This is a genomic window from Wolbachia endosymbiont (group A) of Campoletis raptor (assembly GCF_964026755.1).
Classification (GTDB): domain Bacteria; phylum Pseudomonadota; class Alphaproteobacteria; order Rickettsiales; family Anaplasmataceae; genus Wolbachia; species Wolbachia pipientis.
The window spans coordinates 230,686-346,028 of record NZ_OZ034695.1 but is presented as its reverse complement, the minus strand read 5'-3'; the positions used below and the strand labels follow the sequence as shown (position 1 = coordinate 346,028).

General features: G+C 35.2%; 110 protein-coding genes, 3 tRNA genes and 10 pseudogenes (2 of these 123 only partly in view). 72 read left to right on the top strand and 51 right to left on the bottom strand.

Annotation, left to right across the window (positions count from 1 at the left end):
- The 5 genes in view from AAGD74_RS01770 to AAGD74_RS01750 are tightly spaced (at most 9 nt apart) and all read right to left on the bottom strand, a layout consistent with a single transcriptional unit that may run on beyond the window.
- Positions 1-650, bottom strand: the start of a protein-coding gene (locus AAGD74_RS01770; protein ID WP_341810701.1) for a type IV secretion system protein. 2,332 nt of this gene lie to the left of the window's left edge; the window shows 650 of its 2,982 coding nt (coding positions 1-650); it begins with the start codon at positions 648-650; the stop codon falls past the left edge of the window.
- On the bottom strand, positions 647-3,022 hold the full coding sequence (locus AAGD74_RS01765; protein ID WP_341810700.1) for a type IV secretion system protein: 2,376 nt from the start codon (positions 3,020-3,022) through the stop codon (positions 647-649). The genes AAGD74_RS01770 and AAGD74_RS01765 overlap by 4 nt, the downstream gene beginning before the upstream one ends.
- 9 nt (positions 3,023-3,031) lie before the next feature.
- The gene (locus tag AAGD74_RS01760) at positions 3,032-5,596 is read right to left on the bottom strand and encodes a type IV secretion system protein (RefSeq protein WP_341810699.1); all 2,565 of its coding nucleotides are present in this window, start codon (positions 5,594-5,596) and stop codon (positions 3,032-3,034) included.
- Entirely contained in the window at positions 5,589-7,994 is a 2,406-nt protein-coding gene (locus tag AAGD74_RS01755) for a VirB4 family type IV secretion/conjugal transfer ATPase (protein WP_338482408.1), read from the bottom strand. Before AAGD74_RS01755 ends, AAGD74_RS01760 begins: the two co-directional genes overlap by 8 nt.
- 9 nt (positions 7,995-8,003) lie before the next feature.
- Positions 8,004-8,300 (bottom strand): type IV secretion system protein VirB3, encoded by a 297-nt coding sequence (locus tag AAGD74_RS01750; RefSeq protein ID WP_006279216.1) that lies wholly within the window; start codon positions 8,298-8,300, stop codon positions 8,004-8,006.
- Positions 8,301-8,408: 108 nt separating this feature from the next.
- Here AAGD74_RS01750 and AAGD74_RS01745 point away from each other — a divergent pair, with 108 nt between their 5' ends.
- The gene (locus tag AAGD74_RS01745) at positions 8,409-9,935 is read left to right on the top strand and encodes a lysine--tRNA ligase (protein ID WP_338482406.1); all 1,527 of its coding nucleotides are present in this window, start codon (positions 8,409-8,411) and stop codon (positions 9,933-9,935) included.
- A 638-nt stretch (positions 9,936-10,573) separates the two neighbouring features.
- Here the strand turns inward: AAGD74_RS01745 and AAGD74_RS01740 are convergent.
- Together AAGD74_RS01740 and AAGD74_RS01735 are read right to left on the bottom strand one after the other, a co-directional pair.
- Positions 10,574-11,209, bottom strand: a complete 636-nt coding sequence (locus tag AAGD74_RS01740; protein WP_341810698.1) for a transposase — start codon at positions 11,207-11,209, stop codon at positions 10,574-10,576.
- Complete coding sequence (locus tag AAGD74_RS01735) at positions 11,193-11,522, bottom strand: transposase (protein ID WP_007548762.1); 330 nt, start codon at positions 11,520-11,522, stop codon at positions 11,193-11,195. Before AAGD74_RS01735 ends, AAGD74_RS01740 begins: the two co-directional genes overlap by 17 nt.
- A 74-nt stretch (positions 11,523-11,596) precedes the next feature.
- Between AAGD74_RS01735 and AAGD74_RS01730 the strand changes: the two genes are divergently transcribed.
- Entirely contained in the window at positions 11,597-11,752 is a 156-nt protein-coding gene (locus tag AAGD74_RS01730; protein WP_236514716.1) for a hypothetical protein, read from the top strand.
- Between the two features lie 280 nt (positions 11,753-12,032).
- Here the strand turns inward: AAGD74_RS01730 and alaS are convergent, their stop codons facing one another.
- Positions 12,033-14,666, bottom strand: coding sequence for an alanine--tRNA ligase (gene alaS / locus AAGD74_RS01725; RefSeq protein WP_341810697.1), 2,634 nt, complete (start codon positions 14,664-14,666; stop codon positions 12,033-12,035).
- Between the two features lie 165 nt (positions 14,667-14,831).
- Between alaS and AAGD74_RS01720 the strand changes: the two genes are divergently transcribed.
- From AAGD74_RS01720 to purH, 5 genes are all read left to right on the top strand, one after another.
- Positions 14,832-15,275 (top strand): PAS domain-containing protein, encoded by a 444-nt coding sequence (locus AAGD74_RS01720; protein WP_010962890.1) that lies wholly within the window; start codon positions 14,832-14,834, stop codon positions 15,273-15,275.
- A gap of 98 nt (positions 15,276-15,373) precedes the next feature.
- Positions 15,374-15,580 (top strand): 50S ribosomal protein L35, encoded by a 207-nt coding sequence (gene rpmI / locus AAGD74_RS01715; protein ID WP_341810696.1) that lies wholly within the window; start codon positions 15,374-15,376, stop codon positions 15,578-15,580.
- 20 nt (positions 15,581-15,600) lie between these two features.
- Entirely contained in the window at positions 15,601-15,966 is a 366-nt protein-coding gene (rplT, locus tag AAGD74_RS01710; RefSeq protein WP_006279340.1) for a 50S ribosomal protein L20, read from the top strand.
- Positions 15,967-15,978: 12 nt separating this feature from the next.
- Entirely contained in the window at positions 15,979-16,878 is a 900-nt protein-coding gene (fmt, locus tag AAGD74_RS01705; protein WP_077188399.1) for a methionyl-tRNA formyltransferase, read from the top strand.
- Positions 16,879-17,236: 358 nt separating this feature from the next.
- A complete protein-coding gene (gene purH, locus AAGD74_RS01695) occupies positions 17,237-18,748 on the top strand; it encodes a bifunctional phosphoribosylaminoimidazolecarboxamide formyltransferase/IMP cyclohydrolase (RefSeq protein ID WP_077188401.1) in 1,512 nt (503 codons plus the stop codon).
- Positions 18,749-19,313: 565 nt separating this feature from the next.
- Here purH and AAGD74_RS01690 read toward each other — a convergent pair.
- The gene (locus tag AAGD74_RS01690; protein ID WP_338482400.1) at positions 19,314-19,478 is read right to left on the bottom strand and encodes a hypothetical protein; all 165 of its coding nucleotides are present in this window, start codon (positions 19,476-19,478) and stop codon (positions 19,314-19,316) included.
- A 34-nt stretch (positions 19,479-19,512) separates the two neighbouring features.
- Between AAGD74_RS01690 and AAGD74_RS01685 the strand changes: the two genes are divergently transcribed.
- The 3 genes from AAGD74_RS01685 (at position 19,513) to tsaD (ending at position 21,871) form a co-directional block, all read left to right on the top strand.
- Positions 19,513-19,842, top strand: coding sequence for a transposase (locus AAGD74_RS01685; protein WP_007548762.1), 330 nt, complete (start codon positions 19,513-19,515; stop codon positions 19,840-19,842).
- On the top strand, positions 19,826-20,461 hold the full coding sequence (locus AAGD74_RS01680) for a transposase (RefSeq protein WP_082246250.1): 636 nt from the start codon (positions 19,826-19,828) through the stop codon (positions 20,459-20,461). Before AAGD74_RS01685 ends, AAGD74_RS01680 begins: the two co-directional genes overlap by 17 nt.
- A 402-nt stretch (positions 20,462-20,863) precedes the next feature.
- Positions 20,864-21,871, top strand: coding sequence for a tRNA (adenosine(37)-N6)-threonylcarbamoyltransferase complex transferase subunit TsaD (gene tsaD, locus AAGD74_RS01675; protein WP_077188403.1), 1,008 nt, complete (start codon positions 20,864-20,866; stop codon positions 21,869-21,871).
- Between the two features lie 245 nt (positions 21,872-22,116).
- Here the strand turns inward: tsaD and AAGD74_RS01670 are convergent.
- Positions 22,117-23,128, bottom strand: a protein-coding gene (locus tag AAGD74_RS01670) for an IS630 family transposase (RefSeq protein WP_265029767.1) whose coding sequence is annotated in 2 segments (ribosomal slippage) — positions 22,117-22,665 and positions 22,667-23,128 — 1,011 coding nt in all. Because the reading frame shifts where the segments join, the coding sequence is not laid out codon by codon here.
- 144 nt (positions 23,129-23,272) lie between these two features.
- On the opposite strand from AAGD74_RS01670, the gene AAGD74_RS01665 reads away from it, so the two are divergent.
- Positions 23,273-24,105, top strand: a protein-coding gene (locus AAGD74_RS01665; RefSeq protein WP_236514306.1) for an IS5-like element ISWpi1 family transposase whose coding sequence is annotated in 2 segments (ribosomal slippage) — positions 23,273-23,642 and positions 23,642-24,105 — 834 coding nt in all. Because the reading frame shifts where the segments join, the coding sequence is not laid out codon by codon here.
- A gap of 86 nt (positions 24,106-24,191) precedes the next feature.
- Positions 24,192-24,606: pseudogene (locus AAGD74_RS01660) on the top strand (IS5-like element ISWpi1 family transposase); the annotation flags it as partial.
- Here the strand turns inward: AAGD74_RS01660 and AAGD74_RS01655 are convergent.
- From AAGD74_RS01655 to AAGD74_RS01640, 4 genes are all read right to left on the bottom strand, one after another.
- Positions 24,603-25,553 carry an IS481 family transposase gene (locus AAGD74_RS01655; protein ID WP_338482200.1) on the bottom strand — a complete coding sequence of 317 codons (951 nt, stop codon included), beginning with the start codon at positions 25,551-25,553 and terminating at the stop codon, positions 24,603-24,605. The pseudogene AAGD74_RS01660 and the gene AAGD74_RS01655 sit on opposite strands and share 4 nt — an antisense overlap.
- A 174-nt stretch (positions 25,554-25,727) precedes the next feature.
- A complete protein-coding gene (locus AAGD74_RS01650) occupies positions 25,728-26,243 on the bottom strand; it encodes a transposase (RefSeq protein ID WP_236514749.1) in 516 nt (171 codons plus the stop codon).
- Positions 26,233-26,484: a hypothetical protein gene (locus tag AAGD74_RS01645; RefSeq protein ID WP_010081945.1), complete on the bottom strand. Its 252-nt coding sequence runs from the start codon at positions 26,482-26,484 to the stop codon at positions 26,233-26,235. The genes AAGD74_RS01650 and AAGD74_RS01645 overlap by 11 nt, the downstream gene beginning before the upstream one ends.
- Positions 26,485-27,005: 521 nt before the next feature.
- Positions 27,006-27,149 carry a hypothetical protein gene (locus tag AAGD74_RS01640; protein WP_341810695.1) on the bottom strand — a complete coding sequence of 48 codons (144 nt, stop codon included), beginning with the start codon at positions 27,147-27,149 and terminating at the stop codon, positions 27,006-27,008.
- A gap of 244 nt (positions 27,150-27,393) precedes the next feature.
- Between AAGD74_RS01640 and AAGD74_RS01635 the strand changes: the two genes are divergently transcribed.
- A protein-coding gene (locus AAGD74_RS01635; protein WP_338482219.1) for an IS5-like element ISWpi1 family transposase occupies positions 27,394-28,226 on the top strand; the annotation gives its coding sequence in 2 pieces (ribosomal slippage) (positions 27,394-27,763 and positions 27,763-28,226; 834 coding nt in all).
- On the opposite strand, the gene AAGD74_RS01630 is transcribed toward AAGD74_RS01635, so the two are convergent.
- The 4 genes from AAGD74_RS01630 to AAGD74_RS01615 all read right to left on the bottom strand — a co-directional run bounded on the left by AAGD74_RS01630 (position 28,201) and on the right by AAGD74_RS01615 (position 30,880).
- Positions 28,201-28,758 carry a 5-formyltetrahydrofolate cyclo-ligase gene (locus AAGD74_RS01630; protein ID WP_338482661.1) on the bottom strand — a complete coding sequence of 186 codons (558 nt, stop codon included), beginning with the start codon at positions 28,756-28,758 and terminating at the stop codon, positions 28,201-28,203. The two genes, AAGD74_RS01635 and AAGD74_RS01630, sit on opposite strands and share 26 nt — an antisense overlap.
- Positions 28,742-29,362, bottom strand: coding sequence for a hypothetical protein (locus tag AAGD74_RS01625; RefSeq protein ID WP_006279429.1), 621 nt, complete (start codon positions 29,360-29,362; stop codon positions 28,742-28,744). Before AAGD74_RS01625 ends, AAGD74_RS01630 begins: the two co-directional genes overlap by 17 nt.
- A gap of 97 nt (positions 29,363-29,459) precedes the next feature.
- Positions 29,460-30,605, bottom strand: coding sequence for a SurA N-terminal domain-containing protein (locus AAGD74_RS01620; RefSeq protein ID WP_338976901.1), 1,146 nt, complete (start codon positions 30,603-30,605; stop codon positions 29,460-29,462).
- Between the two features lie 184 nt (positions 30,606-30,789).
- Positions 30,790-30,880: transfer RNA gene (locus AAGD74_RS01615), tRNA-Ser, on the bottom strand.
- Between the two features lie 348 nt (positions 30,881-31,228).
- Between AAGD74_RS01615 and AAGD74_RS01610 the strand changes: the two genes are divergently transcribed.
- Positions 31,229-31,999: a transposase gene (locus AAGD74_RS01610; protein ID WP_341810541.1), complete on the top strand. Its 771-nt coding sequence runs from the start codon at positions 31,229-31,231 to the stop codon at positions 31,997-31,999.
- Positions 32,000-32,021: 22 nt separating this feature from the next.
- Positions 32,022-32,198 (top strand): hypothetical protein, encoded by a 177-nt coding sequence (locus AAGD74_RS07235; RefSeq protein WP_265041098.1) that lies wholly within the window; start codon positions 32,022-32,024, stop codon positions 32,196-32,198.
- Positions 32,199-32,463: 265 nt separating this feature from the next.
- Here AAGD74_RS07235 and ppa read toward each other — a convergent pair whose 3' ends face one another.
- From ppa to AAGD74_RS01585, 5 genes are all read right to left on the bottom strand, one after another.
- A complete protein-coding gene (gene ppa, locus AAGD74_RS01605; RefSeq protein ID WP_077188435.1) occupies positions 32,464-32,979 on the bottom strand; it encodes an inorganic diphosphatase in 516 nt (171 codons plus the stop codon).
- A gap of 75 nt (positions 32,980-33,054) precedes the next feature.
- Complete coding sequence (locus tag AAGD74_RS01600) at positions 33,055-34,302, bottom strand: hypothetical protein (RefSeq protein ID WP_341810694.1); 1,248 nt, start codon at positions 34,300-34,302, stop codon at positions 33,055-33,057.
- Between the two features lie 650 nt (positions 34,303-34,952).
- Positions 34,953-36,065 (bottom strand): tRNA 2-thiouridine(34) synthase MnmA, encoded by a 1,113-nt coding sequence (gene mnmA / locus AAGD74_RS01595; RefSeq protein WP_006279545.1) that lies wholly within the window; start codon positions 36,063-36,065, stop codon positions 34,953-34,955.
- A gap of 316 nt (positions 36,066-36,381) precedes the next feature.
- On the bottom strand, positions 36,382-37,458 hold the full coding sequence (locus tag AAGD74_RS01590; protein WP_341810693.1) for a rod shape-determining protein: 1,077 nt from the start codon (positions 37,456-37,458) through the stop codon (positions 36,382-36,384).
- Positions 37,459-37,481: 23 nt separating this feature from the next.
- Positions 37,482-38,903, bottom strand: coding sequence for a carboxypeptidase (locus AAGD74_RS01585; protein ID WP_077188438.1), 1,422 nt, complete (start codon positions 38,901-38,903; stop codon positions 37,482-37,484).
- A 275-nt stretch (positions 38,904-39,178) separates the two neighbouring features.
- On the opposite strand from AAGD74_RS01585, the gene AAGD74_RS01580 reads away from it, so the two are divergent.
- The 4 genes from AAGD74_RS01580 to AAGD74_RS01565 all read left to right on the top strand — a co-directional run bounded on the left by AAGD74_RS01580 (position 39,179) and on the right by AAGD74_RS01565 (position 43,813).
- Entirely contained in the window at positions 39,179-39,658 is a 480-nt protein-coding gene (locus AAGD74_RS01580; protein ID WP_341810692.1) for an OmpA family protein, read from the top strand.
- Between the two features lie 184 nt (positions 39,659-39,842).
- Complete coding sequence (gene tilS / locus AAGD74_RS01575) at positions 39,843-41,138, top strand: tRNA lysidine(34) synthetase TilS (RefSeq protein ID WP_338482665.1); 1,296 nt, start codon at positions 39,843-39,845, stop codon at positions 41,136-41,138.
- A gap of 12 nt (positions 41,139-41,150) precedes the next feature.
- A complete protein-coding gene (gene ftsH / locus AAGD74_RS01570) occupies positions 41,151-42,989 on the top strand; it encodes an ATP-dependent zinc metalloprotease FtsH (RefSeq protein ID WP_341810691.1) in 1,839 nt (612 codons plus the stop codon).
- Between the two features lie 155 nt (positions 42,990-43,144).
- The gene (locus tag AAGD74_RS01565; RefSeq protein WP_010081999.1) at positions 43,145-43,813 is read left to right on the top strand and encodes a hypothetical protein; all 669 of its coding nucleotides are present in this window, start codon (positions 43,145-43,147) and stop codon (positions 43,811-43,813) included.
- Here AAGD74_RS01565 and tmk read toward each other — a convergent pair.
- Positions 43,806-44,396, bottom strand: coding sequence for a dTMP kinase (gene tmk, locus AAGD74_RS01560; RefSeq protein WP_236515193.1), 591 nt, complete (start codon positions 44,394-44,396; stop codon positions 43,806-43,808). The genes AAGD74_RS01565 and tmk overlap by 8 nt on opposite strands.
- 108 nt (positions 44,397-44,504) lie before the next feature.
- Between tmk and AAGD74_RS01555 the strand changes: the two genes are divergently transcribed.
- The 5 genes from AAGD74_RS01555 to AAGD74_RS01535 all read left to right on the top strand — a co-directional run bounded on the left by AAGD74_RS01555 (position 44,505) and on the right by AAGD74_RS01535 (position 48,010).
- Entirely contained in the window at positions 44,505-45,077 is a 573-nt protein-coding gene (locus AAGD74_RS01555; protein WP_338482670.1) for a thioredoxin family protein, read from the top strand.
- 5 nt (positions 45,078-45,082) lie between these two features.
- Positions 45,083-46,801: a cation:proton antiporter gene (locus tag AAGD74_RS01550; protein ID WP_338482672.1), complete on the top strand. Its 1,719-nt coding sequence runs from the start codon at positions 45,083-45,085 to the stop codon at positions 46,799-46,801.
- 433 nt (positions 46,802-47,234) lie between these two features.
- Entirely contained in the window at positions 47,235-47,408 is a 174-nt protein-coding gene (locus tag AAGD74_RS01545) for a hypothetical protein (protein ID WP_341810690.1), read from the top strand.
- Positions 47,409-47,424: 16 nt separating this feature from the next.
- Positions 47,425-47,754 (top strand): transposase, encoded by a 330-nt coding sequence (locus tag AAGD74_RS01540; protein ID WP_007548762.1) that lies wholly within the window; start codon positions 47,425-47,427, stop codon positions 47,752-47,754.
- A complete protein-coding gene (locus AAGD74_RS01535) occupies positions 47,738-48,010 on the top strand; it encodes a transposase (RefSeq protein ID WP_341810689.1) in 273 nt (90 codons plus the stop codon). Before AAGD74_RS01540 ends, AAGD74_RS01535 begins: the two co-directional genes overlap by 17 nt.
- A gap of 2 nt (positions 48,011-48,012) precedes the next feature.
- Here the strand turns inward: AAGD74_RS01535 and AAGD74_RS01530 are convergent.
- Both AAGD74_RS01530 and AAGD74_RS01525 read right to left on the bottom strand, forming a co-directional pair.
- Positions 48,013-48,845 (bottom strand): annotated as a pseudogene (locus AAGD74_RS01530) (IS5 family transposase).
- Positions 48,846-49,276: 431 nt separating this feature from the next.
- Positions 49,277-50,101: a hypothetical protein gene (locus AAGD74_RS01525; RefSeq protein ID WP_341810688.1), complete on the bottom strand. Its 825-nt coding sequence runs from the start codon at positions 50,099-50,101 to the stop codon at positions 49,277-49,279.
- Positions 50,102-50,268: 167 nt separating this feature from the next.
- Here AAGD74_RS01525 and AAGD74_RS01520 point away from each other — a divergent pair, with 167 nt between their 5' ends.
- Genes AAGD74_RS01520 through AAGD74_RS01505 form a run of 4 tightly spaced genes read left to right on the top strand, consistent with a single transcriptional unit; the run spans position 50,269 to position 52,580 of the window.
- The gene (locus tag AAGD74_RS01520) at positions 50,269-50,907 is read left to right on the top strand and encodes an HAD family hydrolase (protein WP_077188431.1); all 639 of its coding nucleotides are present in this window, start codon (positions 50,269-50,271) and stop codon (positions 50,905-50,907) included.
- Positions 50,907-51,401: an RDD family protein gene (locus AAGD74_RS01515; protein WP_077188432.1), complete on the top strand. Its 495-nt coding sequence runs from the start codon at positions 50,907-50,909 to the stop codon at positions 51,399-51,401. Before AAGD74_RS01520 ends, AAGD74_RS01515 begins: the two co-directional genes overlap by 1 nt.
- A gap of 59 nt (positions 51,402-51,460) precedes the next feature.
- Positions 51,461-51,937, top strand: coding sequence for a bacterioferritin (gene bfr / locus AAGD74_RS01510; protein ID WP_341810687.1), 477 nt, complete (start codon positions 51,461-51,463; stop codon positions 51,935-51,937).
- Position 51,938: 1 nt separating this feature from the next.
- The gene (locus tag AAGD74_RS01505; RefSeq protein WP_077188434.1) at positions 51,939-52,580 is read left to right on the top strand and encodes an SURF1 family protein; all 642 of its coding nucleotides are present in this window, start codon (positions 51,939-51,941) and stop codon (positions 52,578-52,580) included.
- A gap of 104 nt (positions 52,581-52,684) precedes the next feature.
- Here the strand turns inward: AAGD74_RS01505 and AAGD74_RS01500 are convergent, their stop codons facing one another.
- The 3 genes from AAGD74_RS01500 to AAGD74_RS01490 form a co-directional block, all read right to left on the bottom strand.
- A complete protein-coding gene (locus AAGD74_RS01500; RefSeq protein ID WP_341810765.1) occupies positions 52,685-53,011 on the bottom strand; it encodes a transposase in 327 nt (108 codons plus the stop codon).
- A 70-nt stretch (positions 53,012-53,081) separates the two neighbouring features.
- Positions 53,082-54,093, bottom strand: a protein-coding gene (locus AAGD74_RS01495; protein WP_265029767.1) for an IS630 family transposase whose coding sequence is annotated in 2 segments (ribosomal slippage) — positions 53,082-53,630 and positions 53,632-54,093 — 1,011 coding nt in all. Because the reading frame shifts where the segments join, the coding sequence is not laid out codon by codon here.
- Positions 54,094-54,202: 109 nt separating this feature from the next.
- Positions 54,203-55,035, bottom strand: a protein-coding gene (locus AAGD74_RS01490) for an IS5-like element ISWpi1 family transposase (protein ID WP_338482219.1) whose coding sequence is annotated in 2 segments (ribosomal slippage) — positions 54,203-54,666 and positions 54,666-55,035 — 834 coding nt in all. Because the reading frame shifts where the segments join, the coding sequence is not laid out codon by codon here.
- Positions 55,036-55,688: 653 nt separating this feature from the next.
- Between AAGD74_RS01490 and ruvA the strand changes: the two genes are divergently transcribed.
- The 6 genes and pseudogenes from ruvA to AAGD74_RS01460 all read left to right on the top strand — a co-directional run.
- A complete protein-coding gene (gene ruvA / locus AAGD74_RS01485) occupies positions 55,689-56,261 on the top strand; it encodes a Holliday junction branch migration protein RuvA (protein ID WP_077188598.1) in 573 nt (190 codons plus the stop codon).
- On the top strand, positions 56,258-57,232 hold the full coding sequence (gene ruvB, locus AAGD74_RS01480; RefSeq protein WP_077188597.1) for a Holliday junction branch migration DNA helicase RuvB: 975 nt from the start codon (positions 56,258-56,260) through the stop codon (positions 57,230-57,232). Before ruvA ends, ruvB begins: the two co-directional genes overlap by 4 nt.
- Before the next feature lie 430 nt (positions 57,233-57,662).
- Entirely contained in the window at positions 57,663-57,992 is a 330-nt protein-coding gene (locus tag AAGD74_RS01475; RefSeq protein ID WP_007548762.1) for a transposase, read from the top strand.
- Positions 57,976-58,611, top strand: a complete 636-nt coding sequence (locus AAGD74_RS01470; RefSeq protein WP_341810686.1) for a transposase — start codon at positions 57,976-57,978, stop codon at positions 58,609-58,611. Before AAGD74_RS01475 ends, AAGD74_RS01470 begins: the two co-directional genes overlap by 17 nt.
- Before the next feature lie 175 nt (positions 58,612-58,786).
- A pseudogene (locus tag AAGD74_RS01465) lies at positions 58,787-59,731 on the top strand (IS481 family transposase); the annotation flags it as partial.
- Positions 59,732-60,007, top strand: a pseudogene (locus AAGD74_RS01460) (transposase); the annotation flags it as partial.
- Positions 60,008-60,061: 54 nt separating this feature from the next.
- On the opposite strand, the pseudogene AAGD74_RS01455 reads toward AAGD74_RS01460, so the two are convergent.
- From AAGD74_RS01455 to AAGD74_RS01445, 3 genes and pseudogenes are all read right to left on the bottom strand, one after another.
- Positions 60,062-60,913 (bottom strand): annotated as a pseudogene (locus AAGD74_RS01455) (IS630 family transposase).
- Positions 60,914-60,946: 33 nt separating this feature from the next.
- A complete protein-coding gene (locus tag AAGD74_RS01450; RefSeq protein WP_155969141.1) occupies positions 60,947-61,312 on the bottom strand; it encodes a transposase in 366 nt (121 codons plus the stop codon).
- Positions 61,297-61,473 (bottom strand): hypothetical protein, encoded by a 177-nt coding sequence (locus AAGD74_RS01445; protein WP_236514703.1) that lies wholly within the window; start codon positions 61,471-61,473, stop codon positions 61,297-61,299. The genes AAGD74_RS01450 and AAGD74_RS01445 overlap by 16 nt, the downstream gene beginning before the upstream one ends.
- Positions 61,474-61,760: 287 nt before the next feature.
- Between AAGD74_RS01445 and AAGD74_RS01440 the strand changes: the two genes are divergently transcribed.
- From AAGD74_RS01440 to dnaN, 4 genes are all read left to right on the top strand, one after another.
- On the top strand, positions 61,761-62,444 hold the full coding sequence (locus AAGD74_RS01440) for a P44/Msp2 family outer membrane protein (protein ID WP_338482519.1): 684 nt from the start codon (positions 61,761-61,763) through the stop codon (positions 62,442-62,444).
- 318 nt (positions 62,445-62,762) lie between these two features.
- Positions 62,763-63,656: an RNA polymerase factor sigma-32 gene (locus tag AAGD74_RS01435; RefSeq protein WP_338482520.1), complete on the top strand. Its 894-nt coding sequence runs from the start codon at positions 62,763-62,765 to the stop codon at positions 63,654-63,656.
- Positions 63,649-64,146, top strand: coding sequence for an invasion associated locus B family protein (locus AAGD74_RS01430; protein ID WP_341810685.1), 498 nt, complete (start codon positions 63,649-63,651; stop codon positions 64,144-64,146). The genes AAGD74_RS01435 and AAGD74_RS01430 overlap by 8 nt, the downstream gene beginning before the upstream one ends.
- Before the next feature lie 123 nt (positions 64,147-64,269).
- Complete coding sequence (gene dnaN / locus AAGD74_RS01425) at positions 64,270-65,427, top strand: DNA polymerase III subunit beta (RefSeq protein ID WP_236514700.1); 1,158 nt, start codon at positions 64,270-64,272, stop codon at positions 65,425-65,427.
- A gap of 79 nt (positions 65,428-65,506) precedes the next feature.
- Here dnaN and truA read toward each other — a convergent pair whose 3' ends face one another.
- The 3 genes and pseudogenes from truA to AAGD74_RS01410 form a co-directional block, all read right to left on the bottom strand.
- Complete coding sequence (gene truA / locus AAGD74_RS01420; protein ID WP_338482525.1) at positions 65,507-66,244, bottom strand: tRNA pseudouridine(38-40) synthase TruA; 738 nt, start codon at positions 66,242-66,244, stop codon at positions 65,507-65,509.
- Between the two features lie 71 nt (positions 66,245-66,315).
- Positions 66,316-66,438 (bottom strand): annotated as a pseudogene (locus tag AAGD74_RS01415) (IS630 transposase-related protein); the annotation flags it as partial.
- A 111-nt stretch (positions 66,439-66,549) separates the two neighbouring features.
- Positions 66,550-67,347 (bottom strand): annotated as a pseudogene (locus AAGD74_RS01410) (IS66-like element ISWen3 family transposase); the annotation flags it as partial.
- A 48-nt stretch (positions 67,348-67,395) separates the two neighbouring features.
- On the opposite strand from AAGD74_RS01410, the gene AAGD74_RS01405 reads away from it, so the two are divergent.
- Positions 67,396-68,346 carry an IS481 family transposase gene (locus AAGD74_RS01405; RefSeq protein WP_338482200.1) on the top strand — a complete coding sequence of 317 codons (951 nt, stop codon included), beginning with the start codon at positions 67,396-67,398 and terminating at the stop codon, positions 68,344-68,346.
- A 268-nt stretch (positions 68,347-68,614) separates the two neighbouring features.
- Positions 68,615-69,031: a hypothetical protein gene (locus tag AAGD74_RS01400; protein ID WP_006279382.1), complete on the top strand. Its 417-nt coding sequence runs from the start codon at positions 68,615-68,617 to the stop codon at positions 69,029-69,031.
- Here AAGD74_RS01400 and AAGD74_RS01395 read toward each other — a convergent pair.
- Positions 69,024-69,554 (bottom strand): Na+/H+ antiporter subunit E, encoded by a 531-nt coding sequence (locus tag AAGD74_RS01395; protein ID WP_077188223.1) that lies wholly within the window; start codon positions 69,552-69,554, stop codon positions 69,024-69,026. The two genes, AAGD74_RS01400 and AAGD74_RS01395, sit on opposite strands and share 8 nt — an antisense overlap.
- Before the next feature lie 116 nt (positions 69,555-69,670).
- Here AAGD74_RS01395 and AAGD74_RS01390 point away from each other — a divergent pair, with 116 nt between their 5' ends.
- The 10 genes from AAGD74_RS01390 (at position 69,671) to dapA (ending at position 81,089) form a co-directional block, all read left to right on the top strand.
- Complete coding sequence (locus AAGD74_RS01390; protein ID WP_341810684.1) at positions 69,671-72,532, top strand: ankyrin repeat domain-containing protein; 2,862 nt, start codon at positions 69,671-69,673, stop codon at positions 72,530-72,532.
- A gap of 120 nt (positions 72,533-72,652) precedes the next feature.
- Positions 72,653-73,102: an SsrA-binding protein SmpB gene (smpB, locus tag AAGD74_RS01385; RefSeq protein WP_006279384.1), complete on the top strand. Its 450-nt coding sequence runs from the start codon at positions 72,653-72,655 to the stop codon at positions 73,100-73,102.
- 6 nt (positions 73,103-73,108) lie between these two features.
- Positions 73,109-73,900 carry a prolipoprotein diacylglyceryl transferase gene (gene lgt / locus AAGD74_RS01380; protein WP_341810683.1) on the top strand — a complete coding sequence of 264 codons (792 nt, stop codon included), beginning with the start codon at positions 73,109-73,111 and terminating at the stop codon, positions 73,898-73,900.
- A gap of 690 nt (positions 73,901-74,590) precedes the next feature.
- A complete protein-coding gene (locus AAGD74_RS01375; RefSeq protein WP_065094799.1) occupies positions 74,591-76,336 on the top strand; it encodes a type I secretion system permease/ATPase in 1,746 nt (581 codons plus the stop codon).
- A 361-nt stretch (positions 76,337-76,697) separates the two neighbouring features.
- Positions 76,698-78,137 (top strand): hypothetical protein, encoded by a 1,440-nt coding sequence (locus AAGD74_RS01370; protein WP_338482433.1) that lies wholly within the window; start codon positions 76,698-76,700, stop codon positions 78,135-78,137.
- Positions 78,138-78,141: 4 nt separating this feature from the next.
- Positions 78,142-78,750 carry a hypothetical protein gene (locus AAGD74_RS01365; RefSeq protein WP_015589194.1) on the top strand — a complete coding sequence of 203 codons (609 nt, stop codon included), beginning with the start codon at positions 78,142-78,144 and terminating at the stop codon, positions 78,748-78,750.
- A gap of 4 nt (positions 78,751-78,754) precedes the next feature.
- The gene (locus AAGD74_RS01360; RefSeq protein ID WP_341810764.1) at positions 78,755-79,570 is read left to right on the top strand and encodes a hypothetical protein; all 816 of its coding nucleotides are present in this window, start codon (positions 78,755-78,757) and stop codon (positions 79,568-79,570) included.
- Positions 79,571-79,583: 13 nt separating this feature from the next.
- Positions 79,584-79,657: transfer RNA gene (locus AAGD74_RS01355), tRNA-Arg, on the top strand.
- Positions 79,658-79,724: 67 nt separating this feature from the next.
- A complete protein-coding gene (gene ssb, locus AAGD74_RS01350; protein ID WP_006279368.1) occupies positions 79,725-80,198 on the top strand; it encodes a single-stranded DNA-binding protein in 474 nt (157 codons plus the stop codon).
- Between the two features lie 9 nt (positions 80,199-80,207).
- Entirely contained in the window at positions 80,208-81,089 is an 882-nt protein-coding gene (dapA, locus tag AAGD74_RS01345; RefSeq protein ID WP_341810682.1) for a 4-hydroxy-tetrahydrodipicolinate synthase, read from the top strand.
- Between the two features lie 38 nt (positions 81,090-81,127).
- On the opposite strand, the gene ligA is transcribed toward dapA, so the two are convergent.
- Positions 81,128-83,116, bottom strand: a complete 1,989-nt coding sequence (gene ligA / locus AAGD74_RS01340; protein ID WP_338482434.1) for an NAD-dependent DNA ligase LigA — start codon at positions 83,114-83,116, stop codon at positions 81,128-81,130.
- Between the two features lie 214 nt (positions 83,117-83,330).
- Here ligA and gltX point away from each other — a divergent pair, with 214 nt between their 5' ends.
- A complete protein-coding gene (gltX, locus tag AAGD74_RS01335) occupies positions 83,331-84,653 on the top strand; it encodes a glutamate--tRNA ligase (protein WP_338482435.1) in 1,323 nt (440 codons plus the stop codon).
- Positions 84,654-84,755: 102 nt separating this feature from the next.
- Here gltX and AAGD74_RS01330 read toward each other — a convergent pair whose 3' ends face one another.
- From AAGD74_RS01330 to AAGD74_RS01315, 4 genes are all read right to left on the bottom strand, one after another.
- Complete coding sequence (locus tag AAGD74_RS01330; RefSeq protein ID WP_338482437.1) at positions 84,756-84,908, bottom strand: hypothetical protein; 153 nt, start codon at positions 84,906-84,908, stop codon at positions 84,756-84,758.
- 62 nt (positions 84,909-84,970) lie between these two features.
- The gene (locus tag AAGD74_RS01325; protein ID WP_341810681.1) at positions 84,971-85,570 is read right to left on the bottom strand and encodes a transposase; all 600 of its coding nucleotides are present in this window, start codon (positions 85,568-85,570) and stop codon (positions 84,971-84,973) included.
- Entirely contained in the window at positions 85,554-85,883 is a 330-nt protein-coding gene (locus AAGD74_RS01320; RefSeq protein WP_007548762.1) for a transposase, read from the bottom strand. Before AAGD74_RS01320 ends, AAGD74_RS01325 begins: the two co-directional genes overlap by 17 nt.
- Positions 85,868-86,011, bottom strand: a complete 144-nt coding sequence (locus AAGD74_RS01315; RefSeq protein ID WP_338976819.1) for a hypothetical protein — start codon at positions 86,009-86,011, stop codon at positions 85,868-85,870. Before AAGD74_RS01315 ends, AAGD74_RS01320 begins: the two co-directional genes overlap by 16 nt.
- 589 nt (positions 86,012-86,600) lie before the next feature.
- Between AAGD74_RS01315 and dnaE the strand changes: the two genes are divergently transcribed.
- The 7 genes from dnaE to AAGD74_RS01280 all read left to right on the top strand — a co-directional run bounded on the left by dnaE (position 86,601) and on the right by AAGD74_RS01280 (position 93,190).
- Entirely contained in the window at positions 86,601-89,930 is a 3,330-nt protein-coding gene (gene dnaE, locus AAGD74_RS01310) for a DNA polymerase III subunit alpha (protein ID WP_338482835.1), read from the top strand.
- A 48-nt stretch (positions 89,931-89,978) separates the two neighbouring features.
- Positions 89,979-90,752: a 30S ribosomal protein S6 gene (locus AAGD74_RS01305; protein ID WP_065094495.1), complete on the top strand. Its 774-nt coding sequence runs from the start codon at positions 89,979-89,981 to the stop codon at positions 90,750-90,752.
- Positions 90,752-91,027: a 30S ribosomal protein S18 gene (gene rpsR, locus AAGD74_RS01300; RefSeq protein ID WP_007548890.1), complete on the top strand. Its 276-nt coding sequence runs from the start codon at positions 90,752-90,754 to the stop codon at positions 91,025-91,027. The genes AAGD74_RS01305 and rpsR overlap by 1 nt, the downstream gene beginning before the upstream one ends.
- A 7-nt stretch (positions 91,028-91,034) precedes the next feature.
- The gene (gene rplI, locus AAGD74_RS01295; RefSeq protein ID WP_338482514.1) at positions 91,035-91,589 is read left to right on the top strand and encodes a 50S ribosomal protein L9; all 555 of its coding nucleotides are present in this window, start codon (positions 91,035-91,037) and stop codon (positions 91,587-91,589) included.
- Between the two features lie 6 nt (positions 91,590-91,595).
- Positions 91,596-91,829, top strand: a complete 234-nt coding sequence (locus AAGD74_RS01290; RefSeq protein ID WP_077188215.1) for a hypothetical protein — start codon at positions 91,596-91,598, stop codon at positions 91,827-91,829.
- A complete protein-coding gene (gene purB, locus AAGD74_RS01285) occupies positions 91,826-93,118 on the top strand; it encodes an adenylosuccinate lyase (RefSeq protein ID WP_012673216.1) in 1,293 nt (430 codons plus the stop codon). Before AAGD74_RS01290 ends, purB begins: the two co-directional genes overlap by 4 nt.
- A tRNA-Met gene (locus tag AAGD74_RS01280) sits at positions 93,118-93,190 on the top strand. The genes purB and AAGD74_RS01280 overlap by 1 nt, the downstream gene beginning before the upstream one ends.
- A 170-nt stretch (positions 93,191-93,360) precedes the next feature.
- On the opposite strand, the gene AAGD74_RS01275 is transcribed toward AAGD74_RS01280, so the two are convergent.
- Positions 93,361-94,641, bottom strand: coding sequence for an iron-containing alcohol dehydrogenase (locus tag AAGD74_RS01275; RefSeq protein WP_338976818.1), 1,281 nt, complete (start codon positions 94,639-94,641; stop codon positions 93,361-93,363).
- A gap of 42 nt (positions 94,642-94,683) precedes the next feature.
- Here AAGD74_RS01275 and dapE point away from each other — a divergent pair, with 42 nt between their 5' ends.
- Positions 94,684-95,880 carry a succinyl-diaminopimelate desuccinylase gene (gene dapE / locus AAGD74_RS01270; RefSeq protein ID WP_341810680.1) on the top strand — a complete coding sequence of 399 codons (1,197 nt, stop codon included), beginning with the start codon at positions 94,684-94,686 and terminating at the stop codon, positions 95,878-95,880.
- Between the two features lie 117 nt (positions 95,881-95,997).
- Here the strand turns inward: dapE and nth are convergent, their stop codons facing one another.
- Together nth and icd are read right to left on the bottom strand one after the other, a co-directional pair.
- Positions 95,998-96,636, bottom strand: a complete 639-nt coding sequence (gene nth / locus AAGD74_RS01265; RefSeq protein ID WP_006279797.1) for an endonuclease III — start codon at positions 96,634-96,636, stop codon at positions 95,998-96,000.
- Between the two features lie 27 nt (positions 96,637-96,663).
- On the bottom strand, positions 96,664-98,091 hold the full coding sequence (gene icd / locus AAGD74_RS01260; RefSeq protein ID WP_006279798.1) for an isocitrate dehydrogenase: 1,428 nt from the start codon (positions 98,089-98,091) through the stop codon (positions 96,664-96,666).
- Positions 98,092-98,236: 145 nt separating this feature from the next.
- On the opposite strand from icd, the gene AAGD74_RS01255 reads away from it, so the two are divergent.
- From AAGD74_RS01255 to AAGD74_RS01245, 3 genes and pseudogenes are all read left to right on the top strand, one after another.
- Complete coding sequence (locus AAGD74_RS01255) at positions 98,237-98,620, top strand: RDD family protein (RefSeq protein WP_338482512.1); 384 nt, start codon at positions 98,237-98,239, stop codon at positions 98,618-98,620.
- 125 nt (positions 98,621-98,745) lie between these two features.
- A pseudogene (locus AAGD74_RS01250) lies at positions 98,746-99,195 on the top strand (IS481 family transposase); the annotation flags it as partial.
- Between the two features lie 66 nt (positions 99,196-99,261).
- Positions 99,262-100,273, top strand: a protein-coding gene (locus AAGD74_RS01245) for an IS630 family transposase (protein WP_265029767.1) whose coding sequence is annotated in 2 segments (ribosomal slippage) — positions 99,262-99,723 and positions 99,725-100,273 — 1,011 coding nt in all. Because the reading frame shifts where the segments join, the coding sequence is not laid out codon by codon here.
- 8 nt (positions 100,274-100,281) lie between these two features.
- Here AAGD74_RS01245 and AAGD74_RS01240 read toward each other — a convergent pair.
- Both AAGD74_RS01240 and AAGD74_RS07230 read right to left on the bottom strand, forming a co-directional pair.
- A pseudogene (locus tag AAGD74_RS01240) lies at positions 100,282-100,716 on the bottom strand (IS481 family transposase); the annotation flags it as partial.
- Positions 100,717-100,788: 72 nt separating this feature from the next.
- Positions 100,789-100,917 carry a hypothetical protein gene (locus AAGD74_RS07230; protein ID WP_256359310.1) on the bottom strand — a complete coding sequence of 43 codons (129 nt, stop codon included), beginning with the start codon at positions 100,915-100,917 and terminating at the stop codon, positions 100,789-100,791.
- 54 nt (positions 100,918-100,971) lie between these two features.
- Here AAGD74_RS07230 and AAGD74_RS01230 point away from each other — a divergent pair, with 54 nt between their 5' ends.
- Positions 100,972-101,448 (top strand): RDD family protein, encoded by a 477-nt coding sequence (locus tag AAGD74_RS01230; RefSeq protein ID WP_338482511.1) that lies wholly within the window; start codon positions 100,972-100,974, stop codon positions 101,446-101,448.
- A 166-nt stretch (positions 101,449-101,614) separates the two neighbouring features.
- Here the strand turns inward: AAGD74_RS01230 and rho are convergent, their stop codons facing one another.
- On the bottom strand, positions 101,615-103,018 hold the full coding sequence (gene rho / locus AAGD74_RS01225) for a transcription termination factor Rho (RefSeq protein WP_341810679.1): 1,404 nt from the start codon (positions 103,016-103,018) through the stop codon (positions 101,615-101,617).
- Positions 103,019-103,217: 199 nt separating this feature from the next.
- Positions 103,218-103,820, bottom strand: coding sequence for a cell cycle transcriptional regulator TrcR (locus tag AAGD74_RS01220; protein ID WP_006279803.1), 603 nt, complete (start codon positions 103,818-103,820; stop codon positions 103,218-103,220).
- Positions 103,821-104,151: 331 nt separating this feature from the next.
- Here AAGD74_RS01220 and AAGD74_RS01215 point away from each other — a divergent pair, with 331 nt between their 5' ends.
- The 5 genes from AAGD74_RS01215 to trpS all read left to right on the top strand — a co-directional run bounded on the left by AAGD74_RS01215 (position 104,152) and on the right by trpS (position 109,326).
- Positions 104,152-105,960 (top strand): peptidylprolyl isomerase, encoded by a 1,809-nt coding sequence (locus AAGD74_RS01215; protein ID WP_236514542.1) that lies wholly within the window; start codon positions 104,152-104,154, stop codon positions 105,958-105,960.
- A 401-nt stretch (positions 105,961-106,361) separates the two neighbouring features.
- Complete coding sequence (gene rpsP, locus AAGD74_RS01210) at positions 106,362-106,682, top strand: 30S ribosomal protein S16 (protein ID WP_006279266.1); 321 nt, start codon at positions 106,362-106,364, stop codon at positions 106,680-106,682.
- Positions 106,683-106,692: 10 nt separating this feature from the next.
- Positions 106,693-107,679 carry a polyprenyl synthetase family protein gene (locus AAGD74_RS01205; RefSeq protein ID WP_182320705.1) on the top strand — a complete coding sequence of 329 codons (987 nt, stop codon included), beginning with the start codon at positions 106,693-106,695 and terminating at the stop codon, positions 107,677-107,679.
- A gap of 61 nt (positions 107,680-107,740) precedes the next feature.
- A complete protein-coding gene (locus AAGD74_RS01200) occupies positions 107,741-108,310 on the top strand; it encodes a nucleotide exchange factor GrpE (RefSeq protein WP_012673267.1) in 570 nt (189 codons plus the stop codon).
- Positions 108,311-108,327: 17 nt separating this feature from the next.
- Positions 108,328-109,326 carry a tryptophan--tRNA ligase gene (gene trpS / locus AAGD74_RS01195; protein ID WP_338482509.1) on the top strand — a complete coding sequence of 333 codons (999 nt, stop codon included), beginning with the start codon at positions 108,328-108,330 and terminating at the stop codon, positions 109,324-109,326.
- A gap of 175 nt (positions 109,327-109,501) precedes the next feature.
- Here trpS and AAGD74_RS01190 read toward each other — a convergent pair whose 3' ends face one another.
- The 3 genes and pseudogenes from AAGD74_RS01190 to AAGD74_RS01180 form a co-directional block, all read right to left on the bottom strand.
- On the bottom strand, positions 109,502-110,263 hold the full coding sequence (locus tag AAGD74_RS01190; RefSeq protein WP_236514540.1) for an alpha/beta hydrolase: 762 nt from the start codon (positions 110,261-110,263) through the stop codon (positions 109,502-109,504).
- 1 nt (position 110,264) lies between these two features.
- Complete coding sequence (locus AAGD74_RS01185) at positions 110,265-110,792, bottom strand: c-type cytochrome (RefSeq protein WP_010082469.1); 528 nt, start codon at positions 110,790-110,792, stop codon at positions 110,265-110,267.
- 440 nt (positions 110,793-111,232) lie between these two features.
- A pseudogene (locus tag AAGD74_RS01180) lies at positions 111,233-112,488 on the bottom strand (IS4 family transposase).
- Between the two features lie 757 nt (positions 112,489-113,245).
- Here AAGD74_RS01180 and AAGD74_RS01175 point away from each other — a divergent pair.
- The 4 genes from AAGD74_RS01175 to proS form a co-directional block, all read left to right on the top strand.
- Complete coding sequence (locus AAGD74_RS01175; protein WP_209472625.1) at positions 113,246-113,899, top strand: hypothetical protein; 654 nt, start codon at positions 113,246-113,248, stop codon at positions 113,897-113,899.
- On the top strand, positions 113,896-114,018 hold the full coding sequence (locus tag AAGD74_RS01170; RefSeq protein ID WP_255324038.1) for a hypothetical protein: 123 nt from the start codon (positions 113,896-113,898) through the stop codon (positions 114,016-114,018). Before AAGD74_RS01175 ends, AAGD74_RS01170 begins: the two co-directional genes overlap by 4 nt.
- A 30-nt stretch (positions 114,019-114,048) precedes the next feature.
- Entirely contained in the window at positions 114,049-114,441 is a 393-nt protein-coding gene (locus AAGD74_RS01165; RefSeq protein ID WP_236514298.1) for a hypothetical protein, read from the top strand.
- Positions 114,442-114,543: 102 nt separating this feature from the next.
- Positions 114,544-115,343, top strand: partial view of a proline--tRNA ligase gene (proS, locus tag AAGD74_RS01160; RefSeq protein WP_236514297.1) — the 5' portion only. 469 nt of this gene lie beyond the right edge of the window; 800 of the gene's 1,269 nt are visible here — the first part of the coding sequence; the start codon lies at positions 114,544-114,546; the stop codon falls past the right edge of the window.

Genomic DNA, 115,343 nt, shown 5'->3' with positions numbered 1-115,343 from the left:
TCAAGAGGTAAAAATTGTATTTTATTTTTTGTACCATCTTTACCATCACAAAAAAACTCTCCCCCCTGATGTACTTCACTCACTGTAGCTTTCTTATATACAGTTTCCTTACGGTCATTTTCTACAGCTTTATAACAATTGTCATCAAAATTGATGCCTTTCCCTTCTGGATTGTCGTAATCAATTGTTATTTTTCTGGGAACTAAGCTGAAGCTTAACTTGTCACCAGGATTTACTTTAATTCCAGTGTCCACATAACGTCTATTGCTGCCAAATCCTTTGCCACCACATAGTTCGTTTTTACTTTCATTAACACCATAATTGTTAGGTACACTATTAATATCCGCAGCCTTACTATAATTTGGTTCTGAGCCATCAGCACAAAAGCTAGCTGGCACAAGTACTTTCCTTGGATTTTTGTCTTCTTTAAAAGGGCAAAAATTTACTGATCCATCGAGGGTGAATTTGATTTTCTCACCCTGACTAATTACCTGACCAGAATCAACCCAATGAATTTTATCGGCTTTACGAACTGGAACATCCACATTAACGCTGGTGTTTTTGCTCTGCAACCCAGGCTCGACACAATCCATATTACAACCAGTGATTGCAAGACACAGTATCAACAATAGTGATCTTTTACTTATCATTGCTGTCTTCCTTGTGGTATCTGAGGCGTTGACCTTTGAGTCCCTTGTGGTATTTGAGGTCTTGACGTACCTGACTGTTGAGAGGCATCTCCTCTTTCTCTTCTTTGAACGCTTTGTTCATCTAACCCTACTGTTCCCATTAAGCTTTGTTGATACTGTCTTCCAGGTTCGCTTGCTACATAAGCACCAAACAACGAGTCAGATATTGCCGAAGAAGCTTCAACTAAAGCTTTCATAGCGTGTCCCAAAATAACAAAAGCCATCATAGCGGTAATATTAGGTGTATATTTGGAAGCATAACCATAAAAAATACAAGGGTTAAAAATCTTTAGGTTAATATTAAGTATACATGTAGAGCAGACCTCAAAATCAAATACTGAATACACAATATAATCCATAACCTGACTTATCAGTGATATAAAAATTAAAAGGACCACTGGATGAATTGCAAATCTTGCTAAATTTTTAACCCAGTTTTGAAACATCTGCCTAGTATACGCAAATAAAAGACAAATAATAAAAATAGGTGCTAAAGAAAGTAATAACGCAACTATTGCTATAGATGTAGTAAAAGAAAATAAGGCATTAAAAATAGATAAGCTCACTGTGATTAAACCCCAAATCACCAAGCAAAAAGATACAATGCCCAAAGGGCCAGAAAATATAAGAGATACTATTAACAATACTGAATGCGATGACAAGAACCTATTGAGCGGCAAATCAAGAAACTCAAAAACATTTGAAGTAGTGCCTCTAAAATTTGCTATTTCTATTAGTTGTTTTGGAGTGTTAATAAATATAGAGAATGCGTTGTTATAAAAAAAGTCCCAGCTATTATCCTGCAATAGCTGGGCGATGATTCCTATCTTTACGCATATAATTAAAAACTCATATATAGAAATATGAGTTAATCCAAAAAAGTAATAAAGAGTATATAAGATTATATATAGTACTAATAGTGATATTATAGTAGATCTAATGGTATTTGTTCTGCTTGATTTTATAAAACTTTCGTAAAGAGACTTCACAGGACTAGTATCAGAGTGAATTGCGTTAGGGTCTTTATAATTAGAGCCGAAAAATGCAGTTTTCACTTTTTCATCAAAGAAATTATATATTGCACTAAAAGTTTTTGTAGGTGGCTCTTTAGTTGTTAGGTTAATACTAAACTGACCTTCATTTTTGTAATCGCAGCCATGGTCTCTTATTCCATAATATATGGTGCCTTTTTTTTCTTTTAACTTTTCCTTTAAGCCTTCCATGTACTCAGTATCATGAACTTTGCTGATATCTACAGATATATCCGCTTGGTTTTCACCAGGCTTATGCTCAGGAAGTTTGTCAGAGACGCTTATATACAAACTATTCTCCAGACTGTGGTTCTTCGCTACTCTTATGTTGAAACCACCTTTGTCATTTCTATCATAGCAGTGCTCGTCATTTCTACTACATAAACTAAAAGTTAAACTTGGTGTTCGATGGTATTTTTCTATCTTATAATCACAGTTAGTGCATATGCCACCTGTTGGAATGTGTTCAAAATCTTCACCATCCATGTGAACACGTAATAGTGTAATGTCAGTTTTTACCTGTTTTTCCTTTAATACGTTACTAATAGTTTCAGCAATAACAGATTCACCACTAGAATTTAAAGCATTGAATATCTCACCTTCTATACTATTGTATTCAATGTATGCGCAACCTTTGTTTCCGCTGTCGGAAGGAAATTTACATATACGTCCGCAGAGTAAATTCAAAATGCGCGTATCTGTTTTGTTTTTCTGATCACTTGAAAGCTCACTGCAGTTTACACTTTCTCCTTGTTTTATAGAATTAATAATGTTTGTATCTTGACTTAACTGCGAAAAATCTGAATCCCAGTACTCTTTTCCATTCAACCATTGCGCATCGCCTATTATATATTTATTAGGACATATTTCACCCTGACATCCTTCTCGATTTAAAACATGTGCAAAATGTTCCGTTTCTTGTTCGCTGCACTTTTCATCAATTTTCACATACCTGATTTTTGTCTCACTCTCTTTATCTTTACACACTTTACTTCCAATAACACTAAAGCTTATCGTATCGCCTTCCTTAAGTGCAAATGGTAATGTAACGCTATTTTCCCCAGGCCCAATTGCAAAATCTTCATACTGCTTAGGGCAAAAATTAACCTTACTAGGCACTATACCAATCTCTGTTACTCTTATTCTATCTGAGATATTAACACCGGAATCAACCCACTTCTGCTCTGTTGACACTATATCTAGTTTTTCACGCAAACCTGATAAATTTTCTGGCTTAATACAGTGATGTTCCCCGCAGCCTGACAGAAAAAAAAACGGTATTATCAGCAAAAATTTTAGCATAAATCCAACTCATTCAGTGCTTTTGTTAACACTCTCGGAGCTACTAGAACCAGAACCTCGAGATTTACTCTTGTCTCCACCACTCAACTTCTTAGCAGCAGCACCAGCAACTCCAGCAACACCCCCAGCAGCAGCTTTGGCAGCAGATAAAGCTTTGCCCACCATTTGTCCAGGTGTCTGACCTGAGCCAAGTGCTGCTCTATGGTTACCAGCAAGTTCAGCAGCCATGCCAGGAAGAATGTTTAAAAAGTGGTAAAAGAGGAATAATACTAAACACAATTTTAATAATTCTCCGATGAGAGAGCTGCCAAACTCCATGTATGTAAAGTCGAATAGACCAAGTATGCTGCTCTTTTTAAAGCTATAATTTTGCATCATACATGCAAGAGTAGTTTCATTTTTATCACATTCCCCATTTTTCAATTTAAACCACTGTTTTTTCTTACTATATGAGATTTCTGCTTGTTTCTTTTCATATGACTTGTCCGGTTGTTCATTTTTATATGACTCGTCCAGTTCAAAATTTAAATTTTTAAAATAGATTTTATCACATGCTATGAACATAAAGGACAAAAACGCAAAAAGGATAACCGGGTATAAGCTATAGGTAATCAACTCTTTCACCCAGCCTTCAAAATATCCTTTGGTGTGTTGGAATAAAACCATAGGAATGAACAAAGGTGATAAAATGATGATTACACTTAAAGCAACTAGAGATAAAATAAATACATAGCACAGCCACAAAATAACCATCATCATCAGAACGGCCATAAATATACAGACAAGAGCTACTAAAATTTGTCCACCAGCAAAAATAATACCGATTACTGAACCTGCAACTAATAAGACAGGAGCAGCACCAAGCAAGACTGCTAACGTTGCAACACCTCCAGTACCAATTTTGCCACCAATTCCATCTAAAGGGGCACCTAAATAAAATAAAATTCTACAATCAAGCCTATCCCAAGGTGCAAGATAACTGTAAGATACCCTCTTTCCTGCACGAGTATATTCATAATCTGTACCTGCTTTATAATTACATATGCCTTTACTTTCAGATGATGCTTTTAGCACTATCTCTGACAAACCATTTGAGAGACGAGTTAATTCTCCATAATAATGAGACATGGTACTGCCTGTTGTGAAGTAAATCACTAAAGCGAATTTTATGATCAACATATACATTTCTTGAGGCCTCTGAACTCCACCAGACATGGCTTTTATAGAGAACAGTATTAAAGCTAAAACTAAAACAGCAGTTACAGTGTTTTTCAGCCTTTTCTGTGCTACAGATATAAAACTCTCACCATTTGGTGCACCTTTACCTGCAACTAAATTATCTAACGATTCCTTAATGCATTGCACTATCATAGAAGTTACGGGAATAGGAGCTAATGATTTACTCCCTGCCTGGTTATAACAAGCTTCAGAAACATACGAGCTAAAACAGCCAGCATTATCATAACCTACAAAAATTTTCCCCCCTTGTCCGTTGAGTCTTTTTTCTTTAGATCTGATAATAGTTTTATAGTCATCATTATTACCAATAGGAACTTTCTCCTCTCCTGCACCATCTTTATTTTTGAATATCATCACAGATTTTTCACACATAGGAGCAAGTGGGTCAGGTGGCAATTCCGTGCACCCCATATCAACCCCTTGCGGCCAAGGAGTCATTTCGATACCAAGCATTTTCACACTTGCTAACTCCACACATAATCTGCCCATTTTTCTTACTGCTTTAAATGTAGCTCCATGTATGGGTTCGCTCTGTCCTGCTTTGAGAACTTTACATTTCAGCTCACCATCAACCTTCGGGGACCATGACCCATCTACATATCCAGTATCTTTCTCCCTGACATCAAAATCTATGTATCCAGTTTCTTTTCTGAAATCAAAGTCTTTCTTGTTAAAAAGATTACCAAAAGTTAAAGGGTTTCGATGACATACTTCTATATATTCACTGTATTGCACACCGTTTTTTGGCCAGTAATAACTCTCTGTACTCTCCTGAACGTTAGAATTTAAGGCTTCTTTTTCTGCTCTTTTCCCGTCATAATCTTTTTTGTTCACGTCTTCCCGAGCTTTATTTTGCAAACAAGAAAAATATTCCTCTTCTGTTTGGTAATTTTCATTGGTGCAGCCACTATAACCTGTGTCTTCTAATTTAAAATTTTTGTATTTTCCATCATGATCACGTGCAACTGGGTGTTTAACAAAACTATGTTCACAAACAACAAGCCCTCCTATCGCTTTCCAGACTCCAACAATTGCAGCTATCATTCCAACAATAACAAGAGCGGTAAACAAACCAGCAGAAGAAACGATCAAAACAATGCCAGTAAATATTGCGCCAACAGCAATCGCTATTCCAGCAAGTGCTGCAGCTGTTTTAAACGCTCCACAATCAGGATTAGAGGCACGACTAAAACTGCCAGTGGAATTAAATCTGCTAACAAATTCTGTCTTGTCAGTACCACTTACTCCATCTGCAAGCACTGGATATGAGAGTAAAAAGTCTATATTTAGTAAAAATATCGCAATTAATAGCAATGACAGCTTAGTCTTAAACATTTTTTACCTTCTGATAAAATATAGGCAACCATACTTTTGGGTTGTCCCCAACTTCATTTAATATATCGTGTAACAATAGAACACTTTCTGCACGTCCGGATAATACGTTGATTATATCATCCAGGCCTTTTAAGTCTATTCTAGCTACTACAGCATTGACTCCTTGTTTCACCAAAAAGAATCTAGTACTCGGATCTGTGTGCTTAATTAATATATATTCACGTTCAGTTAACATAAAAACATCCCGATAGACACTAGTAGCTTTCAGATTTGGTAAAAAAATCTGTGTCGCTGTTTGTTGTACAAGCGTATCGCTAATAGTACTTTTACTTGCATCCTCAACACTCTGAGTAGCAAAAATCACAAAAGCATTTAGTTTTCTCAGTACCTTCAACCAGTCTTTTATCTTGGGTGCAAAAACTGGATTATCTATTAACGCCCATGCCTCATCAAGAACGATAATAGATGGAGTGCCATCAAGAGATATACTAATCCTATGAAATAAATAAATCAAGACCGGTCCAAGAGCAACAGGATCTTTGAGCAAGCTAGCCATCTCAAAACCAAATACTCTTGCTCGTGAAAAATCTAGCAAATCTTCTTTATTGTCAAATATTGCAGCATGAGAACCATTATCATGCCACATAGATATTGCCCCAGCTAGAGTATCAGGACCTGCAAGCCCTAAAAACGGTACGAGGTTTCTCAAGAATCTGTCTTCTTTTCTTAATTTAAAATTTCCTTCAATTGCATCATTAATTCGTGCAATATCTTCTGAAGTAAATTTGTCATTATATACCGAAATTAAAGACTTTATCCACTCCATTAAAAATGTTCTATTATCAGAGGTATCATCAAGTTGTAAAGGATTAAAATTTGTTTTAGTTCTTGGTTCTATTACAGTATAGATACCACTAAGTGCTCTTAAGAAAATCTCTGCACCGCGATCTTTATCAAAAAAGAATATCCTTGGAGAAAACTTCATCGCTTGGGCACACAGGAAATTCATTAAAACAGTTTTACCAGCACCAGTTGGGCCAATTATCATAGTGTGTCCAACATCCCTTATATGAAAGTTGAAAAAAAATGGAGTACCAGATGTCGTGTCAAAAACTGTAACGGCATCTCCCCAGTGGTTATTGAATTTATTACCAGTAGGATAATTATGTTGAGATGCAAATCCAGCCAAATTAAGACTACTTATTGTAGCTTTTCTCACTATATAATCGAAATTACCAGGAATTTGCGCCCAAAATGCTGGTTCAAGGTTAACTCTCTCACGTATAGGGTAAACACCGCAATTAGAAAGCTCTGATTCTACCAACGACAGAGCGTTATCCAATGATTTAGGACTTTTTTCTATACATAAAATAGTCAGGTGATGTTGACCAAAGGCAATCTTACCACTCATTGCGTCATCAAGCGCTTGAGAAATTTCTGCTATTTGAGAAATAGCTTTATCTGCAGACTGTATCATTCGATTTTGCTGTATCTGCATTTTTCCAATCGCCATTTGCCTGTTTATAAATTGAAAAGATTGCGTAATTATAAACTCGTAAGGAAGTTGTAAAAACGAATCAAGCATTCCTGCAGAAGTATGATTTCCATATTCTTTGATACTAATTATTCCAGCATATTTACTCTCATTATGAGTCACAACCTGTATCATCTTACGGCCAAAGAATAACCTATGTACTGGTAAGTATCTTGATATTTCAGTTCTTAGCGGAAAAAGCGTATTTGTAACGAAGCCACAATTTACGATTCTAGATAGAAACTCCATTATTTCGCAGAACAAACCATCTGGAGTTTCTTTTACTCCAAGAATTTTAGGCGAATAATTTCTAAGGCTTGTCACTACACGATTTGTCGTTTCCTCTAAATCTTCATACGTGGCACGTATATCACTTTCCCAAGCATGTTTTGAAGTTACATGTCCGAATTTTTTTAGTAGATGTGACAAAAATTCTACTCCTTTTGTGTCCGCTCTACGGATAATCGTAATGTATAGGTCATTAATAAATGATTTCCTTGTTGCGTGTTTTTCTCTCCATTTTAGATTTACGTGATTAGCGAAAAAATTCGGCAAACCTTGACTTGCAAATTCATCAGAAAAAATATTTTTCTTACGTCTGATAGTATGAAAATACAAACTAAATGCCGGAGATGAAATGCTTCTTAGCATCTGATTCCTGATGTTCTTCTGTATGACTAAATCCTCGTCATCGGCAGTTTCAAATGCAAAACCACTTAATTTTATAACCTTAACCAACCAATTTTCTTTTGTCATCAAGGTTGTGCTATTCCAATAGCAAGAATAAGGAATAAATTCAGCAGCGTGAACTTCCCTGTTCAGAGTAGATTTATTCTTTGATTGAATAGCCCTAAACCTCAGCATCACACAACGTTAAGCAATATCATAAGAATTGGCTCCATGGTAAAAACGATTTAAACATTTCGAGCACTTTCCCAATTTTACCATAAATAATTCAATAAACAACGGTTCTTTTGCAGAAGCTATATAACCAAGTCCATGCATACCTGGTAACATTAAGAGAATCACTCTTAAATCATTTGAATTAATGAAAATTAGCATGCAAATCAGGACGTTTAATATTGCAAACATATAACTCACACCAAAGAGCATTGCAGGTCTTGTAAGACCTTTAAATAATTGATCTGTTTGTATACTACCTGTGGACATATCTTTAACCTTCTAATAATAGCTCTAACACTAATACTATATCATTATATTAAAAATCCATTGAAACTAGTAGCACTTTAAGTTAAGATACATTATTTAATCCCGGTAATGACAAGTTGGCCATTTCAAGAAGCAGAAAAAATATTGCAAGAGTTTCCTAATAAAAAAGAAATAATATTTGAAACTGGTTATGGACCCTCTGGTTTACCCCACATAGGAACCTTTGGAGAGGTTTTCCGCACTACAGTTATTGTAAATGCATTAAAAAAAATAGCTCCTGGTATAAAAACCAAAATCATTGCAGTTTCAGATGATATGGATGGTTTGCGAAAAATACCAGATAATGTGCCAAATCAAGAGATGCTAAGAGAGCACTTAAATAAACCATTGACTATGATACCTGATCCATTTGGCACTCATCAGAGTTATGGTCATCATATGAATTCATTGTTGTGTAAATTTCTTGATATGTTTGAATTTGAATACGAGTTCAGGAGTGCAACAGAGTGTTATAAATCTGGCGTTTACGATGAAAAACTTTTACTCTTACTGAAAAATTATGATAAAGTGATGGACGTAATGCTTCCATCATTTCGGGAAGAAAGACAGCAGACTTATAGTCCATTCTTGCCAATATGCCCAAAAACTTCTCAAGTTTTACAAGTTCCAGTAATTGAAACAAATACAGAGAAAGGAACAATCACATATGAAGACCCAAACGGGGAAAAAATAGAAGTTCCAGTGACAAAAGGAAAATGTAAACTGCAATGGAAACCTGATTGGGGAATGAGGTGGGCCGCATTTGGAGTAAATTACGAAGCTCACGGAAAAGATTTAACTCCGTCTGCTGTGCTTTCAAGTCAAATATGTGAAATACTTGGAGAAAAGCCACCACTTCTGTTTTGCTACGAGCTTTTCCTTGATAAAGAAGGAAAGAAAATATCAAAATCAAAAGGAAATGGCATTTCAATTGAAGAGTGGCTAACTTACGCACCAACAGAGAGCTTAGCATTGTACATTTTTCAGAGTCCTAAAAAAGCTAAACGTTTATATTTTGATGTGATACCAAAATCAACTGATGAATATTTAGAATTTGTAAAGCGTTATCATGAGAACAAAGAAAAGGATATAAATAATCCTGCTTGGCACATTCACCAGGGCAATGTTTCCAGTATAGAAACTTCAGGCATAAATTTCTCACTACTTTTAAACCTAGCAGCAGCTTGTAATGCTGAAAACAAAGAGATCCTATGGGGTTTTATATCCTCTTATGCACCAAACGTTACACCAGAAAATAATAAAATGCTTGATAGACTTTCAGACTTTGCAGTAAAGTATTATCACGATTTTATCAAGCCAACAAAATCATATAAAACTCCAAATGAAAAAGAGAAAGAAGCGTTACTAGATTTGAAGGACACTTTACATTCTCTATCTATAACTGCTACTGCTGAAGAAATTCAATCTCAGGTATTTTCTATTGGAAAAAAATATGATTACACTAACTTACGTGACTGGTTTCAGCTATTATATGAAACGTTACTTGGCCAAAAAACCGGTCCAAGAATGGGATCTTTCATAAAGCTTTATGGAATGGATAATACGATTTCTCTCATAGAAAGCGCTATTAAATAGACTTCTTGCATAACCATATAACAAACTTTTATTGGAAATAGAAACGAAAAAACTTACTTGACACCCTTCGCCAGCTCCCTTATCATGAAACTGAAGCTATTTATTTATCTTCTCTGTACAGATTAAATGACAAAAAAACTCACGTATCTGGCGTCCCATGTTTAATTTTTTGCACTATGTGCACCTTATGTCTTTATAAAATTTCTAGGTTTTTACCTAATATAAGCTGAAATGCGCTATTTAAAACATCAAAAAACGCCGATTTAAAAAATGGATAGTGAATAACTAGCTACCCTAGGGTTTCTTTTGCCTTTTTTTCTGTTTAGTAAATTTCTTAATGTTTATAATTTAGATTAGTTGCGGCTTAAAAGCAACTAAATCGCGGTTATTAAGCGTTTAGAATAAAAAAACGCCATACTTGAAAGTATAATGTAAGTAATTAGCCAACCACGGGGCTTCTTTTGCCTTTTTTTTCGTTTGGTAAATTCCTTAATATTTATAGCTAAGAGAGCCCAAGAGAGGTGTCATTCCAGCGCGTGACGCTGGAATCCAAAAAAAAGGATGATGTCATCCCAGTGCGTGACACTGGGATGGCTTTGTTGCATCGCTCTTCGGATAGTAGGTAACGTACAATAAATTCATGAAGCTATCTCAAACTTAGCCATGCCTATTTCAGTAAATTTGTTAAGCAAATAACACTTGAGTAGCAGTTCCTTCTCACGATTAATTTCAGATTTGCTCCTAAAACTAAACCCAAATGTCTTTTTTAATCGCGAGAAAAAACCTTCTATATAAGATCTTTTTCCATAACTCATCTCTTTTTTCCACTTCTTTATACCATCTTCATCATATGACTTTATGAGCTTGACTGCAGAATTTCTCTCAGCCATATAGTCTAACTTTGGATGCTCTGCTGCGTTGTTTTTCGGAGGAATTTTCGTTTTTATACCATATTGATTACACAGCTTATAGAGCTTTTCTCTGTCATATGCCCTATCTACATATAGTACTTTTATGACATACTGAAAATCGACTTCTTTTAGCAAATCACAAGCTCCATAGTGATCAGAGTAGACACCGTTACTGTATTTTACAGCTATGGCTTTTTTGCTGTTTGTATTCAACATTACATGCAATTTTCTTGTCTGTTCATAGCTGCGATACTTTCTATCTTCGATATTTTCTTTGCTATGACCAGGAGTGTTGTTGTATATACTAATTCCTGTACTGTCTATAGCAATTTCGATATCTTCCATATTATTTTCTGCAATCATTGATCTTAATATTGAGTTTCTTAAACCTTCTTGATGATTGTGAATAGCTGATAACTTGCAAATTTTTCCCAATTTGCTCAAGGTATCCTGCTATAAACCCAACTGTTTGCCTCAGGCCTATTCTAAATAAACAAGTTATTATGTGCACCAAAATTACAACTTTATCGCTATAAATATTGTTGCCACCTGGTATTTTTGGACCATTCTCGTACCACTTTTCTATGGCTTCGTTGATATAATGAAAAATATTTCCTCTTTTTTCTAGAAATTTGTTATATTCGCTATGGTTACTGACCCTCATTTTTTGTGGCATATTTTTTCTTCAACAGTTAAATCGCTATTTATAATGAATTTTGTCAGTAACTGCCAGTTCTTTTCACTTGAGCGATGCAACAAAGCCCACTGGCATCCAGCTTTCTTTATAAATTCACCAAAAGTGCTTCATTCTATAACGCAAAACCCATACTCACCAAATCCAATGCATTACTTGCAATTAAGTTTCCTGGATCCCAGTGTCTGGGCACTGGGATGACACCATCATAAAGGAATCAGTGTCAGCTACTTTCATGACACCATTCTTTTTCCTGGATCCAAGTAGTCGAGCTACTTGGATGACAGCTAGCCTGACAACCGTCATCCCGCTAACAGGTAGCGGGATCTATGCTAAGAGATACCGCGAATGAATCGCGGTATGACGGTTTGCAACGGTATGACGGTTCGCGGCGGCATAGTAATTCGTCATCCCGCTGCTTGTTAGCGGGATCTCTTGTTAGCGGCTAAGAGATACCGCGAATGAATCGCGGTATGACGGTGTAGACGATGGTTAAGTATCCCGCTGCTTGTTAGCGCCGCGGCGGTATGACGGTTCGTGGTGGTATGACGTAGAGTGCTTAGAAGCTGTTATTTTGCTATAAATGGCTGTAATGGCATCATCTATTTTATTTCTATCACAGCCTGTTTGTGCAAGTTCAGCATTCCCACCACAGTTCTTTTTAACTGCTATGGATATTAGTTCTTTTGCGCTAATCTTATTGATTAAGTCTTTACTTACTTTAATAATCAAGACTGTTTTATCTTTTTCTGTTGCCGTAAAAGCTATTACCGTTTTTGGTTTTTGTTGCTGCAAAACAAACTCTCTTATTACATTTGCTGGAATATCAGTGAAAGTGTGGCTTATAAAATTTATTCCATTTATTTCGGTGCTTTTTATATTCTCTGCACTCACAAGCTTTTTATATAGGTTTTTTATTTTGGTTTCGGATTTTTTGTGTTCTTGACTTAAAATACTTAATCTGCTTGTTATTTCACTCACTGGCGCTTTTACGAATTCTGCAACTTTTTTTAAGTTAATTTCATTATCACGTACATAATTGATTGCTTCCTGACCAGTTAAAGCTTCAATTCTCCTCACTCCAAAAGCAACAGAACTCTCTGTTACTATCTTAAACAAACCAATTTCTCCAGTATGTTCAACGTGTGTGCCACCACACAGTTCCCTTGAATCTCCAATCTTCACTACTCTTACTTGATCGCTATATTTTTCGCCGAATAACGCCATAGCTCCTTCGTCTATTGCCTGATTCATGCTCTGAATTTTTGTAGACGTAGAAAGGTTTTCTCTGATTAGAGAGTTTACCATATCTTCTACTAAGAATAGCTGATCCTGAGTAACTTGAGTGTTATGACTAAAGTCAAATCGTAACTTATCCGGTGCAACTAGGGAACCTTTTTGAGTGACATGATCACCTAGAATTTTTCTGAGTGTAAAGTGCAGAAGATGTGTAGCTGAATGATTTCTTCTTAAGGTTTGCCTTCTTTCCTTGTCAATGCTTGCTGCAACTGTGTTACCTTTACAAATTGAACCGAACTTAACTATGCATCTGTGCAAATATAGGTCATTAACCTTATTGGTATTCTCGACTATAATAATACTTCTATCAGATTTGATCAGATTGCCAGTATCTCCCACTTGTCCACCTGACTCGCCATAAAAAGGTGTTTTATCAAGTATAATGGTTATCTTTTCTCCCTCCTTTGCAGAATCAATTACTTCATTTTTAGAGGAAACTATAGCTAGTATTTTCGCATCACTTACTTCATTGAACTCATAACCAACAAATTTTGTTTTGCCAAATTTATTGATCAAATCAAACCATACTTGCTCAACAGATTTTTCACCAGATCCAGCCCATTTAGCACGTGCTCTCTCTTTTTGTTCTCCCATTGCATCATCAAAACCCTTTTGGTCAAAATTTATTTTTTTCTCTTTTAAAATATCAAGTGTAATATCCAAAGGAAATCCGTAGGTGTCATATAGCTTAAACGCTGATTCTCCAGGCAAAGTATCGCCCGATTTTAAATCTGTAGTGAATTTCTCCAGGAGATTGATACCTTTCATCAAAGTGTCTTTAAAGTTTTCTTCCTCTGATTTTAACGTCGTTTCTATTAAGCTTTTAGCTCTGACTAATTCAGCTCCCATATAAGCCGAACTCGTGCTATCTATCAACACTGGAAAAATACGATGGAGTAGGGAATCATTATATCCAAGCAGGTGAATATAACGTGTGGCTCTCCTAATTAATCTGCGTAATACGTAATTCCTGCCCTCATTTCCAGGAAGCACTCCTTCTGCGATGAGAAATGCAGCCGCGCGAAGATGATCTGCTATGATCTTATGCGCTATTTTATTTTCCGTTCTTCCACAGTACTCTTGTGATTTACTTATCAGAGCAGAAAATAGATCAATATCATAGTTATCATGGACGTTTTGCATAACAGCCGCTATTCTTTCAAGGCCCATTCCAGTATCGATGCATTTTTTTGGCAATTTGTGTAAATTACCTTCTTCATCTTTGTTAAACTCCATGAATACCAGATTCCAGATTTCAACAATTCTATCGCCCTCTTGTAAATTAGGACTCCCATGGTCATAAAAAATTTCAGAACATGGACCGCACGGACCAGTGCTTCCCATACTCCAAAAGTTATCATCCGTTGTAATTCTTATGATTTTATCACTTGAAAAGCCACTTATCTTACGCCAAATCTCGTACGCCTCATCATCAGTATGGTAGACGGTTATGGATAGTCTGTTTTTATCAAGAGATAACTCTTTAGTGATAAATTCCCACGCAAATTCTATCGCAGTTTCCTTAAAGTAATCACCGAAGCTAAAATTTCCGAGCATTTCAAAAAATGTGTGATGCCGAGTTGTATAGCCAACATTTTCCAGATCATTGTGTTTACCGCCTGCTCTTAGGCACTTTTGACTTGAGACAGCACGTTTCATTTCAGTTTTTTGAGCACCAGTAAAAATATTTTTAAACTGCACCATACCAGCATTTGTGAACATGAGCGTTGGGTCATGTTCTGGAATCAAAGGAGAAGAAGAAACCTGCTCGTGGTCATTATTTACAAAAAATTTTATAAATCTTTCTCTGATTTCGTTTAGCTTCATCGTTTTTATTGAGGTTATCTATAAATAATAAGTTGTAATGGAAATAAAATCAATACCACTCTCTAGATCTCAGAACTTCTAGTGACATGCACCTTGTGGTAAGAAAAAATCAATATATTCACGATAAATTTACCTCATATCTGTGTTTTATATGTGGAAATTGGAATGGAAATTTATGTAGGCAAAGAAAAAAGAATAGCAAATGTGGTGACTCAACACTGGAATGACATAAAAGGATCAGACAGAGATTGGCCAGAAAGGCATGAAATAGACACTGCAGAAATAATGGAATCATGGCAGCATTGTTTTGTCATTGAAGTCAAGGATCAAGGTTATATTTGTGAAAATGCAGGAGAAAAGGCTGTTGAATTCTATGGTTTTGAGAAAAAGACGCGCATTGATAATAAGTATGCAATTGATGCACCATTTTTGCGACTATATAAAATAGATGCAGTTATTGATAAACTTGATACTGTAATAGAGAGTAAATGCCCGATCAATGAAGAGGAAGAAAGTGAAAGTGTTAAAATGAGGCAAGTATTGTTGCCACTTGGGAATAAAGAAGGTATAACACACATATTGGGCGTAATTACTTTTAAACTCCTTTAACATACAATTTTAATTTGATTCTTTAATAAAATTATTTATACTAATGCTTAATTACTATTAAAGAACTCAATAGTAGTGCTTGTAAATTTATTTGGAATATGAACAAAATAAAATTAAAAACCAAATCTTCTGTGAAAAAGCGCTTTCACCTTACAGCTAAGGGTAAAGTTATTTCTACTCAGTCAGGCAAAAGGCATGGCATGGTAAAGAGAAGTAAATCTAATATTCGTAATCAGCGCGGTACAACGATTCTTGGTAAATCTGACTCGCGTATAGTTAAGCTTCATATGCCTTACGGTATTTAACAAAATGGAGGTAAAATAAAATGGCTCGGGTAAAACGTGGAGTCACTACTCACGCTCGTCATAAAAAAATATTGAAACTGGCAAAGGGTTATAGAGGGCGCGCAAAAAGTTGTTATAGAATTGCATTACAAAGAGTTGAAAAAGCACTGCAATATGCTTATAGAGACAGAAGAACCCGTAAACGTGATTTCCGTAGCTTATGGATAATACGTATTAATGCAGCAGCAAGAGAGCATGGGCTTACTTATGGTAGGTTTATGCATGGTCTTACACTTGCCGGCATTGATTTAAATAGAAAAATTCTTGCTGAGATGGCAGTTAATTATAAGGATGATTTTGCCAAATTAGTAGAAACTGTAAGTGGTAAATTAGCGGAGAATTCTTAAAGCAAAAACACCATGAGAATTATTTTCATGGGATCACCAGGATTTGCTGTTAATTCTCTGAGCTTGTTACTGAAATCAAAGAGCGAAGTGGTGACAGTATACACCAAGGCTCCAAAACCTTCGGGGCGTGGACAGAAGCCAATGAAATCTCCAGTACATGTTATCGCTGAAGAAAGTAACATAGAGGTATGTACTCCTATCTCTCTAAAGTTCTCGGCAGAGCAAGAAAAATTTAGAAATTTCAAGCCAGACGTTGCAGTTGTAGCTGCGTATGGATTGATACTTCCAAGAGAAATTTTGAATATTCCTAAATATGGTTGTATTAATATTCATCCTTCATTACTACCGAGGTGGCGCGGTGCAGCTCCGATACAGCACACAATTTTAGCAGGAGATCAAGAAACCGGGGTTAGCATTATGCAACTGGATGAAGGATTAGATTCCGGCCCTATTTTAAAACAGGAAAAATTTCTTATCGAAAAGAACGATAATTACAAGACATTGCATGATAAATTATCTAAGCTAGGCAGTGATTTACTGCTGAAAGTGCTAAACGAAATTGAAAAACAGCTTCCCTTAAAACAGAACGATAACGATGCATGTTACGCTGACAAAGTGGAAGACTATAAAATTTATGCAAGTGATGCCTGTGAAGTTGCTTATAGAAAAGTTAAAGCGTTTTACCCAAAAGCATTCATCAAGATAGAGAATAAACGTATCAGGATACTTGATGCTGATTTTGAAGCTCTCGCTTCAGAACAAGGTAAGATTGTTAACGATAATATGCACATAAGTTTAAAAGGTGGCACTTTAATTCCTAAAGTTGTACAAATGGAAGGGAGAAATCCTTGTAGTATTGAAGATTTTATTCGTGGCTTGAAATCAAGCATGGTAAAAAAATTTATAGAATAGACTGCTTTGAAGGGAGGGTTAGGAGGGCTAAAGCAACTTCTACAATTTGGTATTCCGCTGCTTGTTAGCGGAATCTACAACAAGATACCGCGTTTTGGTGTACGAACATTGCAATTTGCAGGTAATTTGAGTAGTAGATGGTGTCATTCCAGTCTGGAATCCAGTTTCTATTGTACAGCCACCTGGTGTGCTCATTTAAAGTGAAGTTTTCTGGATCCCAGACTGGGTGACATCTTTCTTGGTCTCTTGTATCACAATGTTCGTACAGTTGTGGATACCGCGGCGGTATGACGTAGTAGCTATATATAGACAAATTTTCTTTTCTTAGATATAATCTTAAAAAACTTTCCATATAAAAATGAAAATAAAAAGAGCTTTAATATCAGTATACGATAAAACGAATATAATTGATCTTGCATCGTTTTTAACGCAGCAACAAATAGAAATTCTTTCAACGGGCAATACTTATAAAGCACTATCTGATGCCGGAATAAAAACGCAAGAAGTATCAGATTATACGCAATTTCCAGAGATACTGGGTGGTAGAGTAAAAACTTTACACCCTAAAATTCATGGAGGAATACTTTATGATCGAGAAAAGCACAAAAAGGAAGTGCAAGATCTAGAAATTGAGCCAATAGACCTGCTTATAACTAACCTATACCCATTTTGGGAGACAGTAAGTAGCAGCTCAAATGAAGAGCAAATTATAGAACAAATTGATATCGGCGGGGTGGCATTAATTAGAGCTGCAGCAAAAAACTTTCGTTTTACTTCAGTTATTTCTAGCATTCAAGACTACGAAGCACTAAAAGCTGAGATGATAAAAAATAACAATGAAACAACATTGGAATATAGAAAACACTTAGCAACCAAAGCATTTGCTCTCACTGCACACTACGATTCTAATATTCACAGTTGGTTTTTATCCCAGAGTAAAAATAATGAGTTACCAGAGTTTTTTGCTCTATACGGGCATAAAGTACAAGAACTCAGGTATGGTGAAAATCCCCATCAAAAAGCTGCATTTTATAGTAATCAATTTACAGAATATCCGTTGGAAAAACTACATGGAAAAGAGTTGAGTTATAATAATATAGTAGATATAGAGTCCGCACTTAACATAATTTCTGAGTTTAAAGAGCCTGCAGCAGTGATAATCAAGCATAATAACCCATGTGGCGCTGCTATTGGTAATAATGCTTTGGAGGCATATGAAAAAGCTCTATCGTGCGATGAAGTAAGCAGTTTTGGTGGTATAGTTGCCTTAAACCGGGAGATAGATTTAAAGCTAGCGGAAAAATTAAACGAGATATTTTTGGAAGTAGTGATAGCACCATCGGTAAACAATGAGGCACTAAAAATTTTACAAAGAAAGAAAAATTTAAGAGTGATTATTCATAAATCTTTTCAACAAAATGTGAAATACCAAACTAAAAATGTTATTGGTGGGTTTTTGGTGCAAGAAAATAATGACCACACAATAAAAGCAGAACAAGTAACAAAGTGCACTACAACAGAAAAAGAAAAGGAAGATCTTATTTTTGCCTGGAAAATATGTAAACATGTGAAATCCAACGCAATAGTTATAGCAAAAGATGGTTGTGCTATTGGCATCGGCGCAGGGCAAACAAGCAGAATAGATAGTGTGAACATTGCAGTGAAAAAAGCAGGTGAAAAATGTAAAGGTGCAGTGCTTGCTTCAGATGCATTTTTTCCATTCCCAGATAGCATAGTAGAAAGTGCAAAACATGGAATTACAGCTATAATTCAGCCCGGCGGCTCGCTGAAAGATCAAGATGTGATAAAAGCTGCAAATGAAAATAAAATTGCTATGTTTTTCACTGGCGTTCGCAGTTTTTTCCATTAGGCTTTGTGTCTTATCGTCATACCGCCGCGGTATCTCTAGATCCCGCTAACACGTAGCGGAATGACGAGGTATAAACCATCGTCATGCTGCCGCGAACCGTCATACCGCGATTCATTCGCGGTATCTCTAGATCCCGCTAGCGGGATGACAAATATACCGCCGCGGCGCTAACAAGAGATCCCGCTAACACGTAGCGGGATGACGGTTGTCAGCCAAGTAGCCCCCTATGATGTCATCCCAGTGCTTGACACTGGGATGGCTTTGTTGCATCGCTACTTATGAAAGGCTAACTATAATTAGGATTATAAGCAACTTATTGAAAATCTTGTTTTTTTTGCAATCAATCTGATCAAATTTAAGAATAGTAACTTGTTATTTATATTAATAAATTTAATTCTATTGAAAATAGCTAAAGCATTGAAATTCTTGAATTTTAGCCGGATTAGTGAGTGGTAGTGAAATTTCTTTTACTCAAATTTAGGTATTCACTGACCGTTCTTGTTATAAATACCAGAATAATAAGCTACTGATATTCTCCACCTTTTTTATCTTTAATCCATCATAGCTAGCGATGCAACAAAGCCCACTGGGATCCAGCCTTTTCATCCAAGACAGCAGCGCCTCCTTCTCCTGTCATCCCAGCGCCCAGAGGTGTCATCCCAGTGCTTGACACTGGGATGGCTTTGTTGCATAGCAACTGAAAAATCTGGTGGCTACTGACAAAATTCATTATAAAATAGCCATTTAACCTTGAAAGAAAAAATATGCCACAAAAAATGAGGGTCAGTAACCATAGCGAATATAACAAATTTCTAGAAAAAAGAGGAAATATTTTTCATTATATCAACGAAGCCATAGAAAAGTGGTACGAGAATGGTCCAAAAATACCAGGTGGCAACAATATTTATAGCGATAAAGTTGTAATTTTGGTGCACATAATAACTTGTTTATTTAGAATAGGCCTGAGGCAAACAGTTGGGTTTATAGCAGGATACCTTGAGCAAATTGGGAAAAATTTGCAAGTTATCAGCTATTCACAATCATCAAGAAGGTTTAAGAAACTCAATATTAAGATCAATGATTGCAGAAAATAATATGGAAGATATCGAAATTGCTATAGACAGTACAGGAATTAGTATATACAACAACACTCCTGGTCATAGCAAAGAAAATAGCGAAGATAGAAAGTATCGCAGCTATGAACAGACAAGAAAATTGCATGTAATGTTGAATACAAACAGCAAAAAAGCCATAGCTGTAAAATACAGTAACGGTGTCTACTCTGATCACTATGGAGCTTGTGATTTGCTAAAAGAAGTCGATTTTCAGTATGTCATAAAAGTACTATATGCAGATAGGGCATATGACAGAGAAAAGCTCTATAAGCTGTGTAATCAATATGGTATAAAAACGAAAATTCCTCCGAAAAACAACGCAGCAGAGCATCCAAAATTGGATTATATGCTTGATAGAAATGCCGCTATTCAGTTAATGAAATTACATGGTGAGAATGGTATAAAAAGATGGAAAGAAGAAGTAAATTACGGAAAAAGATCGTATATTGAAGGATTTTTCTCAAGGTTGAAGCGAATATTTGGGTTTAGTTTTAGGAGCAAATCTGAAATTAATCGTGAGAAGGAACTGCTACTCAAGTGTTATTTGCTTAACAAATTTACTGAAATAGGCATGGCTAAGTTTGAGATAGCTTCATGAATTTATTGTACGTTACCTACTATCCGAAGAGCGATGCAACAAAGCCAGTGGGGTGTCATCCCAGTGCCCAGACACTGGGATCCAGGAATTTTATTAAGTTGGTAAGCATAAAAATAGCCATTTTATGTAAAAATACAACATTTTGATGATTATGAAAAAGCTGGATCCCAGTGTCAAGCACTGGGATAACATCATAGAGGCACTGGAATGACACCTTCCTAGTGGAAATTGCTCTCAAATCATAGTGTTCGTACAGTTGTGGATTCATTCGCGGCATCTCATCAGCTAACAAGCAGCGGGATGACGGTTGTCGGTAAATCTTTTAGCTGTAGAAGTTAACTTTGCAGTTAACTTCTACAGCGTTTCAAGATATAGTTTTGATAATAAAGTGCTCGAATATACATGAAAACCATTTTAGCTGTTGAAACAAGCTGCGACGAAACTGCAGTAGCGATTGTAAATAGTGACAAGCAAGTCCTTGCTCACAAGATTCTTTCTCAAGTAGAACACAAAAAACGCGGTGGGGTGATTCCTGAGATAGCTTCACGTGCTCATATGGAACATTTAAGTGGCCTGATAAAAAGCGCTGTAAAAAAATCTAACCTTAACTTTTGTGACCTCAATGCAATTGCAGCAACATCAGGACCAGGACTCATAGGTGGATTAATAGTTGGTACAATGATGGCTAAAGCAATTGCACATGTGGCACAAAAACCGTTCATTGCAGTGAATCACTTAGAAGCGCATGCATTGGTTATTAGGTTACTGCATGAGGTAAAATTTCCATTTTTAGTCCTACTAATATCAGGTGGTCACTGTCAATTTTTAATTGCACAGGATGTAGGTAAATACATTAAACTTGGAGAAACGCTCGATGATTCACTAGGAGAAGCATTTGATAAAGTTGCTAAGATGCTGGGCTTAAGCTATCCCGGAGGGCCATTAATTGAAAAGTTAGCTAAAAAAGGCAATGGTGCAAGATTTAAATTGCCAAGGGCAATGATAAAACGTTCTGGATGTAACTTTTCGTTTTCTGGAATTAAAACAGCAGTAAAAAACTTAGTGCAAGAACTTAAAATGAGCGAGCAAGATGTGTGTGATGTATGTGCTTCGTTTCAAGAGTGTATTAGTAACATACTGCTGGACAGGGTTAGTAATGCGATTATTATGGCCGAATCTTTAAATATCAAAATCAATGACTTTGTGATTACCGGTGGAGTTGCAGCAAATAATTTCTTGAGAGAAAAATTAAAACAACACATAAACTTAAACATATTTTTTCCTCCCAACAACCTATGTACAGATAATGCAATAATGGTTGGATGGGCAGGAATTGAAATGTTACAGAAAAGCTATATAGATTCTCTCAATTTTGCACCAAGACCTAAGTGGGAGTTAGAGAGTTATTAAAAGCTCTCAATTCTGAATTATAGCTAAAGTGACTTAGGTTCTCTAATTGCACATAAGTCAACAATAATTTTCACACAAATCAAAACAGCATATCTTCTCCATAATCCTTGGTAATTTTACATAAGTTAAAAGTAGCATATGGTTCTCTCCGCGGTCTGAGATGACAATAAATTTGTCAAGCCGCATTATACTTGTTAGGCGGAAGTGGACGGCAACATATTTACCACGAAGTCTAATACCAATTCTCATTGTTGTCCAGTCAAATAGGAAACATTGCAGAGTTGTTTAATTGTGGAGCTGGCAAGAGAAGTAATAAATTTGCACAAAGCACCCTCAAGTAGAGCAATTGTATCGTATATTTTATTGCGCAAAATGTTCTGTTTTATATATAACCAAAGCCTCTCAACAGGATTTAGCTCAGGTGAGTATGGAGGTAGGTATATAATGTCGATATTTTTAGGTACCTTTAAATTTTTTGACCTATGCCAACTAGCACAGTCCATAACGAGAAAAGCCTCTCGTGTTTCTAGATATTGCGAAATTTGCTCAAGAAATATGTTCATGCAATCAGTGTTGACATTTGGTGCAAATAAGCTAGAACTCTCTCCATTTCTAGGATTAACTGCACTATAGAGATAGAAATTTTGCCTACCTAATTTTGTTTTAACCTGTGTTCTAATCCCCTTTTTAAACCACCCATGTCCAACTTTTGAATGTGTGCCAAACCGTGATTCATCAAAGAAAAATAGCTCTTTTTCTGGATACTTGCTAATAGCTCCATTGAGATTTTTTTTTGAATTCCTCTTGTTTGCTTTTATCTTGTCCATTATGAACTGGTCTTGGTGTAATATATGAGAATTTCATCTTTTGCATATGGCGGTGTACTGTAGATTTGCTGATATTTAATCCGAACTTTTCCTGGATTCTTATTCTCATTTCTTTAATGGTGATATTAGGATTTTCTTCTATCCACTCTTCAATTTGCTGTAGTTGAGCCTGATTTAATTTAGTTTTTCTACGACGTTGTGAAGGAGCAAACAGTTTTTCTTCTCTGCCAATTTTCAAGAGTTTTACCCACGAAGTTAGTGCGCTTCTTGAAATGCAATATATTTTTGCTACAGCCGTTATACTGTACTTTTTTGCTGCAATTACAGCATTTAGTTTTTTTGAAACATATGCATTATTCCTTACTTTCTTCAGCATTTCTTTTGCTGATTCTACTACTTTTTCATCCAATAATTTTGATCTTAATGCCATTTAAACCTCGCTATTTTACTTACTTCAGTATGGCTTTTCTTCCATCATTGTCCATCTGTTTGCCCTGTAATGGGAATTGGTATAAGAGGTTGTCCGGAAACAAGTAAAAGGCTATAATATCTGAAATTTTAGTACGGGGTAAAGATGAGAAAAAAGTATCCAACAGATCTAAGCGAAAGGGAATGGGCAAGAATAGAAAAACACTTCAGAGTATCATACAAGAAAGGAGGAAGGCCGCCAAAGTATAGCAAAAGAGAAATATTAGAAGCAATTTTCTATGTATTGCGTACAGGGTGTCAATGGCGGTATTTACCAAATGATTTTCCGCTATGGAAGACTGTGTATGAGCAGTTCAGGCAATGGAAGAAGCAGGGAATTTTTGAGAAAATGAATTATGAAATTACAAAATATAGTAGAAGAAAAATAGGAAGGAATGAGCAGCCGAGTGCCTGTATAGTAGATAGTCAATCTGTAAAGACTACAGAAAAGGGGGGATCAAAGGCTATGATGGAAGTAAAAAAGTAAAGGGTAGAAAAAGGCATATAATTACAGACACTCAGGGTTTTATACTAGGTTGTTACGTAGGCGCTGCTAACGAAAATGATAGAGATGGTATTAAAATAGCATTAAACAATATGAGAACAAAATATACTAAAGTTAAAAAAATGTGGGCTGACATGGGATACCAAGGAAGAAATTTAAAGAATCACATAAAGGAAGAATATGACATAGATATTGAAATTGTTACAAGGCCTCCATGTAGATTTTGGGTGCACAAAGATACGCCACCTGAGCTACTACCAACAAGAGAACAAGGGTTTAAAGTACAGCCAAGAAGATGGGTTGTAGAAAGGACTTTTGCTTGGGTTAATAGGAATAGAAGGCTATCGAAGGAGTATGATTTACTCACAACATCCACTGAGAATTTCATATACCTAGCTATGAGTAGGGTTATGTTAAAGAGGGAATATGCTTGAATTTACTTGTTTCCGGACAACCTCTAAGAGGTTGTCCGGAAACAAGTAAAAGGCTATAATATCTGAAATTTTAGTACGGGGTAAAGATGAGAAAAAAGTATCCAACAGATCTAAGCGAAAGGGAATGGGCAAGAATAGAAAAACACTTCAGAGTATCATACAAGAAAGGAGGAAGGCCGCCAAAGTATAGCAAAAGAGAAATATTAGAAGCAATTTTCTATGTATTGCGTACAGGGTGTCAATGGCGGTATTTACCAAATGATTTTCCGCTATGGAAGACTGTGTATGAGCAGTTCAGGCAATGGAAGAAGCAGGGAATTTTTGAGAAAATGAATTATGAAATTACAAAATATAGTAGAAGAAAAATAGGAAGGAATGAGCAGCCGAGTGCCTGTATAGTAGATAGTCAATCTGTAAAGACTACAGAAAAGGGGGATCAAAGGCTATGATGGAAGTAAAAAAGTAAAGGGTAGAAAAAGGCATATAATTACAGACACTCAGATGTATGGTCCCAGAGTGTGATGGTGTGGATTTAGTATAAATAATTCTGGAGACTGTGTCCACTGATAACATATAAATTCATAAGGAGTAAGACCCTTAAGAGTTTTGAGTCTCTTTGCATAATTATAAGCCATAACAAAGTTATAAAGGTGTTCTTTAAGTTGCTGGTGCGATTGATAGTAATACTTCTTAACTGTAGCATCCTTTAAAGTTTTATTCATACGCTCGACTTGCCCATTCGTCCAAGGATGGCTAACTTTTGTCAAACGATGTTCAATAACATTCTCTTCGCAAACTCTATCAAATATATGTTGGAAAGCATACTTATGACGCTTCTGGTTTGTAAATTGTATACCGTTATCTGTCAAAATAGTATGGATTTTATACGGTAAAATTCTAATCAAATTACGTAAGAACTCAGCAGCTATGGGTTTTGTAGCACTGTTACACAACTCAACATAGGTAAATTTGGATGTCCTATCAATAGCAACAAACAAATGTAATTTGCCCTCCTCAGTTCTAACTTCAGCAATATCAATATGAAAGTAACCGATAGGATATTGTTTGAATTTCTTTTTTGACTTAACTTCTCCATCAACAGTTGGTAATCTGCTAATGTTGTGTCTTTGTAAACAACGATGCAAGCTAGAGCGAGTCAAATGCGGAATTGTAGACTGCAGAGCGTAAAGGCAATCATCTAGTGGCAGTAGTGTATACTTGCGAAATGTAACTATTATAGCTTCCTCTTCTAGCGTTAAAACAGTTGATCTTGGATGCTTTGGACCCATATCAGCATCTTTCGTAAATGAACGTTTTCTCCACTTAATAATAGTTTTTGGATTAAGGTTATAATGCTTGGAGAGTTTTGCTATGCTCTCTTTTCTATTTTGTATTGCTCTACGAATCGTCTGTGTTGTTTTGGCGCACCCATGTAATATCTGTCCCATAATGACTCCTTAAATGATGATGATAGTATACCATCACTCTCTGGGACCATACATCTAACTAAGTTCTTGCTTGTCCCTTCCATCGGCATTGCTATCTTTATTTTCAATAAAATTATTGTCCTATGCTCTTTTGATGTTTATTGATAATAAAATTCTGTTTTATCAACCAACATCCTATGCATAATTACAGCTAATTTTCTTGCTACTGCTACGATTGCTTTTTTCATTCCTTTTTTCTTCGCAACCCCAGTTTTTTAATTTAAATGTCCTCTTGGTAACTGTAAGCATTGTTTGTGCAGCTTCATATAACATACTTCTACATTCCGCTGGTCCCATCTTTGATATGCTGCCATGCCGATCAACTTCTCCAGAAGAATATTGCCTTGGTGTCAACCCTATATATGCTCCAACTGTATCAGATTTCTCAAACCTATGTGGGTTATCAATTGCAGCTTTATACGTCATTGCTACTATAATCCCCACTCCTGGAACAGTAGTTAACAATTTACAATCATCGTCTTTTTCACCTTGTTCTGAAAGCATTTTGTCAAGCTTTCTTAATGACTTTTCTATTGCTTCCAAACTACAAACTAACGCTTCAATTGAACTCCTACTGATTTCATCCAAATTATTTATTGCCTCTTGTATTCTTAAAGCGAAAGTTTCAAATTTTGATCCTTTATCGACCATGTATCTTCAACAACCCTCTTATTGTTCCAATAACCTGCTGTTTGCTACACATTAGCTGTCTTCTGCTTCCAAGCGCTATTTTAATTTGACAACTGATTTTACTAACACTTCTCATCATCTGCGCTATACCCCTCGCATCGTTTTTATCATTCTTATTGATTCTTGCAGACAACGCTGCTGCCATATGCCTTGCATCTACACAAATTACTGGTAATCCAAAACTCCTTAACTCTTTGCACATTGATATTGACAACTATCCACTTTCTATTCCTATGGGTTCGTATTTTTTGCCTTGGCTAATCTGCTATTGCCTTACTTTCGCTTGCAACAACTTCTTCCTTAACAACTTTTCCTTTCTCATCAACGATACTTATAAAAGTTTCTTTTAATGAGATCGCTATAATATTTCATGACCTACTGTAAAAGTTTAAATTATTTTTGAAGAACCAATTCATTGAATTTGTTACTTCGTGCTAAAATAATGGAGTATGTCTCTCCATCATTCAATAGCAATTACAGTATGTTTAGCTATAATTTGAAAAACAAAAATTCGTCATTCCGCTACTAGTTAGCGGGATCTAGAGATACCGCGGCGGCATGACGTAGGATTGCTGTCATCCCGCTGCTTGTTAGTGGCTAAGAGATACTGTGAATAAATCACGGTATGACGGTTAAGTATCCCGCTACGTGTTAGCGGCTGAGATAACGCGAATAAATCGCGGGATGACGTGTTGCTTGGGTCAGCTATAGAAGCAAAACTCATCATTTTGAAAGAGGAGGAGATTTTTCCGGACCCTCAGCGGAGATTGATTTTGGATCTGATAATTCTGTATTTACCTTGATTGGCTCTAATGGAGTTTTCTGCTCTTCTGGTTTATCGTCTGGAATTGGAACAGGCCAATCCATAATGTTTTGCGGTATAACTTCTGCTTCTTTAGCTTCTTTTTGACCTGTTGAAGATGATGCATCAACGCCTGCATTTTTGGTAACTTCTTGTTTTAGTTGTTTATTTTCTTCTTGCAGTTGCTTTAAATTTTTCTTTAACTCGTCAATCTCTCTTATTTTTTGTTTTAATTGTTCAGATATAGTTAGAGGTTGTCCGGAAACAAGTAAAAGGCTATAATATCTGAAATTTTAGTACGGGGTAAAGATGAGAAAAAAGTATCCAACAGATCTAAGCGAAAGGGAATGGGCAAGAATAGAAAAACACTTCAGAGTATCATACAAGAAAGGAGGAAGGCCGCCAAAGTATAGCAAAAGAGAAATATTAGAAGCAATTTTCTATGTATTGCGTACAGGGTGTCAATGGCGGTATTTACCAAATGATTTTCCGCTATGGAAGACTGTGTATGAGCAGTTCAGGCAATGGAAGAAGCAGGGAATTTTTGAGAAAATGAATTATGAAATTACAAAATATAGTAGAAGAAAAATAGGAAGGAATGAGCAGCCGAGTGCCTGTATAGTAGATAGTCAATCTGTAAAGACTACAGAAAAGGGGGGATCAAAGGCTATGATGGAAGTAAAAAAGTAAAGGGTAGAAAAAGGCATATAATTACAGACACTCAGGGTTTTATACTAGGTTGTTACGTAGGCGCTGCTAACGAAAATGATAGAGATGGTATTAAAATAGCATTAAACAATATGAGAACAAAATATACTAAAGTTAAAAAAATGTGGGCTGACATGGGATACCAAGGAAGAAATTTAAAGAATCACACAAAGGAAGAATATGACATAGATATTGAAATTGTTACAAGGCCTCCATGTAGATTTTGGGTGCACAAAGATACGCCACCTGAGCTACTACCAACAAGAGAACAAGGGTTTAAAGTACAGCCAAGAAGATGGGTTGTAGAAAGGACTTTTGCTTGGGTTAATAGGAATAGAAGGCTATCGAAGGAGTATGATTTACTCACAACATCCACTGAGAATTTCATATACCTAGCTATGAGTAGGGTTATGTTAAAGAGGGAATATGCTTGAATTTACTAGTTTCCGGACAACCTCTAACACACATCTCAGTGATTATAATATCCAATTTTTGATCATGTTTTTCTACAGGTAAATCTTTACAATATTGTTTCTCATAGGCTACACCTATAAATATTTTTCCAAGTGGCCGCAGTTTTTCTATCATTGTATCATACCAACCACCGCCAAAACCTAATCTATTAAAATGATCATCAAAAGCAATAACAGGAGTAATGATTGTGTCGGGAATTACATCTTCATTTGTTTCGTTCCATTCCTCAAATTTTAGTAACTTATTTTTATTAGGAATTGCTACTTTATAATCTAAATCGAGTAAACTATGCATCAAAGGCACAACATCTATTTCCTCATCCATTGGAATGTAAGCTGCTATTGTTTTGCCTTTAACGTAGCTTAAGTTCTGATTAAAGAGATTAATAAGGGAATTTGCCGCATAACTGGAATAACTTTCATCAATATCTTTTCTTATAGCTCTATATTGCTCTCTTATTTCCTTTTTGTGCTGTTTAATATCTTTGAACATGATCTATCCATTTTGCAGTAAGTTTTTCTTGTAAACTATTTTGCTTCAAGCGCTCACTTAAAAAGTCAAAGTCAACACACCCCATATCCTGGTCTTGATTACTGCAACTATAAACAAAACTCCTTTCTCCTGTTTTCGCATTTATATGTTGCTGCACACACTGAGCGCAGATTTCTTTCATCATACACTGCATAGGAGAATTAACTGATGATATCGCTATGTGGCCTGATTTCAGATATGGCTTTAAAATTGTTTTTCTAGCTTCATTCACAGCTTTCATCATTTTGTCAGAACCAATAGTGATAATTTTATCTATAACGTTCAAATTAATACCTAATCTTCCTTGTTGATAAGAGACTATTGCATCAACTATATTACCATGAAAGGATTTATCTTGATCTCTGCTTGTTTCTATCAATCCTTCTTCACATGCCCAAACTACTGCATTTGATGCACGCTCTATCAGTGCTCGTTTAAATACATCACTTAACTTCTTATAGCCAGCAAAGTACAAAACCTTGTTATTATTTTCAAGACATGCCTTCCCTATCGAAAATAACACTGCATTTCCAACTCCACCACCAATTAGCATTATATTCTTCATGTGCTATTTTAACTGCATTTGTTCAAATTTTTTGAAATTTTATAGAACAAAGTAATTTATATAGTTCTATACACAAAGACAAGGACACTCTCTGACTTCAACTATACCGATAACTGATAGCTGCATTTTTACGCATATCATCTAATAACAAGTTGCTTTGTATCATAATCTTTTGTTGGTACATTTTCTGTTTGATTGCTTCTATACCCGCTACATTACTCTTGATATCACACAACATCATCAACTTTGCAGTGCCATTTTCTCTCAATTCTACTATTTCATTCACACTTGTTTTACTAAATAAAATCTGCAAATCAGGATTTAAATCTCGCATTTTTATTTCAAATTCCTTTGCGTTTGGCAACTTAAAATTATCTGCCAATTTATCAAAATTTAAACAATTAACTTTTTGCTCCTTGAGATTATCTAATAAACTTTCTGAACCTTCAACCACAATCTGTTTTAATTTTAAAGTGCTTTCCAGCAGTGCATGATTAAGTTGTACTTTATCTATTACTTTTATAACAGAGTAACCTTCACTAAAACTGAATGGACCTGCTATGTCGCTGGTTTCTAATCCTTCTAAAACGCTCTTGAGTTTTCCTTTTAGCTGACTTAAATTAACTGTTGCTTTACGCATCTTTATTGGAGATTCTGGGTTATTACTGTTGCGTAATTTTTTTACTAAATCTTCAGCTATACCATAAACGTCCTTGTCTTTTTGATCAGGAATTATAAACTCTTGGAACGTGATAAGATAATCCGGCTTTTCTGTTTGCCTTTTTACATCATCTACTTCTTTATCGCTTATATTAATAAATGGCACAATTCTTACTTCAATAATTTTGCTCCACAGTAACTGACATTTTATTTGTTTTCTTAAAATACCAAGATCTATATTATGCTTCTCTATGTATTGATCAACTTCATTAGCCTTAAGTTTAAAACTTTGGGTTAAAAATAACATAATAGCATTATCTAACTCCTCGTTGCTCAATTTTATATTCAGCCTCTGTGCTTCATTGATAATGATAATTTCGTCTATTAGCTCCCTAAGCACTTGAGGCTTTGCTTCTTTTTGATTAACACTTTGAGTGCCAAACAATGAATTTATAAAGTTGATGCGTTTTTCGATATCTAAATTTGAAATTGGTTCACCATTTATATCTGCAACAATTTCAATCTCGGTTGCAAGCAACCTAAGTGGCAACACTATCAACAGTAAGATTAGTATTTTATACATACAAGTAAAGTTGTTTAGTTAATAACCAATTCTATAATAAATACTGAGTCAATGCTAGCCAACTTTTTAATAGTGATCTCAGTGACAATGGAAATAAAAACCATTGCAACAAAATCAGGTACGCTGGTAAATAGGCTAAAAACATGCTAATATAGCGAATTTAGACCGTGCTCAAAACAGTATACGGAAGGAGAGGGATTCGAACCCTCGATACGACTTTTGGGTCGTATAACGGTTTAGCAAACCGCCGCCTTCAGCCGCTCGGCCACCCTTCCAAATTTAGAACCTAAAGATTATATAATACCAAGACCTCTACCGCCTGTCTAATGCTTTTAATTGCAATATTTGTATCTGTTCAGATGCATGGCTAATGCTGAAACAAAAATTCCAGTGCTCCCTTTCTTGTCATCCCAGTGCCCAGACACTTGTATCTTTATGATGTGAGGCATTAGAGCTAAAATACCTCACAGGGAGGGTGAAGCTGATGCGACACTAATGCCATTAAGCCAGATTTTGCTTCCCTCCCATAGAGTTAAAGACTGAACAGTATCTTTTGGAATTATATCCCGTATTACAAGGTTAGTCTAAACTCTCAGTTTATTTATAGTCTTGGAGGCAATTTTATGCAAGTAAATGCTATTTTGGGTGTGGATATTTCAAAAAAGAAATTTGATGTTTGTTTGTTAGTGGACAGTAAAAAACGACACAAAGTCTTTCAAAATAATCAAGATGGTTTTGCAAAACTTGTAGTTTGGTGCAATGGCCATGGAGCAAATCTTACTCATTTATGTCTTGAAGCAACTAGTTGGTATGGAGAAGATTTGGCTACTTTTATGCACGATTTAGGACATAATGTCAGTATAGTAAACCCAGCCCAAATCAAAGCTTTTGGCAAAAGTGAGCTGCTCAGAAATAAGACAGATAAATCAGATGCAGCTATGATAGCTAGATTTTGTATCGCCAACAAACCTGCTCTTTGGAAGCCCATTGCACCTGAAATGAGGCATTTGAGGGAGCTTTACCGTTGCATGCAATCGCTAAAAGATGATAAGGTGCAACAGACAAATCGCTTGGAAAACAAAAATATGCATTCCAGTTGCAAAGAAGCTATATCTAAAGTAATTTTGGCAATAGAGGAGCAAATTATTGTTCTCGAAAAAGAAATTAATGAGCATATAAATAACTATCCACATCTAAAAAATATGGTGGAAAACCTTAAGACTATAAAAGGTATAGGATATCTTACTGCTGTTGCTGTTGTCGCAGAAATGCCATCAGTTGATAACTTTGACAATGCTAAACAATTTACAGCTTTTGCTGGTCTAAATCCAGGACATTATCAATCGGGATCGTCAGTAAGTAAGAGAAGTTGCAATATGCAAAATAGGATCTGAGCGTATTCGAAAAGCTCTTTATATGCCAGCTATAGTAGTCAAAAACCATAATAATCATTTTCAAAAGTTTTGTCAGCGTCTAGCAAGTAAAGGCAAATGTCCAAAAGTCATAGTTCTTGCGTTAATGCGAAAATTAATGCATGTCTTTTTTGGTATTCTTAAAAATAATCAACCATTTAATTGTAATTTTGTTGGATAATTTGTTTGACAGCAGAGACAGTATCTGGGATCCAGGATTTTGATTAGCACTAAGTTGGTGAGCATATAAGTGTTATGTTAAAATATAACGTTTTTACGGAAAGTCTGGATCCCAGTGTCAAGCACTGGGATGACATCGTTTACTATGTGCCATATTGCAATGTTCGTACAGTTGTGGGCGGTATCTCATCAGCTAACACGTAGCGGAATGACGAATTTGTTGTTTTTCAAATCGTAGAGCCACTTTAGCTATAAATCAACAAAAACTAATTTCCGCTTTTAATAGAGCTTGCAACAATTTGTTTTGCTTCTTCTACACCAACCCATTCTCCAACTGCTACTGTTTTTCCCTTTTCTAGATCTTTATAATGAGAAAAGAAATGAGTAATTTTATCTAGTAGATTTTTAGATAAATCAGAATAGTTCTTTATATTGTCATAATAGCTATCAACACTGGAAACAGGCACTGCTAATATTTTCTCATCTTCTCCTTTTTCATCTTTAGTGAGTAATGCGCCTATTGGACGTACCGATATTAAAACACTAGATGCTAAGGGAAATTGAGTTAGCACCAAAACATCCACAGGGTCACCATCACCTGCGCAGGTATTTGGTATAAATCCATAATTGCAAGGATAAGTCATTGAGGTAGATAAAAATCTGTCAACTTGTAACAACCCAAGCTCTTTATTAAATTCATACTTTACAGGCTCAGCATTTGCACTTATTTCAATTACCACATTCACCGCATTTGGTCCCGCTGTTATTTTACTTAAATCCATAAATTACCTCTTAACTTAAGAATAAGCATTATACAATATGTGCTTTTAAGTTGCTACATTTATGTAGTTCTAAGCTTATTTTGCATGGAGCGGTTCTAATTTTTTATTCTGCACATCATCGACTGTTGAAAGTGGTGGTTTCTGTGATAATTGAAATAAAGCATATACTATTACAATAGTAAGCACCGCACCAACTATCAGGTTAGTAAGGTTGTCTTGTGGCAAAACATTTTTTATTGAGTTGAACAATTTTTGCTCCATAAAGAAATAATCAGCAACATATAACCCAACAGATAATACAAACATACCTAAAATAAGTTTACAGACTGTGTTTTTATGGTCCTTTTCTTTTTTCTTGCTGACAATGAGATCTGGCCTATATTCATTCTCTTCTGGCAACACTGAGTAGTATATATTCTCAGGGCTCGTTATTAATTGTTCAAATTCATCACTATTTTGGTTTTTTAACAGTTGCTCTAGGGTGTTTTTTCTATTTATAGGACATATTAATCCATTCATTTTCAATTCTTCCTCTTGCCAATCCATATTTTCACAGTCGGCTGTATATTTGATGGTTCCATCTCTACTTAGTAACTCGATTTTGCTTAACATTTGTGATAATCTCACAATGTAATCAAAATACAGTGGTGTATTGATCATTTTAGCTTTCTCATTAATATATTGATTAAGCGATAAAATATCATTATCTTTGGTATGTATAGAAAATATGCCATAACTAGAAAATAGTAATGCTATATCTTTATCTACTTTTATATTGTGGATAGAATAATAGTGATCGATTACTTCTTTACATAAGCTAAATTCTTTATCAAATTCATTTGCATAATTTATCTTTAGTAACTTTTTAACATTATTAAGTACTTGTTTCTCAAAATCATTATTATTGTTAAATAAAGTTTTGCCTTTTGGATTCGCTAAAATATTAAGAAGCTTTAATTTTTTTTGATCTTCTGTTGATTGCTCACCACTAATTATTGAACTTAACTGTTCCTCTAATTCACCCTTGCTAACTGACATATATATCTTGTCGATTACTTCTTGAGTATTGAGCTGAACATTTTCTATAAGAATTCTATAAGCTTGAGCATAAATTAAGAATAGCCCTTGTAGACTAAACTTTAAGTTAAAATACTTATCTAATGGTTCTTTTTCTTTTCCAATGAATTCAGGCAAACCAAAATGATTTCTATGATCTCTCCATTTTAATCCAGCATGTTGATAACTGCCCCAACGAATAAACAAAGCCTCTAATAAATTGCCCTTGCCAACAATTTTTATTAATTCTTCAACTTCTTTAACCATTGCTAAAACCTATAATGTTCTACTTTATAGTATAAGGGATACATGGCAAAATAGCAATAAATGTTATTAGACTTCTTGCATAACCCAAACTAAGTAGAAAAAGGTATAGCTATACCGCCGCGGTATCTCAGCCACTAACAAGAGATCCCGCTAACACGCAGCGGGATGACGAGACTTATCTTTATGCCGCCGCGAACCGTCATACCGCGATTCATTCGCGGTATCTCTTAGCCGCTAACAAGCAGCGGGATGACGGTTGTCGTTTAGCTACAAACATTAAGAAATTTACCAAATGAAAAAAAAGGCAAAAGAAACCCTAGGGTAGCTAGTTATTCACTATCCATTTTTTAAGTTGGCGTTTTTTAATGTTTTAAATGCTTTATAAGCGCATTTCAGCTTATATTAGGTAAAAACCTAGAAATTTTATAAAGACATAGACTGCACATAGTGCAAAAAATTAAACATGATACGCCAGATACGTGAGTTTTTTTGTCATTTAATCTGTACAGAGAAGATAAATAAATAGCTTCAGTTTCATGATAAGGGGGCTGGCGGAGTTTGTCAAGCAAGTTTTTTTGTTTCTATTCCCAATGTTATATGGTTATGCAAGAAGTCTATTGTATGTTTACACTCTGCATTAAAGCTTTTAGTTAAGAGCATATCCATCCACCGCCGATAACTTGCTCATCTTTATACGCTACACAGGCTTGACCTGGACTGATGCCAAAGTAATCGTCGTTTAAAATGACACAGGCTTTATTTTTTTCGTCAGTTGAATGTATTGTTGCTAAACTTCCCGCATGTGATGATCTCAGCTTCACAGTTACTTCCATACCTTCCTTTGGTTGTTCTAACCAATTTAACTCCTTGATCAATATTTTTTTTTGCATTAATACGTTGATCGGACCTACTATAACCTCATTATTTTCTGTATTAATTTTTATCACATAAAGAGGTTCATTGTGTGCGATACCCAAGCCCTTTCTTTGCCCCACTGTAAAATTTACTATGCCACTGTGCTCGCCTAGCACTTTTCCATTAACATCCACTATTTTACCTTTCTGTACAGATTGTGGAGCTAATTTAGCTATTGTTTTACTATAGCTTTCGGAAACAAAGCATATATCTTGACTGTCCGGCTTTTCAGAAATTTGTAAGCTGAAATACTTTGCTAATTTTCTTATATCACTTTTATAGAACCCACCTAGTGGAAATCGCAAAAGCTTCAATTGCTCTTGAGTTGTAGCAAACAAAAAATAACTTTGATCTTTACTTTTATCAATGCTTCTGCACAACTTTACCTCACCATTTTTTTCTAACCTTCTCACGTAATGTCCTGTTACGAGCACATCCGCACCAAGATTTTTTGTAACTTGTAATAGATCACGAAATTTTACCGTTTGGTTACATCTCACGCATGGTATGGGAGTTTCCCCACGCATATAGGTACTCGCAAAATCCTCTATTACTTCCTTTTTGAATATTTCCTCATAGTTTAAAATATAGTGAGGAAAGCCAACACTTTCAGCTACACGCTTAGCGTCATAAATATCCTGTCCAGCGCAGCATGCACCCTTTCTTGCGTTAGCATTACCGTCAGTGCCATAGAGTTGAAGAGTCACACCTATCACCTGGTACCCAAGGTTATGTAGCAGTGCTGCAGCAACCGAGCTATCAACTCCCCCGGACATTGCAACAACAGCCTTAGTCTGGTGCGGAGTTTTATCTTTTAGCAGAGGTTCAATTTCAAATTCTTTTAGCATAACCGCCTTAATTTATAAACGCAAATCTTGTGTCATTCCAACATACAACTGTGCAAACGTTTTGATTTGGGGGCAATTTACATAGTAGATAATGTCATGAAAGTAGCTGACACTGGAATCTAGCTTCTATTACACAAATTCATTAAAACAGCATATTTATTTGTAATCAAGTTTCCTGGATCCCAGTGTTAGCTACTCGGATGACACCCTTTTCTGCTAGAAGTTGCCTTCAAATTACTTGGTGCATGACACTGGGATCTCATTTATATTACATAATTCCATCAAAACAATTCGATAAACTACCTTCAAAAATAATTTAATCTTGCTTGAATAAAACATGGCCAAAATAATCCATGTTTTCAAGCACTTTTCCACTACCTAAGGCAACACAACAAAGTGGGTCATCTGCAACACGAACCGGTAATTTTGTTGTTTCACTGATAACTTTACCTAGATTACGTAATAATCCACCACCACCGGATAAAACTATTCCTCTATCGACTATATCAGAAGAAAGTTCAGGTGGAGTGCTCTCCAGCGCAGTCTTAATAGCAGAAATTATCTGATGTACAGGCTCTATTAAACTCTCTGCAACTTGGTATTCTGATAAAAGCATTTCTTTTGGCATGCCACTCACTAAATCCCTGCCTTTAATTATCATTCCCTCTTTGTTATTTTCACCTGGCAGACTGGCTGAACCTATGCTTTTCTTAATTTTCTCAGCGGTTGTTTCACCGATTAATAACTTATGATTTTCACGAATATATGATTTTATTGCTTCATCCATAATATCGCCACCTACTCTGGCAGAACGTGAATAAACAATTCCGCCTAAAGAAATAATTGCAACTTCAGTTGTACCGCCTCCTATATCAACAATCATAGAACCCTCAGGTTCAGTAACCGGGAGCCCAGCTCCGATTGCTGCAGCCATTGGTTCTTCAATTAAAAATATTTCATTTGCACCAGCACTTTCTGCTGCATCTTGTATAGCACGCCTTTCAACTGGCGTGGATCCAGATGGAACGCATATGATAATATTAGGTTTATTAACAGTGAATTTTGTGTTTGCACTGCGTATGAAATATTTTAGCATTTCTTCCGCACTTTTAAAATCAGCAATAACTCCATCCTTTAAGGGCCTTATCGCCTCTATTTCTCCAGGCGTTTTTCCAAGCATCATTTTAGCTTTTTTACCAAAAGCATAAGGAACGTAGCTTCCTTTTTCTTTTATTCTTGCTACAACTGAAGGCTCATCAAGCACTATTCCCTGATTTTTCTGATAAACTAAAGTGTTTGCAGTGCCAAGATCTATAGCAATATCGCTAGCAAATAAACCTTTGAAAGTGAAAAGACTACAAAACTTTTCGGTTAATTTTCGAACAAAATTCATACGCAACTCAAGAAAATCATTTATTAAGACAAATTATACTTTCCAGATAAGTAGCTAATGCAGCACTCAACGTCTAAACCCTTACCTGTTACTTTTTTTAGCAGTTCCAGGCCACACTTTGCACTGTATATATTTTGAGATAACCAACTGATAAGTAAACTAAAATCTCCTTTTATTATAGCACTTAATGATTCGTAATGATTCTTTTTAACGCAAGAGAAAATCTGCACAGCAGCAATTAAAGCAATAATTTTTATAGGAAAGTAGCCCATAACACCGCTTGCCCAATATTCATCTTGAAAATAAGTGTTTAGCTCATTTTCAGCTTTTACTGGAATTTTATAGTGCTTCATACCTTCCAGCCACGCATCATGCAGGTCTTTGACTTCCAATGTACCATTTATTATATCTTGTTCTAACCTAGTTCTCAACATAATATGAGCTAACAGACTAAATTCATCTGCATTTTTTAAAAAAGAAGAAAGGTTTATTTCATTGAAAATCAAGTACAAATTTTCAACACTGCTAACTTTCTCGTTAGTTTTGCCTTTTATAGCAAATTTCTCTTTTATGTGTGGTTGAATAAACTCAATAAATTCTCTGGATGTTCCAATCATCCTTTCCATGAATAACCCTTGAGTTTCATACATAACATGTCTCGTAATTGGGCTACTTATAGAATTTTGCGCTAAACATTTTTGATAAATTGCATAACCACTATGCCGTAAAAGAGAAAATAAACCATAACAAAAGTCAGATTCATCATAATCTATAGGGTAGTAATAAGAAGTACGAACCTCATGCAGTGCGACACCCATTTGCTGTAAACATGACGAGCCAAGTTCAATCTGCTTCTGAGTAGCAACTTTTTGTATATTAGTAACCTTATCCTTTTTCTGCTTTTCAATTATTTTATCTACATTTCCACTAAAGAATTTGCCTACCTTGGGAAATATTTCCTTTATATTCTTTTCTGTGATATCAGAGTCATAGTCAGCAAGCAGTGAGTCGTATTTTGAGCATTTTAATTGCTGCGATTTTATAGAAGCTACTTCGCGAATGAGTTTGATTAAATCAGTAAAACGTTCTTTTAGTTTTTCCAAGTTACTGGCTTCAGAATTGGTTAGCCTCCATAAACTTTGGCATTCAACTTTAGCTTTGGACAAAGATTTTACTAAATCAATAGGAACAGCACTGTTGCTCTTATGTATTCTCTCTATTAACTTTAGCTGCTGAGTATTTGCACTTTTTTTGTTACCAAGAGCATCTGCTAATGATTCCTTTATTACGTCATGAGAGATAATTTCATGTCTGATTTCTTCTAGAAGGCTCATTTGTTCAACTTTGTCCTCTATATTCAATTGGCTTTGGTTTAGTACTTTTAGCGTATTTTCGATATTCTTTACCCTATATAATACTTCCTCTAAAAACTTATAAGATTGCATATTTGTTCATTATTTTAGAAAACATCTGTTTAATACCGTAATAGATTAATAATAAAGTTAAAAGTATATTTGCTTAAAGTACAATAAAAAATTGTACTTTTTATTCTTTTATTGGATTTTTCTACTCAGAGTCCAGCATATTATAGGAAAATTAATTGTAAGGTTGTAGAAAAAGTATTTAGTATTTTATTTCTCTTGACTATATTACAATATGGAGAGATATTAGCTACTGAAATTAAAGTTACGCACTATTTAAAATTTATGGAGGTTTAGTAATGTGGAGTAGACTGGTTATAATGTGCTGTTTTTGTTTATTACTTACTGGTGTAAGTTCTTGCCCAAAAAAAGGAGCAAATACAGCAAATAAAATAAATTCTGTTGTTAAGCAGATAGGTGATAAAAGAGTTTTCTTTGGTTATGATGAATCTAGTATTGCTGAAGTAAGTGCAGATGCATTACTTGACGTAATGGAGGTGTTACAAGATAACCCTGACGCGAAGGTTACTTTAACTGGTCACACTGACAACCGTGGTTCTCATGAATATAATCTTGCGCTAGGCGCTAGAAGGGCAGATGCAGCTAAAAAATTTATGGTTAGTTGTACACCCTACATAGAAAACAGAATAAAAACTGCTTCTAAAGGTGAAACTGAGCCTTTGGTTAATGTAAAAGATGATTCTAGAAATTCTAAATATGAAAAAGAGCATGCTAAAAATCGTAGAGTGGAATTTTCATTTTCTGGAATAAAGAAATAGTTTCTTGCATTAAAACCTGGATCCCAGTGTCAAACACTGGGATGACATAAGGAAAGGGCACTGGGGTAGACAAAAAAGGACAAACTTGTCATATTTCGTTGCTTGTTAGCGGGATCTATATATACCACAAATAAGTCGCGGTATGACGTAAGAGATCTGACCTGTCTGGCCATCAAGAGACATAATGGAATTAGAGTTATTATTTCAAAATGTGGTTAATAGTTTTGCTTTCTATAACAATCAAGTTGCAGTTGCAGTATCAGGTGGTGTAGATAGTATAGTCTTACTGCACTTAATGACTAACTGGGCAAAAAAAAACAAGCTTTCACTTCCTACAGCATTAACAGTAAATCATGGGTTACGTCCAGAGTCTCAAAAAGAAGCTGATTTTGTTGTAAGTTATGCAAAGGAACTTGGAGCAAAGGAATCGTTCATATTAAATTGGGAGAAGCAAAATATTAAAGGCAATATTCAGTTACAGGCACGAAAAGCACGGTATAAGTTACTAGCAGAGTGGTGTAAAAATAATAATGTTAAATATTTACTTGTTGCTCATCACAAAGATGATCAAGCAGAAACGTTCTTGTTAAGATTAGAGCGAGGTAGTGGCGTAGATGGATTATCATCAATGGACTACAAGTCTTTCCTAAATGGTATTTATATATTTAGGCCATTGTTAAATTTTAGTCGTAGTGAAATAGAAAAGTACGCTAAGCTTCATCGGTTAAAATGGATCGAAGATAGAAGCAACTATGACTTAAAATACAGGCGAACTTTATACCGTAACTTACTTAAAGCAAGTGATAATCAAGAGATTTTAACAGGGCGAATATGCCTCACAGCCCTTCATATGAAAAGAGCTGCAAAAGCGTTGATGCACTACACACGCCTTGCGTTTAATGACTGCGTTAATGTGCATGATCTTGGTTATATTGAAATTAAACTAAGTGAGTTTTATCAATTGCCAGAGGAAATAGCCTTGAGGCTTCTTCTTTACTCCATAATGGCAATTGCCAGTAAACATTATAAACCAAGGTACAACAGCCTTATCGTAATATTTAATAAAATATTGCAAAAGGATAGTAATGTTAACTGTACACTTTCTGGGTGTAAAATAAGAAAACATGGAGAAAATATCTTGATAATTAGAGAATCGTCAAAGATACAAGAAATTACCTTAAACCTACCTTTAAATGAATCTACTCAATGGGATAACAGATTTAGCTGCACAATACTCGGAAATCAAGAGTGTTCAGTTATCATCGCTCCATTAAAAAAAACACAAAAAGTTCCTGAATTTCTGAAGGATTACAACTTCTGCCCTGAAGTTTTCTATTCTTTGCCTGTAGTGCTAAAAGATGGAAAGGTGCTTGCTTATCCTGATGTAAATTATAACGGAAAAAATACCAATGACGATAAGGTTCAATGCATTATTAATAGCACGATAAAACAAAATTTGGTAAGCTTGATTAGTATTTAGTTAGAAATAGAAATGAAAAAATTTTTAGAAGGCTTATTGATCTGGTTAGTAATTATTGTTCTTATTTCAGTTGCTTATATTCAGTTCAGCGGAAATGTAGGTAAAAGTAAAACAATTATACCTTTTTCGGAATTTTTAACTAGATTAGAAGACAATGATGTAGAAAATATTGTCATAAAAAACCAGAGCATTGAAGGCAAGTTCAGGGACGGTTCAAGTTTCAATTCAAGCGGTGTCATATATAGCGACCTAATAAAAAATTTACATGATAGAAAAGTGAGATTCTCCTTTTCAACTGGAGATTCTGCCATGAACGTAATTGGTGGATTACTTATCTCATGGGTCCCAACATTTATCTTTATTGGCTTCTTGCTATTCTTTCTTAAACAAACACAAGCGGGGGGCAACAGAACTATAAGCTTTGGCAAGTCAAGGGCTAGACTCATTACTAGTGGAAAAAAAGTAACATTTGATGATGTTGCCGGAATTGATGAAGCAAAAGAAGAGCTAGTAGAGATCGTTGATTTTCTTAAACAAAGGCAAAAATTTCAAATATTAGGTGGAAAAATACCAAAAGGGTGCCTTTTGATTGGCTCTCCTGGAACTGGTAAAACTTTACTTGCTCGTGCAATTGCAGGAGAAGCTAATGTGCCATTCTTTAGTATTTCTGGATCTGATTTTGTTGAAATGTTTGTGGGTGTTGGTGCAAGTCGTGTTCGTGATATGTTTGATCAAGGCAAGAAAAATGCTCCTTGTATAATTTTTATAGATGAAATAGATGCGGTGGGTAGACATCGTGGCATTGGTCTTGGTGGCGGCAATGATGAAAGAGAACAAACATTAAATCAGTTATTAGTTGAGATGGATGGCTTTGAGTCTAATGAAGGTGTAATAATAATTGCTGCGACTAACCGTCCGGATGTCTTAGATCCAGCACTGCTTAGACCTGGTCGTTTTGACCGACAGATTACTATTTCTTTACCCGATATAAATGGGCGTGAAAAGATATTAAATACTCATATAAAGAAAATATCAATAGCACCAGATGTAAACGTGAAAACAGTTGCAAGAGGAACACCAGGCTTTTCTGGAGCTGATTTAGCAAATTTAGTGAACGAATCTGCACTTATTGCTGTAAGAAGAAACAAGAAGATTGTTACCATGGACGATTTTGAATATGCACGTGATAAAGTGATGATGGGCGTAGAAAGACGATCCCTAATTATGACAGAAGAGGAAAAGAGACTGACTGCATACCATGAAGCTGGTCATGCGATAATTGCTGTTAATATGCCTGCTTCTGATCCTATACACAAGGCAACAATTATTCCACGCGGTAGAGCACTCGGTTTAGTTATGAGACTACCAGAAACAGATAGAGTGTCCCTCACAAGAGAAAAGATGATAGCAGATATTACTGTTGCTATGGGTGGAAGAGTGGCAGAGGAGCTAATTTTTGGCTACGATAAAGTCACAAGCGGTGCATCTTCGGATATAAAACAAGCATCTGATTTATCACGCGCTATGGTAACAAAATGGGGAATGAGTGACAAAATAGGTCCGATCTATCACAATCGCGAACAAACCATGCATGGTTCTGAGATAATTTCTGAAGATACGTTAAAACTTATAGATGAAGAAGTGAAGAAAGTTGTGTCTTCTTGCTATGAAAAAGCAAAAGAGATTTTGACCAAGCATAAGAAAGGCTTAGATCTCATTGCCGAAAATCTACTGGAGTTTGAAACTTTAACAGGAGATGAAATAAAGGACATATTAAATGGAAAAAAAATTGTTAGAGAGGAAAATGAGAAGAATGAGAAAATAAAAAAATCCTCTCTCTATGAGAGTTGACCTCATCTTAAAAATGTTAATCAGCTAACGCTGCAATAAAACAATTTAGAATTGTAACTGTCAATATAAATTGTATTAAAATATTCATAATATTGCATTTTCATCACAGTAATGCTATCATTCAGTTAGTATTAATGTTTAATGAGGTGTGAGTAATGATTGATATAGCTTCTATTGGTGTAAGTACAGTTATTGATCAGAATTATAGAAGAAAAGCACAATTATGTTTATCAGGATTATTTGTAACTGTGTCAATAGCAACTGTTACCTGGTTTATTTTCCCTGCGTCACAAAATGTATTAGCTCCGTTTTTACTTCCGGCTATGTTCTTGCTCTTCACTTTATCGATGGGTTATTACATGTTCATATTTAGTTGTGAAGAAAAATCTTTGGTAAAGAATGTTCTTGGTATGGTTGAACCGGCTGAATCGGTAAAGAGAGTGCATTGCCAAGAAAATATTAAGTCCTTATTAGCAGAAGTGAGAAGTACTACGAAAGATAGGTTTCGCAACGTGCTTGTTAATCTTTGTTTTGAAGATCGTAGTAAAGCACACAAACTTGCATTATATGTGAAAGAAATTGACGATATTGTGTCTTCAATAAAAAATAAAGACCTCTTAGACCATTTTGATCAATTTTTTACTATTACTGAAGTAAGCAATAAAAAAAATAGAAGTGAATTAATGAACCTCGCAAGGGCATATAAGATGATAAGTGAAGAAGATCCAGACAAAATACAGGATTTTTTAGCTACTCAAACAAAAAGTTATTCATATGAAATAATGTTACCTGAAATTGATAATTTTCTATCACAAGCTAGGTGATTTTATCAATAATTTCATTGTGTACGTGATTATCATTTTTTGTTTCAATTCCAGTGATAACACTGCACCTAACGGGCTCTTTTATGGCTATTTCCTGAAATCCTTTTCTGACCTTATTGTAAAAATTAACATCCATTTCTTCATATTTATTCTTGTCTTTTGCTCTATTTAACCCAACTTTAACATCAATATCTAGAATAAATGTAATATCTGGACATTTAATTTCCACTAGCTTATGTAAGTCCCTTATTAGCCCTAAGTCAACTCCAAACCCATATCCTTGATATGCAATAGTTGAATCAATAAACCGATCACAAATCACTATTTTTCCTTCTGCAAGAGCTGGTAATATTAATTTTTTCATATGTTCGCGCCTCATCGAGATAAGTAGCAAGAGTTCAGAAATAGAATCAATATTATTCGTTAACAATACTCCTCTTACCTTCTCTGCAAAGTTAGTGCCACCTGGTTCTCGAGTCAATACCACATTATTTTCGCCGCGAATTTGCTTAAAATGATTTGCAAGTAGCTTAGATTGTGTTGTTTTACCAGAGCCGTCTATTCCTTCGAAAGTTATGAACATAAGTTTTATAATTATAATACTAAAAAAGAATATGCAAACAGTATACATAGAAACCGTTTGACATTTAAATAATAAGACCGTAAATTACATGTGGTATAATAATAGTCTATGGTTGCTCTGAATACTCCTAAAGTTGATTTTAGTTTTACTGCAAAAGATTTTAATCTTTTGGGAGTAGACAATAAATATTATGCATTAAGTGACTGTTGTGGAAAAAATGGTCTTATTATAATGTTTATATGCAATCACTGTCCTTACGTTCAGTCAATTATTAGCAATCTGGTAAGCGATGTTGATCAATTGAAAAAAGATTATCAAGTAGACACCATTGCAATAATGCCAAATGATGTAAATGAATATCCAGAAGATTCCTTTGAAAATATGATTAATTTTGCCAAGGAAAATAAGTTTACATTTCCATATTTAATTGATAGTACACAGAAAATAGCTAAAGAATACGGGGCTGTTTGCACTCCTGACTTTTTCGGCTTTAATTCCAATTTAAACCTTTGCTATCGTGGACGTTTTAACGACACAAAAAAAGAAAAGGTTCAAAGCTATGAAGTAGGAAGTAGTGACTTATTTCAAGCTATGAAATTTATTGCAGAAACTGGTAATTCTCCAATTGACCAAAAATCAAGTATTGGCTGCTCAATTAAATGGTCTAATTCTACAGGTTAAATATCATGCACAGTGGCTCTCAGCATTTGTTTGATATTATAATTTTACTTTCTGCTGCTGTGTTTATAGTCATAGCATTTTGGAAAATGAATATTAGTCCAGTGCTTGGTTACTTCGTTGCAGGTGCAGTTATTGGTTCTCACGGATTTAATCTGATACACTCAGCTGAAGCAATGGATAATCTTGCAGAATTTGGTGTAGTTTTTCTATTATTCATTATAGGCCTTGAATTGACATTTGAACGCCTGATCGCTATGCGTATTCATGTATTTGGGTTCGGTTCTCTTCAAGTTATAGTTACCATGGTAGCAATATGGTGCATCGCTCTTGCTTTCGGAGTGAATACGAATATAGCAACAGTTATTGGTGGTGGGCTTGCGCTATCCTCAACAGCAATAGTGTTGCAGGTTCTGCAAGAAAAAGGTTCTCAAGCAAGTCAGGTTGGTAGATTGTCGGTAGCAGTGCTATTAATGCAAGATTTTGCAGTGGTACCATTAATAGTATTGGTACCTTTACTTACTGGCAATTCTGAGCACAGCCTGATAAGCTCATTGGCAGGTTCATTGGTGCAAGCAGCTATTGCATTAGTGCTGATATTTATAACTGGTAGATTATTGCTTAGACCTTTATTTTCGGTTATTGCTAAAATGGAAAGTAATGAGGTCTTTATATCAACAACGCTTTTAATAGTATTAGGAGCAGCATTTATTACTGAGCAATTCCATTTATCGTTGGCATTAGGTGCATTTGTCGCTGGATTGTTAGTTGCAGAAACAGAATACAGACACTCAGTGGAACACGCGGTACTACCATTTAAAGATTTGTTTCTTGGCTTATTTTTCATGACTGTTGGTATGTCCATCAATACCGAACTTTTACTCAATAAGTTACCACTAATCACCTTATTATCGATTATCCTTATCGTTTTAAAAACATCTATCATATATATATTGTGTAGATTTTTTGGGTTTAAGAGTGCACCTGCTATACAAGCTGGGTTACTGCTTTCACAAGGCGGTGAATTTGCGTTTATTTTATTTCGCTTAGCAGATGAGCTAAATGTGCTACCAAGTGAAATCGCTCAAGTACTTATGATGGTAACTACAGTAACCATGGCTTTCACTCCTCTTTTATCGGGGCTTGGAGATTGGATAGCAAACTCATTTAGCACTGAGAAAACAATATTAGATGATGAAGCTGTTGAAACAGATACACAAGATCTTTATAACCATGTGATAGTTGCTGGATTTGGTAGAGTGGGATATATGGTAACAAAAATGCTTACTGCAGAGCATTTAAGTTACGTTGTTGTAGATATTCAATCGAAAATAGTCAAAGAAGGAAAAAGTGATAGTTTTCCTATATATCTTGGAGATGTTACAAGATGTGAAATTTTAAAATCGGTAGGAATAGAAAGAGCTCAAGCTCTCGTTATTTCAATAAAGAATGAAGTTACTATAAAAAAAGTTGTTTCTTTAGTTGCAGCAAATTTTCCGCATGTAAATATTGTAATACGCTTACCAGATCTGAGTAATGTGGAGGTTTATAGAGATCTAGGAGCTAGTAAAATTATTCCTGAAACACCTGAGATAGGATTGCAGCTAGGTGGAGCTGCACTGAGCCTTAGTGGTATTAGCGAAAGTGGAGTTACGTCTTTAAAAAGTAGATTTAGAAAAGGCAATTATAGTATGTTAAAAGACCTTGGTAGTGATAAAGATGAATAACTACTTCTCTAATTTTATGTACAGAAAGCTTCAAGCTTTGTTGAGGTTAGATGCATGGCTAATGCTGAAACAAAAATTCCAGTGCTCCCTTTCTTGTCATCCCAGTGCGTGACACTGGGATGGCTTTGTTGCATCGCTAGCTATGATGGATAAAGATAAAAAAGATGGAGAATATCAGTAGCTTATTATTCTGGTATTTATAACAAGAACGGTCAGTGAATACCTAAATTTGAGTAAAAGAAATTTCACTACCACTCACTAATCCGGCTAAAATTCAAGAATTTCAATGCTTTAGCTATTTTCAATAGAATTAAATTTATTAATGTAAATAATAAATTACTATTCTTAAATTTGATCAGATTGATTGCAAAAAAACAAGATTTTCAATAGGTTGCTTATAATCCTAACTATAGTTAGCCTTTCATAAGTAGCGATGCAACAAAGCCCACTGGGATCCAGATTGGGCACTAAGTTGGTAAACACGAAAGCGCTTTACAACGTTTTTGATGGAACTGTGCAAAAGGACTGGATGCCAGTGGGCTTTGTTGCATCGCAACTGAAAAATCTGGTGGCTACTGACAAAATTCATTATAAAATAGCCATTTAACCTTGAAAGAAAAAATATGCCACAAAAAATGAGGGTCAGTAACCATAGCGAATATAACAAATTTCTAGAAAAAAGAGGAAATATTTTTCATTATATCAACGAAGCCATAGAAAAGTGGTACGAGAATGGTCCAAAAATACCAGGTGGCAACAATATTTATAGCGATAAAGTTGTAATTTTGGTGCACATAATAACTTGTTTATTTAGAATAGGCCTGAGGCAAACAGTTGGGTTTATAGCAGGATACCTTGAGCAAATTGGGAAAAATTTGCAAGTTATCAGCTATTCACAATCATCAAGAAGGTTTAAGAAACTCAATATTAAGATCAATGATTGCAGAAAATAATATGGAAGATATCGAAATTGCTATAGACAGTACAGGAATTAGTATATACAACAACACTCCTGGTCATAGCAAAGAAAATAGCGAAGATAGAAAGTATCGCAGCTATGAACAGACAAGAAAATTGCATGTAATGTTGAATACAAACAGCAAAAAAGCCATAGCTGTAAAATACAGTAACGGTATCTACTCTGATCACTATGGAGCTTGTGATTTGCTAAAAGAAGTCGATTTTCAGAGGTTGTCCGGAAACAAGTAAATTCAAGCATATTCCCTCTTTAACATAACCCTACTCATAGCTAGGTATATGAAATTCTCAGTGGATGTTGTGAGTAAATCATACTCCTTCGATAGCCTTCTATTCCTATTAACCCAAGCAAAAGTCCTTTCTACAACCCATCTTCTTGGCTGTACTTTAAACCCTTGTTCTCTTGTTGGTAGTAGCTCAGGTGGCGTATCTTTGTGCACCCAAAATCTACATGGAGGCCTTGTAACAATTTCAATATCTATGTCATATTCTTCCTTTATGTGATTCTTTAAATTTCTTCCTTGGTATCCCATGTCAGCCCACATTTTTTTAACTTTAGTATATTTTGTTCTCATATTGTTTAATGCTATTTTAATACCATCTCTATCATTTTCGTTAGCAGCGCCTACGTAACAACCTAGTATAAAACCCTGAGTGTCTGTAATTATATGCCTTTTTCTACCCTTTACTTTTTTACTTCCATCATAGCCTTTGATCCCCCCTTTTCTGTAGTCTTTACAGATTGACTATCTACTATACAGGCACTCGGCTGCTCATTCCTTCCTATTTTTCTTCTACTATATTTTGTAATTTCATAATTCATTTTCTCAAAAATTCCCTGCTTCTTCCATTGCCTGAACTGCTCATACACAGTCTTCCATAGCGGAAAATCATTTGGTAAATACCGCCATTGACACCCTGTACGCAATACATAGAAAATTGCTTCTAATATTTCTCTTTTGCTATACTTTGGCGGCCTTCCTCCTTTCTTGTATGATACTCTGAAGTGTTTTTCTATTCTTGCCCATTCCCTTTCGCTTAGATCTGTTGGATACTTTTTTCTCATCTTTACCCCGTACTAAAATTTCAGATATTATAGCCTTTTACTTGTTTCCGGACAACCTCTTAGCTGGGGCTTCTTTTGCCTTTTTTTCGCTTGGTAAATTTCTTAATGTTTATAGCTAACATGAAGCTAAGTACGAACTTTGTTAAATACAACAAATGGTGTCATCCCAGTGCTCCTTTTTTTGTCATCCGAGTAGCTGACACTGGGATCTATTTTGCATGTAACTCCAATTGTGTTTTGGCATAAAACGCGACGCGTATTAGACTTATTTGCAAGCAAAGCTTGCTAGATCCAAGTAGTCAGGGCACTGGGATGACATCATAGGGACACTGGGATGACACCCTGACAATCGTCATCCCGCTACTTGTTAGCGGATGAGATACCGCGGCGGTATGACGGTTCGTGGCGGTATAATGAAGCTTGAAAGCGGATCACCTTTCACGACCCGTGTTTACTTCATTCACTTTAGGAGTATTAACAGGCGTTATTGCCGGGTTCTCAAGCTTTGTTGCCTGCTTCAAACCCTCGCTTACACTTTTGTCCTTTAAAATTTCATCAAGCTGCTTACTCTTTTGTTGCTCTTCGTTATTTGACGTATCTCTTTGAGCATCTTCTTTCATGCCACGAGCATTCTCTACATCCTTTTCACCTTCACCTAAAAATTTTTCTAATATTTTCTTAACAAAGCGCTTCAGAAGACTCAAAAACCCTTCTTCTTTTTGATTTTCTTGTGGTTGAGGCGTGTTATCTTTTTTGTCCGGCTCAGTGTTGAGCTTCTCTTTTACAGAACTCTTGCTCACTGAGGGATTAACGGTTTGTGAATCGTGCTCTGATGCTGTTTGCACAGAAGCTTCAGTAGTCTTTTTTTGTGTATTATGTTCAAGGTCTTTAACTGCTGTTGTAGTTTTTCTCGGAGTGTCTTGGAGTTTTTTGTCACTTTTTGGCTCTGCAACTTTTTCACTTGTGAAGATGCCCTTCCCTTTATATTGTTGGTCAAGCTCAGCAATTCTTTCAAAATCTTGACGTACTTTTTCATCTGCACGTCCTTTTTGACTTTCAAATTTCTGACTCAATTCTGCAACGTTTTTCATTTTGTTCTCAAGCTCCTTACTTTTCACAGCTTTTACAGCCTCTGTTCCTTTTGCGATATAATTAACCTTCTTTTCTAATGAGGTACCTTCTGGAAAAGCACCTGGAGAACGTTCAAAAACATCTTTAAACTTTTTTTCAACACTTTCTTTAGATGTCTGGGCCATACCTGTTACCTATTAAAACATATCATATAATCAGTATATTAGCTAATTATATAAAAAACAGTTAACATAACTTGTGGTAAAAAGTGTTTATCAAGGGCGTCCTATTTATATCTTTTTCATTAAAATGCTATTTACTTATTAAGTTAAAATGTATAATTATGTAAGAAATGAAAGATAGCCCATTAGTAGTAGTATTCGATTGGGATAATACCTTAGTTGACACTCAAGATAACATTTTTAATGCTATTAAGCATACCATAAACTCAATGGGGTATAGTAATAAAGCTGCTGATAGAAATTCCCATGAGTCGAGAAAGAGCTATATGGTCAATTTGTTTGGCGATCAGTGGAAAAAAGCAAATCACATATATCAACAATACTTAGATAATGCGCTATTACAAAACATTGCTCTGAATCAAGGAGTAGAGGAAATGTTGCAGACACTGAAAAGCCACAATGTTTATCTAGCAATAGTAAGTAATAAGAAAAATACTAATTTACGTGAAGAAGTTACCTATTTTAAACTAGATTCTTACTTTGAAAGAGTGGTTGGGTCATGCGATACTGCAGAAGATAAACCATCTGCAACCCCACTGCTATTTGCATTAGAAGAGAGTACGTTGCCTATAAATAGAGAAAATGTGTTTTTCGTTGGTGATAGCATCACAGATGTTCTGTGTGCACAAAATGCCAATTGTTTACCTATTATATACGGTCAATCAATAAGCGGTTATGAAGATTTGTTATGTTTTCAACATTTTGATAAACTTACAGATTTTGTAATAAAGTATTTAGAAGATAGGTAATGACCGCTGTTACAGAGATTGCCAGTATAACAAGACGCTTTTGCGCGTATTTAATAGATGTAGCAATTTTATTAATTCCAACTTTATTAATTATACTGCTATTAGAGGATTCTCCGTTGATCTTACATCTATCATACATGTGTGTAAATTGTAGTTACTTCACATATTTTATATCTTCAAAGGCCCAAGCAACTCCCGGTCAACAGTTAATGAATATGTATACTATCAATTTAGATAATTCTAAAATAGACTTGAATTTAGCGTTTGACAGAAGCTCCTCCCAGTTTTTTCTTCCTTTGTTAAACAGTGTAGTAGTTGTCCTTACTGAATTTTTGCGAGATCAGGAAGTATTAGTGAATGTCTTGAGTGCATTGAAAGTAATTATAGTGCTACTCACTCTCTGCTGGTATCTAGTTGCTTGCTTCTCTAAGAAAAAACAGACATACCACGACATGCTATTTAATACGGTTGTTATCAAAGGAACTATTAAATGAGTTGCTATAACTATCGTTATCATATAAATTATGCTGATGAATTGAACTAAGGGAAGATTATGAATGAAGAGATAGTAAAACATTTGAACAAATTATTGACCAATGAGCTGACTTCTGTACGCCAGTATCTTTTGCATTTTGCGATTCTCAAAAACAATGGAATTAATAGACTTGCAGAAAAGGTAAAAAATGAGCTTAACGAAGAACTTGAACATGCAAACAAGTTGGCAGAAAGAATTTTGTTATTTAAAGGAGTCCCAAATTTTCAGGATACAAACGAAATATCAAAGTATGATGGAAAGTTTACAAAAGACACAATACGGAAAATCTTAGAAGCTAATTTGAAATTAGAGGGAAAAGGTATTAAGGATATCAAAGAAACGATTTCTATCGCTGAGAAAGAAAAGGATTTTGTTAGTGTAATGTTATTAGAAGAGATGTTAAAAAATGAAGAAGAGCACTTTCATTGGATTGAGAAACAGATCGGTCTTATTGAACTAATGGGTGTTGAAAACTATTTAAGAACACAAATATAGAGTGTTAAAAAAGATAGTATTTATTTTAATTATACCTTGCTCACTTCTTTTTTTATTAGGGTTATGGCAAATATTCAGATTGAACTGGAAGAATAATATTATTAAAAGTATGAGTCTTCCAGTGGTTCATCTATTGCCCAATAACGACCTTGAAAAATTTAACTATAGGCATGTCAAGATTGATGGGATTCTAAGTGATATAGAACTATATGTTTTTGCAGGGCAACACGGCTATCACGTGCTGTCTCCTATGTTGCTCACCACTGGACGTTACATGTTGGTGAATAAAGGAATAGTTAGAGAAAAAAAGGAGAAAAAAGTAAAAATTGAAAAAGTAGTTGCAGATGGAATTTTATATTGCGATAGCAATAAAAGTAAAAATTGGTTTATCAAGAACGATACTGCTTCGAATACATGGTTTACCCTGAGTACAGAAGAAATTTCCAATGAGTTAGGTATTAAGCTAGAGAAGTGTGTATTGTGGCCGAACAATTTTGGCAGCAAAGTAGCTATACAGCCAATGAAGCATTTGGAATATGCAATCACTTGGTTTGCACTTTCCTTAACTTGGTTGATTATGTGCGTAATTTACTATAGGCAAAACCTCAATGTATCTGTTCAGCAGGGTGGCAAAATAAGGTAGACGAAAAAAGACAACTATAGGAACAAATGGGTGTCATGCCAGTGCGTGACACTGGCATGGCTTTGTTGCATCGCTCTTCGGATAGTAGGTAACGTACAATAAATTCATGAAGCTATCTCAAACTTAGCCATGCCTATTTCAATAAATTTGTTAAGCAAATAACACTTGAGTAGCAGTTCCTTCTCACGATTAATTTCAGATTTGCTCCTAAAACTAAACCCAAATATTCGCTTCAACCTTGAGAAAAATCCTTCAATATACGATCTTTTTCCGTAATTTACTTCTTCTTTCCATCTTTTTATACCATTCTCACCATGTAATTTCATTAACTGAATAGCGGCATTTCTATCAAGCATATAATCCAATTTTGGATGCTCTGCTGCGTTGTTTTTCGGAGGAATTTTCGTTTTTATACCATATTGATTACACAGCTTATAGAGCTTTTCTCTGTCATATGCCCTATCTGCATATAGTACTTTTATGACATACTGATACCAATTCTCATTGTTGTCCAGTCAAATAGGAAACATTGCAGAGTTGTTTAATTGTGGAGCTGGCAAGAGAAGTAATAAATTTGCACAAAGCACCCTCAAGTAGAGCAATTGTATCGTATATTTTATTGCGCAAAATGTTCTGTTTTATATATAACCAAAGCCTCTCAACAGGATTTAGCTCAGGTGAGTATGGAGGTAGGTATATAATGTCGATATTTTTAGGTACCTTTAAATTTTTTGACCTATGCCAACTAGCACAGTCCATAACGAGAAAAGCCTCTCGTGTTTCTAGATATTGCGAAATTTGCTCAAGAAATATGTTCATGCAATCAGTGTTGACATTTGGTGCAAATAAGCTAGAACTCTCTCCATTTCTAGGATTAACTGCACTATAGAGATAGAAATTTTGCCTACCTAATTTTGTTTTAACCTGTGTTCTAATCCCCTTTTTAAACCACCCATGTCCGACTTTTGAATGTGTGCCAAACCGTGATTCATCAAAGAAAAATAGCTCTTTTTCTGGATACTTGCTAATAGCTCCATTGAGATTTTTTTTTGAATTCCTCTTGTTTGCTTTTATCTTGTCCATTATGAACTGGTCTTGGTGTAATATATGAGAATTTCATCTTTTGCATATGGCGGTGTACTGTAGATTTGCTGATATTTAATCCGAACTTTTCCTGGATTCTTATTCTCATTTCTTTAATGGTGATATTAGGATTTTCTTCTATCCACTCTTCAATTTGCTGTAGTTGAGCCTGATTTAATTTAGTTTTTCTACGACGTTGTGAAGGAGCAAACAGTTTTTCTTCTCTGCCAATTTTCAAGAGTTTTACCCACGAAGTTAGTGCGCTTCTTGAAATGCAATATATTTTTGCTACAGCCGTTATACTGTACTTTTTTGCTGCAATTACAGCATTTAGTTTTTTTGAAACATATGCATTATTCCTTACTTTCTTCAGCATTTCTTTTGCTGATTCTACTACTTTTTCATCCAATAATTTTGATCTTAATGCCATTTAAACCTCGCTATTTTACTTACTTCAGTATGGCTTTTCTTCCATCATTGTCCATCTGTTTGCCCTGTAATGGGAATTGGTATAAGAGGTTGTCCGGAAACTAGTAAATTCAAGCATATTCCCTCTTTAACATAACCCTACTCATAGCTAGGTATATGAAATTCTCAGTGGATGTTGTGAGTAAATCATACTCCTTCGATAGCCTTCTATTCCTATTAACCCAAGCAAAAGTCCTTTCTACAACCCATCTTCTTGGCTGTACTTTAAACCCTTGTTCTCTTGTTGGTAGTAGCTCAGGTGGCGTATCTTTGTGCACCCAAAATCTACATGGAGGCCTTGTAACAATTTCAATATCTATGTCATATTCTTCCTTTGTGTGATTCTTTAAATTTCTTCCTTGGTATCCCATGTCAGCCCACATTTTTTTAACTTTAGTATATTTTGTTCTCATATTGTTTAATGCTATTTTAATACCATCTCTATCATTTTCGTTAGCAGCGCCTACGTAACAACCTAGTATAAAACCCTGAGTGTCTGTAATTATATGCCTTTTTCTACCCTTTACTTTTTTACTTCCATCATAGCCTTTGATCCCCCCTTTTCTGTAGTCTTTACAGATTGACTATCTACTATACAGGCACTCGGCTGCTCATTCCTTCCTATTTTTCTTCTACTATATTTTGTAATTTCATAATTCATTTTCTCAAAAATTCCCTGCTTCTTCCATTGCCTGAACTGCTCATACACAGTCTTCCATAGCGGAAAATCATTTGGTAAATACCGCCATTGACACCCTGTACGCAATACATAGAAAATTGCTTCTAATATTTCTCTTTTGCTATACTTTGGCGGCCTTCCTCCTTTCTTGTATGATACTCTGAAGTGTTTTTCTATTCTTGCCCATTCCCTTTCGCTTAGATCTGTTGGATACTTTTTTCTCATCTTTACCCCGTACTAAAATTTCAGATATTATAGCCTTTTACTTGTTTCCGGACAACCTCTTAGCATAGATCCCGCTAACAAGCAGCGGGATGACGGTTGTCGTTTAGCTATAAACATTAAGAAATTTACCAAACGAAAAAAAAGGCAAAAAAAGCCCCATGATTGGCTAATTACTTACATTATACTTTCAAGTATGGCGTTTTTTTATTCTAAACACTTAATAACCGCGATTCAGCTACTTTTAAACCGCAACTAATCTAAATTATAAACGTTAAGAAATTTACTAAACAGAAAAAAAGGCAAAAGAAACCCTAGGGTAGCTAGTTATTCACTATCCATTTTTTAAGTTGGCGTTTTTTTATGTTTTAAACGCTTTATAAGCGCGTTTCAGCTTATATTAGGTAAAAACCTAGAAGTTTTATAAAGACATAAGGTGCACATAGTGCAAAAAATTAAACATGATACGCCAGATACGTGAGTTTTTTTGTCATTTAATCTGTACAGAGAAGATAAATAAATAGCTTCAGTGTTTATGATAAGGGGGCTGGCGGAGTTTGTCAAGTGGTTTTTTAGCCACGTTTCCCTGTTATAATGTTCGTTTGCTTGACCTAAGATCCAGGAGTATTTAAACTGAACCCTATACAGTGCTAAAAATGATAGGAAATCTAAGCGGAATAGTTGATGAAGTGCGCAGTGATCACATAATCCTGAACGTGAATGATGTTGGCTATATAGTGCACCTTTCTGCCAAAACTTTAAATGCATGTTCCATCGGAAGTAGAGTTAAATTACTTATCGAAACCTATGCAAATAACAGAGAAAATGTCGCTCAGCTATATGGTTTTATAAGCGAAGAAGAACAGCAGTGCTTGAGGTTGCTTGTCAAAGTAAGCGGCGTTAGCTATAAAACTGCAATGTCAATTTTGGGCAAATTAACTCCAGAACAGCTATTTTTGGCAATTATGAATGAGGATAAAGTAACACTCAAGATGAGTGGACTTGGCCTGAAACTCATAAATCGAATCATCACTGAATTGAGTGGCAAAGTGAGTAAACTAGAAATAAATAACAATAATTTTCATCCAATCAATGAAGATGCCCTTTCAGCATTGATCAATCTTGGGTATGAAAAAATGAAAGCTTATGATACGATAAAAAAATACAGGCCAAATCTGGACACTAAGGATATTATTCGCATGGCGCTTAAGGAGCTCTCAACATTATGAAATCAATATCGTGCGGTAAAGAATATACTGAAGATGCGCGCAATATCAACATCAGACCTGAACAACTTGATGATTTTGTCGGACAAAAAGACTTAATACAAAATTTAAAAGTGTTTATAAACGCTGCACAGACGAGAACTGAAGCTTTAGATCACGTCTTATTGTACGGTCCTCCAGGGCTTGGCAAAACAACTTTAGCACAAATTGTTTCTAAAGAATTAAGAGTTAGCTTTCGCGCAACTTCTGGTCCTTTACTTAGTAAAGCTGGAGACTTGGCCGCAGTGCTTACCACTTTAAATGCAAAAGATGTCCTATTTATCGACGAAATCCATAGATTAAATCGCAGCATTGAAGAAGTTTTATATACTGCTATGGAAGATTTCTGCCTGGACATATTAGTAGGTGAAGGCCCATCTACTCGCACTTTAAGGATAGATCTACCACCATTTACGCTAATTGGAGCAACAACACGGCTTGGATTACTTTCTGCGCCACTCAGAGATCGTTTTGGCATTCCTTTGCATCTTGAGTTTTATTCCTTTGAGGAGCTGGTTAATATTATAAAAAGAGGCGCAAGAGTTCTTTCTGCTGAAATTGAAGAGGATGCAGCACGGGAAATTGCCTGCCGTGCGCGCGGCACTCCAAGAATTGCTTTGAGGTTACTCAGAAGAATAAGGGATTTTGTTGAAGTGAAAGATGATAAAAAAATCACTTATGAAGTCGCTGATTCTGTATTACTAAAATTGGGTGTAGATAAAATGGGACTCAATAAACTTGATATGAATTATCTAAGATTTTTATTCAACACCTCAGGACCTGTTGGAATTGACACTATATCTATTGCACTATCTGAGGATGTTGGCAATATTGAAGAAACAGTAGAACCTTATTTAATCAAAATTAGTTTTGTAAAGCGCACACCAAGAGGACGCGTTTTAACTGACCAAGCAAAGGAGTATTTGAGCCTTTAATATTAGAGAGCTTTTCTACCATAATTCAATTATATATTGATTGGCATAGTATCATATACTGGCATTTTTGCGTATGAAGGCATATATGTTAAATAGCACTGAAACTGTAGTTCAAATTAAAACTTCTCCGTTTCGTACTCGCTAGTTATGCTATTCTAACTAATGAAGCTACGGTTTGTGGTAATAGGAAAAAACTGGATTCCAGCGTCACGCGCTACCCTATGGGTGCTGCTCGCGTATATTCTTTCTTTCACCATCTCAGTGTTTCTTTCTTATTATGCCAGTACCATTTTCTTGTCATTCAAGTAGCTCCCCTCTTGTCATTCCAGTGCTTGACACTGGAATGGCTTTGTTGCATAGCAACTGAAAAATCTGGTGGCTACTGACAAAATTCATTATAAAATAGCCATTTAACCTTGAAAGAAAAAATATGCCACAAAAAATGAGGGTCAGTAACCATAGCGAATATAACAAATTTCTAGAAAAAAGAGGAAATATTTTTCATTATATCAACGAAGCCATAGAAAAGTGGTACGAGAATGGTCCAAAAATACCAGGTGGCAACAATATTTATAGCGATAAAGTTGTAATTTTGGTGCACATAATAACTTGTTTATTTAGAATAGGCCTGAGGCAAACAGTTGGGTTTATAGCAGGATACCTTGAGCAAATTGGGAAAAATTTGCAAGTTATCAGCTATTCACAATCATCAAGAAGGTTTAAGAAACTCAATATTAAGATCAATGATTGCAGAAAATAATATGGAAGATATCGAAATTGCTATAGACAGTACAGGAATTAGTATATACAACAACACTCCTGGTCATAGCAAAGAAAATAGCGAAGATAGAAAGTATCGCAGCTATGAACAGACAAGAAAATTGCATGTAATGTTGAATACAAACAGCAAAAAAGCCATAGCTGTAAAATACAGTAACGGTGTCTACTCTGATCACTATGGAGCTTGTGATTTGCTAAAAGAAGTCGATTTTCAGTATGTCATAAAAGTACTATATGCAGATAGGGCATATGACAGAGAAAAGCTCTATAAGCTGTGTAATCAATATGGTATAAAAACGAAAATTCCTCCGAAAAACAACGCAGCAGAGCATCCAAAATTGGATTATATGCTTGATAGAAATGCCGCTATTCAGTTAATGAAATTACATGGTGAGAATGGTATAAAAAGATGGAAAGAAGAAGTAAATTACGGAAAAAGATCGTATATTGAAGGATTTTTCTCAAGGTTGAAGCGAATATTTGGGTTTAGTTTTAGGAGCAAATCTGAAATTAATCGTGAGAAGGAACTGCTACTCAAGTGTTATTTGCTTAACAAATTTATTGAAATAGGCATGGCTAAGTTTGAGATAGCTTCATGAATTTATTGTACGTTACCTACTATCCGAAGAGCGATGCAACAAAGCCCACTGGAATCCAGCCTTGCCGTAATCTCATCAAGAACGTTGTGTTTTAACATAAAACGGCTACTTTTATACTTAGATGTATGGTCCCAGAGAGTGATGGTATACTATCATCATCATTTAAGGAGTCATTATGGGACAGATATTACATGGGTGCGCCAAAACAACACAGACGATTCGTAGAGCAATACAAAATAGAAAAGAGAGCATAGCAAAACTCTCCAAGCATTATAACCTTAATCCAAAAACTATTATTAAGTGGAGAAAACGTTCATTTACGAAAGATGCTGATATGGGTCCAAAGCATCCAAGATCAACTGTTTTAACGCTAGAAGAGGAAGCTATAATAGTTACATTTCGCAAGTATACACTACTGCCACTAGATGATTGCCTTTACGCTCTGCAGTCTACAATTCCGCATTTGACTCGCTCTAGCTTGCATCGTTGTTTACAAAGACACAACATTAGCAGATTACCAACTGTTGATGGAGAAGTTAAGTCAAAAAAGAAATTCAAACAATATCCTATCGGTTACTTTCATATTGATATTGCTGAAGTTAGAACTGAGGAGGGCAAATTACATTTGTTTGTTGCTATTGATAGGACATCCAAATTTACCTATGTTGAGTTGTGTAACAGTGCTACAAAACCCATAGCTGCTGAGTTCTTACGTAATTTGATTAGAATTTTACCGTATAAAATCCATACTATTTTGACAGATAACGGTATACAATTTACAAACCAGAAGCGTCATAAGTATGCTTTCCAACATATATTTGATAGAGTTTGCGAAGAGAATGTTATTGAACATCGTTTGACAAAAGTTAGCCATCCTTGGACGAATGGGCAAGTCGAGCGTATGAATAAAACTTTAAAGGATGCTACAGTTAAGAAGTATTACTATCAATCGCACCAGCAACTTAAAGAACACCTTTATAACTTTGTTATGGCTTATAATTATGCAAAGAGACTCAAAACTCTTAAGGGTCTTACTCCTTATGAATTTATATGTTATCAGTGGACACAGTCTCCAGAATTATTTATACTAAATCCACACCATCACACTCTGGGACCATACAAGAATCACATAAAGGAAGAATATGACATAGATATTGAAATTGTTACAAGGCCTCCATGTAGATTTTGGGTGCACAAAGATACGCCACCTGAGCTACTACCAACAAGAGAACAAGGGTTTAAAGTACAGCCAAGAAGATGGGTTGTAGAAAGGACTTTTGCTTGGGTTAATAGGAATAGAAGGCTATCGAAGGAGTATGATTTACTCACAACATCCACTGAGAATTTCATATACCTAGCTATGAGTAGGGTTATGTTAAAGAGGGAATATGCTTGAATTTACTAGTTTCCGGACAACCTCTATAGCATTTCTCATAATAGTCCGAACAGGTCATAGGAAGGCAGAATCAACAGCACGACGAAAGGATTCGAATAGAGGAATGTTTTTCCTGGCTCTGTTTTTTATAGCAAACCAATGATGCTCAATTTTGTTGAAATCTGGAGAATAAGGCGGCAGATACAAAATTTCTGCACCAACCCCTTTAGCAAGCTTTATCAGACTTATGAAAAGTAGCATTGTCAAGAATGACAGTCTGTCCAGGTTCCAAGATCGGTGTCAAAAATTGCTCAAACCATCCATTAAAAACATCCATATTACAGTGGCCTTCAAAGGTTAACGGAACAACTATCTTTCTTCCACTTAAGGCTGCAACCATACTGATTCGTTGAGTTTTCTTTCCAGATTTTAAGGCATAAAACCGCTGTCCTTTCTGGCAATATCTGTAGGGGTAGTCTTCGGTGTTATCAATGCCAGACTCATCTATATACACTAAGTTTTTAGGTTCTTTTGTCGCTATAATTTTCAAAAATTCAGCACGTTTTTCTTCGTTTCTTTCCTTGTATCCATATGTCTTTTTTTGCGCGTAAATCCAATTTTTTTAAGGGCTCGATAGATCGTTTGGATACTAACGTTGTTCCAAAGTTTAGCCATTTCCGATAGAGTCTTTCCTCCGTGTTCTCTGGCAAATTTGGCAAAGGTACCCCAGTCGGTAATTTTGTGATTGTAACCCCCATTTCCAAGTTTTTTTGATTGAAAGTCTCCTGTTTCTTTTCTTCTTTGCTGCCACTCCCATAAAGTAGTTCGTCCAATCTTAAATCTTGCTGCCACTGTTTCTCTGCTTTCTCCTTCGTCTAGCGCTTCCATTGCTTTTTTTCTTAAATCATAACTATATGCTGCTGGCATTCAACCTCCTTATCATCATCTACCCTTATCCTATCACATCCGGACTTTTATGGAAAGAGCTATATTTTTATCAATTCTGCAATCATTTATCTTAATATTAAGTTTCTTAAACCTTCTTGATGCTTGTGAATAGCTGATAACTGCCAAATCTCTTCCTATTTGTTGCAAATACCCTTTTATAAACCCGACTGTTTGTCTTAAACCAATTCTAAAGAAACTGACGATTATATGCACCAAAATCACAACTTTATCACTATAAATATAGTTGCCGCCCTGCATTTTTGGACAATTCTCGTACCAATTTTCTATGGCGTCATTGATATAACAAAAAATGCTTCCTCTTTCTTGGAGAAATTTGTTATATTCATGGCAGTTACTGACTCTCATTTTTTGTGGCATATTTTTTCTTCAACAGTTAAATGGCTATTTATAATGAATTTTGTCAGTAACTGCCAGTTCTTTTCACTTGAGCGATGCAACAAAGCCATCCCAGTGTCACGCACTGGGATGACAAGAAGAGGGTACTTGAATAAGAGGCATTGCCCTCCTGGTAGACTCAAATTGCAATGTTCGTGTAGTTATGGATTCATTCGCGGTATCTCATCCACTAACAAGCAGCGGAATGACGAGGTCTTTCGATAGTAAATCTTACCTATGTTAGCTATACCAAAAAATCAAGAGTAAAAAAGTCGTGTAACTCTATTTATTCATTAATAAAATCTTTGTCTTCTCCTAAAAATTAGTTAAAATGTAGGATATTTTGTGTTATTAAGTTAGCACTTGACTTAACTTTAGTTGTTACTTAGACTGCTAAAGTGGAATTTTAATTTTTTTTACGAGGACAATTATGCATTATAAAAAGTTTTTTTCAGCAGCCGCTTTAGCAACGTTGCTAAGTTTATCAAACTCTGCTTTTTCAGATCCTGTTGGTCCAATAAGTGATGAAGAAACTAGCTACTACGTTCGTTTGCAATACAACGGTGAAATTTTACCTCTTTTCACAAAAGTTGATGGTATTACCTATAAGAAAGGCAATAGTGATTACAGTCCATTAAAAGCGTCTTTTATAGCTGGTGGTGGTGCGTTTGGTTACAAAATGGACGACATCAGGGTTGATGTTGAAGGAGTTTATTCATACCTAAACAAAAATGATGTTACAGATGCAAAATTTACGCCAGATACTATTGCAGACAGTTTAACAGCAATTTCAGGACTAGTTAACGTTTATTACGATATAGCAATTGAAGATATGCCTATCACTCCATATATTGGTGTTGGCGTTGGTGCAGCGTATATTAGCACACCTTTGGCAACTGCTGTGAGTAGTCAAAATGATAAATTTGCTTTTGCTGGTCAAGCAAGAGCTGGTGTTAGTTACGATGTAACTCCAGAAGTCAAACTTTACGCTGGAGCTCGCTATTTCGGTTCTTATGGTGCTAACTTTGATAAAACTGACAAAGACGGCAAAGGGGAACTCAAAGTTCTTTACAGCACTGTTGGTGCAGAAGCTGGAGTAGCGTTTAATTTCTAGTCTATCTCAATCTTGTTATCCCAGTGGGTTTTTTCTTGTCATCCAAGTAGCATGACACTGGGATCTAGAAAAAAGAAATGTGGATTCCAGTGTCAAGGCACTGGAATAACACTATTTGCTATGTGTTTAAGCTATAACGTTTACCATTGTACTGGTAGAATATCATCTAAAGTTACATGATGTTATCCAATTAGCTAACACTGCGGCCTACTGTCTCCAAGAAATTAGATGGAAAATTTTTACTTTTTTCAAATCAAAGCTTGAATTTTTGCTGGAAAATCAATATATTATATGCATGAAGTTTTAATTTAAGTTGTTATGTTGACCTCAATGGCAAACTTATGTGTCGATAGCAGAACCAATCTCATGCAATATATTGCTAGGGTGCAAAAATTTCCTATGCTGTCTCAAGAGGAAGAGGTACGATTAGCAAAAAATTGGAACCAACATAAGGATGTTTCTTCTGCTCATAAATTGATTACCAGCCATTTGAATTTGGTAGTGAAAATTGCAATGAAATTCAAAAATTATGGACTATTGTTGATGGACCTGGTCATGGAAGGAAATATGGGTTTAATGCATGCAGTGAAAAAGTTTAATCCTGATTTAGGGTTTCGTTTTTCAACTTATGCGGTGTGGTGGATTGAAGCTTCAATAAAAGACTTTATATTGAAATCTTGGTCGTTTGTGAAAATAGGCACAACGCAAGCACAAAGAAGATTGTTTTTTAGTTTACGTAAAATAAAAAAAAGAATTTTACAGTATACAAACAGGGAAACCTTAAATAATGAAGAAATAAAAGCAATATCTAATGAGCTTTCTGTATCCGAAGGAGACGTTCTGCAGATGAATTACCGTATGGCTTGTAAGGATCAGTCGCTAAACGATTGCATAAAAATAGGTGATGACTCTAAAAGGGAGCTACAAGATATGATCCCATGTAACTTGGTCAGTCAAGAAGTAACCTATCAGAATCATGAAGAAAAAGAATTAAAAGAAACAATTTTAAACAATGCACTAGCGAGCCTCAACGAAAGGGCAAGAGACATTTTTATCAGTAGATATTTGTCTGAAAACATTCAAACTCTGGATGAACTTAGTAAAAAATATTGTGTTTCAAGAGAAAGAATAAGGCAGTTGGCTGAGCAGGCGATGGCTAAGGTAAAACAATATATACAATCTGAAAGTTTGAAATTTGGTTTGCATGCGTAGTTTTTTTATATTTCTAATATTTTTTTCGATAGGCGCTTTTGCATCGGTTAGTGATGTACAATTGAAGGAAAAATATAAAGATTGGCTCGTGTATACTGCATTGGAAGATGGAGAGAAAGTATGTTATATTATATCCTATCCTAAAAAAAAAAGCGAATATTATACAACCAATCGCAAGCCGTATGTAATGGTTAGTTATGTTGATAAAAAAGCAGATGAGGTAAGCGTTACCTCTGGTTTTCAGTATGATAAGGAGCCTGTAGCTCTCAATATCGACAAAAAAATTAAATATACACTGCCCATAATACAGGGAAGTTTTGCGTGGGCAGAGCATACAAAAATAGATCAAGATCTCATTCTAAAAATGAAGCAGGGATTATCAATGGTAGTTAATGGAAAAACAAAAACAGTGACCATTGATGATACTTATTCCCTACTTGGTTTTCAAAAAGCGTATCAAAAAATGCATGATTTATGCCATACAAAGTAAATTATTGTAACAGAATAGGTAATTTTCCAGTTGTAGTATAAAACAGACTGCCCTTTCGATAAATAGCACTTTACTTTATATGGGATGTGGATATCATTTAAAATATATTTTTGAGAGTTAGCAATGTCAGAGGTTGCAGGTGTAGATACAGAAATCAAAAAGCAAAATTCTGTGTGCGAGCAGATGCGTTTTAGCGTGAGCCGCACAAGTCTTTTAAATACATTATCCAGAGTAAGTGGAGTGGTTGAAAGGCGTAATGCAATAGATGTTTTGGCGTGTATAAATATCAAAGCACAACACGGCAGCATAAAATTAATGGCAACTGATCTTGACATTTCAATGTTTGCCTCACTTGCTGCAACCGTATTAACAGAAGGAGAAGTAAAAATTTCAGCGCATACTTTACATGACATAGTGAAGAAGTTACCCGCTGATTTGGATGTCAATTTTGAAGTAAACAACCAAGGAAAATTATTGATGTCTTGCGGAAATGCAAACTTTTCTTTACCGAATGTAGTTTCAAGCAGCTTTCCTGCTCTTGAAGAAGACAATTATAAACATGATTGTACTCTACTAAATACAGACCTGATAGACTTATTAACTAAAACAAAATTTGCTGTATCACTAGATGATACAAGGTATAATTTAAATGGAATATATCTACATACAGATGAGCAATTTCTGTACTGCGTTGCAACTGATGGCCATCGTTTATCATGTATAAAGAGGCCAAAGCCTGGGAACATCAATGGCGAATTTGGTGTGATCATTCCACGTAAAACTGTTATGGAGCTGTTAAAAATATTGGACGATTGTAATGAAATTAAAGTAAAACTCTCAGACAGAAAAATCAAGTTTACATGCGGTGAATATATTCTAATATCAAAATTAATAGATGGAACTTTTCCAAATTATAAAGCAGTTATTCCAGCATCTCAAGATAAGCATATGATTATTGAAAGTAAAAAACTTTCAGACGTTATAGATCGAGTTTCCGTTGTTGTATCTGATAAAGTAAAATCTATTAAATTCTCACTACAAGAAAAGCTGCTAACTCTGCATTCAAACTCCCAAGAGTGCAGTGATGCAACTGAATCCATAGAAGTGGACTACAATGAAGCCCCTATAGAAATAGGGTTCAACTCGCGTTATTTACTTGATGTTCTATCCTGCATAAAAAATAAATGTAAGTTTAGCTTAGCCGATGGTAATAGTGCTACAATTATCACTGATGAAGACGATTCAAGTGCATTATATGTAGTAATGCCAATGAGAACTTAAACTCGTCATCTCGCTGCTTGTTAGCGGAATCTGGAGATACCGTGGCGGTATGGCACTTATTTCACTAGCTTTTATTAAATTAGTAATCTATCTTTACCAAATATAAGCCAAAAGGTGGTGCAGTAACTCCAGCGGCACTTCTTTTGCATTGGTTTAATATATTTAGCATTTCTTGCGGATTGGTTCTATTTTTTCCAAATTCAACTAAAGTACCCACAATAATCCTCACTTGGTTATGTAAAAAGGAAATAGCAGATATTTTGATGTGTATATGATTCCCATTTTGTATTATATCGATATCATCAATTGTTCTTATCGGATTTGCGGCTTGACAATCTTTTGAACGGAAACTTGAAAGGTCATGTTTTCCAAGTAGATGTTTAGCAGCTTCACGCATAATATTTACATCAAGTGGGCTAAACACTTGCCATACATAACCCGTCTCCAGAGCGGCAGGAGCATAGCGATTAACTATTCTATATTCGTAATATCTTTTTTTTGCTGAAAACCGTGCGTGAAACGCATCATCTACAACTTCTGCATTAAGCACGACCATAGGAATTGATTTTAAATGATAGTTTATTGCATTCCTTATTCTATAAAGCTCAAATTCCTTTTCCATATCAAAATGAGCAACTTGTCCTAAAGCATGAACTCCTGCATCAGTCCTGCCACCACAGTACAAAGTAACTTTCTCACCACTAAAATTAAATATAGCATTTTCTATCTTCTCCTGGATTGAGTTAGCAGAGTGTTGCTGTTTTTGCCAACCAGAGAAATTACTACCATTATATTCTACCGTTATTTTGTATCGCACTGCATTACATCAAGCTCTATCTAAAATAGTCATTTTCTATCTTAACATAATTTATGGTCAAGCCTACAGTGCTGCCACTCCCATAAAGTAGTTCGTCCAATCTTAAATCTTGCTGCCACTGCTTCTCTGCTTTCTCCTTCGTCTAGCGCCTCCATTGCTTTTTTTCTTAAATCATAACTATATGCTGCTGGCATTCAACCTCCTTATCATTATCTATCCTTATCACATCCGGACTTCTATGAAAAGAGCTATAAGAGGTTGTCCGGAAACAAGTAAATTCAAGCGTATCCGTTCAGGAGAGTGGTTTAAGAAACAATAGATAGGAGATTTTGGAAAGGATTGAGACCCCTTTGTTTCCAAGTTAAGTATAATGAAATTATCCGCTCAAGGAATGTATTTCCCCGCTTTGATTGTGTAAAATATGAGTTTTTGCGATAAACGACATAATGCCGAATTTGCCGTTCAGCGTGGTTATTTGTCAGCGGAATATTTTCTGGGTCATCTAAAAATTTCCACATCATTCTTTCAGATCTCAGAACATTTTTTGCAACTCGAGAGGCTCCAATTGCTTCAGGTAAACGAGATATCTCCTTCAAGTAATACTTTGTACGTTTTCTTAATTTTCTGGCACGTCTGACAAACCTCAAAACATCTATCTCACTTTTTAGTAAAGCTTTTTTTAGTGCAAATAATTCAGTGGCCACGTTTCTCAAGTAACAACCCAGAACTTTAACTTCAATATTCCAACTATGTGCTAATCTTTCAAAATCTCTTGATAAATGTGCCCAACAGATTTGCCTGTTTTTATCGGCAAAATAATTGTATGCTGCATACCTGTCAGTTATTACCAAGCTATTGCGATTGCAGAATTTACTATTTTGTAAAACTTTCATTCCTCTTGACTCTGTAAATTTTACAAAACTTGCCGTATTGCTTGCAAACATCCAACACCAAGCGAGTTTACCTTTGTTATAATGGCTCGTTTCATCAATATGTAGAACTTTACTCCTACTTATCTCTTGTTCGATCTGCTCATACATTTTTTTGCATTTTGAAGCAACTCTATGTTCACTATTTGATATGCTACCGACGCTTAGATGTATGGTCCCAGAGAGTGATGGTATACTATCATCATCATTTAAGGAGTCATTATGGGACAGATATTACATGGGTGCGCCAAAACAACACAGACGATTCGTAGAGCAATACAAAATAGAAAAGAGAGCATAGCAAAACTCTCCAAGCATTATAACCTTAATCCAAAAACTATTATTAAGTGGAGAAAACGTTCATTTACGAAAGATGCTGATATGGGTCCAAAGCATCCAAGATCAACTGTTTTAACGCTAGAAGAGGAAGCTATAATAGTTACATTTCGCAAGTATACACTACTGCCACTAGATGATTGCCTTTACGCTCTGCAGTCTACAATTCCGCATTTGACTCGCTCTAGCTTGCATCGTTGTTTACAAAGACACAACATTAGCAGATTACCAACTGTTGATGGAGAAGTTAAGTCAAAAAAGAAATTCAAACAATATCCTATCGGTTACTTTCATATTGATATTGCTGAAGTTAGAACTGAGGAGGGCAAATTACATTTGTTTGTTGCTATTGATAGGACATCCAAATTTACCTATGTTGAGTTGTGTAACAGTGCTACAAAACCCATAGCTGCTGAGTTCTTACGTAATTTGATTAGAATTTTACCGTATAAAATCCATACTATTTTGACAGATAACGGTATACAATTTACAAACCAGAAGCGTCATAAGTATGCTTTCCAACATATATTTGATAGAGTTTGCGAAGAGAATGTTATTGAACATCGTTTGACAAAAGTTAGCCATCCTTGGACGAATGGGCAAGTCGAGCGTATGAATAAAACTTTAAAGGATGCTACAGTTAAGAAGTATTACTATCAATCGCACCAGCAACTTAAAGAACACCTTTATAACTTTGTTATGGCTTATAATTATGCAAAGAGACTCAAAACTCTTAAGGGTCTTACTCCTTATGAATTTATATGTTATCAGTGGACACAGTCTCCAGAATTATTTATACTAAATCCACACCATCACACTCTGGGACCATACATCTAACAAAACAGCTCAAAAGGAAAACTTATTTTATAGCAAAGAAGGCAGACTAAACTCTTTATATAAGTGGACCTCTAATTTTGGACCTCACTGGACAACACAAAATAACGAATAGCCCCATGTATCCAGCTAAAACTAGCTTTAATGCTTAGATATTGTGCTATTTTTGTATAATATACCACTATAAGTATATATTTTTGTAATCGCGTTATTATTTATTTAACAAAGTATTAGTATAATTTATTACACTGGATTAAATGGAGAAAGTTCAATGAGTAAATTACCGAACAATGCAAAAATAGGTAAATCTCAGGTTACTCAGTGGGAGGTAATAAAAAATTGTGAATATGCTGATAATTGCTTGTCAAAAATAGTAACTTTGTACGTTATTAGAATAACTCAGCTATCAGATTTTTATACGAGTGACGAACCTGAAATTAACACTGTTTTAGCAAGAATAAGCGTGACAAGTGAAAATGTATTTTTAAACAAGGCTACTACTATTGAAGTTATGGAAGGTATTTTTCCGTATAAATTTAACAGCAAGAAGAGAAATAACATATTAAGGTTAGAAGATTTATATAATTATTTATGTTCTATTGTTAATAATAGCCTTCCAAAAGAAATGCTTGAAAGTCTTGTAAGGGAATATAAGGATGCTGTTAACTTATTTAAAGCAATTACTTAACTGAACGTAGTATTTTTAAGATTTTGTTTTCTATTTCAGAAATGCCGCTTTCAAGGTTTTTATCTATCAAGCATATGGTAGACAAATACGTTTTTTGCTTGCTTTCAACATTGATAGTTAAAGTTCCGGGAGTGATTGTGACTGAATTGGCAAATAACGCAATGCTTTCGTCATTATGCCCTTTGCATTTTCTTAGGATAATAATCGGTTCAAGCTTAGATTTGAGTTGTAGCACCTTTTTTGTTACATAAACACTTGATAAAATGATTTGGTACATTAACCACGGTATATAACTTACTAACTTATAAAACGATAGTCTACTCGTACTATTTAAAATCTGGCTAAGAGCTCTTTCAGCGTTTATCAACCTTCTAAAGATAAACGATGTGAATATAGAGGAAAACACTCCACAAAAAATAAAAAACGGCTCAAAATAACCAGACAATACAGTCCATAGAACAAATAAAATTATAAATGACAGAGAAAAAAACTTGATTTCCTTCCTAAAGTTGAGGTTTTTCATAGTCTGTAATATAACTTAAATGACTCTTTAAGGAAAGATAATAACGAATATTTAGGTTCTTGACTTCTATGTTGAAAGATATAACAACTAAGTTATGTTTTTTAAGTGAGGAAGTTATGAAATATGACAAATTTATGGAAATATTAAAAAAAATAAATGACCTTTCAGATTTGAGCAAGGACAATATAGTTGAAAAAATAAAAGCTAAGTTACAAGAAGAAGATCCAGATTTATGTCAAGAGTGGGAAAAGAGTAAACCTGACAACGATAGTGGATCTGACATAAATTACATATTTACTATATCTTGTGGTCAAAATTCTAAGAAAGTCAAATTGTTACATCTTGCTTCTTATTGGAACTATGCAAATGTAGCAAAAGCTCTGATTGAAAACGGGGCAGATATTAATGCAGAACATGATAATAAAATTACTCCTTTACATATTGCTGCTCACTATGGCCACAAAGATGTAGTAACCATTCTAACTGGAAAAGGAGCAATTGTTGATGCAAAAAATGGTGATGGATGGACTTCTTTACATTTTGCTGTTGAAAAGAACCACGAAAATGTAGTAAACACTCTAATTGGAAAAGGAGCAAATGTTAATGCAGAAAATGATCAAGGATGGGCTCCTTTACATCTTGCTATTACAAATGGCCACAAAGAGATAGTACAAGTTCTATCAAAAGCAGAAGGAATCAACGTTGATGCAAAAAATAGTGATGGGTGGACTCCTTTACATCTTGCTGCTGCAAATGGCCGCGAAGATATAGTAGAAACTCTAATTGAAAAAGGAGCAGATGTTAATGCGAAAGATCATTATAAACGGACTCCTTTAACATTTGCTTCTCAAAAAGGCCATGAAGTGGTAAAAGGAGCTCTATTAAAGGCACAAGAGAACATCAAAGCTTTGCTTTCAGCTGTTAAACATAATAATGAGGAGGAGGTGAAAAACCTATTAAATAAAGGAGTAAACGTTAATGCAAAAGATGATGATGGATGTACTCCTTTACATCTTGCTATTACAAATGGCCACAAAGAGATAGTACAAGTTCTATCAAAAGCAGAAGGAATCAACGTTGATGCAAAAAATAGTGATGGGTGGACTCCTTTACATCTTGCTGCTGCAAATGGCCGCGAAGATATAGTAGAAACTCTAATTGAAAAAGGAGCAGATGTTAATGCGAAAGATCATTATAAATGGACTCCTTTAACATTTGCTTCTCAAAAAGGCCATGAAGTGGTAAAAGGAGCTCTATTAAAGGCACAAGAGAACATCAAAGCTTTGCTTTCAGCTGTTAAACATAATAATGAGGAGGAGGTGAAAAACCTATTAAATAAAGGAGTAAACGTTAATGCAAAAGATGATGATGGATGTACTCCTTTACATCTTGCTGCCAGAGAGGGCTGCGAAGATGTAGTAAAAATTCTCATTGCAAAAGGAGCAAATGTTAATGCAAAAGATGATGATGGATGTACTCCTTTACATCTTGCTGCCAGAGAGGGCTGCGAAGATGTAGTAAAAATTCTCATTGCAAAAGGAGCAAATGTTAATGCAAAAGATGATGATGGATGTACTCCTTTACATCTTGCTGCTGAAAATAACCACATAGAGGTAGTAAAAATTCTAGTTGAGAAAGCAGATGTTAATGCAGAAGGTATTGTGGACGAGACTCCTTTACATCTTGCAGCCAGAGAGGGCCATAAAGATGTAGTAGACATTCTAATCAAAAAAGGAGCAAAGGTTAATGCAGAAAATGATGATAGATGTACTGCTTTACATCTTGCTGCTGAAAATAACCACATAGAGGTAGTAAAAATTCTAGTTGAGAAAGCAGATGTTAATATAAAGGATGCTGATAGATGGACTCCTTTGCATGTTGCTGCTGAAAATGGCCACGAAGATGTAGTAAAAACTCTAATCGCAAAAGGAGCAGAGGTTAATGCAAACAATGGTGATAGACGTACTCCTTTACATCTTGCTGCCAGAGAGGGCCATAAAGATGTAGTAGACATTCTAATCAAAAAAGGAGCAAAGGTTAATGCAGAAAATGATGATAGATGTACTGCTTTACATCTTGCTGCTGAAAATAACCACATAGAGGTAGTAAAAATTCTAGTTGAGAAAGCAGATGTTAATATAAAGGATGCTGATAGATGGACTCCTTTGCATGTTGCTGCTGAAAATGGCCGCGAAGATATAGTAGAAACTCTAATCGCAAAAGGAGCAGAGGTTAATGCAAACAATGGTGATAGACGTACTCCTTTACATCTTGCTGCTGAAAATAACCACATAGAGGTAGTAAAAATTCTAGTTGAGAAAGCAGATGTTAATATAAAGGATGCTGATAGATGGACTCCTTTGCATGTTGCTGCTGAAAATGGCCACGAAGATGTAGTAAAAACTCTAATCGCAAAAGGAGCAGAGGTTAATGCAAACAATGGTGATAGACGTACTCCTTTACATCTTGCTGCTGAAAATGGCAAAATAAAAGTGGTGGAGGTTCTGCTACACACTGAAGCAGACCCTTCATTAAAAGATGTTGATGGAAAAACGCCAAGAGACCTTACTAAATATCAAGGTATAATTCAGCTTTTAGAGGAAGCGGAAAAAAAGCAAACGTTAAAAAATGAGAATAAAAAAACGCCAAAGGATCTTACTGAAAATAAAGATGTAATGCAGCTTCCAGAGAAAAAGGAAGAAAAACAGGTTGGAAAAAATGCAATTGTGAAAGAAAAAGAACAATCTGCAAAAAATGCAATTGTAAAAGGTGTTATTGTGTGTTTTGTAACTGCAGTGATAGTTGGTGTTGCACTTGCATTTGCTACTGCCCTATCTGTACCAGCAATAATTGGACTAGCTGCAGGATCTGCGCTCATAGTTGGTGCTGGTCAATATATAATGTCAAAGCCTAAAACTGAAATGAAAGGAGTAAAGCAGGAACTTGTATCTGGAAAGGCAAAAGAAGTACTTACTTGATTTTTGTTATCCTGTTGCTATCAGACTAGCCTGGCACCTTATATTTATTGGGATAACTGTTTTATTATGAATTAAGTCAAAAACTCTGTAATATATTGAAGCTTAAAGATATCTTTAAATATGGAAGTTATTGCAGAAAATAGGAAAGCAAGGTTTGAATATTTCATCTTAGAAGAATTTGAAGCGGGTATGGTCTTATTAAGCAGTGAAGTTAAATCGCTAAGAGAAAGAAAAGTAAATATTTCCGACGCCTATGTTGTTGAAAAGAATAGCGAAGTATGGCTGCACAATATGCATATTGCAGAATATAAAGCTGCGAACCGAAAAAATCATAAACCAAAAAGGGAACGTAAATTACTCTTGCATAAACAGGAGATAAATAAACTAATTGGTCAAATCAAGACTGCTGGGATAACTGTTGTGCCGCTTTCGGTCTATTTTAACGATAAAGGATTTGCAAAAACTAAAATTGCCATTGTAAAAGGAAAAAAACTCTACGATAAGAGAGCAACCATAAAACAGAGAGAGTGGGATCGTGAAAAAAGTAGATTGTCTAAGAATAATTTATAGCAAAATATGTCTTTAAATCCAGTAATTTTCAGCATCGGTCCTGTTTCTATATATTGGTATTCCTTAGCCTACGTTTTGGGTATAGTGTTTGCATATTGGTATTTACATAAGCTAGATGACCAAAAAATATTTACTAAGAATTTTTACGATTCGTTATTAACAGCCACTATTGTAGGTATTATCCTTGGAGGTAGACTTGGCTACGTATTGATATATGATCCAGTTCTTTATATAAGCAACCCTATTGAGATATTGAAGACCTGGGAAGGAGGGATGTCATTTCATGGTGGTGCTATAGGAGTTTTGCTTGCAGTAATAATTTCGTGTAAAAGACATAATATCCCTACATTTTATGCACTGGACCTAGTTTCTTGCGGATTTCCCATAGGTTTATTTTTAGGTCGCATAGGCAATTTTATAAACGGAGAGTTATTTGGCAGAGTTACAACTATGCCATGGGGTATGGTATTTCCAGAGAGTGGTGATAATTTGCTGCATCATCCAAGCCAGCTTTATGAGGCACTTTTTGAAGGACTGCTACTTTTTGCAGTTGCAAATTCACTGTTTTTCTTAACTAGAATAAGACTGTATCACGGTGCGTTAACTGGTATTGCAGTTATGTGGTATGGAATAGCACGTTTTTTCGTTGAGTTTTTTCGCGAACCAGACTATCAAATTGGCTATTTGTGGCTTGATTTAACTATGGGGCAGTTGCTTTCTATACCTATGGTTTTGCTAGGAATGCTTGTATATCTAGGCGCATTAAATTTAAAATTTAATACGAAATCTGTCACATAGAGAAAAGGTGAGTTCAATAGAAAAATGCAGCCAGAAGCCCCACATTATGCACAATTGTACGAATTTTCTGCGTTGCAGTAGAATGAATCGGTGGGCTTTGTTGCATCGCTAGCTATGATGGATTAAAGATAAAAAAGGTGGAGAATATCAGTAGCTTATTATTCTGGTATTTACAACAAGAACGGTCAGTGAATACCTAAATTTGAGTAAAAGAAATTTCACTACCACTCACTAATCCGGCTAAAATTCAAGAATTTCAATGCTTTAGCTATTTTCAATAGAATTAAATTTATTAATGTAAATAATAAATTACTATTCTTAAATTTGATCAGATTGATTGCAAAAAAACAAGATTTTCAATAGGTTACTTATAATCCTAACTATAGTTAGCCTTTCATAAGTAGCGATGCAACAAAGCCATCCCAGTGTCAGCTACTTTCATGACACCATTTGCTGTGCAGTTTACCTTCAAAAATGAATGTTCGTACAGCTATGGAATGAATCGCGGTATGACGTAGCTTCGCTATAGGCAATGAAGGAAATATTAACTATACTTCTTTTTACCATTGTTTATATTTCCTATTCACATATATTAATATTTTACTCACTTAAAGTAAGCTAACTACCGTTATTAATATTTTTGTAATAAAAATTGTATATGGTGCATGTAATCAAATTAAGAGGAAGATTGTGGAAATTACGCCATCAATAAAAAAAGAATTGAAGCAAAGTACTCTATATATTTGCCTAGAAAAATGCAAAAGTGCATTTTGGTTTATCTTTTGGTTTAGTGCGGGAATCAATTTATTAATGTTATTCCTACCACTTTATACCTCTCAAGTGCTTGATCGGGTGATATCGAGCGAAAGTGTATCAACACTAACTATGCTGACAATTATCACTTTATCTGCATTTGCATGTTCTGCAATGCTTGAAACTTGTCGATATTTAGCCATGGCAAAAATAGGTGATTGGATCGATAAAACTGCAACACCAGATCTGATAGTAAGGTCAATCAGGCTAACGTCAGTGCAGAGCTCAACTTCAAGTGGTGAAGCAATACGAGATCTCGGAGTGATAAAAAATTTCATTACAGGAAATGGTATATTCTCACTGTTTGATACTCCATGGTCGTTAATTTACCTTGTTGTGATTTTCATGATACATACCTCCACGGGGTTTATAGCTATTACTGGAATTATTATATTAGTCTCTATGGCAATATGGAATGAACTTGCCACTAAACGAATATTACAAGAAACCAACGAAGAAACTATACGGAATATCAATGCTATAGATGTTGCAACAAGAAATGCAGAAGTGGTTGAAGCTATGGGCATGTCAGAATTCATAGTCTCTGATTGGTGTAAACGAAATGATCAGAACCGAGCAATGCAAATTAAAGCACAAAATCGCTCTAATGTAATTACTGGAATCACTAAATTTTTGCGCTCAACTCTGCAAATATCAGTGATTGGAACAGGTGCATTACTTGCAATCACAGCTCATAAGACTGCCGGTAGCATCATCGCTGCTTCAATTTTAATGGGTAGAGTATTAGCACCATTTGATGCTGCGGTTCATACTTGGAAGTTTTTAAATCAGGCTAGAATGTCATATGGAAGGCTACAAAGACTTATATTAACATCGCCAAAAAGAGAGCAAACGATGGCTCTACCAGAACCTGAAGGAAAATTGGAATTTGATAGAGTATTTTTTACTCCTTATGGAAGCAATAAGCCGACAGTAAAAGGAATATCATTCATTATAGATCCTGGAGATGTAGTTGGTGTTATTGGTGCAAGTGCTTCTGGTAAATCCACTATCGCAAAATTAACTGTTGGTGTATGGAAGCCAATATCTGGTGTAGTCAGACTAGATGGCGCTGATGTATATACTTGGAATCGAGAAAATTTTGGTAATTATGTTGGCTACTTACCTCAGGATATTGAGTTATTTAACACTAGTGTCAAAGCTAATATTGCTCGCATGAGGCCAGATCCAAATCCTGAAGAAATAATCAAAGCAGCAAAAATTGCAGGAATACATGAACTAATACTAAGCTTACCAAATGGATATGATACAACAATAGGAGGTCCTGGAGGAGTAACGCTCTCTGGCGGCCAAAAACAGCTTCTTGGACTTGCCAGAGCTTTTTATGGTCACACAAAACTTTTAGTACTTGATGAACCAAACGCTAACTTAGATAGCAATGGAGAGGCATGCTTAATTAATGCAATTGGCATTGCAAGAAAACAAAATACTACTACTGTTATCATCACTCACAAGCTACCGTTATTGTCCGTAGTTGATAAGGTGATCCTCATGTCAGATGGTGTCATTTACGCTATGGGACCAAAAGATGAGATTTTGAGCAAATTAGTTGCTCCATCATCAAGTACCACAGAAGATGAGCGCTCTTCAGCAAATGGTTAGTTTACTTACAATAAATTCTGTATCTGAAATAACAACTGTTCCAGAAAAATATATATTTCTTTACCATTAGAAATAATATTACAAGAATAGTAAATAGATTAATAACTCTTATTAATTAAAGTCAATCGGCAGATATAGCTAAAGTGGCTTAGGTTTACCTACAATTTGAAAAACAACAAATTCGTCTTAATGAATTTTCTTAATTTGTTATCTAAACAACTTAATATTAGTGGTAATTTTATAAAAAAATTATAATATAAATAATGTTGCTGCGAAAATTTATAACAATATTTCCCTCTAACGTTTAATGAATTTCAATAAATTGCCTTTTTAATTCTAGATAAGTATATGCTTTGTTAATATGTTTAGTTCAAAATCCAAAAGTAAGTTTATGCTTTCTATTGGAGAAGAAGGCATAATGTTACTATATTTTAAAAATAATACTTTAAATAAAAGGTATTTTGTTAAGGGCAAAAACGATAAAGCAGTTTCCGATTTAATTTCATGTCTTTCGTCAGATAAAAAAGCACCTTTATACCTGGTGCTTAATCATGCAGATCAAAATTACTCGCTACAGTTTATTACAAGGGCAAACAAGATTAGTGCCTATCTATCAGCAAAAACAAAGATGGAGCATTTTTCTCGTAATAATGACATAAGTTCAGTTTTTTTGGTTGAGAAGCCAAACAAATTCAATCAAAACTGGTGCTATCTTCTTGTTTCATCAAAAGCAAAGCATTTAGTAGAATATTGGTTGAATGTGTTTATTGAGATAGGCTCCAACTTTAAGGGAATATTAATGTTTCCTATAGAAATAAGTAATATAACAAAAAAGATTCTACATAAAGATCCTAATAATTGGAAAATTATAGTTGCTGCAACTAAAACGGGAGGCTATAGACAAGTGGTTCTTAAAGAGAATAAAATGGTATTTACGCGCTTAACATCATTTACTAATGATAATTTACCAGGAATTATCGCTGGTGGAATATATCAGGAAGTGCAAGATACTATTCGATCCTTAACTAAGTTTGGGTTTGAAAAAAATAACCCTATCGACCTTTGTATCATAGTGTCAGAAGATATCAAAGCTAGTTTATCAGTCATAAATTTTTCAGAGAACAGTGTGAACATATTAACTCCATATGAGTTAGGCAAACTATTAGGAGCAGAACTAGCTATAAGTGAAAAAGATAACTTTTGCGATACCATAATTTTGTTTCATAGCTTTAAGAATAAATTAGCAGCTATTTTTAATACAAAGGAAACTAAAGAATTTTATCTATTCAATTACCTTTATTTAAACTCTCCTCGAATTTTTCTATACTTCGCCCTGGTTTTAGTTATAACAAACACCCTTTGTTTGCTAAATTTGTATTCAAATGTCAATGTCGCTGATAATTTATCAGCAAAGCAGAACACCTTAAATAACCAATTAACAAAACTTAGCCAAAGCTATAATGTAAAAAAAATAGATGAAATTTATGATTTTATTAATATCAATAATATTTTATCAAAAATAGAATACTCTCCTCTTACACAAGTTAAGTATGTAGAAAAGTTAAAAATACCAGGTATAGAGCTTCGATCATTTGAATGGAATTATAATGAGGCAAAAAGTTATATTACCACAACTTTAAAGTTTAATTTTCAATCCGGTAAAAATATTTCTCATCAATACGAGAAACTACGAAAAAATTTAAACGATAATTTTCGTACCTATGACATTAATATTTCTAGCTTACCTGCTGCTAAAGAGCAAAATCTATCTATTGATGTTGAAATAGGAGAGGCAATGTAGATTAATGACTATCTCTCAATTAAAAAGAAAAGCTACAATTCAGTTTATATCGTATTTGTTATTATCTGTTGGATTAATAGGGTTATTAACATATGTTGTTATCTATAACGAAAAGATTTATAATAAAAACCAAATTGCGATTGATAAAATACGTTCTATTAATTTACAGATTACTGGAATTCAAAAAAAGGAAGTTGTTCTAAATAAAAACCTAGATTTATGGAAAAAAATTTCTTCTTCAAATTTACATAGTAGCAGATACATTGCAAATTTAAATTTCGAGCTTAGCAAGTTATATAAAAAGCACTATATATTAGAACCTGAAATATCAATTTCTATACCCGAAGAAGTTGAGCTCCACAACAAAAGTGAACGCACAAAAGTAATAAAAAGTGAAGTGGTCCTAAATTTAAGCTCAATCAGCGATAAGCATATTTTTTTATTTCTACAGTCTATTCCAAATCTGCCCGGTTATGTTATGATCAAATCTCTTATTTTAAATAAGCAGAGAAATATTGATGCTGCAACTATGAATCAGATTTTGAATGGTAATATGATAGAGATAGTGAGAGCTAATATAGTCTTTGATTGGTATACTATATTAAGTAGATAAGGTGATGAACATAAAGCTGTTTTTTATTTTTACGCTACTCATTTCCAATGTTAATGCATATTGCAGTTGTGAAGATATCATAGAAAGCATAGAAATTTGTAAGGAGTATTCTTGCCGACAATATATTGGCAATGAAGATTTTATTGAGCATAAAATATTAGGATTAAATAGTGGAAATTTATGCGTATATATAGAAAAACAAGGTAATGATGGAATGGTTTGTCATCATTCTCAGTATGGAATGATGATAGAAAAAAGATATTTTGAAAGTATTCTTAAAGTTGGCAATCAAGAAATCGACGATTTTATTGATATAGCAAATTTGCGTGCAAAAGAGTGTTTCTTTATCAACAATCAAAAACTAAGCTATACAGATCGGGACGATATAATAAGAGAAGCAGTGGAAAGTGACTTTGACGTTTTGTCACAATATAGTAACGTAAAAAGCATTTTTTTTGATGAAGAGCCAGTTAATAGAATGGTCAATGAAATGGAAAAGTTCAATTTACGATCTTCAAGAGCTGTAAAAGAGGAGGTATCAGATAATTTCAACTGTAAGGTAGTGAGTTTAGACTCAATTTTATATCTTTCTCCCGATACATGGAAAATATGGGTAAATGGAAAACTGTTTATAAATACCAAGGATTTAAAAGTGCACTCAGTCACTGAAAATTATGTAACTTTTGTATGGACCGTAGATCAAAAAGCAATAAAAAAGCATGCGAATGATTCTCAAAATGTATATTTTGGATATGGGAGTATTATGTTTACGCTTTATCCAAAACAAAAATTTGACTTGGATGGCTTATCTATTAAATAACTTAAATATATATGCGCTTGTAGCTCAGTTGGATAGAGCGTTGCCCTCCGGAGGCAAAGGCCGTGGGTTCGAATCCCTCCAAGCGCACTTTTAATTAAATTTGACAATAGTATTTTCACATAAGATAATAAAAGGATTTATTTAGAGCATAATTATGTCTGGTGGTACCATAAACAAAGTCATACTAGTTGGTAATTTAGGAAAAGATCCTGAAATTAGGACTACACAAAATGGAAAAGAAATGGCAAGTTTTTCAATAGCCACGTCTGAAAGTTGGACTGACAAACTTTCCGGTATGCGCTCTGAAAAGACAGAGTGGCATAATATCGTAATTTTTAGTGAAGGATTAGTAAAAATCGTCAAAGATTTTGCACGCAAAGGCAGTAAAGTTTATGTTGAAGGTTCTTTGAGAACTAGAAAATGGACTGACCAAAACGGTGGTGAAAGATACACAACAGAGGTGGTTCTATATAATTTTAATAGCGCTCTTACTCTCCTCGATTCACGACCAAACTCTGATTACAAGCCGAGTGAATACAAACAAGGTGAAACAGGACAAAAAGATAAACACGAAAGTTTTGACAACGATATAAAAGATGAACTACTCGACGATGAAATACCATTTTAACAATTTAAATTGAAATCTACATTTTTATGGACTGCTTGTGTTACTCCTTTTAATTGCAATGGAGATAGTATAGATTATAGCAGTTTGCAGCGTTTACTTACAATGCAAGTTAAAGCTGAAAATGGCGTAGTGTTGCTGGGTAGTACAGGTGAGAGCCTATCGCTTACTGATTCTGAAAAGCGTACATTAGTTGAATTCGTATGTAAGCTAAAATTAAATACGAAAATTATAATTGGCGTACCAGGAGTGAATCTATATCAGACTCTTGAATGGCTTGATTTTTGCAAGGGTGTGCCTATTCATGGCTATCTAATGACAACTCCCATTTATGCAAAGCCCGGAATTATGGGGCAGACTTTATGGTTTGAAAAGCTGCTTGAGAAAGCACATGTGCCGGTTATGTTTTACAATATTCCATCAAGAGCAGGAATAAATCTTCACGCTGAAACTGTACGCAACTTATCCAGCCACGAAAAATTTTGGGCTATCAAAGATTCAAGTGGCACTGTTGATACTTTAGCTCAGTATAAGAAAGTTGCACCAAATATTGAGGTCTTTTGTGGAGATGATAATATGATATCCGATATGGCCGCTTATGGTGCGGCTGGACTGGTTTCCGTTGCTTCCAATGTTTGGCCATATGTAGCACATGAATATGTTAAGAAGTGCCTCAATGGCAGGAACCCTCAGGCAGATATCTGGCAACAGGCTTGCGAAGCGTTATTTACTGCCAGCAACCCAATACCTACTAAAGCACTTTTGCATGATATTGGTCTTATAGAACATCAAACTGTCCGCCTACCGCTCAGCACAGAAGACTTGCCTTCTGTTGAAAAATTGAGGCAAGTCAATAAAATGATTCTTGGATGGAAAGAATTGGCTACTCTCTAAATAGTCTTGCAACTTTGATTTAATATACAATCCAAGTTTCATTTGAACACTCCCAAACTTATCACTTTATGCCACTGGTCTTCATCTAAAATTTCTACACCTAATTCCACTGCCTTTTTATATTTGGATCCTGGTTTTTCTCCTGCAATTAGGTAGTCAGTTTTAGCAGAAAGATGTGAGCTGACCTTTGCTCCTAGAGTTTTGGCTCTTACTTTTGCCTCTCCTCTACTCATAGCAAGTAGCTTACCAGTAAACACTATAATTTTATTATTTAAAACAGAGTTACTAGAGTTGGAGCTCACAGGAAGAATTTGAAGACAAGCAGTAAGATCATTTAACATTTTGATGTTATGTTCCTTAGAAAAAAATGATTCCAAAGATTCAGCTACTTTTTTTCCTATGCCGTCTATACCTACTAGCTCAGTATTATCTGATGACAGTTCAATCATCGAATTATACCAATTATCATAAGAAACATAATAATCTGCAAGCAATTCTGCTGCAACTTGGCCAATAAATCTAATACCTAAAGAAAATATAAACCTATCTAGAGTTATTACCCTTCTGCTTTGTATAGCATTTAATAAATGAGCTATTGATTTCTTGCCCCAACCAGACTGTTCTTCCAGATTAAATTCATCCAATCTTTCTTCTAAAGTAAAAATATCGGGAATTTGTTTTATCAGACCAAGGTCGTAAAAAAACTCTATCTGCTTATCACCAAGGCCAACAATGTCAAATGCATCTTTCGATACAAAATGCTTTAGTTTTTCTATTATTTGAGCTTTACAGGCAAATTCCTCAGGACATCTTACTGCAGCCTCTCCCTCAACCTGACGTACTTTACTACCACATTCAGGGCATACTTCAGGAAACATAAATTCAGGTGTATTTGGAAGACGAGAATCTCTGCTTACTTCAACGATCTGGGGAATTACATCCCCTGCCCTTTTGATTGTTACAATATCTCCCTCTCTTATGTCTTTACGTTTTATCTCATCTTGGTTATGCAGACTTGCTCTACTAACTAGCACCCCACCAACATTGACTGGCACTAAATCTGCAACTGGAGTTAAAACCCCTGTTCTGCCCACCTGTATAAATATCTTGTTTAACTTTGTTTTTGCATAAACCGCAGAAAACTTGTATGCAAGTGCTGAGCGCGGTGCTTTGTGAGTATTCCCTAGACGATTTTGTAGTACCAAATCATTTACTTTATAGACTATTCCATCAATATCATAATCCAAGTTATAGCGACAGTTATAGACTTCATTATAGAACTTCAGCATTCCATCTAAACTACTCGTTAAGGACTGATGCTCATTTACGCAAAAACCAAGTGCCTCAAGCTTATTTAGTACCTCACTTTGACTTTTCTCTGCTCCACCAATCAAAGAATAAGCAAAATATCTAAGAGGTCTGCTTGCTGTAATGTTTGCATCCAATTGCTTTAGAGAACCAGCGGCTGCATTTCGAGGATTGGCAAATTCATCGTTTTCATTTAACTTTAAAAAGTCGCTGTTACTGATGTATATTTCACCTCTTACTTCTAGTCTTCCTTGCACACCTTGCAAAAACTTAGGAAAGCCTTTTATTGTTGCAACATTGTGAGTGACATCTTCCCCTACAAAACCATCACCTCGAGTTGCAGCTTTAACAAATCTTCCATCCTCATAAATTGCAGAAAACGACAACCCATCAATTTTTGGTTCACATAATATCTCTATTTTGTCCTCAATTAAAAACCTCTTTATTTTAGACAAAAATTTCTCTACACCTTGTTCATCATAAGCATTCTCAAGGGAAAGCATAGGTTCTTGATGTTCCACCTTAGAAAACCTCTCATCAGGTGGAGCACCAACACTATCTTGTGTTGCATAAATTTCTGGCTCTATTTCAGCTAACTTTTTCTTCAGTTCATCATATTCAGCATCACTTATTTCTGGCTTATTTTTTTGGTGATACAAAACATTATGATAATTTATTTGATCTTGCAGTTTTTCTCTCATCTTTTCTAAGTTAGTCATGATACCAATATAATGCTACATTAGCCTTTGTCGTCAAGCTGTGAATTTTCTTGAATTTATCATATGGTCTTAATCCATCAAATATCAAAGGTGCCACAATGCTATAGCCATACTTATTCTTCTCTTGCTCAATTGTATTAGCAGATCTCGCTTGCTCTAGCCATATATTTATATAAAATTAAAATAAATTAGAGTAAACAATATTGCTATTTAAATGCTAACAAGATTCGCTCCAAGCCCAACTGGCTACCTCCACGTAGGAAACGTACGAACTGCCTTGGTTTGTTGGATGTACAAACGCAATCAAAATGGAAAATTTTTACTCCGTTTTGATGATACTGACCTTCAGCGTTCAGATGTCAAATATATAAATGATATCATACAAGATTTGAAATGGATTGGTATCAATTGGAATGCAAGTTTCAAGCAATCAGAGCGCTTTGAGCGTTACAATGAGGTGTTTTTGCAGTTAATAAAAGAAGGGCATATTTATGCATGCTATGAAACAAGAGAAGAGTTAGAAATTAAACGAAAATTGCAGTTAAAACAAGGACTTCCCCCGGTATATAACAGAAGCGCGTTACTTCTAACTGAGCAAGAGAAAATTCGTTATGAGCAAGAAGGAAGAAGACCACATTTTAGATTTAAGTTGGATAGAAATGAAGTTGTTAAATGGAATGATGAAGTTAAAGGTGAAATAAATATTGCAACCAGTAGCATAAGTGACCCCGTGGTAAAGAGAGAAGATGGAATGTACACATACATGTTACCTTCTGCTATCGATGATGTTGACTTTAATGTAACCCATATTGTACGCGGGGAAGATCATGTAACTAATACCGCAGTGCAAATTCAAATGATTAAAGCATTAAAAGCGAAAATCCCTACATTTGCTCACCTTTCTCTGCTACATTTTGATGATAGCAAGATATCCAAGCGAGTCGGTGGGCTGGATATCAAATCTATAAAAGAAGATGAAATTGAACCGATGGCACTAGTTAGTTATTTAGTGAAGCTTGGAACATCCAATCCAATTGAAGCTTGCGCCTGTATGCAATCTTTGATTGATTCATTCGACATTAAAAAATTTAGCTCAGCATGTACGCAATTTAGCTTGAGTGAAGCATACAAGCTAAATAGCAAAGTGCTGCAACAAATGCCATTTGAAATGGTGCAAGACCGTTTAAGTCAAATTGGAGTGGACTCCTCAGAGTTTTGGTATTTTATAAGGAACAATATAGAAAGGTTTTCTGAGGTGGCCAAGTGGTGGAAAATATGCAAATCCGATATAGAGCCTGTGATTCTTGATAAGGAGCTTATAAAAATTGCGTTCAATGCATTGCCCCAAGGTGATTGTAATGAAAACACGTTGTCAGAATGGGTCAAAACTATTCGACAAACAGTGGATATAAAGGCAAAAGACCTATTTACGCAGTTGCGCTTAGCTTTAACAGGAACAGAAACAGGCCCAGAGCTCGCTAAACTATTAATTTTTATCGGCAAAGAAAATATCATTGCAAGGTTAAAAGAAAAGTGAAAACTAAAGAATTATAGCTAATGCAATCCCTACGTCATACCGCGATTCATTCGCGGTATCCCTTAGCCGCTAACAAGCAGCGGGATGGCGATTGTCAGGGTGTCATCCAAGTAGCCTCTTTCTTGTCATCCCAGTGCCCAGACACTGGGATCCAGCCTTTCCATAATCATTAAAACATTGTATTTTAACTAAAACAGCTATTTTTATGCTCACCAACTTAATAAAATTCCTGGATCCCAGTGGGCTTTGTTGCATCGCTCTTCGGATAGTAGGTAACGTACAATAAATTCATGAAGCTATCTCAAACTTAGCCATGCCTATTTCAGTAAATTTGTTAAGCAAATAACATTTAGTTCCCTCTCACGATTCATTTCAGATTTGTTCCTAAAACTAAATCCAAATGTCTTTTTTAATCGCGAGAAAAAACCTTCTATATAAGATCTTTTTCCATAACTCATCTCTTTTTTCCACTTCTTTATACCATCTTCATCATATGACTTTATGAGCTTGACTGCAGAATTTCTCTCAGCCATATAGTCTAACTTTGGATGCTCTGCTGCGTTGTTTTTCGGAGGAATTTTCGTTTTTATACCATATTGATTACACAGCTTATAGAGCTTTTCTCTGTCATATGCCCTATCTGCATATAGTACTTTTATGACATACTGAAAATCGACTTCTTTTAGCAAATCACAAGCTCCATAGTGATCAGAGTAGACACCGTTACTGTATTTTACAGCTATGGCTTTTTTGCTGTTTGTATTCAACATTACATGCAATTTTCTTGTCTGTTCATAGCTGCGATACTTTCTATCTTCGCTATTTTCTTTGCTATGACCAGAAGTGTTGTTGTATATACTAATTCCTGTACTGTCTATAGCAATTTCGATATCTTCCATATTATTTTCTGCAATCATTGATCTTAATATTGAGTTTCTTAAACCTTCTTGATGATTGTGAATAGCTGATAACTTGCAAATTTTTCCCAATTTGCTCAAGGTATCCTGCTATAAACCCAACTGTTTGCCTCAGGCCTATTCTAAATAAACAAGTTATTATGTGCACCAAAATTACAACTTTATCGCTATAAATATTGTTGCCACCTGGTATTTTTGGACCATTCTCGTACCACTTTTCTATGGCTTCGTTGATATAATGAAAAATATTTCCTCTTTTTTCTAGAAATTTGTTATATTCGCTATGGTTACTGACCCTCATTTTTTGTGGCATATTTTTTCTTCAACAGTTAAATCGCTATTTATAATGAATTTTGTCAGTAACTGCCAGTTCTTTTCACTTGAGCGATGCAACAAAGCCATCCCAGTGTCTGGGCACTGGGATGACAAAAAAAGGAGCACTGACCTCTCTTGGGCTCTTTTAGCTACAAACGTTAAGAAATTTACCAAATAAAAAAAAAGGCAAAAGAAGCCCCGTGGTTATTATCCGCTTTAAAATATTGGCGTTTTTTATGTTTTAAACGCTTGACAAGCGAGATTCAGCCGCTTTTAATTGCAACTAACTTACGCTGCAAATGTTTAAGAAATTTACTAAGCAGAAAAAAAGACAAAGAATCCCCGAGTTAGCTAGTCTTTTACTATCTCTGTCGAGTATTGGCATTTTTTGATGTCTTGTAACGCTTTATAAGCGCGTTCAGCTTATTTAGATAAAAATCTAGATGTAGATGAAGTTTTGTAAAGACATACAGTATCTATATACTGCAAAAAATTGAACATAAGACGCCGATACATTAAGTAATCCTTACCTTTTAATCTGCAGATTGGCGAAAGCAAATACAATAGCTTCACTATCATGATAAGGGAGCTGGCGGAGTTTGTCAAGTAAGTTTTTGTATTTTAATTTTAGAATTTTATAGGCTTTTGTTCTCATGAAAATTATGTTCTCATGAGTAAATTAATGTTATCCTTTTTTGTTGATCTGAAGTTTCTTATGTTCATACACTTACGTGTTCATAGTGTTTATTCGCTGCTTGAAAGCTCGGTTAAAATTGAGGAGCTGATCGGCCTTTGTTTGCGAAATAAAATGCCAGCGGTTGCAATTACTGATTCAGGTAACTTGTTTGGCTCACTTGAATTTGCAGAATATGCGGCAAGTAGGGGAATACAGCTAATAATAGGATGCAATATTATAGTTAAACATTCAGAACAAAATTTACCTATATTATTGCTTGCAAAAAATGAGCAAGGGTACACTAATTTAGTCACTTTGGTGAGTGAGTCTTTTAGAAAGCGCAAGAATAACAGCGATATTCCTTACGTTGATTTTGATGAGCTATTGAATTTAAGTACGGGTCTGATCGCTTTAACCGGTGGATGTTTGGCTCAACTATTGTTGGGGCAAGATAAAGAAACGGTTGAAAAACTGCTTTCAGCATTCAATGGTCATTTATATGTTGAATTGCAGCGTCATGGGTTGAATAAAGAGCTAGAGCTTGAAGAAGCTTTGATAGACTTTGCTTATCAGCGCAATATACCACTAGTTGCAACGAACGATGTGTTTTTTCCAAATAGGTCTGACTATGAGGCTTATGATATATTAACGTGTATATCGGAGGGGAGTTATGCTCTGGAGAATAACAGAAAGAAGTTAACTACCGAGCATTACTTCAAGTCTGTGGCAGAAATGGAGGAGCTGTTCAGCGACATTCCCGAAGCAATTCATAACACTTTAGTGATAGCTAAGCGGTGCTCTTACATGCCAAGAAGCAGGCAGCCTATTTTGCCTAAATTTCCTTGTCGAGAAAATAAAACTGAGAATGAAGAACTGAGGGAGCAGGCAGTTGCAGGATTAGAATTCCGTATTGCGAATGAGACAGACATAGACCTTAAACAATACTACGATCGGCTGAATTACGAACTGAGTGTGATAACTTCGATGAACTACGCTGGCTACTTTTTGATAGTTTCTGATTTCATTCGTTGGAGCAAAGCAAATGGCATTCCAGTTGGTCCAGGAAGAGGCTCTGGTGCTGGATCAATTGTTGCTTGGGGCTTGCAGATTACAGACCTTGATCCAATAAAGTTTGGCCTAATATTTGAAAGATTTTTGAATCCTGATCGTGTATCGATGCCTGACTTTGATATCGATTTCTGCCAAGAGAAAAGGGACCTGGTTATTGATTATGTTCAGAAAAAGTACGGTTATGTTGCTCAAATAATCACTTTTGGTAAATTGCAGGCAAGGGCAGTATTGCGTGATGTTGGTAGAGTATTGCAAATGCCTTACTCTCAAGTGGATAAAATATCTAAAATGGTTCCATTTAATCCAGTAAATCCTGTAACTTTATCACAAGCGATAGAGTTTGATCAAAACCTGCAGAAAGAGCGGGATAGTGATGAGGTAATTGCAAAGCTTCTTGATATATCTCTTAAGCTTGAAGGAATATATCGTCACGTTTCAACCCATGCTGCTGGAATTGTAATATGTGATCAAAAGTTGGAAAATTTTGTTCCTGTGTATTATGATCCAAATTCAGCTTTGCCAATCACTCAATACAGCATGAAATATGTGGAGAAAGCTGGGCTAATAAAATTTGATTTTCTTGGGCTTGGTACGCTAACGCTAATAGATCATGTATGTCGTTTAATTAATCGTGATGGAAAAAAGATTGATATTTCTTCAGTTCCTTTAAATGACCAAAAAACCTATGAGATACTCTCAAGCGGTGATTCAATTGGAGTGTTTCAGCTTGAAAGTTCGGGAATGAGAGAAGCTTTAATTAAACTAAAACCGGACTGCATTGAAGATATTATCGCTTTAATTTCCCTTTATCGTCCAGGACCTATGGATAACATTCCAACTTATGTTGCAAGAAAACACGGACTTGAAAAGCCAGATTATATTCACCCGTTACTTGAGGAAGTATTAAAAGAGACATTTGGGGTAATAATTTACCAAGAACAAGTGATGGAAATAGCCCGTATTCTTTCCGGGTATAGCTTAGCGGAAGCAGATCTGCTGAGACGTGCCATGGGTAAGAAAATCAAGGAAGAGATGGATAAACAACGTGAACTTTTCATCCAAGGGGCAACGAAGAATGGCGTTGATTATGACAGGGCAAGTTATATTTTTGACCTTGTTGCAAAATTTGCTGGTTATGGGTTCAATAAATCTCATGCTGCAGCATATGCGGTGATATCTTATCAAACGGCTTACCTTAAAGCTAATTATCCATTAGAATTTTTTACAGCACTAATGAATCTGAATATTGATGATAGAGATAAACTGAATTTATTTTATCATGCAGCAAAGTTTAGTGGCGTTACCGTTCTTTCACCTGATATAAACAAGTCTCAAGCTGAATTCTCAATAGAGGATGAACGCATACGTTATGGTATTGCTGCCTTGAGGAATGTTGGTTTTTCTATAGCGGAAGGAATAGTGAACGTACATTCAAGCGCTTGTAAGGACATATGGGAATTCATTCAAAATTCAGGTCATACAATAAATAAGAGAGCGCTAGAAAGCCTGATTAAATCCGGAGCATTCGATAGCGTGCATAAGAACAGAAAGCAGCTATATGAGTCAATGGACACGCTGATTTACTTTGCAAATAAAAACAAACAGGATAGAGAATCAAGTCAAGCTGCTTTGTTTGGTAGTCTTGATGTCCTCAAACCGAAACTTGAGAATGTGGAAGATTTTGATGAAGAGGAAAAATTAGAACATGAGTTATTTTCACTAGGATTTTATTTAACTAATCATCCGCTTGAAAAATTTAGAACTCTTCTGGAAAAGTTAAATATTGGGTTTATCGGAGAAAATAGAACAGCAAAAACTGCTGGGGTAATATTAAATGCACGTATGAGAACTTCAGAGCGTGGAAGGTTTGTTATCCTCACACTTTCTGATCCCCATAACGTTTCTGAAATAGCATTCTATAATAATGAAATAATAGAAGAAAAAAGAGATTTATTTTCACCAGGAACATTTGTGATAATTGGTCTTGAAGCTTCGGAAAATACAACAAGATTGGCAGGCAAAGATATATCTGAGTTTACAAAAAGAATCACTTCTACAATAAAAGAATTAGTTCTCACCACTGAGTGCACGGATTCGCAAAAAGCCGCTATGGAATTAAACGCAATATTGAAAGATGAAGGCAGAACCAAAATAATGCTAAAACTTCTTCTCGAAAAACATAAAGTGAGCATCTTATTACCAGGTGCATACTCAATTGCTCCTCAAGTAATTTATGAAATATCTAACTTAAGCTGGATTAAAGGCGTAGAAATTAATACAAATAACTTGCTTATATAAAAAAGCTTTATATAATGAAATATTTAATCGGCATTAAAGGAAGATATAGTGAATCTTTATGAATTTACTTTTATAACACAACAAGGATTATTACAGCAAGAAGTAGAGGAGATGGTCCAAGAGCTAGCTGTTTCATTGAAAAATATTAAAGCAGATGTTATGTTCCAGCAAATCAGGGATATTCTGAAAAAAGGAAATGACAAGCTTACAACACAAGAGTTAGAAGTGCGTGCTGAAAACATTAAAGAAGGTCTAGTTGCTTACTCTGATTTCTTGGAAGATCTTACAAAAATTTTATGGGTTGAATTGGAAGAAGATCTTTCAAATTTGAAAGAAGTGAAGTCAAAAATCGATAAAGAGTTGAAAGATGACCTAAAAGATTTAGGAATAACGCAAGATTTTACAAAATTTCTAGGAGGCAGTACTAAAAGTGCGTTTATCCATAACGCAGTAAATGCTTTGAAGAGAAATATTTCAGAACATCTAATAAAGATTTTTCAAGATATTTTGAAAGATTTTAGAATAAACGGTCCAACTCAATCGAGCAAAGCGTTGGAAATGCTTTTGAAAAACATTGAAGCATCAGGATTAATCAAGTATGAACATTGGGGTCTTTTGGATTTTGCATATCACAAAAATAAAATGAAGAGCGGTCATTATTGTATAATGTGCATAAGTTCTACTGCAAGCATTCTGGATGAATTTATGCGTAGAATGAAACTTAATGAGAACGTTATTCGCCACTTTCCTGTGCAGGTTGATAAAATTTTTGAAGGTAAATCTCATATGATGAATAAACAAATTGAGGAGCAAAGCGCATAATGATGAAAAGACGAAATAGTTTTAATAATTCATACGTATCTGTAAATAATAGGACTGGCTTTAGGCGTTCTAAAGTTTGCCCTCTTGCTGCGTCTAAAGATGAAGACATAGATTATAAGAATATAGATTTATTATCCAAGTTTACCTCTGACTATGGTAGGATATTACCTAGAAGATTAACAGGCGTATGTGCAAAAAAACAAAGGAAGTTACGCTTAGCGATCATAAGGGCACGTTTTTTAGCTCTTATTCCTTACTGTACTAAAAAAGTTTAGGTAATTTATGTTGATAATTTTAAAGGAAAATATAAGGACTTTAGGTAAGCTTGGTGAAGTTGTCAAAGTTAAACCAGGTTATGCACGTAATTTTCTTTTTCCACAAAGAAAAGCGGTGAAAGCTACCAAGGAAAATTTAACAAAGCTAGAGGAGCAACGTTTATTACTGGAAGAAGAGAATATAAAAAGATTGAATGTAGCAAAAGAGCTTGCATTGTCACTACATGATAAGTTTGTGATATTGATAAAGCAAGCTTCAGAGGATGGTAAAATTTTTGGTTCTGTAACAACACGTGAAATTGCGAAAATTTTACTACAAGAAGGACATGTGATAGATCACCGTAGTTTATCTTTTGGTGGAGTAAGCATCAAAAACTTGGGTGAATACCAAGTAAACGTAGAATTACATAGTGAAGTAGTAGTACCAATTACTATATACGTCGTGAAATCCGAAACAGATGCAAATGAGCTAAGGCAAGTAAAATTGCAAAATCAGAAGTCTGAGCAACAAGAGGCAGAGCAAGATGCGAATAAAGAAGCTACTGATGGTGATGATAGCTGATCAAAGATGATCCCTTGTTATAGTCGTAAAGAAATGTCTGCCATGGCTAAGCTGGTGTCATCCCAGTGCTTCCCTCATGTCATCCCAGTGCGTGACACTGGGATCCAGTTTATTTCATCATGGACATTATTTTATGCTTCTAGAATCCGTTGTCCATTGAATAATTTGCAAATACTTTTATACCTGGATTCCAGTGTCACGCACTGGAATGACACCATTATTGGAATAAATCAAAAATGATTCCCCGCTATAGCAGAAAAGAAATGTCTTCCATTTGGGAGGAAAATAATAAATTTAATATATGGCTTAAAATAGAAAAATTAGCGTGTGAAGCTCAAGCAAAGTTAGGAGTGATTCCGAATAATATTGCTGAGAACCTCTCTGGTGCTATTGAATTTGATGTTGAATGTATCAACGAAATTGAATCCATTGTAAAACATGATGTTATAGCTTTTCTGACATATATTGCTAAAAAAGCGGGAGTTGATGTTCGTTATCTTCATTATGGAATGACAAGTTCTGATGTTTTGGATACATGCCTTGCGGTGCAACTGAAAGAGTCCTGTGATATTTTGCTCGAGAATCTAAAAAATTTACTTGCAGCATTGAAAAAAAAAGCTGAGGACTATAAAGATATTGTTTGTGTTGGACGCAGTCACGGAATGCATGCAGAACCAACAACTCTTGGAATAAAATTTGCCAGATTTTATGCTGAATTTAAACGCAATTATCAGAGATTAATTAGCGCGCAAAAAGAGATCTCAATTTGTAAAATATCAGGTGCAGTAGGCAATTTTGCAAATGTTGATCCGTTTGTTGAAGAATATGTAGCGAAAGAAATAGGACTCATACCTGAAATCATATCGTCTCAAGTCATTCCTCGTGATAGACATGCTATGTTCTTTTCAGTTTTGGGAGTGATTGCAAGCTCAATAGAAAATGTTGCTGTTGAAATTCGTCATTTGCAAAGAACTGAAATCGGCGAAATTTCTGAGCATTTTTCCACTGGGCAGAAGGGAAGCTCTGCTATGCCACACAAATGTAATCCTATTTTAAGTGAAAATCTGACTGGACTCTCACGTTTAATACGCAGTTATGTCTTTCCTGCGTTAGAAAATGTTGCATTGTGGCACGAACGTGATATATCACACTCGTCTGTGGAAAGATGCATTGCTCCTGATGCTTGTATAACAATGGATTTTGCTTTAGTGCGATTAACAGATTTGATAGATAAATTGGTGATCAATAAGGAAAACATTGAAAAGAACTTAAATTCTTCAAAAGGTTTAGTTTTCTCACAGCGTGTATTGCTTGAGTTAGTAAATAGTGGTTTGGCGAGGGAAGAGGCGTATAAAATTGTTCAGAGCAATGCAATGAAAGTGAAACAAAACAACAGTGATTTTCTGGCCGAATTGAAACAAGATAAACCCTTACTTAAGGTTATTAACTCGGAAAAACTTGAATCTTTGTTTGATTTGAAGTATTATACGAAACATATAGATCGTGTATATAATAAGGTTTTTAATTAGGCTGAGTAGCTCAGTTGGTAGAGCAGGAGGATCATAATCTCTTGGTCGGGGGTTCAAGTCCCTCCTCAGCCACTCGAACTAAACTATGTTTAGCAAAGCAGTGCTATTGGTGAAACCCAGTGTCAGTTACTTGGAATGAGTTGTATATCCACTCAGGTGAGGAGACAATGGATAAGAGATTGTGAAAAGGGTTTAGCTTTTGGCCTATGATCTCTTTAAATGACAGAATTTCACTACAAAACTTAACTTTCTTCTATGCAGTTAGCTAAGTCAAGAAAGGTGAATCTATCTCTTGTTGTAAACGCAAGATCGACCACTTTACAATATTGTTCTTTATTCCAACTGAGGTGCTCTGGTAAGTGTGGAATTGATAGATCTTCAAATATTTTTTGCAGGTGTTTTGCAGGTAGTAAATTTTGCTTAATTAAACCGGAAATATTATGCCATTCTTTACAAATAATCTCTTGGATTTTTTGCTGCATAATTTGCTTCTGTTCAAAAGTTCTTACAAATTCGATATTATCAAAGCACTGAGTTATATGTTTTACATCTAAAGTGGTCGGTTTGATAATCGGGTTTTGTATTGATAATATCTTTTCCTGCAAATTAGCCATGGTAATCGTCGTAACAGCAATTTTTTCGCCATGTAGTAAGGAATGATCTCTTGTTACCATTTCCATTGCGTGAGCTATCATATGCTCTCCTTGGCTTGCAGAATAGCTGCCTTTTGATATTACCATTCCAAGTCCTGAAATTAGTAGAACTTCCATAAGTAATAGGACCACTTTTCTACTTCTTTTAGTAAGCGCCGTATACTCTCTTAGCAAAATTTGCTCCAAATCGCGAACAAGTGTAAAAGGTAATTCATTGTATTCTGTGCCAAGCAACAAATGAGATAGTAGCCAGTCAGCCTGAACTGTTGAACGACAAATGAAATCTGCAAATCCGCTTAATGTGAGACGCAGTGGTGCATTGGCAAGTATGTCTATATCTATATATACTGCTCTTGGAAGATGTGCTTTGAACGATTTTTTATATCCATTTACTAATATTGAAGCATTTGCAGAGGTATATCCATTCATAGAAGCGGCTGTTGGGAACGATATATAATCTTTTTTCTCGAGGTAGCTTGCATATTTGCAGATATCGTTAACAGTGCCGCTACCAAATGCAACTATTAAGTCACTGTCTTTTGCTTTGTTTCTAACTAGATTTACGGTTTCAAGAGAGGCAGCTCTGCTTGGTGTCATGCAAGTAGCTGACACTGGGATCCAGGAAAACAACTTATGGATTCCAGTGTCACGCGCTGGAATGACAGGTGGAGCTGGAATAATTAAGTTAGGAATTTTATTAAGTACGTTTTTGTTTAAAAGTTTTGCTGTATTTTTATCTGCAACTAGAAAGACGTCATTTCCGTGTCGTGTGCATATTTCATAGATATCATCAGCAAGGTAGTAATCTGTTATTACTTCCCTTAGAAAAGTTTGTTCGGTTTGATGTAATATTTGTTTTAAATAGTGCATAGAGTGTTTACAATATAGCAGTATAAGTATTTTAAGATTGACATGAAAATTGACCCTGTAGAGCTAACTAGGAAATTGATCTCTTTTGAGAGTATAACACCAGAAGACAGCGGGGCAATAGAGTATATAGCAACAATCTTCAAGAAGAGCGGCTTTGATTGTGAGATTTTAGAATTTGGTGATAAAGTTAAAAATCTTTATGCGAAATATATAAATGGAGTACCAAATTTGTGCTTTGCTGGGCACGTTGATGTTGTACCACCGGGTCAGTTAAAAGATTGGGCATTTGGTCCATTTAATCCAGAAGTGAGGGATGGAATGCTATATGGAAGAGGGGCCGCTGATATGAAAAGCGGAGTAGCTGCATTTATTGCTGCTATGGTAAATTTGATTGCAGAGAAGTTTCAATTTAATGGTTCGATAAGTGCATTGATTACCAGTGCTGAAGAAAGCATGGAAGAATATGGAACAAAGGCAGTTTTGGAATGGATGAAAAATAAGCAGAAAAAGATAGATTTTTGTGTGGTTGGCGAACCAACCAGTAGTAAGAAATTAGGTGATACCATAAAAATAGGCAGAAGAGGTTCTGTAACATTTGAATTAATTTGCCATGGAAAACAAGGGCACGTTGCCTACCCAGACCTAGCAGACAATCCAATATATAAGGTAATATCGATATTGAGTAAGGTAAAAAATACTACTTTTGATCATGGTAATAAATATTTTCAGCCTTCACATTGCGAAGTTACTACTATCGATGTTGGAAATAATACTAGCAATCTAATACCTGGCTCAGCAACTACACGTTTTAACATTCGATATAACAATGAACAAACACCGGGTGGCTTATATAAGCTGATTGATGAAATATGCTCTAGTGTAACTAACGATTATAAGCTTTTTATGCATAGCAGCAGGGACGTTTTCCTCTCTACTCCCGATAGGAATACTGATATTATGCTTGATGCAATAAATGAAGTTACCAGTATTGATGCTGCGTTGAGCACAAGTGGTGGCACATCTGACGCTGCGTTTATCAAAGATGTTTGTCCAGTGATTGAATTTGGTATAATCAACAAAACTGCACATCAGATAAACGAATGCGTATCAGTGAACGATATACACAAGTTAACAGCTATATATAAGGAATTTATAGAAAATTATTTCAATCCCACTAATAAAATATTGAATCAGGTCAACGTGGTTAGTAATATATCTAGTGGTCCATTGTTAGCTTAGATGTAATCAGATCTCTTGCATAACTGTTGTTTGAATAATAACTTGTATCATTCCAGCAAAATGTGTCAAGTAAGTTTTTTCGTTTCTATAGCTACTTGGATGACAAAAGAAGAAATACTAGACTTTATACCTTTTGCACTCAAATTCACATAAATCATGAATTATGCACGTTTCACACGAAGGTTTCTGTGCTTTGCAAACATATCTACCATGCAAAACTAGCCAATGATGAGCATAAAGCAGGTATTTTTTGGGAACCACATTTAAAAGAGATTGCTCTGTTTTAAACACATCTTTTTCTTTCACAAGCCCAATTCTATTGCTCACTCTAAAAACGTGAGTATCAACTGCCAATGTTGGAATGCCCAGCCCCGAATTTAAGAACACATTAGCGCTCTTTCTCCCCACTCCAGGCAAAGACACCAAATCATCAAAATTAGTAGGTACTTTGCTGTTGTATCGTTCTACCAATATTTTACTAAGCCCGATTATATTTTTTGCTTTGGAATTATATAAACCAATACTGCTTATGCATTTTTTCAGCTCACTCTGCCCAAAGCTCAGCATTTTTTCTGGCGTATCAGCGATATTAAATAGTTCTCTTGTAATTTTATTAACGCTTACATCAGTTGTCCGCGCTGATAAAACTATCGCAACCAGTAACGTAAAATGATTGGTATAATTTAGCTCTATTTTTGGCGCAGGATTTGATTGTTGAAACTTTTCAAATATTAGTTCTACTTTTTTTGAGTCCATTTCATTTACCACACCTCTTTTAAATATTTAAACAAAGAACCCCTCTTTCCCATCATACAAATACAATTTGTCCATTCTCACCACGTCAAAATTGTGTTCTTCAAGTTTGATTAGCAAGTTATTCACATCACTATTTGTAATAGCTTGCTTTTCATTATTTGCGATAAACCTACAGGTTATTTGATCACTTGAAGGTTTTGAGTTTCCTGGCCAAATCGCAAGACCTTTTGAGTATATTGCTATCATTTGCAGATTACTCGATTCAAATAACCTAACTATTTGGTCAAAGTTGCTGGATTTGTCCCAAGCAAGCGCTATATCACTACCTACTAGCTTTTTGGTTTTATAGTCCTGTTCATAGCTATTTTGTATTTCACTTATTTTGCTATTTGTACTGCTACCGACTGTAAGCTCAGATAATGTTTTCGGTTTTTTTCCTAGATTATCTATAACGGCTTCTGCAAATTCTTTGGTACCAATTTTCTGTTTACTCTTTTTCTCTTTATATAAATCGGCGGTATGTATTCCATCCTCCAAAGTCTTGAGCCATGCATCGTAAATTAGTTTTGCAGTACTCACTTGACTGATGTAGACCAACATATGCACTGCAGCATTCAAAAGTCCAGAAGGATTAGCTATGTTTTTTCCTGCAATATCAGGAGCAGAACCGTGCACTGCTTCAAACATTGCATATTCATTACCTATATTGCTACTTCCAGCGAGTCCAACAGATCCAGAGGTTTGCGCCACAATGTCCGATAATATATCGCCATATAAGTTCTCGGTTACTATAACATCGAAATTCTCCGGTTCTGTGGCAACACGTGCCATCCCAATATCGACTATATAATGTTCTGCCTTTATGTCCGGGTATTCCTTTGCAATACGATCAAACGCCGCATGGAAAGTTCCGTCAGTCATTTTCATTATGTTATCTTTAGTAAGACAAGTTACCTTCTTTCTACTATGTTTTTTTGCATATTCAAAAGCGTACCTGCATATTTTTTCTGAGCCGGATCTAGTAATAATTTTAGTGCATTGGTAAGAGTCACCAGTGAGCCTGTGCTCTATTCCGGTGTAAACGTCCTCTTCATTTTCACGTATTACTACGATATCAAACTTATCGAATTTATTTTCTATAACAGGATGATATGAAATGCATGGTCTGATATTTGCATACAACCCTAGATTTTTTCTGAGTGCAACGTTTAAGCTTTTGTGGCCTTTACCTTGAGGAGTTGTTGTCGGAGATTTTAATAATATTTTTGTCCTTTCAATTGATTCCCAACCACTTGGAGAAATTCCGTGAGACCATTCTTTACTATAAACACGCTCCCCTATTTCAATAATATCTATTGAGATTTTCGCTTCTGCTTCGCGCAATATCGACAGCACCGCTTCCATGATTTCTGGTCCGATACCGTCGCCATATGCAACTGTGATTGGTGTTGACATAACTTCCCTAGTTATAAATGATTTAATATTAATTTAAATAATAGAGTGGCACAAGTAGCTAATATTACCCAAGTTAGTATATTTACGGTTATTTAATAACGTATTTTTATATTATATGATGATATTATGAAATATAGGTGGGGTTATGAATACTGAAATAAATGTTAAAGTAAATTATGTAGGATTTACAAGGCGTATTGTAGCAGAAATACTTGACCTCATCATATTTTCCCCTCATTTTATCTTCGGTTTTATCTATGGTGTATTCATCGTATCATTACAAGATCAAGATAAAGACTCTTTTCAGGAACTTGCACAACTAGCAACAGAAATACCATTTATAGTTTCTACAGTGGTCGCAACATTAGTACTAACAATATCCAAAATATTAATGGTAACAAAACTTGGTGGTACCCCAGGAAAACTATTGTGTGGTATGCATATTAAAGATGCTAATACATTTACAAATGTTACCCTTATGCAAGCAACAATAAGATGTATTTCTAAGATGTATGGTCCCAGAGTGTGATGGTGTGGATTTAGTATAAATAATTCTGGAGACTGTGTCCACTGATAACATATAAATTCATAAGGAGTAAGATGTATGGTCCCAGAGAGTGATGGTATACTATCATCATCATTTAAGGAGTCATTATGGGACAGATATTACATGGGTGCGCCAAAACAACACAGACGATTCGTAGAGCAATACAAAATAGAAAAGAGAGCATAGCAAAACTCTCCAAGCATTATAACCTTAATCCAAAAACTATTATTAAGTGGAGAAAACGTTCATTTACGAAAGATGCTGATATGGGTCCAAAGCATCCAAGATCAACTGTTTTAACGCTAGAAGAGGAAGCTATAATAGTTACATTTCGCAAGTATACACTACTGCCACTAGATGATTGCCTTTACGCTCTGCAGTCTACAATTCCGCATTTGACTCGCTCTAGCTTGCATCGTTGTTTACAAAGACACAACATTAGCAGATTACCAACTGTTGATGGAGAAGTTAAGTCAAAAAAGAAATTCAAACAATATCCTATCGGTTACTTTCATATTGATATTGCTGAAGTTAGAACTGATACCAATTCCCATTACAGGGCAAACAGATGGACAATGATGGAAGAAAAGCCATACTGAAGTAAGTAAAATAGCGAGGTTTAAATGGCATTAAGATCAAAATTATTGGATGAAAAAGTAGTAGAATCAGCAAAAGAAATGCTGAAGAAAGTAAGGAATAATGCATATGTTTCAAAAAAACTAAATGCTGTAATTGCAGCAAAAAAGTACAGTATAACGGCTGTAGCAAAAATATATTGCATTTCAAGAAGCGCACTAACTTCGTGGGTAAAACTCTTGAAAATTGGCAGAGAAGAAAAACTGTTTGCTCCTTCACAACGTCGTAGAAAAACTAAATTAAATCAGGCTCAACTACAGCAAATTGAAGAGTGGATAGAAGAAAATCCTAATATCACCATTAAAGAAATGAGAATAAGAATCCAGGAAAAGTTCGGATTAAATATCAGCAAATCTACAGTACACCGCCATATGCAAAAGATGAAATTCTCATATATTACACCAAGACCAGTTCATAATGGACAAGATAAAAGCAAACAAGAGGAATTCAAAAAAAAATCTCAATGGAGCTATTAGCAAGTATCCAGAAAAAGAGCTATTTTTCTTTGATGAATCACGGTTTGGCACACATTCAAAAGTTGGACATGGGTGGTTTAAAAAGGGGATTAGAACACAGGTTAAAACAAAATTAGGTAGGCAAAATTTCTATCTCTATAGTGCAGTTAATCCTAGAAATGGAGAGAGTTCTAGCTTATTTGCACCAAATGTCAACACTGATTGCATGAACATATTTCTTGAGCAAATTTCGCAATATCTAGAAACACGAGAGGCTTTTCTCGTTATGGACTGTGCTAGTTGGCATAGGTCAAAAAATTTAAAGGTACCTAAAAATATCGACATTATATACCTACCTCCATACTCACCTGAGCTAAATCCTGTTGAGAGGCTTTGGTTATATATAAAACAGAACATTTTGCGCAATAAAATATACGATACAATTGCTCTACTTGAGGGTGCTTTGTGCAAATTTATTACTTCTCTTGCCAGCTCCACAATTAAACAACTCTGCAATGTTTCCTATTTGACTGGACAACAATGAGAATTGGTATCAGTTCTAACTTCAGCAATATCAATATGAAAGTAACCGATAGGATATTGTTTGAATTTCTTTTTTGACTTAACTTCTCCATCAACAGTTGGTAATCTGCTAATGTTGTGTCTTTGTAAACAACGATGCAAGCTAGAGCGAGTCAAATGCGGAATTGTAGACTGCAGAGCGTAAAGGCAATCATCTAGTGGCAGTAGTGTATACTTGCGAAATGTAACTATTATAGCTTCCTCTTCTAGCGTTAAAACAGTTGATCTTGGATGCTTTGGACCCATATCAGCATCTTTCGTAAATGAACGTTTTCTCCACTTAATAATAGTTTTTGGATTAAGGTTATAATGCTTGGAGAGTTTTGCTATGCTCTCTTTTCTATTTTGTATTGCTCTACGAATCGTCTGTGTTGTTTTGGCGCACCCATGTAATATCTGTCCCATAATGACTCCTTAAATGATGATGATAGTATACCATCACTCTCTGGGACCATACATCTAAGGGAAGCATCTGGATTATTTTTCGCTTTTTGCTTCATCTGCATTATCATGGTTATACTTTTCTATATCTTTTAATTGTGCTAATTTTATTTTTGTTTGCAGTATTTGATCAACGCAAACAGACTTTTTACGATAAAATTGCAAAAACAGTAGTGATAGACTATAAATCTAGTTGATATTTTTCTTTATAGGTAGTACATGGATAAAAAAGTAAACTACTCAACGATGACAAGACGTACTCTAGCATTTATAGTTGATTGTATTTTATTTATCGCAATACCATTTGGTTTAATGGCGGTGGGTTTCTCACTTACACACGCAATAAAAGGGATCATGGGTGCAATAATTGTAATCACCACGATTGTATTTTCTTTATTTTTAATGATACCATGTATATTTCATATATTCATGCTAGTAAAATTTGGCGGCACTCCAGGACACTTGTTATTTAGCATGCGCGTAAAAGACAAAGATACATTTGAGTCAATCACTACAATGCAAGCAATGAAAAGGACTATAGCTCTTTTTATAATTTATTGCATATCACTTTGTAATCCCATTTTATTCTTAGCTATACTAATCTTAGTTTTAGTATGTGCAGTAGGTGATGAACATAAACAAGCTTTTCACGACAAAATTGCAAACACGGTAGTGATAGATTATAAACCTAGTTGATATTTTCCTTTAGCTGTCTGCCACCAAGGGTGTCATTCCAGTGTCACGCGCTAACTTAAGGTAAATTGCCAACTTAACTATAAATATATTTTGGTAAATCCAAATTATTTTAGCTATAAGAGCGTTTTACTTTTTGCTCAGCATATCCATCATAACTGGCTTACTTTTAGTGATTCATGGAGTTAAAAAAGTCAGCATTGCTCTTTGTTAAAAGTAGTTTGTCACGTAAAAATTCCATTGCTTCAACGGGTCCCATAGGATTGAGTATCCTACGCACCACCCATATTTTATTTAGTATAGCCTTATCAACTAATAGCTCTTCCTTCCTTGTTCCGGATTTTGTAATATCAATAGCTGGAAATATACGTTTATCAGAAAGTTTTCTATCAAGTATGATCTCAGCATTTCCTGTACCTTTAAACTCTTCAAAAATAACTTCATCCATTTTTGAACCAGTCTCTATAAGAGCTGTGGCGATTATAGTTAAAGAACCCCCATTCTCAATATTACGAGCTGCTCCAAAAAAGCGTTTTGGTCTCTGCAGTGCGTTTGAATCTACACCACCAGTTAGAACTTTCCCAGACGAAGGAATAACCGCATTATAAGCACGTGCAAGTCTAGTAATATTGTCAAGTAGAATTACCACATCTTTTTTATGCTCAACCATTCTTTTAGCTTTTTCTATTACTATTTCAGCAAGCTGTACGTGACGGTAAGCAGGCTCATCGAACGTAGAACTTACTACCTCACCTTTTACAGAACGTATCATATCTGTTACTTCTTCAGGTCTTTCATCTATAAGTAACACTATTAATTCTACTTCAGGGTGATTTATAGCTATAGAGTTAGCCATTTGCTGAAGCAATACAGTTTTTCCTGTGCGAGGTGGAGCAACTACTAACGCTCTTTGCCCTTTTCCAAGAGGAGCTACTATATCTATAGCACGCATGCTTAAGCCTTTTTTATCATCACCATTATTACACTCAAGTACTATGCTTTCCTCAGGATAAAGAGGAAGCAAATTATCAAAATGGACGTAGTTTCTTAATTCACTTACTTCAGTAGAGTTTATACTTTGAACCTTAGTTAAAGTAAAATATCTCTCTTTATCACCAGGTGGCCTTATTTCTCCATATGCCATATCTCCTGTACGTAAATTAAACTTCTTTATTTGCCCGTTAGAAATATAAACATCATCGGTACTTGGGGCATAATTTGCACTTGCTGAACGTAAGAAACCAAAACCATCAGGCAATATTTCCACTATTCCACTCCCTGTGGTTATGCCTCCTTCTTCACTCATTTTTTTCATTAAGCTGAATATTATTTCCTGCTTTAGCATTCTACCATTGCTTTTACCGTTAGTTGAAATTTTTCTTTCTTCAGCTAACTCTAACAATTCTTCTGCTGTTTTCTCTTTTAATTCGCTCAGATCTAATGTTTTTCTGTTTTTCTCATTACCTTCATTAACCATCTGTTTTACTGTATCGTTATTGTAAATTTGCTCACTTTTTTCAGGTTGAGCTGTAACCTTTCCTTTTGCCAAAACATCTTCATTGATTGTTGTCATAATCCTCCAAAAATTTTAATTGATGCTTACTAACCTAAAATGTGACTATAAGATAATAAATTAGGCTGAGCTAGTTTCAGTGCGTATCAAGCTTAATTATCATTAAACCCCGTACTTTACTTACATTATACTAATAAACACTAGCAAGTCAAGTTAATTTAATGTTAACAAAACACAAAAATTTGAGGATTTTCAATAGCTATTCTTTATATTTTTTTAACCTTTCTTGCTTCTCCTCTTCTACTTTTGCTTTTTCCACTTCTGCTTCTAAATTTTCTTGACTACATAAGCCGAGTAGTACAGGATCTTGGGGTTTTATATTTTGCATGTTATGATGAGATCCATCTCTTACCTGCTCAACTGTGTAATTTGTTGTACTAATTAATTTAGCTATAACGTTATCGTCCAAGATAGGAAATTTTTTTACTAAATAATAAATCGCATCAGGTTTATCTCTACGTCTTGCCGTAGAGGCAAAGCCAAGAATGCTACCAATCGCTTTACTCCTTTTTTTTATATTTTTTATAATCAAATTTGGTACACGATTTGGATTTTTTTTGCAATCATCGATTTCTTTTTCAGTAATTATTCCAGAAATAATAGGGTTATATTTTTCTACTTCTATTTCCTCATCAGCTATGTCTTGTACTTCTTCAAGGGCCAATCTGCAACATTGTGCTATTTGATTAAAAGTTAAACCAGTGTTGTCTACTAACCAAGCAGCTATTTGCACTAGAAACTGTTTATTTCTATCGTTATTGCCCTTAGAAGATTCCATTGACATCAAAAAAGCATCTCCCATTTAAAGTATCCCTTACTGTTATACAGAGCTAAAGTATAAACTATTAAAACTAAAAAAGCATTAATTTTGTCATTCAATAACTTTTTGTTTGTCACTTCCCACCTCTTAAGTTAATTAAATGCGCTTACCTTTAAGCATATTTCAAACAAAATATTTCCCCTTCCTAAGGTATAGTATAACTCAGTTAAACATATGTTCCTATTTAAGATTAGAGAGTTAAATTTTAAGTTAATATATTGTAATATTATATATATTAGCTAATAAAGCAACAGGTTTACAAGCATTAAATTATCACTATTCTATAATTAATCATTAATTAACTGGGTTTAAAATGAATGTTAAAAATTTTTTCACTAAAGTAACCGTTGTCCTTTTAGCTTGCTTGTTAATCTTCATGGGAATTGGCAACCTTTTATCAGGTGATGATGAAAAAGAAGAGGTAGCTAGGGTTGGAAAAGAAGTTATAACGTCAGATGAGTATAAATCACTATATCAAAATTATGAAAAGCAAATTTCTGGATCTGATGCGAGTAGAGAACAAGTAAAAAAGCTGAAATATGATTTGCTTAACGCACTTATAGAGCAAAAACTATTGTTTAACCTAACTAGTGAGCTGGGGTTGACAGTTGGAGAAGAATCTATAAAAAACCATATTAAAAACACCAAATACTTTCAAAATGATAAAGGTGAATTTGACAAAAATAAATTCTATGAAACGCTAAATGACCTGCATATGACAGAGAAAGAGTATATAGCAAAGCTAGAGAAAGTCCTGCCTGCAATGATGTTCATGACTTCATTATTTAAAGATAATTATCCAGTAACTTTTGGCGAGAAAATTGATGAGCAGATATACAAAAGTCGCTACCAAACTAGAGTAGTTGATATTGTTAAAATAACTGAAGATGCAGTTACAAACATTCCTGAACCAGATGATCAAGCCTTACTTGATTTGTACGAAAGAAATAAATCCCATTTTTATTATCCTGAGTATCGAACTGCGCAATATATTTCCCTAGGCCAAAAGTATTTTGAAGATCAAATCAAGATCTCAGATGAAGAAGTTGATGGTATAATAGAACAACAAGAACTTAAAAATCAAAGAGATATATTCAATGCAATATTTTCTACCAAAGAAGAAGCTGAGACAGCAAGAAGAGCATTTGAGGAGGGTAAAACAAGCTTTGAACAGATAGTAGAAGAGTTTGGCAAAGCAAAACTTGAGGAAACTAGAGTAAATAATATAACTAAGGATTTTTTACCAGAAGACGTGAGAGAGAAGGTATTTGCTCTTAAAGTAGGTGAAGTAAGTGAAGTTTTAGCAAGCAGTTTTGGTTGGCACATAGTAAAAGTGGAAAGTGCGCATCAAATCTCTGATGAAGACTTAGTTGATTTAAAAAAAGACATAAAGTCAGTTCTAACTAACCAAAAGTCTTTTGAAAGAGTCAATGATTTCATAAACCAAGTGAACTATAAGATATACAATGGTTCAGAAATTGAAGAAATATTGAGTGAATATAATTTACCTATACAAACTATTGGTCCAGTAGATGCGAGTGGAAAAGATCAAAGCGGTAATAACGTAGGAGATTCTGGTGATTTGATTTCTTTCATTTTTTCGCGAGAAAAGGATCAGAAAGGTTATTTTAAGGGCGTTGGGGACGCTGTTGTTAGTGTAAAAATCGTCGATATCGTTCCACCCAAATTGCAAAGTTTTGAAGAAGGCAAGGCATTAGCGGTAGAGCTTTGGCGTAGTGAGTTTATAAAAGAAAGAATGTTTAAATTCGGGCAAGAGGTTGCAGTTCAACTAAGAGAAAAAACAGATTTGGAAGAAATTCAAGGTGTGGAATTAGTTAAAGGTCAGCAGATGCACCGCAATAAAGTGGATCAACAAAACTACCCCTTTTCTTTTGTAGAAGAGATTTTCAATATGAAAACAACTGGTTCAGTGACAGATCCTATTCAATACAATAATGAAATTATAATAGGTGTTCTAAAAGAAATGCATTCATCAAATGGCAAATTAAACATGCTTGACACCGGAAAACGTGTGATGATATCGCTAAAAGAGCAATTAATTAGCTATCTGGAATCAAAGTATAAAGTCGAAGTTAATCACGCTATACTTGATGATATATAATCAAAAATCTTATAAGTTGCTTCAAACGCATCCAGTGCCCAGACACACAACTGTACGAACATTGCGATTTGAGAGCAATTTTCACTAGAAAGGATGTCATCCCAGTGCCCAGACACTGGGATCCAGGAATTTTATTAAGTTGGTAAGCATAAAAGTAGCCGTTTTATGTTAAAATACAACGTTTTAATGATTAAAAAAAGGCTGGATTCCAGTGTCAAGCACTGGAATGACACCATTTGCTGTGCAATTTACCTTCACAAATGAATGTTCGTATAGCTGTACACCCGGCACTGCCCTACATTATTGGTAATTATATTATAAGGTGCAAAAGTTGTATAATTCATTTGACTTAAAACGGCTCATTGTATAAAATTGTGGCTAATATATGAATAAAGGTTAACATGGCAGTTAAAATAAGGTTGGCGAGGTTTGGCGCAAAGAAACGCCCTTTTTATAGGATAGTTGTAGCTGATTCACGAGCACCAAGAGATGGGCGTTTTATTGAGAAAATAGGACAATATGATCCAATGTTACCAAAAGACAATAAAAATCGTGTTGTGGTGAAAGCTGATAGATTAAAACATTGGCTAAGTGTAGGCGCGCAGGCAACTGAAAGAGTACTGTGGTTTATCAAAAAAGGCATAGTAACTTTAGAAACAGAACCAAAGAAAACAGAAAAGAAGAAAGTAGAGAACGAGAAAGCACAAGGGCAAGAGGCATAAGTCTCTTAAAATGCTAAATACTGATTTAACAAACAGCGATAAATTAGACGATATTGTATCTTCTGATTTGTCAGCTATGAATGACTTTGTCTTCAAAAATGTCAATGATGAAGATGCTAAGCTTGCTACTGATATTATATCTCATCTTGTTAGGTCAGGTGGAAAAAAAATAAGGCCTAAACTAGTTTTTATTATATGTAAAATGCTAAACTATTCTGGGGAGAATAGGATCAACGTTGCTGCATCGGTAGAGTTTATACACAATGCTACTTTACTTCATGATGATGTGCTCGATGAAAGTGAGGCACGCCATGGAGTTAAAACAGCGAATAAGATTTGGGGAAATAAATCAAGCATTTTAGTTGGTGATCTATTGTTGACTCTAGCATTTAGATGGCTTATAGAGTGTGGAAATTTAAATATTCTCTCTATTTTATCTAAAGCATCGCATTTACTTGTGAAGGGTGAAATAAAGCAGATGACAGCACGCTTTGACCCCCACACAGTCAGGGAAAATTATTTTGATATCATTGGAGAAAAGACAGCATCTTTATTTTCTGCATGCTGTGAAGCTGCATCAACAGTATCTGGTGCAACAAATGACGAAACAGAGAGGCTAAAGAATTTTGGTTTTAATTTTGGTATGGCATTTCAAATAGTTGATGATATGCTCGATTATACTGCTAATCAAGGCACTTCTGGAAAACAAGTCGGAAAAGACTTTTTCGAAGGTAAAGTCACCTTACCTGCTATTATAGCATACGAAAAGGGCAGTCCAGCAGAGCAAACATTCTGGGAAAAATGCTTTTCTTCAGCTAGACACAATTTTGACCAAGCATTACACTATATTAATCACCATAATGCCATTCAGCTTTCTATGGAAAAAGCTAGACACTACATTAATATGGCACAAAATGATATTAGTACTTTTTCTGATTCTTTTTATAAAACTACTTTAATTAACTTTTTAAATGCGAGCATAGAAAGACGAATGTAGCTGGCGCTTGATATTTTCAGATTAATTGTTATATATTTATTAGATTCTTAAGGGTAATGATATGTCAGATAGCAGTAAGGAGAAAAAGAAGAAGTTTGCTGATATGGTAAGTAGGCAGAAAGGTGACGACCAACAAAGTGATAACCATAAGCAAACTGATGATTTAAATGAAGATCTCAATACATTAAAAGAACGTGCAGTTCAGCTTGAAGATCATTTACGCCGTGCTGTTGCAGATAATGAAAACGTCAAACGTATAATGCAAAAGCAAATTAGCGATGCAAGTGACTACGCAGTCACAAAACTTGCACGTGATATGATCGACTCGTGCGACAATTTAAAAAGAGTAATGGAAATTTTGAAAGACGGTGATCCTGTTCATGAGGGGATTAAAGTAGCTTATCAAAAAATTATAAATGATCTAAAAAAACATGGAATAGAGGAAGTAGATCCACTTGGTGAGCTTTTTGATAGTAATTTACACCAAGCTGTTGTGGAAAGAGAAGACAATGAAAAAAAGCCTGGCACCATTGTAGAAGTACTACAAACTGGTTATACTATCAAAAATAGGTTGCTCCGTCCTGCAATGGTTATTCTTTCTAAGAAATCTGCTGATTGTGGAAGCGATTAGCATGAGGTAAATGTATAATGACAAGTATTGTCTTTTCAGGTATCCAGCCAAGTGGCGTACTACATTTAGGTAATTATCTTGGTGCAATCACACAGTGGATAGACTTACAGGATAAATACAAATCTCTTTTTTGTATTGTCGACCTACACGCAATCACAGCAAATAAGCTTCCCGCAAGTGAATTAAAAAGTAATATTTTCAAAACAGCAGCAGCTTATATTGCATGCGGAATAGATCCAGAAAAGTCCATTATTTTTAGTCAGTCCACAGTTAGTGGTCATGCAGAACTGGGCTGGCTGCTTGGATGCTATACACCAATTGGTTGGCTTAATCGCATGACTCAATTTAAAGATAAAGCTGGCAGCGATAAACAAAAAGCCTCTCTTGGATTATATAGTTATCCAGTACTTATGGCTGCAGATATATTGTTGTATCAAACTAAATACGTTCCTGTTGGTGATGATCAAAAACAGCATTTGGAGCTTGCACGTGATATTGCATCAGCTTTTAACAATCATTATAAGCTGGATTATTTCATCGTACCTGAAATCTTAACTTTGGATTGCACATCAAGGATAATGAGCTTAAGGGATGGCACAAGCAAGATGAGTAAATCTGATCCTTCAGAACATTCGTGCATTAACCTTGATGATACGGATGACTTAATTGTCAAAAAAATAGAAAAAGCAAAAACAGATTCAATTCTAGGCTTTGCTACTTTAAAGTGCCGACCAGAAATAAGCAATTTGATAAACATTTATTCAGTGCTTAGTAATGTAAATGCGGAAAAAGTATGTGAAGAAGTGAACAAACATGACATGAAGCACTTCAAAAAAGAGTTAGCTGATTTAATTATCAGTGTTATATCACCCATACGTGAGAAAATGAATGATCTTTTAAAAGACCAATTCCATTTACATGAAATATTAAAAAAAGGCACAAAGAAAGCAGCAGAAATTGCAACCCATAATATAAAAGAAATCAAGGATATTATTGGATTTGCTCAATATCTGTAAGGTTCCAAAGTGTGATGGTGCGAACCGTCATACCGCCGCGGTATCTCAGCCGCTAACACGTAGCGGGATGACGGTTTTTCAAATTGTCGGTAAATCTAAGTCAGTTTAGCTATAGGCAGCAATTTTCTGTATTTATTTTAAGTTGAAGAAAGCTCAAATGAAAAATCGTGTTTTGCTAAAAATCACAGAATGCAGTCTGGTTACAAAATTCTCTAATGGTCTTAAATAAAACTTCCAGTGAATGATTGTCAGACATATTGTGCTCTGCTGATTTTATTAAGTGTACTTCAACATCGGTTGACTTAATTTTTTCAGCTAAATTCAATGAAGTTTGATAAGGAACATCTTTATCATTAATGCTATGCAGCAAGCGCACAGGACAGTTTATCTCTATTGTCTTTTTGTTTAAAAGAAGGTTCTTTCTGCCATCTTCGATCAAATTTTTAGTTATTTTGTATGTACAATGCTCTGAAGTAAAATCTATTACACCTTTAGAATCTAGTTCTTCTTTTTGCTTGCCTGACAATTGCTTGAATATCAAATCTTCAGTAAAATCGGGAGCAGACGATATACCAATTAGTGCTGCAATTTTTTCTGGAAATTGAAGGGCAGTGAGCAACATCAGCCATCCTCCCATACTTGAACCTATAATTATTTGTTTATCGCTAGTTAATTCACTCATTACTTTAGCACAATTTTTTTGCCAATCACTTATCGTGTAATCAATAAAATTACCACTTGAATGACCGTGACCAAAATAATCAAATAGCACAAGTGCTACGTCATTTTCTTGGCAAAATTTGTAAATAGCAGTTGCTTTAGTTCCATCCATATTGGATGCAAATCCACCGAAAAAAACTACAGAAGCTTTCTTTCCTTGTAGCTTTCGATATGCTATGTGACCATTATTTCCATCAAACAATTTACAATAATCCATACTACTTTGGCAAAGCAACCGGGCTATCACTCAATTGATGCAAATAACTAACTAGATCTGCAATTTCTTGTGGATTGGAAATACCTGCAAATGCCATACGTGTACCTTTTATATAGGCTTTTGGGTTCTTTAAAAAGGCAAATAGCTCCTCATACCCCCATTTTCCACCTCTTTCAAGCACTGCTTTTGAGTAATTGAATGAGTTACCAAGATGGGCCTTTTTATTTCCAACTATGTTCCATAAGTTTGGTCCTACTTTATTCATTCCACCTTTCTCAAAACTATGGCAGGCTATACATTTTTTTGCTGCTGATTTACCTTTCTCAAAGCTAGCATTCTGCATGAGCGCTCCAATATCAAGCGCCACTTGCTCGATTTTTTGCTGGAACTCATTGCTGCCAGCAGCTACTATCGTTTGGTGTTCAATCTTATATTCTTCTGGACTGTAAAGCATATCAACTACATTACTAACTATCATAATGATTAGCCCAGAAAGTAAAATCGATGCTGCAATCTTATTAAGCTCCATAGTTAATTTTTATTAAGTAATGTTACTTAAATTATGCGAATATTTTCGCAAATAGCAACCAATTACCTTGAAGCTCGCTAAAGATGAGAGTCTCTATAGCTGACCCAAGAAAGGTTTTCCTACGTCCATACCGCCGCGAACCGTCATACCGCGATTCATTCGCGGTATCTCAGCCGCTAACAAGAGATCCCGCTAACAAGTAGCGGGATGACGAGGTTCACTGCCATTAAGTTAAGGAAAGAATGGTTAAAAACTGAACTAAAAAGTCAGAAATAATTAAGGATTTATGACAAATACTGAAACAGAATAGAGTAAACTTTAAAGCAGATAAACTCTGAAGTGTAAATTACTTAAGAAATAGTTTGTTTAGAAGTCATTTTACAGGAGCTATGGCAATAAGCTACCCAGTTATTATCAGAAGATATGAATACTACCTCTAGTCAAAATATGTGTTTTCTAACCCTTTTTTGGTAATTGAACGAACGAAGATAAGGTACCTTATGACGATCAACTTTCCTTCCCTTTCTTACCGCCAAAGTGTTCATCAAAAATAGCTTTGATAATTGATCCATAATGCAGTCAGTATCTGATTCCGTAGCAAAAATGTCGAAAGCCAAGTTTTTGATCGCGTTAAATGAGACAGATTTGTTAATGCTCCTCTTAAGCTTATCATCGGTTAAGTCCATATTCAACGCTTCTTCTACATCTTCTGTCATAACACTTTCTAGGTTGCTAATAAAGATAGCTGACCAAAAATCCTGTTTAACAGACTCAACACTTTTTCCTGTAAAATTTTCTAGACTTAGTCTTCCTTTGAGTTTTGCAAAAAATGTCTCAACTCCCCAGCGTAAAAAATATAACTCCTTAAATCCTCCAGTTTGAAACTTTTGTTCATCCATTAATGATGTAGCTAACACTTCAATTTCACCAGATGGCAGTACCACTTTGAAGCGTTATTCCACTATTTTCTTGTTTTATCTTACGCTGAGCACATATGGTAACCTCAACACTAGATGGGCTTTTTTCTTCAAACATAGCATTCACTTCATTAAAAGATGATCTGGGACATCGAATGACATAAGCAATTTTTCTTTTTGTAAGGCTAGAAAGAAATTTATAAGATAAATATACAAATCAGTAAGTCATTAGTATTTACAACTTTAAGCATTTCATCTGCTAAGTTAATTTCATGAGTGTTACCTCTATCTAACACTGACCTTATGGCAACATTATTTAGCACATCTTAACAAACCGCAAAGGTTGCACTTGCATAATCACCTAAATCTTTTGGTTTTTGGTTACGTATTTTTCTTGAGCCAAATTCATTTTTTATTTCAACGCTTGTTGGTAAAATGATTTTGGAGGCATCAAGAGCTAACACTCTAAAGCCAAAACAAGTTTTAAATTTTTGGTCTTGGTAGTACAAGGAAACCACACCTTCGTTAATTTCTGAAAATGCACTGTGTTTCATTTTTTTTCTTGCTTGACTAAAAGCACTAGCAGTAACGGTATAGTCTTTTTTCCTATATAAAATAAATTCGTTTAGTATTACTTGCAGCGACTTTACACTTTTTCTTAAAATTAAGATAAATATGTCAATAAAAGATAACTTCCTCTTTCTCATAAAATCTTTTGAAGATGATTTATGGGATTCTATAAATTCTAGACTTGCCAATTCATTTTGAATAAATTTTATTACTGCCTTTTTTACTCATACTACCTTTAAACTTATTGGTATACATCATTATCCCATAAAATCTATCTTTTTTCCTTAACTTAATGGCAGTGAGACGAGGTTATCGTCATGCCGCCACGAACCGTCATACCGCGATTCATTCGCGGTATCTCTTAGCCGCTAACAAGTAGCTGGATGACGATTGTCAGGGTGTAATCCCAGTGTCCCTATGATGTCATCCCAGTGCTTGACACTGGGATCCAGGAAAGTTTGCTTGTAAGCAAGCAAACTAGCACAGAAAGTGGTTACAACATTTTCGATGAGATTATATGGAAAACTGGATCCCAGTGTCAAGCACTGGGATGACAAAAAAAGGAGCACTGGAATGGCACCATTTGTTATGTTTAACAAAGTTCGTACTTAGCTTCATGTTAGCCATAAATATTTAAGAAATTTACCAAATGGAAAAAAAGGCAAAAGAAGCCCCATGGTTAACTAGTTCTGACGCTGGTTTCCATCCAAGACGGCAGTAGCCCCTTCGGTGTCATTCCAGTGTCAAGCACTGGAATGACAAAGGAGAGCAGTGTCAGCTACTTGGATGACACCTTTTTTCTACTTAGTGTGGGTTATACAAGAAGTCTATTGTATGGCTATTGCTGGTCGTATATTACTTATAGCTTATCTATTCAAATTGCAACTTTGTTTTTCATAATTAATTATTGACAGAAATTATTAATTGGGTTATTATTAAATTATCGTTAACAAGTGAGGCAAAGAAATGATGATATCCAATAATTCTTCATTGCTAAAAGATAGTCAGGAGCTTACTAAAACTAAGCAGACTATATGGAAACCTTTAATTGCTGTTTCATTATTATCTATATTTAGTTTCATATCTGGTCAATATCTTCCTTATGTTATTATAGCAGTTTCTGGTTCTGGTCCTATTGCAGCAGTGCCTTTAGCAATTTTTGCTGTTTCTACGGTTGTTGCACTTATTTCAGTGACATATCTTGTTAAACTGGCTATTTCTAGAGATGATAATAAGAAAGAAGTAGGTCTTAATGGACAGAAATTCGGCCATACTCCATCTCAAGAACCACAAAAATTTGTGTGTAAAAATTGTACTAATCTGGAGAATAAATCAAATGTACCTACTCCTCAATCACCTCCAGTAACGTTTGGAACACAACCAAATCCAAGTGTCAGTGTACCACCGCCGCCACCTCCTCCATTGCCACAAGATGCTGCACTACCACCTCCGCCTCCGCATTTTTTTACAGCTTCCAAGCGTACGGAGCAACCTAAGAATGATGCACCGAAGAAGGCTGGTGAACCTGAGAATAATAATCATTCTACTCTGTTTGAACAGATAAGAGGAGGTACTACGTTAAAAAGAGTGGGCAGCAACAAAATTTTACAAATGAATTGAAAGCAAAATTAGAAAGTAGTGGGGGCACTGACAAAAAAGAAACACCAGAAGAGTTTGCTGCAAGAATAGATAGGGAGCAAGCAGAGAGAAAGAAGTCGGATGATAATGATTCAGATTAGACAAAGAGACTTAAGGAGAGAGTAGCAGTCATGCAATTCTCAGATAGTGAAAGTGAGCATTCTGATTCTATTAGCGATTCAGATTGGACTACAGATGAAAGCAAAGACAAACAAAAAGAGATAGAGCAGGAAAAAGAGGAGCAGACAAAACACACAAATTCCCCATCAAGCAAGGAAGAAGGAAGCGGGGGTCTTGACAGTGGTATAGGATCTAGAGCCACATCTCCGATACATCCTGAACAAGAAACAGAGGAGTCACCGGTACCGCCAAGTTCGTGTGTTGATTCACCACAAGTAAATAATGTTGACTCAGTGGATAATGAGGTGCAAGATTCACCTCCTCTTTCTGTTGAGGATCGCATAGCACAGTTTGGTGGAAAAGCGTTGCGATGCCAAAAGGAAAATGTTGTACAAGGACTATGATAACTATGAAATGGTCAGCCATGCACTTTCCTTCCTTTTCAAAATAAGTTTACCTACAGGTCTGATTGTATTAAGATTACTTAATACAATCAGATCTATTATATGCGTTTATCCAAATATTACCTGCCAACTCTAAAGGAAAAGCCTGCCCATGCTAAAATTATCTCCCATCAATATTCTTTGCGTGCAGGTTTAATAAAGCAGATAGCATCTGGCATCTATACGTGGTTACCACTTGGTCTCTTAGTGCTTAAGAATATTGAAGATATTATCAGAGATGAAATGAACAAATCCGGTGCTATTGAAGCATTAATGCCTTGTGTGCAACCAGCAAGTCTTTGGCGAGAATCAGGGCGTTACGATGATTACGGTAAGGAAATGCTACGCATAAAGGATAGGCATGAGGAAGATATGCTTTTTGGTCCAACGCATGAGGAGATAGCAACTGATTTAATTAGAGATGTGGTAAAAAGTTACAAAGATTTGCCACTTTGTTTATACCAAATTCAATGGAAATTCCGTGATGAGGTAAGACCACGTTATGGTGTTATGAGGGGCAGGGAATTTTTGATGAAGGATGCATACAGTTTTGATGTAGATTACGAAGGTGCACTGAATTCATATAATTTGATGTACAAAACTTACATAAAAATCTTCAAACGCATGGGATTTACTCCAATTGGAGTTCGAGCTGATACGGGGCCAATTGGAGGAAATTTGAGCCACGAGTTTCATATATTGGCAAACACTGGTGAGAGCACTTTATATTATGACAATAAATTTTCTGAACTACTAGAGAGTGAAGATATTGAAAGTTTAAAGAGTATATATGCAGTTGCAGATGATATGCATGATCCTGAGACTTGCCCTATATCACAAGAACAGTTAAATGTTAGTAAGGG

Excerpts from the sequence above, each read along its gene's own strand:
- AAGD74_RS01395 (WP_077188223.1), bottom strand. The coding sequence starts at position 69,554 with ATGAAAAACCTCAACTTTAGGAAGGAAATCAAGTTTTTTTCTCTGTCA.
- dapE (WP_341810680.1), top strand. The coding sequence starts at position 94,684 with ATGAAAATTGACCCTGTAGAGCTAACTAGGAAATTGATCTCTTTTGAG.
- AAGD74_RS01475 (WP_007548762.1), top strand. The coding sequence starts at position 57,663 with ATGCCACAAAAAATGAGGGTCAGTAACCATAGCGAATATAACAAATTT.
- AAGD74_RS01745 (WP_338482406.1), top strand. The coding sequence starts at position 8,409 with ATGACAAGTTGGCCATTTCAAGAAGCAGAAAAAATATTGCAAGAGTTT.
- dnaE (WP_338482835.1), top strand. The coding sequence starts at position 86,601 with ATGTTCATACACTTACGTGTTCATAGTGTTTATTCGCTGCTTGAAAGC.
- AAGD74_RS01735 (WP_007548762.1), bottom strand. The coding sequence starts at position 11,522 with ATGCCACAAAAAATGAGGGTCAGTAACCATAGCGAATATAACAAATTT.
- AAGD74_RS01565 (WP_010081999.1), top strand. The coding sequence starts at position 43,145 with ATGATTGATATAGCTTCTATTGGTGTAAGTACAGTTATTGATCAGAAT.
- AAGD74_RS01545 (WP_341810690.1), top strand. The coding sequence starts at position 47,235 with ATGCAACAAAGCCCACTGGGATCCAGATTGGGCACTAAGTTGGTAAAC.
- AAGD74_RS01365 (WP_015589194.1), top strand. The coding sequence starts at position 78,142 with ATGACTATCTCTCAATTAAAAAGAAAAGCTACAATTCAGTTTATATCG.
- AAGD74_RS01555 (WP_338482670.1), top strand. The coding sequence starts at position 44,505 with ATGGTTGCTCTGAATACTCCTAAAGTTGATTTTAGTTTTACTGCAAAA.
- AAGD74_RS01360 (WP_341810764.1), top strand. The coding sequence starts at position 78,755 with ATGAACATAAAGCTGTTTTTTATTTTTACGCTACTCATTTCCAATGTT.
- icd (WP_006279798.1), bottom strand. The coding sequence starts at position 98,091 with ATGTCAACACCAATCACAGTTGCATATGGCGACGGTATCGGACCAGAA.
- AAGD74_RS01760 (WP_341810699.1), bottom strand. The coding sequence starts at position 5,596 with ATGTTTAAGACTAAGCTGTCATTGCTATTAATTGCGATATTTTTACTA.
- AAGD74_RS01440 (WP_338482519.1), top strand. The coding sequence starts at position 61,761 with ATGCATTATAAAAAGTTTTTTTCAGCAGCCGCTTTAGCAACGTTGCTA.
- AAGD74_RS01680 (WP_082246250.1), top strand. The coding sequence starts at position 19,826 with ATGATTGCAGAAAATAATATGGAAGATATCGAAATTGCTATAGACAGT.
- smpB (WP_006279384.1), top strand. The coding sequence starts at position 72,653 with ATGGAAGTTATTGCAGAAAATAGGAAAGCAAGGTTTGAATATTTCATC.
- tmk (WP_236515193.1), bottom strand. The coding sequence starts at position 44,396 with ATGTTCATAACTTTCGAAGGAATAGACGGCTCTGGTAAAACAACACAA.
- dnaN (WP_236514700.1), top strand. The coding sequence starts at position 64,270 with ATGTCAGAGGTTGCAGGTGTAGATACAGAAATCAAAAAGCAAAATTCT.
- AAGD74_RS01685 (WP_007548762.1), top strand. The coding sequence starts at position 19,513 with ATGCCACAAAAAATGAGGGTCAGTAACCATAGCGAATATAACAAATTT.
- AAGD74_RS01630 (WP_338482661.1), bottom strand. The coding sequence starts at position 28,758 with ATGTTCAAAGATATTAAACAGCACAAAAAGGAAATAAGAGAGCAATAT.
- AAGD74_RS01645 (WP_010081945.1), bottom strand. The coding sequence starts at position 26,484 with ATGTGCAAAGAGTTAAGGAGTTTTGGATTACCAGTAATTTGTGTAGAT.
- AAGD74_RS01740 (WP_341810698.1), bottom strand. The coding sequence starts at position 11,209 with ATGATTGCAGAAAATAATATGGAAGATATCGAAATTGCTATAGACAGT.
- AAGD74_RS01655 (WP_338482200.1), bottom strand. The coding sequence starts at position 25,553 with ATGGGACAGATATTACATGGGTGCGCCAAAACAACACAGACGATTCGT.
- AAGD74_RS01330 (WP_338482437.1), bottom strand. The coding sequence starts at position 84,908 with ATGCAACAAAGCCCACTGGGATCCAGGAATTTTATTAAGTTGGTGAGC.
- AAGD74_RS01690 (WP_338482400.1), bottom strand. The coding sequence starts at position 19,478 with ATGAATTTTGTCAGTAGCCACCAGATTTTTCAGTTGCTATGCAACAAA.
- AAGD74_RS01515 (WP_077188432.1), top strand. The coding sequence starts at position 50,907 with ATGACCGCTGTTACAGAGATTGCCAGTATAACAAGACGCTTTTGCGCG.
- ruvB (WP_077188597.1), top strand. The coding sequence starts at position 56,258 with ATGAAATCAATATCGTGCGGTAAAGAATATACTGAAGATGCGCGCAAT.
- AAGD74_RS01220 (WP_006279803.1), bottom strand. The coding sequence starts at position 103,820 with ATGGGAGATGCTTTTTTGATGTCAATGGAATCTTCTAAGGGCAATAAC.
- ruvA (WP_077188598.1), top strand. The coding sequence starts at position 55,689 with ATGATAGGAAATCTAAGCGGAATAGTTGATGAAGTGCGCAGTGATCAC.
- ligA (WP_338482434.1), bottom strand. The coding sequence starts at position 83,116 with ATGACTAACTTAGAAAAGATGAGAGAAAAACTGCAAGATCAAATAAAT.
- AAGD74_RS01550 (WP_338482672.1), top strand. The coding sequence starts at position 45,083 with ATGCACAGTGGCTCTCAGCATTTGTTTGATATTATAATTTTACTTTCT.
- AAGD74_RS07235 (WP_265041098.1), top strand. The coding sequence starts at position 32,022 with ATGCCAGCTATAGTAGTCAAAAACCATAATAATCATTTTCAAAAGTTT.
- AAGD74_RS01610 (WP_341810541.1), top strand. The coding sequence starts at position 31,229 with ATGCAAGTAAATGCTATTTTGGGTGTGGATATTTCAAAAAAGAAATTT.
- fmt (WP_077188399.1), top strand. The coding sequence starts at position 15,979 with ATGAGAATTATTTTCATGGGATCACCAGGATTTGCTGTTAATTCTCTG.
- tsaD (WP_077188403.1), top strand. The coding sequence starts at position 20,864 with ATGAAAACCATTTTAGCTGTTGAAACAAGCTGCGACGAAACTGCAGTA.
- trpS (WP_338482509.1), top strand. The coding sequence starts at position 108,328 with ATGACAAGTATTGTCTTTTCAGGTATCCAGCCAAGTGGCGTACTACAT.
- AAGD74_RS01230 (WP_338482511.1), top strand. The coding sequence starts at position 100,972 with ATGGATAAAAAAGTAAACTACTCAACGATGACAAGACGTACTCTAGCA.
- AAGD74_RS01325 (WP_341810681.1), bottom strand. The coding sequence starts at position 85,570 with ATGATTGCAGAAAATAATATGGAAGATATCGAAATTGCTATAGACAGT.
- rplT (WP_006279340.1), top strand. The coding sequence starts at position 15,601 with ATGGCTCGGGTAAAACGTGGAGTCACTACTCACGCTCGTCATAAAAAA.
- AAGD74_RS01580 (WP_341810692.1), top strand. The coding sequence starts at position 39,179 with ATGTGGAGTAGACTGGTTATAATGTGCTGTTTTTGTTTATTACTTACT.
- AAGD74_RS01620 (WP_338976901.1), bottom strand. The coding sequence starts at position 30,605 with ATGTATAAAATACTAATCTTACTGTTGATAGTGTTGCCACTTAGGTTG.
- AAGD74_RS01205 (WP_182320705.1), top strand. The coding sequence starts at position 106,693 with ATGCTAAATACTGATTTAACAAACAGCGATAAATTAGACGATATTGTA.
- AAGD74_RS01730 (WP_236514716.1), top strand. The coding sequence starts at position 11,597 with ATGCAACAAAGCCCACTGGCATCCAGCTTTCTTTATAAATTCACCAAA.
- rpsR (WP_007548890.1), top strand. The coding sequence starts at position 90,752 with ATGATGAAAAGACGAAATAGTTTTAATAATTCATACGTATCTGTAAAT.
- AAGD74_RS01765 (WP_341810700.1), bottom strand. The coding sequence starts at position 3,022 with ATGCTAAAATTTTTGCTGATAATACCGTTTTTTTTTCTGTCAGGCTGC.
- rpmI (WP_341810696.1), top strand. The coding sequence starts at position 15,374 with ATGAACAAAATAAAATTAAAAACCAAATCTTCTGTGAAAAAGCGCTTT.
- rplI (WP_338482514.1), top strand. The coding sequence starts at position 91,035 with ATGTTGATAATTTTAAAGGAAAATATAAGGACTTTAGGTAAGCTTGGT.
- AAGD74_RS01585 (WP_077188438.1), bottom strand. The coding sequence starts at position 38,903 with ATGCAATCTTATAAGTTTTTAGAGGAAGTATTATATAGGGTAAAGAAT.
- AAGD74_RS01450 (WP_155969141.1), bottom strand. The coding sequence starts at position 61,312 with ATGCCACAAAAAATGAGAGTCAGTAACTGCCATGAATATAACAAATTT.
- AAGD74_RS01600 (WP_341810694.1), bottom strand. The coding sequence starts at position 34,302 with ATGGTTAAAGAAGTTGAAGAATTAATAAAAATTGTTGGCAAGGGCAAT.
- AAGD74_RS01190 (WP_236514540.1), bottom strand. The coding sequence starts at position 110,263 with ATGGATTATTGTAAATTGTTTGATGGAAATAATGGTCACATAGCATAT.
- AAGD74_RS01165 (WP_236514298.1), top strand. The coding sequence starts at position 114,049 with ATGCAATTCTCAGATAGTGAAAGTGAGCATTCTGATTCTATTAGCGAT.
- AAGD74_RS01185 (WP_010082469.1), bottom strand. The coding sequence starts at position 110,792 with ATGGAGCTTAATAAGATTGCAGCATCGATTTTACTTTCTGGGCTAATC.
- AAGD74_RS01320 (WP_007548762.1), bottom strand. The coding sequence starts at position 85,883 with ATGCCACAAAAAATGAGGGTCAGTAACCATAGCGAATATAACAAATTT.
- AAGD74_RS01525 (WP_341810688.1), bottom strand. The coding sequence starts at position 50,101 with ATGGCCCAGACATCTAAAGAAAGTGTTGAAAAAAAGTTTAAAGATGTT.
- bfr (WP_341810687.1), top strand. The coding sequence starts at position 51,461 with ATGAATGAAGAGATAGTAAAACATTTGAACAAATTATTGACCAATGAG.
- AAGD74_RS01290 (WP_077188215.1), top strand. The coding sequence starts at position 91,596 with ATGATCCCTTGTTATAGTCGTAAAGAAATGTCTGCCATGGCTAAGCTG.
- AAGD74_RS01535 (WP_341810689.1), top strand. The coding sequence starts at position 47,738 with ATGATTGCAGAAAATAATATGGAAGATATCGAAATTGCTATAGACAGT.
- AAGD74_RS01200 (WP_012673267.1), top strand. The coding sequence starts at position 107,741 with ATGTCAGATAGCAGTAAGGAGAAAAAGAAGAAGTTTGCTGATATGGTA.
- lgt (WP_341810683.1), top strand. The coding sequence starts at position 73,109 with ATGTCTTTAAATCCAGTAATTTTCAGCATCGGTCCTGTTTCTATATAT.
- AAGD74_RS01405 (WP_338482200.1), top strand. The coding sequence starts at position 67,396 with ATGGGACAGATATTACATGGGTGCGCCAAAACAACACAGACGATTCGT.
- AAGD74_RS01175 (WP_209472625.1), top strand. The coding sequence starts at position 113,246 with ATGATGATATCCAATAATTCTTCATTGCTAAAAGATAGTCAGGAGCTT.
- AAGD74_RS01470 (WP_341810686.1), top strand. The coding sequence starts at position 57,976 with ATGATTGCAGAAAATAATATGGAAGATATCGAAATTGCTATAGACAGT.
- rho (WP_341810679.1), bottom strand. The coding sequence starts at position 103,018 with ATGACAACAATCAATGAAGATGTTTTGGCAAAAGGAAAGGTTACAGCT.
- AAGD74_RS01640 (WP_341810695.1), bottom strand. The coding sequence starts at position 27,149 with ATGGATTGGCCTGTTCCAATTCCAGACGATAAACCAGAAGAGCAGAAA.
- AAGD74_RS01590 (WP_341810693.1), bottom strand. The coding sequence starts at position 37,458 with ATGAATTTTGTTCGAAAATTAACCGAAAAGTTTTGTAGTCTTTTCACT.
- AAGD74_RS01650 (WP_236514749.1), bottom strand. The coding sequence starts at position 26,243 with ATGGTCGATAAAGGATCAAAATTTGAAACTTTCGCTTTAAGAATACAA.
- AAGD74_RS01755 (WP_338482408.1), bottom strand. The coding sequence starts at position 7,994 with ATGCTGAGGTTTAGGGCTATTCAATCAAAGAATAAATCTACTCTGAAC.
- AAGD74_RS01400 (WP_006279382.1), top strand. The coding sequence starts at position 68,615 with ATGAGTAAATTACCGAACAATGCAAAAATAGGTAAATCTCAGGTTACT.
- AAGD74_RS01625 (WP_006279429.1), bottom strand. The coding sequence starts at position 29,362 with ATGAAGAATATAATGCTAATTGGTGGTGGAGTTGGAAATGCAGTGTTA.
- ssb (WP_006279368.1), top strand. The coding sequence starts at position 79,725 with ATGTCTGGTGGTACCATAAACAAAGTCATACTAGTTGGTAATTTAGGA.
- purH (WP_077188401.1), top strand. The coding sequence starts at position 17,237 with ATGAAAATAAAAAGAGCTTTAATATCAGTATACGATAAAACGAATATA.
- AAGD74_RS01215 (WP_236514542.1), top strand. The coding sequence starts at position 104,152 with ATGAATGTTAAAAATTTTTTCACTAAAGTAACCGTTGTCCTTTTAGCT.
- mnmA (WP_006279545.1), bottom strand. The coding sequence starts at position 36,065 with ATGCTAAAAGAATTTGAAATTGAACCTCTGCTAAAAGATAAAACTCCG.
- gltX (WP_338482435.1), top strand. The coding sequence starts at position 83,331 with ATGCTAACAAGATTCGCTCCAAGCCCAACTGGCTACCTCCACGTAGGA.
- nth (WP_006279797.1), bottom strand. The coding sequence starts at position 96,636 with ATGGACTCAAAAAAAGTAGAACTAATATTTGAAAAGTTTCAACAATCA.
- AAGD74_RS01430 (WP_341810685.1), top strand. The coding sequence starts at position 63,649 with ATGCGTAGTTTTTTTATATTTCTAATATTTTTTTCGATAGGCGCTTTT.
- alaS (WP_341810697.1), bottom strand. The coding sequence starts at position 14,666 with ATGAAGCTAAACGAAATCAGAGAAAGATTTATAAAATTTTTTGTAAAT.
- ftsH (WP_341810691.1), top strand. The coding sequence starts at position 41,151 with ATGAAAAAATTTTTAGAAGGCTTATTGATCTGGTTAGTAATTATTGTT.
- AAGD74_RS01255 (WP_338482512.1), top strand. The coding sequence starts at position 98,237 with ATGAATACTGAAATAAATGTTAAAGTAAATTATGTAGGATTTACAAGG.
- AAGD74_RS01520 (WP_077188431.1), top strand. The coding sequence starts at position 50,269 with ATGAAAGATAGCCCATTAGTAGTAGTATTCGATTGGGATAATACCTTA.
- AAGD74_RS01435 (WP_338482520.1), top strand. The coding sequence starts at position 62,763 with ATGTTGACCTCAATGGCAAACTTATGTGTCGATAGCAGAACCAATCTC.
- tilS (WP_338482665.1), top strand. The coding sequence starts at position 39,843 with ATGGAATTAGAGTTATTATTTCAAAATGTGGTTAATAGTTTTGCTTTC.
- AAGD74_RS01390 (WP_341810684.1), top strand. The coding sequence starts at position 69,671 with ATGAAATATGACAAATTTATGGAAATATTAAAAAAAATAAATGACCTT.
- AAGD74_RS01720 (WP_010962890.1), top strand. The coding sequence starts at position 14,832 with ATGGAAATTTATGTAGGCAAAGAAAAAAGAATAGCAAATGTGGTGACT.
- AAGD74_RS01540 (WP_007548762.1), top strand. The coding sequence starts at position 47,425 with ATGCCACAAAAAATGAGGGTCAGTAACCATAGCGAATATAACAAATTT.
- purB (WP_012673216.1), top strand. The coding sequence starts at position 91,826 with ATGATTCCCCGCTATAGCAGAAAAGAAATGTCTTCCATTTGGGAGGAA.
- ppa (WP_077188435.1), bottom strand. The coding sequence starts at position 32,979 with ATGGATTTAAGTAAAATAACAGCGGGACCAAATGCGGTGAATGTGGTA.
- AAGD74_RS01370 (WP_338482433.1), top strand. The coding sequence starts at position 76,698 with ATGTTTAGTTCAAAATCCAAAAGTAAGTTTATGCTTTCTATTGGAGAA.
- rpsP (WP_006279266.1), top strand. The coding sequence starts at position 106,362 with ATGGCAGTTAAAATAAGGTTGGCGAGGTTTGGCGCAAAGAAACGCCCT.
- AAGD74_RS01275 (WP_338976818.1), bottom strand. The coding sequence starts at position 94,641 with ATGCACTATTTAAAACAAATATTACATCAAACCGAACAAACTTTTCTA.
- AAGD74_RS01750 (WP_006279216.1), bottom strand. The coding sequence starts at position 8,300 with ATGTCCACAGGTAGTATACAAACAGATCAATTATTTAAAGGTCTTACA.